Source organism: Fictibacillus terranigra (assembly GCF_030412265.1).
GTDB lineage: Bacteria > Bacillota > Bacilli > Bacillales > Fictibacillaceae > Fictibacillus_C > Fictibacillus_C terrinigri.
The window spans coordinates 288,358-403,700 of sequence record NZ_JAUHLN010000004.1 but is presented as its reverse complement, the minus strand read 5'-3'; the positions used below and the strand labels follow the sequence as shown (position 1 = coordinate 403,700).

General features: G+C 44.8%; 119 protein-coding genes, 3 pseudogenes and 1 riboswitch (2 of these 123 only partly in view). Of the genes and pseudogenes, 40 read left to right on the top strand and 82 right to left on the bottom strand.

What is annotated here, in order from left to right; all coding sequences use genetic code 11:
• The 6 genes from bcp to QYF49_RS20000 form a co-directional block, all read right to left on the bottom strand.
• A protein-coding gene (gene bcp / locus QYF49_RS20025; RefSeq protein ID WP_290401352.1) for a thioredoxin-dependent thiol peroxidase crosses the window boundary here: on the bottom strand, positions 1-98 show its beginning. Its footprint begins 373 nt before the window's first position; 98 of the gene's 471 nt are visible here — the first part of the coding sequence; its start codon is at positions 96-98; its stop codon lies beyond the left edge, outside the window.
• 59 nt (positions 99-157) lie between these two features.
• On the bottom strand, positions 158-580 hold the full coding sequence (locus QYF49_RS20020; protein WP_290401351.1) for a potassium channel family protein: 423 nt from the start codon (positions 578-580) through the stop codon (positions 158-160).
• Positions 581-702: 122 nt separating this feature from the next.
• Positions 703-1,860, bottom strand: a complete 1,158-nt coding sequence (locus QYF49_RS20015) for a S8 family peptidase (RefSeq protein WP_290401350.1) — start codon at positions 1,858-1,860, stop codon at positions 703-705.
• Between the two features lie 229 nt (positions 1,861-2,089).
• Complete coding sequence (locus QYF49_RS20010; RefSeq protein ID WP_290401349.1) at positions 2,090-2,875, bottom strand: ABC transporter permease; 786 nt, start codon at positions 2,873-2,875, stop codon at positions 2,090-2,092.
• A 3-nt stretch (positions 2,876-2,878) separates the two neighbouring features.
• Entirely contained in the window at positions 2,879-3,670 is a 792-nt protein-coding gene (locus QYF49_RS20005) for an ABC transporter permease (protein ID WP_290401348.1), read from the bottom strand.
• Entirely contained in the window at positions 3,663-4,679 is a 1,017-nt protein-coding gene (locus tag QYF49_RS20000; protein ID WP_290401347.1) for an ABC transporter ATP-binding protein, read from the bottom strand. Before QYF49_RS20000 ends, QYF49_RS20005 begins: the two co-directional genes overlap by 8 nt.
• Before the next feature lie 177 nt (positions 4,680-4,856).
• Between QYF49_RS20000 and QYF49_RS19995 the strand changes: the two genes are divergently transcribed.
• The 3 genes from QYF49_RS19995 (at position 4,857) to QYF49_RS19985 (ending at position 12,109) form a co-directional block, all read left to right on the top strand.
• Positions 4,857-6,152, top strand: coding sequence for a glutamate-1-semialdehyde 2,1-aminomutase (locus tag QYF49_RS19995; RefSeq protein ID WP_290401346.1), 1,296 nt, complete (start codon positions 4,857-4,859; stop codon positions 6,150-6,152).
• Positions 6,153-6,422: 270 nt separating this feature from the next.
• The gene (locus tag QYF49_RS19990) at positions 6,423-10,883 is read left to right on the top strand and encodes a glutamate synthase-related protein (RefSeq protein WP_290401345.1); all 4,461 of its coding nucleotides are present in this window, start codon (positions 6,423-6,425) and stop codon (positions 10,881-10,883) included.
• Between the two features lie 149 nt (positions 10,884-11,032).
• On the top strand, positions 11,033-12,109 hold the full coding sequence (locus tag QYF49_RS19985; protein WP_290401344.1) for an FUSC family protein: 1,077 nt from the start codon (positions 11,033-11,035) through the stop codon (positions 12,107-12,109).
• Positions 12,110-12,154: 45 nt separating this feature from the next.
• Here QYF49_RS19985 and QYF49_RS19980 read toward each other — a convergent pair whose 3' ends face one another.
• From QYF49_RS19980 to QYF49_RS19945, 8 genes are all read right to left on the bottom strand, one after another.
• Positions 12,155-13,066 (bottom strand): ABC transporter permease, encoded by a 912-nt coding sequence (locus QYF49_RS19980; protein WP_290401343.1) that lies wholly within the window; start codon positions 13,064-13,066, stop codon positions 12,155-12,157.
• A gap of 15 nt (positions 13,067-13,081) precedes the next feature.
• The gene (locus QYF49_RS19975) at positions 13,082-14,083 is read right to left on the bottom strand and encodes an ABC transporter permease (protein WP_290401342.1); all 1,002 of its coding nucleotides are present in this window, start codon (positions 14,081-14,083) and stop codon (positions 13,082-13,084) included.
• 99 nt (positions 14,084-14,182) lie between these two features.
• Positions 14,183-15,787, bottom strand: a complete 1,605-nt coding sequence (locus QYF49_RS19970) for an ABC transporter substrate-binding protein (protein WP_290401341.1) — start codon at positions 15,785-15,787, stop codon at positions 14,183-14,185.
• A 57-nt stretch (positions 15,788-15,844) separates the two neighbouring features.
• On the bottom strand, positions 15,845-16,810 hold the full coding sequence (locus QYF49_RS19965) for an ABC transporter ATP-binding protein (RefSeq protein WP_290401340.1): 966 nt from the start codon (positions 16,808-16,810) through the stop codon (positions 15,845-15,847).
• A complete protein-coding gene (locus QYF49_RS19960) occupies positions 16,791-17,798 on the bottom strand; it encodes an ABC transporter ATP-binding protein (protein WP_425589612.1) in 1,008 nt (335 codons plus the stop codon). The genes QYF49_RS19965 and QYF49_RS19960 overlap by 20 nt, the downstream gene beginning before the upstream one ends.
• A gap of 243 nt (positions 17,799-18,041) precedes the next feature.
• The gene (locus QYF49_RS19955; protein ID WP_290401338.1) at positions 18,042-19,790 is read right to left on the bottom strand and encodes an ABC transporter ATP-binding protein; all 1,749 of its coding nucleotides are present in this window, start codon (positions 19,788-19,790) and stop codon (positions 18,042-18,044) included.
• A gap of 308 nt (positions 19,791-20,098) precedes the next feature.
• On the bottom strand, positions 20,099-20,626 hold the full coding sequence (gene ntdP, locus QYF49_RS19950) for a nucleoside tri-diphosphate phosphatase (protein WP_290401337.1): 528 nt from the start codon (positions 20,624-20,626) through the stop codon (positions 20,099-20,101).
• A gap of 394 nt (positions 20,627-21,020) precedes the next feature.
• Entirely contained in the window at positions 21,021-21,227 is a 207-nt protein-coding gene (locus QYF49_RS19945; protein ID WP_290401336.1) for a gamma-type small acid-soluble spore protein, read from the bottom strand.
• 193 nt (positions 21,228-21,420) lie between these two features.
• Here QYF49_RS19945 and QYF49_RS19940 point away from each other — a divergent pair, with 193 nt between their 5' ends.
• Complete coding sequence (locus QYF49_RS19940; RefSeq protein ID WP_290401335.1) at positions 21,421-21,645, top strand: cytosolic protein; 225 nt, start codon at positions 21,421-21,423, stop codon at positions 21,643-21,645.
• 44 nt (positions 21,646-21,689) lie between these two features.
• On the opposite strand, the gene QYF49_RS19935 is transcribed toward QYF49_RS19940, so the two are convergent.
• Genes QYF49_RS19935 through QYF49_RS19925 form a run of 3 tightly spaced genes read right to left on the bottom strand, consistent with a single transcriptional unit; the run spans position 21,690 to position 23,861 of the window.
• Positions 21,690-22,451: an SDR family NAD(P)-dependent oxidoreductase gene (locus QYF49_RS19935; RefSeq protein WP_290401334.1), complete on the bottom strand. Its 762-nt coding sequence runs from the start codon at positions 22,449-22,451 to the stop codon at positions 21,690-21,692.
• Complete coding sequence (mutY, locus tag QYF49_RS19930) at positions 22,448-23,545, bottom strand: A/G-specific adenine glycosylase (protein ID WP_290401333.1); 1,098 nt, start codon at positions 23,543-23,545, stop codon at positions 22,448-22,450. The genes QYF49_RS19935 and mutY overlap by 4 nt, the downstream gene beginning before the upstream one ends.
• 4 nt (positions 23,546-23,549) lie before the next feature.
• Positions 23,550-23,861: a hypothetical protein gene (locus QYF49_RS19925; protein ID WP_290401332.1), complete on the bottom strand. Its 312-nt coding sequence runs from the start codon at positions 23,859-23,861 to the stop codon at positions 23,550-23,552.
• Between the two features lie 63 nt (positions 23,862-23,924).
• Here QYF49_RS19925 and QYF49_RS19920 point away from each other — a divergent pair, with 63 nt between their 5' ends.
• A complete protein-coding gene (locus QYF49_RS19920; protein WP_290401331.1) occupies positions 23,925-24,923 on the top strand; it encodes a metal-dependent hydrolase in 999 nt (332 codons plus the stop codon).
• Between the two features lie 29 nt (positions 24,924-24,952).
• Here the strand turns inward: QYF49_RS19920 and QYF49_RS19915 are convergent, their stop codons facing one another.
• Positions 24,953-25,207, bottom strand: a complete 255-nt coding sequence (locus tag QYF49_RS19915; protein WP_290401330.1) for a YfhJ family protein — start codon at positions 25,205-25,207, stop codon at positions 24,953-24,955.
• A 101-nt stretch (positions 25,208-25,308) separates the two neighbouring features.
• Between QYF49_RS19915 and sspK the strand changes: the two genes are divergently transcribed.
• Positions 25,309-25,464, top strand: coding sequence for a small, acid-soluble spore protein K (gene sspK / locus QYF49_RS19910; protein ID WP_053355666.1), 156 nt, complete (start codon positions 25,309-25,311; stop codon positions 25,462-25,464).
• Positions 25,465-25,582: 118 nt separating this feature from the next.
• Here sspK and QYF49_RS19905 read toward each other — a convergent pair whose 3' ends face one another.
• Positions 25,583-25,894, bottom strand: a complete 312-nt coding sequence (locus tag QYF49_RS19905) for a YfhH family protein (RefSeq protein WP_290401329.1) — start codon at positions 25,892-25,894, stop codon at positions 25,583-25,585.
• 77 nt (positions 25,895-25,971) lie between these two features.
• Between QYF49_RS19905 and QYF49_RS19900 the strand changes: the two genes are divergently transcribed.
• Positions 25,972-26,640 carry an SDR family NAD(P)-dependent oxidoreductase gene (locus QYF49_RS19900; protein WP_290401328.1) on the top strand — a complete coding sequence of 223 codons (669 nt, stop codon included), beginning with the start codon at positions 25,972-25,974 and terminating at the stop codon, positions 26,638-26,640.
• Here the strand turns inward: QYF49_RS19900 and recX are convergent.
• The 3 genes from recX to QYF49_RS19885 form a co-directional block, all read right to left on the bottom strand.
• Complete coding sequence (gene recX / locus QYF49_RS19895) at positions 26,627-27,439, bottom strand: recombination regulator RecX (protein WP_290401327.1); 813 nt, start codon at positions 27,437-27,439, stop codon at positions 26,627-26,629. The two genes, QYF49_RS19900 and recX, sit on opposite strands and share 14 nt — an antisense overlap.
• 104 nt (positions 27,440-27,543) lie before the next feature.
• Positions 27,544-27,753, bottom strand: coding sequence for a YbdD/YjiX family protein (locus tag QYF49_RS19890; RefSeq protein WP_290401326.1), 210 nt, complete (start codon positions 27,751-27,753; stop codon positions 27,544-27,546).
• Positions 27,753-29,855: a carbon starvation CstA family protein gene (locus QYF49_RS19885; RefSeq protein WP_425589608.1), complete on the bottom strand. Its 2,103-nt coding sequence runs from the start codon at positions 29,853-29,855 to the stop codon at positions 27,753-27,755. Before QYF49_RS19885 ends, QYF49_RS19890 begins: the two co-directional genes overlap by 1 nt.
• A 102-nt stretch (positions 29,856-29,957) precedes the next feature.
• Between QYF49_RS19885 and QYF49_RS19880 the strand changes: the two genes are divergently transcribed.
• From QYF49_RS19880 to QYF49_RS19860, 5 genes are all read left to right on the top strand, one after another.
• Positions 29,958-30,854, top strand: coding sequence for a TIGR01777 family oxidoreductase (locus QYF49_RS19880; RefSeq protein WP_290401325.1), 897 nt, complete (start codon positions 29,958-29,960; stop codon positions 30,852-30,854).
• Positions 30,855-30,899: 45 nt separating this feature from the next.
• Positions 30,900-32,042, top strand: a complete 1,143-nt coding sequence (locus QYF49_RS19875) for an amidohydrolase (protein WP_290401324.1) — start codon at positions 30,900-30,902, stop codon at positions 32,040-32,042.
• A 189-nt stretch (positions 32,043-32,231) separates the two neighbouring features.
• A complete protein-coding gene (locus QYF49_RS19870; protein ID WP_290401323.1) occupies positions 32,232-32,798 on the top strand; it encodes a GNAT family N-acetyltransferase in 567 nt (188 codons plus the stop codon).
• 103 nt (positions 32,799-32,901) lie between these two features.
• Positions 32,902-33,045: a YfhE family protein gene (locus QYF49_RS19865; protein WP_290401322.1), complete on the top strand. Its 144-nt coding sequence runs from the start codon at positions 32,902-32,904 to the stop codon at positions 33,043-33,045.
• A 61-nt stretch (positions 33,046-33,106) separates the two neighbouring features.
• Positions 33,107-33,277: a YfhD family protein gene (locus QYF49_RS19860; RefSeq protein WP_290401321.1), complete on the top strand. Its 171-nt coding sequence runs from the start codon at positions 33,107-33,109 to the stop codon at positions 33,275-33,277.
• Positions 33,278-33,651: 374 nt separating this feature from the next.
• Here the strand turns inward: QYF49_RS19860 and rlmD are convergent, their stop codons facing one another.
• The 4 genes from rlmD to QYF49_RS19840 form a co-directional block, all read right to left on the bottom strand.
• Positions 33,652-35,055 (bottom strand): 23S rRNA (uracil(1939)-C(5))-methyltransferase RlmD, encoded by a 1,404-nt coding sequence (gene rlmD / locus QYF49_RS19855; RefSeq protein ID WP_425589607.1) that lies wholly within the window; start codon positions 35,053-35,055, stop codon positions 33,652-33,654.
• A 95-nt stretch (positions 35,056-35,150) separates the two neighbouring features.
• Entirely contained in the window at positions 35,151-35,975 is an 825-nt protein-coding gene (gene pdaA, locus QYF49_RS19850; protein WP_290401319.1) for a delta-lactam-biosynthetic de-N-acetylase, read from the bottom strand.
• A gap of 158 nt (positions 35,976-36,133) precedes the next feature.
• Positions 36,134-37,678, bottom strand: coding sequence for a fumarate hydratase (locus QYF49_RS19845; protein WP_290401318.1), 1,545 nt, complete (start codon positions 37,676-37,678; stop codon positions 36,134-36,136).
• 95 nt (positions 37,679-37,773) lie between these two features.
• Positions 37,774-37,971 (bottom strand): SE1561 family protein, encoded by a 198-nt coding sequence (locus QYF49_RS19840; protein WP_290401317.1) that lies wholly within the window; start codon positions 37,969-37,971, stop codon positions 37,774-37,776.
• A 170-nt stretch (positions 37,972-38,141) separates the two neighbouring features.
• Between QYF49_RS19840 and yfkAB the strand changes: the two genes are divergently transcribed.
• Both yfkAB and QYF49_RS19830 read left to right on the top strand, forming a co-directional pair.
• Positions 38,142-39,251, top strand: a complete 1,110-nt coding sequence (yfkAB, locus tag QYF49_RS19835) for a radical SAM/CxCxxxxC motif protein YfkAB (protein WP_290401316.1) — start codon at positions 38,142-38,144, stop codon at positions 39,249-39,251.
• Positions 39,252-39,369: 118 nt separating this feature from the next.
• Positions 39,370-39,699 carry a winged helix-turn-helix transcriptional regulator gene (locus QYF49_RS19830; protein ID WP_290401315.1) on the top strand — a complete coding sequence of 110 codons (330 nt, stop codon included), beginning with the start codon at positions 39,370-39,372 and terminating at the stop codon, positions 39,697-39,699.
• Between the two features lie 27 nt (positions 39,700-39,726).
• Here the strand turns inward: QYF49_RS19830 and QYF49_RS19825 are convergent, their stop codons facing one another.
• Complete coding sequence (locus QYF49_RS19825; RefSeq protein ID WP_425589606.1) at positions 39,727-40,509, bottom strand: YfkD famly protein; 783 nt, start codon at positions 40,507-40,509, stop codon at positions 39,727-39,729.
• A 203-nt stretch (positions 40,510-40,712) separates the two neighbouring features.
• Here QYF49_RS19825 and QYF49_RS19820 point away from each other — a divergent pair, with 203 nt between their 5' ends.
• Together QYF49_RS19820 and QYF49_RS19815 are read left to right on the top strand one after the other, a co-directional pair.
• On the top strand, positions 40,713-41,897 hold the full coding sequence (locus tag QYF49_RS19820) for an MFS transporter (RefSeq protein ID WP_290401314.1): 1,185 nt from the start codon (positions 40,713-40,715) through the stop codon (positions 41,895-41,897).
• A 139-nt stretch (positions 41,898-42,036) separates the two neighbouring features.
• Entirely contained in the window at positions 42,037-42,486 is a 450-nt protein-coding gene (locus QYF49_RS19815) for a TlpA family protein disulfide reductase (protein ID WP_290401313.1), read from the top strand.
• A 94-nt stretch (positions 42,487-42,580) separates the two neighbouring features.
• Here the strand turns inward: QYF49_RS19815 and QYF49_RS19810 are convergent, their stop codons facing one another.
• From QYF49_RS19810 to QYF49_RS19800, 3 genes are all read right to left on the bottom strand, one after another.
• Positions 42,581-43,063 carry a VanZ family protein gene (locus QYF49_RS19810; protein ID WP_290401312.1) on the bottom strand — a complete coding sequence of 161 codons (483 nt, stop codon included), beginning with the start codon at positions 43,061-43,063 and terminating at the stop codon, positions 42,581-42,583.
• Positions 43,064-43,230: 167 nt separating this feature from the next.
• Positions 43,231-44,106, bottom strand: coding sequence for a YihY/virulence factor BrkB family protein (locus tag QYF49_RS19805; RefSeq protein ID WP_290401311.1), 876 nt, complete (start codon positions 44,104-44,106; stop codon positions 43,231-43,233).
• 53 nt (positions 44,107-44,159) lie between these two features.
• Positions 44,160-44,669: a hypothetical protein gene (locus QYF49_RS19800; RefSeq protein ID WP_290401310.1), complete on the bottom strand. Its 510-nt coding sequence runs from the start codon at positions 44,667-44,669 to the stop codon at positions 44,160-44,162.
• Between the two features lie 164 nt (positions 44,670-44,833).
• Between QYF49_RS19800 and QYF49_RS19795 the strand changes: the two genes are divergently transcribed.
• Positions 44,834-45,088: a GlsB/YeaQ/YmgE family stress response membrane protein gene (locus tag QYF49_RS19795; RefSeq protein ID WP_290401309.1), complete on the top strand. Its 255-nt coding sequence runs from the start codon at positions 44,834-44,836 to the stop codon at positions 45,086-45,088.
• A 40-nt stretch (positions 45,089-45,128) separates the two neighbouring features.
• Here QYF49_RS19795 and QYF49_RS19790 read toward each other — a convergent pair whose 3' ends face one another.
• A complete protein-coding gene (locus QYF49_RS19790; RefSeq protein ID WP_290401308.1) occupies positions 45,129-45,560 on the bottom strand; it encodes a GNAT family N-acetyltransferase in 432 nt (143 codons plus the stop codon).
• 13 nt (positions 45,561-45,573) lie between these two features.
• On the bottom strand, positions 45,574-46,044 hold the full coding sequence (locus QYF49_RS19785) for a low molecular weight protein-tyrosine-phosphatase (RefSeq protein ID WP_290401307.1): 471 nt from the start codon (positions 46,042-46,044) through the stop codon (positions 45,574-45,576).
• Positions 46,045-46,269: 225 nt separating this feature from the next.
• Here QYF49_RS19785 and QYF49_RS19780 point away from each other — a divergent pair, with 225 nt between their 5' ends.
• A complete protein-coding gene (locus tag QYF49_RS19780) occupies positions 46,270-46,581 on the top strand; it encodes a Sir2 family NAD-dependent protein deacetylase (protein ID WP_290401384.1) in 312 nt (103 codons plus the stop codon).
• Between the two features lie 53 nt (positions 46,582-46,634).
• On the opposite strand, the pseudogene QYF49_RS19775 reads toward QYF49_RS19780, so the two are convergent.
• The 6 genes and pseudogenes from QYF49_RS19775 to QYF49_RS19750 form a co-directional block, all read right to left on the bottom strand.
• A pseudogene (locus QYF49_RS19775) lies at positions 46,635-47,034 on the bottom strand (secondary thiamine-phosphate synthase enzyme YjbQ).
• 141 nt (positions 47,035-47,175) lie between these two features.
• Positions 47,176-48,237 carry a ribosome small subunit-dependent GTPase A gene (rsgA, locus tag QYF49_RS19770; RefSeq protein WP_290401306.1) on the bottom strand — a complete coding sequence of 354 codons (1,062 nt, stop codon included), beginning with the start codon at positions 48,235-48,237 and terminating at the stop codon, positions 47,176-47,178.
• A 370-nt stretch (positions 48,238-48,607) separates the two neighbouring features.
• On the bottom strand, positions 48,608-50,962 hold the full coding sequence (locus QYF49_RS19765) for an immune inhibitor A domain-containing protein (RefSeq protein WP_290401383.1): 2,355 nt from the start codon (positions 50,960-50,962) through the stop codon (positions 48,608-48,610).
• 241 nt (positions 50,963-51,203) lie between these two features.
• Positions 51,204-53,603, bottom strand: coding sequence for an immune inhibitor A domain-containing protein (locus tag QYF49_RS19760; RefSeq protein WP_290401305.1), 2,400 nt, complete (start codon positions 53,601-53,603; stop codon positions 51,204-51,206).
• Between the two features lie 235 nt (positions 53,604-53,838).
• The gene (locus tag QYF49_RS19755) at positions 53,839-54,624 is read right to left on the bottom strand and encodes a hypothetical protein (RefSeq protein ID WP_290401304.1); all 786 of its coding nucleotides are present in this window, start codon (positions 54,622-54,624) and stop codon (positions 53,839-53,841) included.
• A 42-nt stretch (positions 54,625-54,666) separates the two neighbouring features.
• Positions 54,667-55,542, bottom strand: coding sequence for a hypothetical protein (locus QYF49_RS19750; protein ID WP_290401303.1), 876 nt, complete (start codon positions 55,540-55,542; stop codon positions 54,667-54,669).
• A 161-nt stretch (positions 55,543-55,703) separates the two neighbouring features.
• Here QYF49_RS19750 and QYF49_RS19745 point away from each other — a divergent pair, with 161 nt between their 5' ends.
• On the top strand, positions 55,704-56,012 hold the full coding sequence (locus tag QYF49_RS19745; RefSeq protein ID WP_290401302.1) for an Mpo1-like protein: 309 nt from the start codon (positions 55,704-55,706) through the stop codon (positions 56,010-56,012).
• Between the two features lie 21 nt (positions 56,013-56,033).
• Here the strand turns inward: QYF49_RS19745 and QYF49_RS19740 are convergent, their stop codons facing one another.
• Positions 56,034-57,932 carry an ABC transporter ATP-binding protein gene (locus QYF49_RS19740; protein ID WP_290401382.1) on the bottom strand — a complete coding sequence of 633 codons (1,899 nt, stop codon included), beginning with the start codon at positions 57,930-57,932 and terminating at the stop codon, positions 56,034-56,036.
• Between the two features lie 181 nt (positions 57,933-58,113).
• On the opposite strand from QYF49_RS19740, the gene QYF49_RS19735 reads away from it, so the two are divergent.
• Complete coding sequence (locus QYF49_RS19735) at positions 58,114-58,341, top strand: hypothetical protein (RefSeq protein ID WP_290401301.1); 228 nt, start codon at positions 58,114-58,116, stop codon at positions 58,339-58,341.
• Positions 58,342-58,503: 162 nt separating this feature from the next.
• Here the strand turns inward: QYF49_RS19735 and QYF49_RS19730 are convergent, their stop codons facing one another.
• Both QYF49_RS19730 and QYF49_RS19725 read right to left on the bottom strand, forming a co-directional pair.
• The gene (locus tag QYF49_RS19730; protein WP_053355701.1) at positions 58,504-59,283 is read right to left on the bottom strand and encodes a TIGR00266 family protein; all 780 of its coding nucleotides are present in this window, start codon (positions 59,281-59,283) and stop codon (positions 58,504-58,506) included.
• Positions 59,284-59,450: 167 nt separating this feature from the next.
• Positions 59,451-59,615 carry a hypothetical protein gene (locus QYF49_RS19725; protein ID WP_156316262.1) on the bottom strand — a complete coding sequence of 55 codons (165 nt, stop codon included), beginning with the start codon at positions 59,613-59,615 and terminating at the stop codon, positions 59,451-59,453.
• Between the two features lie 116 nt (positions 59,616-59,731).
• Between QYF49_RS19725 and QYF49_RS19720 the strand changes: the two genes are divergently transcribed.
• Positions 59,732-59,917 carry a hypothetical protein gene (locus QYF49_RS19720; RefSeq protein WP_053355702.1) on the top strand — a complete coding sequence of 62 codons (186 nt, stop codon included), beginning with the start codon at positions 59,732-59,734 and terminating at the stop codon, positions 59,915-59,917.
• Positions 59,918-60,168: 251 nt separating this feature from the next.
• Here QYF49_RS19720 and abc-f read toward each other — a convergent pair whose 3' ends face one another.
• The 7 genes from abc-f to QYF49_RS19685 all read right to left on the bottom strand — a co-directional run bounded on the left by abc-f (position 60,169) and on the right by QYF49_RS19685 (position 64,313).
• A complete protein-coding gene (abc-f, locus tag QYF49_RS19715; protein ID WP_290401300.1) occupies positions 60,169-61,818 on the bottom strand; it encodes a ribosomal protection-like ABC-F family protein in 1,650 nt (549 codons plus the stop codon).
• A 253-nt stretch (positions 61,819-62,071) separates the two neighbouring features.
• Positions 62,072-62,542, bottom strand: coding sequence for an Hsp20/alpha crystallin family protein (locus QYF49_RS19710; RefSeq protein WP_053355704.1), 471 nt, complete (start codon positions 62,540-62,542; stop codon positions 62,072-62,074).
• A gap of 38 nt (positions 62,543-62,580) precedes the next feature.
• A complete protein-coding gene (locus tag QYF49_RS19705; RefSeq protein WP_062238614.1) occupies positions 62,581-62,775 on the bottom strand; it encodes a spore germination protein GerPB in 195 nt (64 codons plus the stop codon).
• Between the two features lie 13 nt (positions 62,776-62,788).
• Positions 62,789-63,235, bottom strand: a complete 447-nt coding sequence (locus QYF49_RS19700) for a spore germination protein GerPE (RefSeq protein WP_290401299.1) — start codon at positions 63,233-63,235, stop codon at positions 62,789-62,791.
• A gap of 1 nt (position 63,236) precedes the next feature.
• Entirely contained in the window at positions 63,237-63,413 is a 177-nt protein-coding gene (locus QYF49_RS19695; RefSeq protein ID WP_290401298.1) for a spore gernimation protein GerPD, read from the bottom strand.
• On the bottom strand, positions 63,388-64,026 hold the full coding sequence (gerPC, locus tag QYF49_RS19690) for a spore germination protein GerPC (protein WP_290401297.1): 639 nt from the start codon (positions 64,024-64,026) through the stop codon (positions 63,388-63,390). Before gerPC ends, QYF49_RS19695 begins: the two co-directional genes overlap by 26 nt.
• A 65-nt stretch (positions 64,027-64,091) precedes the next feature.
• On the bottom strand, positions 64,092-64,313 hold the full coding sequence (locus QYF49_RS19685) for a spore germination protein (protein ID WP_290401296.1): 222 nt from the start codon (positions 64,311-64,313) through the stop codon (positions 64,092-64,094).
• A gap of 156 nt (positions 64,314-64,469) precedes the next feature.
• Here QYF49_RS19685 and QYF49_RS19680 point away from each other — a divergent pair, with 156 nt between their 5' ends.
• The 4 genes from QYF49_RS19680 (at position 64,470) to QYF49_RS19665 (ending at position 66,464) form a co-directional block, all read left to right on the top strand.
• Positions 64,470-64,694: a spore germination protein gene (locus tag QYF49_RS19680; protein ID WP_290401295.1), complete on the top strand. Its 225-nt coding sequence runs from the start codon at positions 64,470-64,472 to the stop codon at positions 64,692-64,694.
• A gap of 25 nt (positions 64,695-64,719) precedes the next feature.
• On the top strand, positions 64,720-65,181 hold the full coding sequence (locus QYF49_RS19675) for an Hsp20/alpha crystallin family protein (RefSeq protein WP_290401294.1): 462 nt from the start codon (positions 64,720-64,722) through the stop codon (positions 65,179-65,181).
• 308 nt (positions 65,182-65,489) lie between these two features.
• A complete protein-coding gene (locus QYF49_RS19670; protein ID WP_290401293.1) occupies positions 65,490-65,756 on the top strand; it encodes a spore coat protein in 267 nt (88 codons plus the stop codon).
• 66 nt (positions 65,757-65,822) lie between these two features.
• Positions 65,823-66,464 (top strand): peroxiredoxin, encoded by a 642-nt coding sequence (locus QYF49_RS19665; RefSeq protein ID WP_290401292.1) that lies wholly within the window; start codon positions 65,823-65,825, stop codon positions 66,462-66,464.
• 148 nt (positions 66,465-66,612) lie between these two features.
• Here the strand turns inward: QYF49_RS19665 and QYF49_RS19660 are convergent, their stop codons facing one another.
• The 16 genes and pseudogenes from QYF49_RS19660 to QYF49_RS19590 all read right to left on the bottom strand — a co-directional run bounded on the left by QYF49_RS19660 (position 66,613) and on the right by QYF49_RS19590 (position 78,396).
• Positions 66,613-66,756: a hypothetical protein gene (locus QYF49_RS19660; protein ID WP_290401291.1), complete on the bottom strand. Its 144-nt coding sequence runs from the start codon at positions 66,754-66,756 to the stop codon at positions 66,613-66,615.
• Positions 66,704-66,907: pseudogene (locus QYF49_RS26110) on the bottom strand (alpha-amylase family glycosyl hydrolase); the annotation flags it as partial. The gene QYF49_RS19660 and the pseudogene QYF49_RS26110, both read right to left, overlap by 53 nt.
• 15 nt (positions 66,908-66,922) lie before the next feature.
• Positions 66,923-67,741 carry a carbohydrate ABC transporter permease gene (locus QYF49_RS19655; RefSeq protein WP_290401290.1) on the bottom strand — a complete coding sequence of 273 codons (819 nt, stop codon included), beginning with the start codon at positions 67,739-67,741 and terminating at the stop codon, positions 66,923-66,925.
• Entirely contained in the window at positions 67,741-68,604 is an 864-nt protein-coding gene (locus QYF49_RS19650; RefSeq protein WP_290401289.1) for a carbohydrate ABC transporter permease, read from the bottom strand. The genes QYF49_RS19655 and QYF49_RS19650 overlap by 1 nt, the downstream gene beginning before the upstream one ends.
• Before the next feature lie 27 nt (positions 68,605-68,631).
• Complete coding sequence (locus tag QYF49_RS19645) at positions 68,632-69,861, bottom strand: ABC transporter substrate-binding protein (protein ID WP_290401288.1); 1,230 nt, start codon at positions 69,859-69,861, stop codon at positions 68,632-68,634.
• Positions 69,862-69,929: 68 nt separating this feature from the next.
• Complete coding sequence (locus QYF49_RS19640) at positions 69,930-70,946, bottom strand: LacI family DNA-binding transcriptional regulator (RefSeq protein ID WP_290401381.1); 1,017 nt, start codon at positions 70,944-70,946, stop codon at positions 69,930-69,932.
• Positions 70,947-71,064: 118 nt separating this feature from the next.
• The gene (locus tag QYF49_RS19635; RefSeq protein ID WP_290401287.1) at positions 71,065-71,337 is read right to left on the bottom strand and encodes a hypothetical protein; all 273 of its coding nucleotides are present in this window, start codon (positions 71,335-71,337) and stop codon (positions 71,065-71,067) included.
• The gene (locus tag QYF49_RS19630) at positions 71,337-71,570 is read right to left on the bottom strand and encodes a hypothetical protein (protein ID WP_290401286.1); all 234 of its coding nucleotides are present in this window, start codon (positions 71,568-71,570) and stop codon (positions 71,337-71,339) included. Before QYF49_RS19630 ends, QYF49_RS19635 begins: the two co-directional genes overlap by 1 nt.
• 123 nt (positions 71,571-71,693) lie before the next feature.
• On the bottom strand, positions 71,694-72,344 hold the full coding sequence (locus tag QYF49_RS19625; protein WP_290401285.1) for a phosphatase PAP2 family protein: 651 nt from the start codon (positions 72,342-72,344) through the stop codon (positions 71,694-71,696).
• A complete protein-coding gene (locus tag QYF49_RS19620; protein WP_290401284.1) occupies positions 72,341-73,393 on the bottom strand; it encodes a phosphotransferase in 1,053 nt (350 codons plus the stop codon). Before QYF49_RS19620 ends, QYF49_RS19625 begins: the two co-directional genes overlap by 4 nt.
• Before the next feature lie 126 nt (positions 73,394-73,519).
• Complete coding sequence (gene nhaC, locus QYF49_RS19615; RefSeq protein WP_290401283.1) at positions 73,520-74,917, bottom strand: Na+/H+ antiporter NhaC; 1,398 nt, start codon at positions 74,915-74,917, stop codon at positions 73,520-73,522.
• A 181-nt stretch (positions 74,918-75,098) separates the two neighbouring features.
• A complete protein-coding gene (locus tag QYF49_RS19610; RefSeq protein ID WP_290401282.1) occupies positions 75,099-76,505 on the bottom strand; it encodes an amino acid permease in 1,407 nt (468 codons plus the stop codon).
• 89 nt (positions 76,506-76,594) lie between these two features.
• Entirely contained in the window at positions 76,595-77,389 is a 795-nt protein-coding gene (locus QYF49_RS19605; RefSeq protein ID WP_290401281.1) for a serine hydrolase, read from the bottom strand.
• 156 nt (positions 77,390-77,545) lie between these two features.
• A complete protein-coding gene (locus tag QYF49_RS19600; RefSeq protein WP_290401280.1) occupies positions 77,546-77,779 on the bottom strand; it encodes a spore germination protein in 234 nt (77 codons plus the stop codon).
• A 100-nt stretch (positions 77,780-77,879) separates the two neighbouring features.
• Positions 77,880-78,122, bottom strand: coding sequence for a spore germination protein (locus QYF49_RS19595; RefSeq protein ID WP_290401279.1), 243 nt, complete (start codon positions 78,120-78,122; stop codon positions 77,880-77,882).
• Between the two features lie 28 nt (positions 78,123-78,150).
• Complete coding sequence (locus QYF49_RS19590) at positions 78,151-78,396, bottom strand: spore germination protein (protein ID WP_290401278.1); 246 nt, start codon at positions 78,394-78,396, stop codon at positions 78,151-78,153.
• A gap of 168 nt (positions 78,397-78,564) precedes the next feature.
• Positions 78,565-78,677: riboswitch (SAM riboswitch) on the top strand.
• Positions 78,678-78,775: 98 nt separating this feature from the next.
• Between QYF49_RS19590 and QYF49_RS19585 the strand changes: the two genes are divergently transcribed.
• Complete coding sequence (locus QYF49_RS19585; RefSeq protein ID WP_290401277.1) at positions 78,776-80,623, top strand: bifunctional homocysteine S-methyltransferase/methylenetetrahydrofolate reductase; 1,848 nt, start codon at positions 78,776-78,778, stop codon at positions 80,621-80,623.
• A complete protein-coding gene (gene metH / locus QYF49_RS19580; protein WP_290401276.1) occupies positions 80,616-84,059 on the top strand; it encodes a methionine synthase in 3,444 nt (1,147 codons plus the stop codon). The genes QYF49_RS19585 and metH overlap by 8 nt, the downstream gene beginning before the upstream one ends.
• Before the next feature lie 37 nt (positions 84,060-84,096).
• Here metH and QYF49_RS19575 read toward each other — a convergent pair whose 3' ends face one another.
• A complete protein-coding gene (locus tag QYF49_RS19575; protein WP_290401275.1) occupies positions 84,097-84,603 on the bottom strand; it encodes a PTS sugar transporter subunit IIA in 507 nt (168 codons plus the stop codon).
• Between the two features lie 224 nt (positions 84,604-84,827).
• Here QYF49_RS19575 and pdxK point away from each other — a divergent pair, with 224 nt between their 5' ends.
• The 4 genes from pdxK (at position 84,828) to bshB2 (ending at position 87,068) form a co-directional block, all read left to right on the top strand.
• On the top strand, positions 84,828-85,640 hold the full coding sequence (pdxK, locus tag QYF49_RS19570; protein ID WP_290401274.1) for a pyridoxine/pyridoxal/pyridoxamine kinase: 813 nt from the start codon (positions 84,828-84,830) through the stop codon (positions 85,638-85,640).
• 83 nt (positions 85,641-85,723) lie between these two features.
• Positions 85,724-85,924, top strand: coding sequence for a YfhD family protein (locus QYF49_RS19565; protein WP_290401273.1), 201 nt, complete (start codon positions 85,724-85,726; stop codon positions 85,922-85,924).
• Between the two features lie 119 nt (positions 85,925-86,043).
• Positions 86,044-86,394, top strand: a complete 351-nt coding sequence (locus tag QYF49_RS19560) for a YojF family protein (protein WP_290401272.1) — start codon at positions 86,044-86,046, stop codon at positions 86,392-86,394.
• An 11-nt stretch (positions 86,395-86,405) separates the two neighbouring features.
• Positions 86,406-87,068, top strand: a complete 663-nt coding sequence (bshB2, locus tag QYF49_RS19555) for a bacillithiol biosynthesis deacetylase BshB2 (RefSeq protein WP_290401271.1) — start codon at positions 86,406-86,408, stop codon at positions 87,066-87,068.
• A gap of 122 nt (positions 87,069-87,190) precedes the next feature.
• Here bshB2 and QYF49_RS19550 read toward each other — a convergent pair whose 3' ends face one another.
• Positions 87,191-87,559 (bottom strand): DnaJ family domain-containing protein, encoded by a 369-nt coding sequence (locus QYF49_RS19550; protein WP_290401270.1) that lies wholly within the window; start codon positions 87,557-87,559, stop codon positions 87,191-87,193.
• Positions 87,560-87,673: 114 nt separating this feature from the next.
• Between QYF49_RS19550 and QYF49_RS19545 the strand changes: the two genes are divergently transcribed.
• On the top strand, positions 87,674-88,078 hold the full coding sequence (locus QYF49_RS19545) for a hypothetical protein (RefSeq protein WP_290401269.1): 405 nt from the start codon (positions 87,674-87,676) through the stop codon (positions 88,076-88,078).
• A gap of 29 nt (positions 88,079-88,107) precedes the next feature.
• Here QYF49_RS19545 and QYF49_RS19540 read toward each other — a convergent pair whose 3' ends face one another.
• Positions 88,108-88,380: an NUDIX hydrolase gene (locus QYF49_RS19540; protein ID WP_290401268.1), complete on the bottom strand. Its 273-nt coding sequence runs from the start codon at positions 88,378-88,380 to the stop codon at positions 88,108-88,110.
• A 59-nt stretch (positions 88,381-88,439) separates the two neighbouring features.
• On the opposite strand from QYF49_RS19540, the gene QYF49_RS19535 reads away from it, so the two are divergent.
• Positions 88,440-88,724, top strand: a complete 285-nt coding sequence (locus tag QYF49_RS19535; protein WP_290401267.1) for a hypothetical protein — start codon at positions 88,440-88,442, stop codon at positions 88,722-88,724.
• 65 nt (positions 88,725-88,789) lie between these two features.
• Positions 88,790-88,945, top strand: coding sequence for a hypothetical protein (locus QYF49_RS19530; RefSeq protein WP_290401266.1), 156 nt, complete (start codon positions 88,790-88,792; stop codon positions 88,943-88,945).
• Between the two features lie 35 nt (positions 88,946-88,980).
• Here the strand turns inward: QYF49_RS19530 and QYF49_RS19525 are convergent, their stop codons facing one another.
• Positions 88,981-89,715 carry a hypothetical protein gene (locus QYF49_RS19525; protein ID WP_290401265.1) on the bottom strand — a complete coding sequence of 245 codons (735 nt, stop codon included), beginning with the start codon at positions 89,713-89,715 and terminating at the stop codon, positions 88,981-88,983.
• Positions 89,716-89,918: 203 nt separating this feature from the next.
• On the opposite strand from QYF49_RS19525, the gene QYF49_RS19520 reads away from it, so the two are divergent.
• Positions 89,919-90,206, top strand: a complete 288-nt coding sequence (locus QYF49_RS19520; protein ID WP_290401264.1) for an autorepressor SdpR family transcription factor — start codon at positions 89,919-89,921, stop codon at positions 90,204-90,206.
• Entirely contained in the window at positions 90,203-90,838 is a 636-nt protein-coding gene (locus QYF49_RS19515; protein ID WP_290401263.1) for an SdpI family protein, read from the top strand. The genes QYF49_RS19520 and QYF49_RS19515 overlap by 4 nt, the downstream gene beginning before the upstream one ends.
• A gap of 50 nt (positions 90,839-90,888) precedes the next feature.
• Here QYF49_RS19515 and QYF49_RS19510 read toward each other — a convergent pair whose 3' ends face one another.
• Together QYF49_RS19510 and QYF49_RS19505 are read right to left on the bottom strand one after the other, a co-directional pair.
• Positions 90,889-91,353 carry an SRPBCC family protein gene (locus tag QYF49_RS19510; RefSeq protein WP_290401262.1) on the bottom strand — a complete coding sequence of 155 codons (465 nt, stop codon included), beginning with the start codon at positions 91,351-91,353 and terminating at the stop codon, positions 90,889-90,891.
• A 24-nt stretch (positions 91,354-91,377) separates the two neighbouring features.
• Positions 91,378-91,854, bottom strand: a complete 477-nt coding sequence (locus QYF49_RS19505) for a MerR family transcriptional regulator (protein ID WP_290401261.1) — start codon at positions 91,852-91,854, stop codon at positions 91,378-91,380.
• A gap of 199 nt (positions 91,855-92,053) precedes the next feature.
• On the opposite strand from QYF49_RS19505, the gene QYF49_RS19500 reads away from it, so the two are divergent.
• The gene (locus QYF49_RS19500; protein ID WP_290401260.1) at positions 92,054-92,659 is read left to right on the top strand and encodes a class I SAM-dependent methyltransferase; all 606 of its coding nucleotides are present in this window, start codon (positions 92,054-92,056) and stop codon (positions 92,657-92,659) included.
• Positions 92,660-93,361: 702 nt separating this feature from the next.
• Here QYF49_RS19500 and QYF49_RS19495 read toward each other — a convergent pair.
• Positions 93,362-93,541 carry a DUF2188 domain-containing protein gene (locus tag QYF49_RS19495; protein ID WP_290401259.1) on the bottom strand — a complete coding sequence of 60 codons (180 nt, stop codon included), beginning with the start codon at positions 93,539-93,541 and terminating at the stop codon, positions 93,362-93,364.
• A gap of 154 nt (positions 93,542-93,695) precedes the next feature.
• On the opposite strand from QYF49_RS19495, the gene QYF49_RS19490 reads away from it, so the two are divergent.
• Complete coding sequence (locus tag QYF49_RS19490) at positions 93,696-95,252, top strand: ABC-F family ATP-binding cassette domain-containing protein (RefSeq protein WP_290401258.1); 1,557 nt, start codon at positions 93,696-93,698, stop codon at positions 95,250-95,252.
• A gap of 46 nt (positions 95,253-95,298) precedes the next feature.
• Here QYF49_RS19490 and QYF49_RS19485 read toward each other — a convergent pair whose 3' ends face one another.
• The 5 genes from QYF49_RS19485 to pheA all read right to left on the bottom strand — a co-directional run bounded on the left by QYF49_RS19485 (position 95,299) and on the right by pheA (position 100,462).
• Positions 95,299-97,110: a Xaa-Pro dipeptidyl-peptidase gene (locus QYF49_RS19485; RefSeq protein WP_290401257.1), complete on the bottom strand. Its 1,812-nt coding sequence runs from the start codon at positions 97,108-97,110 to the stop codon at positions 95,299-95,301.
• 211 nt (positions 97,111-97,321) lie between these two features.
• On the bottom strand, positions 97,322-98,431 hold the full coding sequence (locus QYF49_RS19480) for an endonuclease (protein ID WP_290401380.1): 1,110 nt from the start codon (positions 98,429-98,431) through the stop codon (positions 97,322-97,324).
• A gap of 200 nt (positions 98,432-98,631) precedes the next feature.
• Entirely contained in the window at positions 98,632-99,393 is a 762-nt protein-coding gene (locus QYF49_RS19475; RefSeq protein ID WP_354005858.1) for a DUF1835 domain-containing protein, read from the bottom strand.
• Positions 99,321-99,605, bottom strand: a complete 285-nt coding sequence (locus QYF49_RS19470; protein ID WP_290401255.1) for a hypothetical protein — start codon at positions 99,603-99,605, stop codon at positions 99,321-99,323. Before QYF49_RS19470 ends, QYF49_RS19475 begins: the two co-directional genes overlap by 73 nt.
• 32 nt (positions 99,606-99,637) lie before the next feature.
• Entirely contained in the window at positions 99,638-100,462 is an 825-nt protein-coding gene (gene pheA, locus QYF49_RS19465) for a prephenate dehydratase (RefSeq protein ID WP_290401254.1), read from the bottom strand.
• Positions 100,463-100,731: 269 nt separating this feature from the next.
• On the opposite strand from pheA, the gene QYF49_RS19460 reads away from it, so the two are divergent.
• Positions 100,732-102,408, top strand: coding sequence for a M14 family metallopeptidase (locus QYF49_RS19460; protein WP_290401253.1), 1,677 nt, complete (start codon positions 100,732-100,734; stop codon positions 102,406-102,408).
• Between the two features lie 192 nt (positions 102,409-102,600).
• Here QYF49_RS19460 and QYF49_RS19455 read toward each other — a convergent pair whose 3' ends face one another.
• The 5 genes and pseudogenes from QYF49_RS19455 to QYF49_RS19435 all read right to left on the bottom strand — a co-directional run bounded on the left by QYF49_RS19455 (position 102,601) and on the right by QYF49_RS19435 (position 113,377).
• Entirely contained in the window at positions 102,601-104,892 is a 2,292-nt protein-coding gene (locus tag QYF49_RS19455) for an ATP-dependent DNA helicase (RefSeq protein WP_290401252.1), read from the bottom strand.
• Between the two features lie 63 nt (positions 104,893-104,955).
• On the bottom strand, positions 104,956-106,215 hold the full coding sequence (locus tag QYF49_RS19450; protein WP_290401251.1) for an ATP-binding protein: 1,260 nt from the start codon (positions 106,213-106,215) through the stop codon (positions 104,956-104,958).
• Between the two features lie 134 nt (positions 106,216-106,349).
• Positions 106,350-108,809 carry an alpha-amylase family glycosyl hydrolase gene (locus QYF49_RS19445; protein ID WP_290401250.1) on the bottom strand — a complete coding sequence of 820 codons (2,460 nt, stop codon included), beginning with the start codon at positions 108,807-108,809 and terminating at the stop codon, positions 106,350-106,352.
• Positions 108,810-109,103: 294 nt separating this feature from the next.
• Positions 109,104-110,969: pseudogene (locus QYF49_RS19440) on the bottom strand (fructose-specific PTS transporter subunit EIIC).
• Between the two features lie 458 nt (positions 110,970-111,427).
• On the bottom strand, positions 111,428-113,377 hold the full coding sequence (locus QYF49_RS19435; protein ID WP_290401379.1) for a BglG family transcription antiterminator: 1,950 nt from the start codon (positions 113,375-113,377) through the stop codon (positions 111,428-111,430).
• Between the two features lie 188 nt (positions 113,378-113,565).
• Here QYF49_RS19435 and QYF49_RS19430 point away from each other — a divergent pair, with 188 nt between their 5' ends.
• Positions 113,566-113,706: a hypothetical protein gene (locus QYF49_RS19430; protein WP_290401249.1), complete on the top strand. Its 141-nt coding sequence runs from the start codon at positions 113,566-113,568 to the stop codon at positions 113,704-113,706.
• A 70-nt stretch (positions 113,707-113,776) separates the two neighbouring features.
• Here QYF49_RS19430 and QYF49_RS19425 read toward each other — a convergent pair whose 3' ends face one another.
• Positions 113,777-115,343, bottom strand: the 3' portion of a protein-coding gene (locus tag QYF49_RS19425) for an ABC transporter ATP-binding protein (RefSeq protein WP_290401248.1). The gene runs 272 nt beyond the window's last position; the window shows 1,567 of its 1,839 coding nt (coding positions 273-1,839); the start codon falls outside the window, past its right edge — the gene reads right to left on this strand; it ends in the stop codon at positions 113,777-113,779.

Below are 115,343 nucleotides of genomic sequence, written 5' to 3'. Positions count from 1 at the left end.
ACCACATTCTTCCCTTGAAAATCGGATAGCTTAACATGTTGTCCATTACTTGCCAGCAATGTAAAATCCGGTGCTTTTTCTTGTTCTGTAACTGCCATGGATATCCCTCCTGCTTAACGTTGATCTATATAAAGAGGGTAACCAATTCCAGGCGTTCCTACAACTTTTTTGATGCTGTTTCCCTGTCAATCACTGAATTTAGGACAAATGCAGCAGGAAGCAAGTATCCGATCAGTGCTTCTACAATTGACAGCCATCGGCCTGCCCCCATCGGAGTCAAGTCCCCATATCCTACAGAAAGCATCGTCATCGAACTGAAATACATAGCATCATCAATGACCTGAAAAAAATGGCGATGCCCAATTACTTCTCCGTGCTTCATGAGAACATGCATATCCATGAGAAGCAGCGAAGTATACATAAGCCCAAATCCAAGGATGATGGTTACGTAAACGATGACGAGCACGAAAAGGTGATTTAAGGACATGAGCTGATGCTTCATGACCGGGTGAGAAAAAAGGGATTGAAGACTTTTAAATACAACAATCCCCGATAAAAAAAGCATCGCAAGATAAATCATCTTCCCCACCGCCTCTGATAGCAGTGTATGCGCCGTGTTCAACGAATAGGACAGGTTACTGGGACTGATAGTAAATAAAAAAAAGGCTAAAAACAATTTGTTTTTAAGCCTTTTTCTTATGATTAGTATCTTACAGCATTTGCTGCATTCACACGGCCTTTAGAGAAATAAGTTCCCGTTCCGGAAATCTTGTCTGCCGTATTTTCGATCGCGGCACGGATCTGAGATGCACTTTTTCCTTGTGAGGAAAGCAATCCGGCTACACCTGCAACAAGAGGTGTAGCCATTGAGGTTCCAGAAAGGTAAGCATAGTTACCTCCTGGCACCGTAGATAGAATACTCACACCCGGAGCTGCCACGTCTACCCATGATCCATAGTTAGAAAAAGAAGCCAGCCTGTCGTTTTGGTCGGTTGCCGCTACAGCAATCGCAGCAGAATAATAACCAGGGTAGCTTGGTGCGGAAGTGCTTTCGTTACCTGCTGCAGCAACGACTACGGATCCCTTGCCCGCCGCATAATTTACAGCATTTTGAAGGGTTGTAGCAGAGCTTGGCCCTCCAAGGCTCAAAGAAATAACTTTAGCTCCTTGATCGGCAGCATAACGAATACCACTTGCAACATCATCTAACGAACCGCTTCCGTTTGCGTCAAGAACTCGCACGGCCAAGACAGAAACGTTAGGCGCCATCCCGGCAATACCGCGGCTGTTATTGGTCGCAGCTGCAGCAATTCCTGCGCAGTGAGTGCCATGTTCGTTCAAGTCCATCGGATCGGAATCATTATCTACATAGTCATACCCCTTAACAACTTTGCCAGCCAAATCTGGGTGATTATAATCAACACCTGTATCCACGATTGCTACTTTTACAGATGAAGATCCACGTGTGACATCCCAAGCTGACTGGGCACCCACTTTTTGAGGTGCATACTGATAGGAAGCAAAATACGTGTCATTAGGTGTATAAGTTGCCTTGTATGTATAGTTCGGCTCCGCATATTCAACGTTTTTATTTTTCTCGTACGCTTTAATTGCTCCTTTTACATCCCCGTCTTTTACTTTAACTACTTGGAATTCTTTGTCTTTTTGAACAAGCTTGGCGTCTGATTGTGCATGTATAGCCTTAGTCTTGGCGGCTGGGACGCCATCTTTGAATTTTACAATAATTTCATTCGGTGCTACTTCTGCTTTCACAGCTGTTTTTTGCGCTGCCTGTACAGGTGTTGCTAAAGAAATTACAATGGGTAGTGTTACGGCAACTGCCATAATTTTTTTGATCAAAATCGATCACTCCTTTTTGTAAGATACCTTTAGCATAGGGCCAAATTAGCAGAAAATAAAGAAAATTTTACAATTTCAACCAAAAATGAACACTATATACCAATAATTTCACAATCTTAACTTTAATAAGTTTAAGTAACTATTTTGCTGCCTTGTAAATCATATAACTTTCTTACTACTTCAGCTGCCCCAAAAAAACAGACACCCATTTCGGGTGTCGCTTGCCATACTAATTTCCTGCGCCTCGATATTTGGTTACACCTATATTCCATAAAAAAACAGAGATGGCAAAAAAGATCACGCCGATCAATGGTGTGATAAAGGCGTAAATGTACCACTCTTCCCTGCCAAGAAAATACGCTGCTGGATATACGCCGACGAAAGCAAAAGGCAGGATCCACGTAAGAACATAACGAATGATCCGATTATAAATGTCTACCGGGTAACGGCCGTAGTTTCCGATGTTGTACATCATCGGCATAATATCCGTTCTGCTGTCCGACCAGAACCCGATGCTCGCCAGGGTTACAAAGATTCCTGCATATACGAGGGCACCGCCTGCGACCAGAATGAGAAAAATAAACGGATCATACCAATGCAAGCTTAATCCTAGATTGTTCCCCGCATAAAACATAATGGCCAGGCCAGTAACGACCCCAAACAATGATTCAAGCTCCATCCGTTCTAGGATAATCTGAAAAAGGCTATGGATCGGCCGTGTCAGGATTCTGTCCATCTCCCCTTTCACGATATAGCGGTCCGTGAAATCCCAAATGTTAAAGAAAGCACCGAAAATGGCAAATGGGACAAGAAAGAAGCCATAGATAAAGACCATCTCATCTTTGCTCCAGCCCTTAAGCAGACTGGTGTGGCCGAACACTACGAGGATAAAAATAAGGTTCACTGCCTGAAAGAGCAAGTCCGAAAATATTTCAACGGCCATATCTGCACGATAGGTCAGCCTTGTTTTTAAATATTGGCCTGCATATTGAAAAAAGATAGAAAAATAGGACATCCTTTACCCTCCTTGCACGATGAGCTGACGTTTAGCTGTTGCCCACAGCACCTGTATCGGTATAAAGAGAACGACGCACCACAGCGCCTGATTCAACAGCCCGTGGATGACTCCACTTCCCTGGAATCCTTCCGTAAAGATCATGCTCGGGATATAACTGATTCCCTGAAACGGCAGATAGCCCATAATACTTTGTGCCCAGCCGGGAAAGAAGCTGATCGGAAGGATAAGCCCGGAGAACAGATCGATTACGACACGCTTCGCCCGGATCAAGCCATCATTATTAAATAGGAAGAAGGTTGCAATTCCTGTCAGCAAATTGATCTGCGTATTTATAACGAAGCTTAAAATAATAGATACCAGGAAATACAGCCATGTAGCCGGATGGCTAGTAAACTGGATCGGAAAGATAAAATAGACGATGACCATGCCAGGTACTGAGAAAAAGAGAATCCTGAATATGCCTTCTCCCAAGCCCTGCATCATTTTCATGCTAAGGTAGTTATAAGGCCGGATCATTTCGATGGCTACTTTTCCTTCCTTGATCTCAAGGGCAATCTCCCGGTCGATATTATTAAAGTAGAAGGCCCTTGCCATCCAGGCGACTGCGATGTATGTTGTCATCTGGACAATAGAGAGGTGCTGGATCGATGGTTTGTCCCCATAGATTGCACTCCACAAAAAGTAGTACGCTCCGATATTGATGCTATAGATCAGAATACCGCTGTAATAGTTTGTCCGGTAGGCCAGCATCATCAAGAAGCGGATGCGGATCATTTCTAAATATTTACCCATTCCGGACTGCTCCCTCTTCGTAAATATTGCGAATAATTTCTTCTGTCGTAATCTCTACAATCTTTAAATCTGCAATTCTCTTTGCAGCAACTACCTTGCCGATCACCGCGGAAATGATTTCTTCATCATTTTCCACACTCGCCGTCCAAGTACTGGCGTTGGTGCCCTGCTCCCACACAACAAGGTGTTCCTTCGTTAATTCCTGAAGTTCATTCATAAATACATCTTCAGTGAAAAGGAATTGAATCTGCTTGCCCTCTCCCCAGTTTTCACGAAGCTGCTGAAGGGCGCCATCATAGATGATTTTACCTTCATCGAGCATGATAACCCGTTCACACAGCGCTTCGATGTCTGATAAATCATGGGTAGTTAGTAGAATGGTCGTACCGTATTTTGCATTAATTTCTTTTAAAAACTCACGGATCTTCAGCTTCACCAGAACATCCAGCCCAATGGTAGGTTCGTCGAGGAACAGCAGCGGCGGGTTGTGGATCAGGGCTGCTGCAAGTTCACACCTCATCCGCTGCCCTAAAGACAGCTTCCTCACCGGCTTATCAAGCAGCGGCTCAATTGCCAGCGTTTTTATCACATCCGCCATATGCGTATTGTAAAATTCATCCGGTACATTATAAACCTTCTTCAGCAGACGGAAGGATTCCTGAACGGCAATATCCCACCATAACTGAGACCTCTGGCCGAACACCACCCCGATGCTTCGCACAAATTTCTCTCGGTCTTTATGCGGGTTCATTCCATTTACCCTGACTTCTCCTGAAGTAGGAGTCAGGATGCCTGTCAGCATTTTAATGGTCGTAGACTTACCGGCGCCGTTCTCCCCGATGTAGCCAACCATTTCGCCTTTGCGGATCTGCAGAGAAATATCGTCCACCGCTGTCTTAATGGTGTAGTTTCTTGTAAAAAGATCACGAAATGCACCTTTAAGCCCCGAACGGCTGGAGTGGGACGTGAATTCTTTGCGCAAATCTTTTACATCTATAATATAGTCCATTTTGTTTCTCCTCCGAAACTTTCTTCATGGTGCCAGGCACCAGTTTTTCACCAGCATGAACTAGTTTATCCTAAGTCTCTCTGTACCTCAATCTATTTAGCCTGCCTAAGTGCATCGTCCTTCATCCACTCCAAAAACATGCTACAATATATGAGGAATTTCATAAGGAGGATTGCAATGAATCATCAACAGTCAGAGTTATTATATAAAGAAGCTCAAGAACATATTGTCGGCGGTGTGAACAGCCCTTCCCGCTCTTTTAAGGCAGTGGGCGGCGGGGCGCCAGTATTCATGGAGAGGGCACAGGGAGCCTACTTTTGGGATGTGGACGGCAACCGCTACATCGATTACTTGGCAGCTTACGGGCCCATCATAACCGGCCACGCACATCCGCATATTACAAAAGCGATTACGGAAGCAGCGGAAAACGGTGTGCTCTACGGTACACCCACGAGCCTTGAAGTAAAATTTGCTAAAATGCTGAAGGAAGCCATGCCTGCTATGGAAAAGGTAAGGTTTGTCAACTCCGGTACGGAAGCCGTCATGACGACGATCCGAGTAGCCCGCGCTTATACGGGGCGAGACAAAATCATTAAGTTTGCCGGCTGTTATCATGGCCATTCAGACCTTGTGCTCGTAGCTGCAGGTTCTGGCCCGTCAACACTCGGTACACCAGATTCCGCAGGCGTACCAAAAAGTATCGCTCAAGAGGTTATTACAGTTCCGTTTAATGATATTGATTCTTATCGTGAGGCGTTAGACCGCTGGGGTGACCAGATTGCCGCGGTTCTCGTTGAACCGATCGTCGGGAACTTCGGTATCGTTGAACCGAAAGAGGGCTTTTTGGAAGCAGTAAATGACTTGACTCATAAGGCAGGCGCTCTTGTCATCTACGATGAAGTTATCACAGCTTTCCGTTTTATGTACGGCGGGGCCCAAGATCTTCTTAACGTAAAACCGGATATGACTGCCCTTGGAAAAATCATTGGCGGCGGTCTTCCGATCGGTGCATACGGCGGCAGGAAAGATATTATGGAAAAAGTAGCGCCATTAGGACCTGCATATCAGGCGGGAACGATGGCTGGAAACCCGGCTTCCATCTCTGCAGGCATCGCGTGCCTTGAAGTTCTTCAAGAAGAAGGCGTATATGAAAGAATGGATGAACTCGGCAAAATGCTGGAAGATGGAATTCTCAAGCACGCCAAAGCCTATGGTGTTCCTATTACGATCAACCGCCTAAAAGGGGCGCTTACCGTCTACTTTACGGATGAGAGGATCGTGAACTACGAACAGGCGGAAAATACGGATGGCGAGCGGTTCGGAAAGTACTTTAAAGCCATGCTCGCCGAAGGTATCAACCTCGCACCGTCTAAATATGAAGCCATGTTCCTCACGACCGCGCATAGCGTAAATGACATTAATGAAACGCTTGAAGCAGTTGAACGTTCGTTTAAGAAAATCACTTCTATGTAAGTTTATTAAACAGAGTGCATAGGACACTCTGTTTTTTTACCTCTTGATGTAAGCGCTTACTTATTCGTCAGTCCTGCATATCCTCTTCCCCAGCCTCACTCCTTATGCATCAAGTTGAATAAAAATAATTGACTGACTATTCTAACGATGATACTATTTAAATATATTGCTAATTTCTTTAAAACATCACATCGGTAAAGAGATAAAACCATTTCTCGCGATTTGGTTTTTTTATGTCTTATAAATAATTGGAGTAAGGGAGGCTTTCAGATGAGTAATTCATGGAGCCCTGCTTTGTTTAAAGATTATCGCAAGCAGGAGTTTGACAGCTGTGGAATCGTATCCGTAATCGAGAAAGAAAATGTGGCCACCAAGAAAAACGTGGATGACGCCATTCATGCACTAATTACCATGAACCATAGGGCGGGCTTCATCGAAAATGAAGGAGACGGGATCGGGATAAACATTGATATCCCCCGCCTTCTTTGGAAAGAAAAGCTGACAAGTAAAAGCCTTCCTTGTTCCGCTGTGGATTCTGAGCACTTTGTTGTCGGCCATTTCTTCATCGACAAAAAAGCCGACAGCGCCGCGGAAATGGAAACGGTTAAAGCGTGGTTTGATAAACACCATCTTGAGCTGTTATATGAAACAACAAATGTGACGAATTCTGCCGCTTTAGGCCCAATCGCCCGCGGTGAAGAGCCTGTCTTCTGGCAGGCGGCGCTTCTTCCGAAAAGGAATCATGAGGAGCTTGACCGGACATTGTACCACCTGCTGATTGATATCGAAACGTCGCCTTCAGTCCATGTAGCCTCTCTCAGCAATCATCATGCTGTCTATAAAGTGATGGGCTCAGGCGAAACGCTTCCAGCCTACTATGAAGACCTGACCCATCCGCTTATCGCATCAACCGTGACGTTAGGGCACAACCGCTATTCTACCAATACATTATCGACCTTTTTCAGAGTTCAGCCGTTCAGCGTTCTCGGACATAACGGCGAATTGAATACGATTGCCAAGCTCCGTGAAGAAGCGGAGATTATCGGAATACCGGTTACTGACGGAGGAAGTGATTCACAGGATCTAAACCGGGTGATCGAAACCTTAATTCTTCGTGAAGGATTTTCTTTGTTCGAAGCAATGGACGTACTGTTCCCTCCCATCATTCATGAAATTAAAGGTTATCCATCTCACTTGAAGGATTTGTATACCTATATTCGAGAGGCTTGGGGGCACTATGCTCAAGGGCCAGCAGGAATCATCTCAAGATTCGGGAACGAAGCGGTATTCAGTGTGGATGCACTTGGACTCCGTCCAATCTGGCAGCTTGAAACCGAAACATCCCTCTACTTCTCCTCTGAGCAAGGAATTCTGTCCAACCATGATTTTACAGCAGAGCCGAAAAGCTTTGCTCCCGGTGAAAAGGTCGGATTGAAACGTGAATATGACGGCAGCCTTGCTTATTACAATCACAACGATTACCAAGAGCAGGTCTATCAAAAGATGCAGGCAAGAATCTGCGTTGACGGGGCCAGACACCGATTGGAAACTCCTTCTCTTGAGACAGGGCAAGTGCGTGCTCCGCTGAAAAAGCACAACGGGTGGTATGCCGCCTATGGCTGGGACCGTGAACAGATTCATCAGCTTGAACAGATGGCGGAAAAAGGAGTCGAACCGATTCAATCGCTTGGTCACGATTCACCACTGGCGGCTCTTCATCCTGAACGCCAGAATATTGCTGATTTTATTAAAGAAAGTGTGGCCGTTGTTACCAACCCTGCCATTGACAGAGATAGAGAGACTGAGCATTTTTCAACCCGGACTGTTCTGGGGAAGCGCCCTTCCCTCTTTAAAAAAGAAAAGGAACTAAAAACCATTGAACTGCTGACCCCGCTGCTCGTTGAAGGGATCGATGGGAAAAACCTGTCGGAGCAATTCAACCATCCTTCTTATGAGCAAGTGGCAGCTTACTTTGAAGCGAGAAGCGAAAAATATGTCCTCCACACGGTCATGCTCGCAAGTGAGACCGTAGAAGAAGCCTTAACCCGGCTTTCTGCTGAAGCAGCAGAAGCCACAGAAAATGGAGCTGCAGTCATCATTCTGGACGACAACCAGGCGCACAGAAAGCATCTTTGGCTGGATCCTCACCTCGTTTTGTCGGCGGTGGATCAAAGCCTTAGAAAGAAGTATCTGAGACGCAGTGTTTCATTGGTCCTCAGATCGGCTGCCATCCGTTCGCTGCATGATATCATTCTTGCTGTTGGCCTTGGTGCTGATGCTGTCAGTCCATATCTCCTGTTTGAGACTGTTGCCGAGCCTGGAAACCTGATCCCTGCAGCCAAGTTGTTTGAAGCCTTAAACAAAGGGCTTGAGAAAGTAATCTCCACCATCGGGATCCATGAACTAAGAGGCTATGACCGTCTCTTTTCAAGCATCGGGCTGAGCAGCGAAATTGCGGAAACATTGAATATCGTAAACTTCTTCGGCTCAGAATCGCTAGGATATAATTTTTCCAAATTAAAAGAAGACAGTATCGCAAGAAATGAAGTGTTCAGACAAAATGATGCAAGGGCAAGCAAAAGCTTCCGGCTCTTCCCAAGAATATGGAAATCGATCGGCGATATCGCCAGCGGGAAGTCCGATTACAGAACCTATGCAGAGAAACTGAAAGACCAGGAGAAGAGTAATCCGATCGCCATCCGTCATCTGACTGACCTGGCTTCTTCTGAAACGCCGGTTAATCCTGCTCATGTTGATATCGGTGTAAAAGATCATAGTCTTCCTTTCATCATCAGCTCCATGTCTTTCGGTTCACAGAACGAGACTGCATTCCGTGCCTATGCTGAAGCGGCTGACGTACTGAATATGATCAGCCTAAACGGCGAGGGCGGGGAAATTAAAGACATGATCGGTAAATATCCCAAGACGCGAGGACAGCAAATTGCGTCCGGACGCTTTGGTGTAAACATTGAACTGCTGAATTCTTCCAACTTATTGGAAATTAAAATCGGCCAGGGGGCTAAGCCTGGTGAGGGTGGCCATCTCCCTGGTTCGAAGGTTACCGATAAAATTGCAGAGGCCCGTAATGCTACCGTCGGATCAGACCTGATCTCGCCTTCCAACAACCATGATATTTACTCAATTGAAGATCTCGCACAAATGATCACAGAACTGAAGACGGCCAACGACCAGGCAAAAGTATCGGTTAAAGTACCTGTTGTTCCTAACATCGGCACCATCTCCGTCGGCATCGCGAAAGCGGGGGCAGATATCATTACGCTGAGCGGCTTTGATGGCGGTACAGGAGCAGCCAGGGTGCACGCTCTTCAACATGTTGGATTGCCTGCCGAGATCGGAGTGAAAGCCGCCCATACAGCACTGCTTGAAGCTGGATTAAGGCATAAAGTGGAGATTTGGGCTGACGGAGGAATCCGCAGTGCGCTCGATGCCGTGAAGATGATGCTTTTAGGAGCAAACCGTATTGGGTTCGGCACACTTTCCATGGTGGCGATCGGCTGTACGACATGCCGCGGCTGCCACCTGGACACCTGCCATGTAGGGATTGCCACTCAGATTGATACCGAGCAAAAAGCAAAAGACCATGGACTCCGCAGGTTTGTTCCAAGGCTCTTTGATCCTGCTGTCCAAGGCCTTGTCAGAATGTTTTCCGCATTTGGTGATGAACTGCGGCAGCTAACGGCCTCTCTTGGATTTACATCTGCACAGGAACTTGTCGGACGTTCCGACCTGCTCGTGCAGAACCGCGGCTTTGATCAGCTGGATCTCTCTGCCTTGCTGGAAAAATCGAGTGTAGAAGAGGTCATCCCGATGCCGCATGTGCAGGAATCGCTCCTGGCTGCGGTCACAATGGCAGCCGGTGCAGAATATTTGGATGAGGATGTCGCCCAGCTCTCTCATTCAAGAGACTTTCAGTTTGTCACGGCTGAACAGCGTGTCTTGGGAAGCCGCGTTTCCGGACATAAGACTCGTTCACGCCGAACCGGGAAACAGCCGGATATCCACCTCCATTTTAAAAATGGCTCGATCCCTGGAAACGGTCTAGGGGCATACACTTCAAAAGGGATTAAAATCAAAGTAGATGGCGGAGCACAGGATGGCCTGGCAAAAACCGCATTCGGCGGATCCATCACCGTCCTAAAATCAAAAGCGAAAAACGGCCAGTATTACAATGGTTCTGTTGGAAAGGGATTCGCTTATGGGGCTCAAAAAGGACTCTTTATGATTCAGGGGAATGCTGATGCAAGAGCCGGCATCCGTTTATCAGGAGCAGACCTCGTCATCGGCGGCAAGCTTGCTGCTCCCGTCATTTCCAACAGGGGCAATATCGGTACAAATGCTAATATAAAAGGATTTGCCTTTGAATATATGACCAATGGGAGAGGGATCGTACTTGGTGATCCCGGCCCATGGATCTGTGCCGGGATGACTGGGGGCGTCGTCTATCTCCGCCTGCAGCCGGAGATGGGACTCACGATAGAAGTATTGAAGACAAGAATTGCAAAAGGAGCCAAAGTTTCATTGGAACCGATAGGCTTTAAAGGCGCTGAAGACATCAACGAACTGCTGTCCAAATATACAGCGGCACTTGTAAAATCCGAGCAGTTTGAAGAAGCCGCTGAAATTAAATATCTCATGGAGCATCCGCTTGAGCACTTCGTTCAGGTCATTCCTGTAAAAGAACAGGCGGATCCTGATGTTTCTACAGAATAAAACGCCTTACGTTTAGAAAAGATCTCTGTTATAGAGATCTTTTTTTTCGTTCATATTTTTAATATAAATGAATACTTGATTATTAGAGGGAATCATTGTATAGTTGTCAAGATTATTATCTTACTTATAGAAGGGAAAACCTATTTAAGATGAAATTTGGAGCCCGAATGATAAAAACGGGATTAGCCATCACCATGGCGATTTATCTAGCCATGTTCTTTCACCTGAGCACGCCTGTCTTCGCTGCGATCGCAGCCACATTTGCGATACAGCCATCCATATACAGATCTTATCAAACCATTATTGAACAAGCCCAGGGGAATATAATCGGTGCTTTTTTTGCCATCGTCTCTGTACTTCTGCTGGGGAACAACCCGTTTGTCATCGGTTTTGTCGTCATTATCGTCATTGCAGTCAATTTAAAGATGAAAAATGAAAAGACCATCCCCCTTGCGATTGTGACGGTTATCGTCATTATGGAAAGCCAGACACCGAATTTTGTATCGTTTGCGATGGGGCGTTTTTTACTCATCATGCTCGGCGTCGTATCTGCTTTTCTCGTAAACCTGATCTTTATGCCGCCAAAACATGAAACCAAGCTTTACTTCAGCATCGCTAATCTGACAGACGACATCATCAAATGGATTCGTATGATCATCCGTCATGCCTCAGATTATTCCGCCATAAAAGATGATATCGGAACGATGAAGGAAGACAGCATTAAAATGGATCAGCTTTATCTATTATACAGAGAAGACCGCACTTATTTTAAAAACAATCAGTTTACGAAAGGCCGGAAACTGGTACTCTACCGCCAGATGATTTTTACGACGAAAAAATCTCTTGAACTTCTTAGAAGTCTTCATCGCCATGAGAATGAAATGCTCTGCATGCCCGAAGACCTTCAGCAGCTGATTACTGAACAGCTTGACTGCCTGACCAACTATCATGAACAGATCCTGCTGAAATATACAGGAAAAATTCGTTCCCAGCATTCTGTAGGCATGCTTGACGAGCTCTGTGAGAATAAGAGTTCATTAATGAAGTCGTTCATGAGCTATTATACGACTCCTGACGATGACCAATGGATGCAGCTGTTTCCTGTTTTCGCCTTGATCATTGATTACAGTGACCAGCTGGAACACTTGAATCGCCTTGTTGAAAGTTTTAAGAACCATCATATGGACGACAACGAGCTAACGATAAAAGAAGAAAAACCAGATTAGTTTTCAATAAAAAGGCCTGACATTTTCATGTCAGGCTTTTTCCTATTAGTTTTTCATTCTAGGATCAAGAGCGTCACGAAGGCCATCACCCATCAGGTTAAAACCTAGTACAGTAAGCATTATCGCTATCCCCGGGAAGATGACGGTCCACGGTGCCTGTATAATAAAGTCCCTGGAGTCCGCAAGCATCTTCCCCCATTCAGGTGTAGGAGGCTGTGCTCCAAGACCTAAGAATCCGAGGGCCGCTGCCTCAATGATTGCGGTTGCGACCGCCAAAGTGCCTTGAACGATGATAGGCGCCATGCTGTTTGGGAGCACATGGTGGATCAATATCCTGGAATCCTTCATACCGATCGCTTTAGCCGCTGTAATGTACTCCTCTTCCTTCACACTCAGAACCCTGGAACGTACAAGACGTCCAAATATCGGTACATTGATGATGGCAATCGCTATAAGCGCATTTCTTAAGGATGGCCCCAATACAGAAACAACCGCAATAGCGAGAAGTATGCTGGGAAATGCCAGCAGGATATCAAAGATTCTTGAGATGATCCCATCGATCACCTTGCCATAGTAACCTGCGATGATTCCAAGTGCAGAGCCAACAATAACGGAACCAGCTACAGAAACGAAACCGACCCACAATGAGATCCGTGCTCCGTATAGTACCCTGGTAAAAATATCGCGTCCGAATTCATCCGTTCCAAACCAATGCTCACCAGACGGCGCCAGATGCTTGTCCGCCAGGCGCTGGTCCGAAAAACTGTATGGCGCCAAAACCGGAGCCAGAATGGCGATTAGGATGAAGAAAATAACAATTCCGAGTCCAACCATCGCTAATTTATTCTTCTTGAAAGAACGCCACGCATCTTTCCAGGGAGAGATGACTTTGTCGTCACCTTGCTCCACTGCGGGCGGGTTTGATAACGGTGGTGTAGTTCTTGCTAATTCAGCCATAATAAACTCCCCCTATCAGTATTTGATGCGCGGATCGATGGCCGCATACAGAATATCCACAAAAAGATTAATAAGTACAAAAAGTGTAGCTACTACTAAAATTCCAGATTGGATGACTGGATAGTCCCGGGACTGAATGGCTTCATAGATATAGGTGCCGACTCCAGGCCATCCAAAGATGGTCTCTGTCAGAATAGCACCGCCTAGAAGCAGTCCCGTCTGAAGGCCGATAACTGTGATAACAGGGATCATGGCATTTTTCAAAGAATGCTTGTACACAACCCAGAACATCTTTAACCCTTTCGCCTTGGCAGTACGGATGTAATCCGAACGCATCACTTCAAGCATGCTTGACCTTGTCATCCTCGCGATGATTGCCATTGGAATAGTACCGAGGGCAATTCCTGGAAGGATTAAATGCTTAACAACTTCTATGAACTGGTCAAACCTTCCCTCCAGCAGCGTATCCAGCAAGTAGAGATGAGTGATGGCCTCTACCGGCATCCTGATATTGTCTCTGCCTGTTGTCGGCAGCAAGTCCCATTTGATGGAGACAAAATACTGTTCCATTAAACCCAGCCAGAAAATAGGCATTGATACCCCGATTAATGCAATGAGCATCACTGCATAATCGAACCATGAATTTTGGAACCATGCGGAGATGATGCCGGCGTTGACGCCGACTACCACCGCAATCAAAATCGCAACCAGTGAAAGTTCGATTGTTGCCGCCAAATACGGCCATAGTTCATCACTGATCGGTGTTCTAGTTTTCAGTGACGTTCCAAGATCTCCTTGAAAAAGGCCTGTCAAATAATGCACAAATTGGGAGTACCATGGCTGATCCAGCCCCAACTGCTTCGTTAACGTTTCAATAGCCTCTTTGGATGCCTGCTGGCCAAGAATCAATTGAGCAGGATTCCCCGGAATCGCCCGGATCATCATGAAAACGATAAACGTCATTCCGAGGAGCACAGGGATGAGCAAACCAATCCTTCTAATGGTATAAGAAAACATGTCCACACCTCATTTACGCGTAGTTGTCGTTACAGCACCCTGATGTTTTTTTTATCCAAAACAAAAGGGGAGCATGCAAGATACTCCCCACTTTCTTCATCACTTCATGGAAACATCAATAAATGACTGAGAGCCTTTTGGATGCGGGTAGAAATCTTTAATGGAATTTACACCTGCAAGCTGCGGCTTAGCATGTACAAGAGGAACCCATGGTGCATCTTCATGGATGATCTCCTGTGCTTTTTTGTAAAGCTCTTCACGTTTTCCTTCATCGGCTGTGGATTGTGCTTCAATCAATAGCTTATGGACCGGTTCACTCTTATAGCGTGCATAGTTGTTAGAATCAATCGTGTCTTTATCAAGAAGAGCATATAGGAAGTTATCCGCGTCTCCATTATCTCCTGTCCAACCGATCAAGAAGGCAGGTGATTCACCTTTACGGAGTTTTTCCAGATACGTACCCCACTCAAATGTAACGATGTTCGCTTTGATTCCAACCTTAGCAAGGTTTGCCTGGATGGCTTCAGCAATTTTTTGTCCATTTGGCATGTATGGACGTGATACCGGCATCGCCCAAAGATCCATTTTGAAACCATTTGGATATCCAGCTTTTTTCAGTAATTCTTTAGCTTTTGCTTCGTCATACCCATAATCCTGGATGTCCTTGTTTTGTCCTGCGATGGAAGAAGGAAGCGGCGTTGCAGCCGGTTCAGCTGTTCCGTTATAGAAGTTTTTGATCAGTTCGTCTTTGTTTACAAGATGGCTGATCGCCTGCCGTACTTCTTTTTTATTAAACGGCGCTTTTTCAACGTTAAAGCCGAAATAAGCAACGTTCATAGAAGGACGCTCAAAGATTTGAAGATTCTTATCGGATTTAATCTTATCCAGATCACTTGGGTTTACTCCGTCAATCAAGTCCACTTCACCTTTTGTGAGTGCATTTAAGCGTGATGAGTTATCTTTGATGACTTTAAAGGTTACGCCATCTAATTTAGGAAGGCCCTTTTGCCAATATTTTTCGTTTTTCACAACTGAGATGGTATCTCCACGTTTCCACTCTTTAAACTTGAACGGCCCTGTTCCTACGGGATGCTCACCGTATTTGTCGCCGTACTGGTCAATCGCAGCAGGGCTGGAGATCGCAAACGGGCTCATTGCAAGGTTTTTCAGGAATGGGGCCTGCGGGCGCTTCAAAGTAAATTTAACTGTGTTTTCATCAACGGCTTTTACTTCTTTAATGACGTGGCCAGGATCATTTTTATAACCGCCGAACATGGATGCATAATAAGGGAACTTCGCAGCATCACCGTTCATCCATCGGTCAAAGTTCTTAACAACCGCATCTGCGTTGAAGTCAGTGCCGTCATGGAACTTAACGCCTTTTTCCAAAGTGAACGTGTACGTCTTGCCGTCGTCTGAAATCTTCCAGCTCTTCGCAAGTTCAGGAACGACATCTGTGTTCTCTTTTTTGTAGCCCGTTAGTGTTTCCATCACTTGCTCGGTAACGATGAACGATTCACCGTCTGTTTCATGCGCAGGGTCCAATCCGACGGCATCTCCTCCTCGTCCGTAGATCATGACGCCGCCTCCGTCTCCGCCGGAGCTTCCTTTCCCGCCTGTGCTTTCGCTTGAGGATTTACAGCCCGCCAGCCCTAATGAAAGGACCAGGATTAACGCTAGAGCCGTGAGTATACTTCTCTTCATGTTCTTTCCCCCGTTTTCATATGAATTTTTGCCTCTATTTATGTGTACGAGCTGCCATCAATAAAGATGACAGGCAACGTAATGGCCCTTCTCAGCTTCCTTAAAAACCGGACGCTCTGCGGCACATACATCCATTGCTTGAGGACAGCGAGTGTGGAACGCGCAGCCTTTTGGCGGGTTGGACGGGCTTGGGACATCACCTTTCAAGATGATGCGCTCCTTTGTAACTTCCACATCCGGAACCGGTACAGCAGAAAGCAACGCTTGTGTGTAGGGATGCAGCGGATTGTCATAAAGCTGTTCGCTGTCTGAAAGTTCTACAATCCTCCCAAGATACATGACACCGACCCTGTCGCTGATGTGCCTGACGACCCCAAGGTCATGGGCGATAAAAAGATAGGTAAGTCCGAATTCTTCCTGCAGATCCTGCAGAAGGTTCAGCACCTGAGATTGAATCGATACATCCAAAGCGGATACCGGCTCATCCGCAATGATCAGCTTTGGATTAACCGCCAGCGCCCGGGCGATTCCAATCCTCTGCCTTTGTCCTCCGCTGAACTGATGCGGATAGCGCTTCGCATGATAACTGCTGAGCCCAACAACTTCAAGAAGCTCCTTAACCCGTTTCTTTCGCTCCTTCGAATCCTTTACACCATGGACAATGAGCGGCTCTTCTAATATTTTTTCAACGGTATGCCTCGGATTGAGCGATGCAAAAGGATCCTGAAATACCATTTGCATTTCTCTTCGCATTTTGCGCATTTCGTTGGGAGAAAGTTTGGTCACATCCTGCCCTTCGAAATAGACTTTGCCGTCACTTGGTTCGAGTAGCCTGAGGAGCATCCGGCCGGTGGTGGATTTTCCGCAACCGCTTTCCCCGACAAGTCCGAGTGTCTCGCCTTTTTGAATGGTAAATGACACACCGTCAACCGCTTTTACTTCCCCGACAGTCTTGCCGAATACACCGCCTCTAATCGGAAAATGTTTTTTTAAGTTCTCAACTTTAACTAATGGTTCTGCCAACGATGTCTACCCCCTTCTGATCCTCATACAACCAGCATCTTACCTTTTGGCCGCCTTCCAAGGTATCCAGCGATGGTGTCTCGCTCAGACAGCGTTCATAGGCGTGTGCACATCTTGGGGCAAACTGGCATCCCTCTTTCACAGATCCGGGTTTCGGCACATTTCCTGGTATGGAATAAAGACGGTCTTTTTTCTCCCTCATATCGGGGACGGATTGAATCAAGCCGACCGTGTAGGGGTGTTTCGGATTTGTGAAAATCGTTTTTACATCCGCTTCTTCAACGACTTTACCCGCATACATGACGACGACGCGCTGACACATTTCTGCCACTACGCCCAAGTCATGGGTAATCATCATGATGGCGGTATCCGTCTCGTTATTCAGCTTTTTCATGAGCTCGAGAATCTGAGCTTGAATGGTCACATCCAGTGCGGTGGTCGGTTCATCGGCGATCAGAAGTTTTGGGGAACAGATCATCGCCATCGCAATCATGACACGCTGGCGCATCCCCCCTGACAACTGATGCGGAAAGTCCTTCATCAGTTCTTCTGCCCGTGGAAGCCCAACCATCTTCAGCATATCAATGGCATGTGCCCAGGCCTTCTTTTTTGGCCATTTCTTATGTATTTGCAAAGCTTCGATCAACTGGCTGCCGATAGTAAATACCGGGTTCAGGCTGGTCATCGGCTCCTGAAAAATCATGGCTATTTCATTTCCGCGGATTTCACGCATCCTTTTTTCAGATACTGAAGTAAGATTTTCGCCTTTAAATAATATATCTCCTTCAACTTTTCCCGCAGGTGAAGGAACGAGTCCCATGACAGATAATGATGTAACACTTTTGCCGCAACCGGATTCTCCTACAATTCCAAGCACTTCCCCGGAATTGACTTGAAAATCGATGTGATTGACAACTGTTACTTCTCCATCATCCGTCTGAAAAGAAGTCCTTAATCCTTTTACTTCCAAGACTGGACTGCTCACTATCCCACCCCTTTCTTCATGATGACATTTACTTGAAGCGTAAACAATTTGTAGGACACTCTATTGAAATTATGACACTAGTCTGATTATTTGACAATATTAAAATTTCTAAAAAATTTAAATAATGATGTCGATTCCTAGGTTTTGCAGGTCTTTTTTAACACAAAAAAGAACGGAGACGCATCAATGCTCCCGTTCTTTTTTCATATTCTTTGATTGGCTTTGCAACTTTCTGCCTATCCAGATTCAATCTCCAAGCTGCTGAACTGTAAACAGGTTATAGTATACTGCCCTTTTTTCCATTAGCTCCAAGTGGGTACCGCTTTCTGCAATCTCACCATTATCGACAACTACGATACGATCCGCATGAGTGATGGTCGCCAGCCGGTGTGCAACAATAAATGTCGTACGGTCTTTCGCGAGTTTTTCAAGAGATTCCTGAATCAGGTGCTCACTTTCCAGATCAAGAGCAGAGGTAGCCTCATCAAGGATCAAAATCGGCGGATTCTTCAAAAAGACTCGCGCAATCGCCACCCGCTGTTTTTGTCCTCCTGAAAGTTTAACTCCCCGCTCACCGATTTTCGTATCGTATCCTTCAGGCAGATTCATAATAAACTCATGCGCATTTGCGGCTCTGGCCGCTGCCATCACTTCTTCGTCCGTTGCTTCAGGGTTTCCCATCAGGATATTGGCTTTGACAGATTCACTAAATAAAATGTTATCCTGTAATACCATTCCGATTTTATCCCTGAGTGACCGCACCTTGTAGCTGCGTATATCCTCGCCGTCAAGCAGGATACTGCCCTTCGACACGTCATAAAACCTCGGAATAAGACTGACCAGGGATGATTTCCCGCCTCCGCTCATCCCGACAAGAGCGATGGTCTGCCCTTGTTCAACATGAAGGTTGATTCCTTTCAATACGTGGGGTTCATCCTCATTGTACCGGAAGTACACTTCGTTAAAAGAGAGCTCTCCCTTAACATACTTAAGTTCCCTTGCCTCAGGCTGATCTTTAATATCATATTCCTCATCCATAAATTCGAATACCCTGTCCATGGACGCGAGCGATTGTGTAAGTGTTGTCGATGAATTGACAAGCCTTCTGAGCGGATTATAAAGCCTGTCCATATAGCCGGCAAACGCTACAACTTCCCCAACCGATATATGTCCTCCAATCGCCCTGTAGGCAGCAAAACCGATAACAAGAAGAGGCGCGATGTCTGTAATCGTATTGACCACAGCAAACGTTTTAGCGTTCCAGTTGGTCTGATCCATCGCTTTGTTGAGAAAGTGAGAGTTCCTTTTATCAAACTGAACTTGTTCATAATCCTCCAGAGCAAAGCTTCTGATAACGGACATCCCCTGAACCCGTTCGTGAAGATGACCCTGCACTTCAGCGAGCGCCTGGGAACGCTGTTTCGTCAGCCCTCTAAGCCTTGTATAAAAGAATTTGACGGAGAGTCCATAAAACGGAAGCATCGCCAAAGCAACGATCGTCAGCCACCCATCCATCGTTGCCATGATCACAATCGCTATCACGATCGTAAACATATCAAGCCATACGTTCATCAGACCGGTAATAACAAAATCCTTGGTCTGCTCAACATCATTGATGACTCTTGAAATGATTTCCCCCGACTTATTATTGGAGTAAAATCGTAAGGAGAGCCGCTGAATATGCCCGTAGAGCCTGTCCCTGATATCGTAAAGGATTTTGCTTCCGACCCACTGGGCGTAAAATTGGCGGTAGTATTCGATCGGCGGCCGGAGCACTCCAAAAATAAAGAAGGAGCCTCCCATCAGCCAAAGAAGCTTTCCAAGTTTTTCTCCGCTCGTCAAACCATGGCCATTTATAATGTTATCGACAACATATTTTAAAATCAGCGGGATGAGCAATGGTATGCCAAACTTTAAGATCCCTATGACAATCGTCCATCCAATTTGTTTTTTATACGGCTTTACAAAGCCCAGATACCTTCTGATACTATCCAAAATTACACCCTCTTATATGAAATGCTGAAGGAGCTGTTTATCTCCGAAAGCGGTGGAAACCCTGAAGAACAACACGCTTTTTGTGTTGTATTGAAGGAGGGAAGCGCTCGAGGAGGGACGAAAATCGACCCTTTTTTCGTCCTAGATAGCTCCTGAAGCTGGATCAAGCAATCTTGAAGGAACCTTTAAACGCTTAAAACGCCTCTTATAGGGACGATTTAAGACTTTCCCGTGCAGGCGTTTTATCGGCTCACTTTATATTATTTGCAGAAAAACCTGTTGAACTCCATTATTCAACAGGTTCCTTCTTATCTAAACTCCAAATACCGCTCGTACCATTGCTCGATAAAGCCTGGTTCGAATGGGCCTTTTCTTTGATTAATCATAGATATTAACTCATTCAAATTCTTTTTTATAATGTAATCGAGTTCATGGGGATAATTCATTATCTGCCTATGCAGGCTGTATTCATCTTCATCTAATAAAATATATGACATGTCTGGAAAAACCTTTATATCCAGATCATAATCGATATATTTAAGGGCTTCATTATCCCAGATATAGGGTGTGCCTAGATTGCAGTAATAATAAAATCCATCCTGACGAATCATGCCGATTACATTAAACCATTGCTTAGAGTTGAAATAGCAGATCGCAGGCTCTCTCGTTCGCCATTGCCTGCCATCTGATTCTGTTACAAGGATACGATCATTTCCTGCTATAACTACAGACGAACTCCCCTTGAGGATAACCGTATCTTCCCAGGTGCGATGGAGTGATCCGTTATGTTTATAGCTTTGTATATCGATAATACTTCCGGGTGTGGGAAAACTCATATGCCTCTCCTTTCCTTCGCATTTCCGGAAGCCAATGGGTTACCAGGTATGTGCGAAACTCCTTTCCAATTAAAATAAGATCATTTAGGTAATTCACCAGCTTCGTTGTACAAAAAAACGTTCATTGTATCGTCTCATCACTATTCTAGCCCTGCCCGGCCTTCATCATCCCCAAGAAACAGTTACTTTACGTTATTTTCTCTCCTATATTATATCGTTTTAAGAATAGTTTGGAAATGATAGTTACCCTGTTTATTGAAAAAAAGCTCGCCCATTTTTTCAATTTCCATAGTCCTTCTTCTTTTTCCCTTAGTATGTATCCTGGAAACCTTATTGAATTTGCGCAAACCAAAAATGCCCCCTGCGTAGAGCAGGGAGCATTTCGGATAGAGGGTTACTGTTGGTTTTGGCTACCTTGGCCTTTTTTTTGCTGAGATTGAGCGTTTTGTTGACGAACTTGCTGAACGTTCGTTTCGCTTGCAAACTCAGTCCCGAATTGGCCAGATTGACCAGCTTGTCCAGCTTGTCCAGCTTTAGAAGCTTGAGACTGTTGGTTTTGGCGTCTAACTTGTTGTGCGTTAGTTTTTGACTGGTTGTCCATGTGTATCACCTCCACAAAAATTAATTTAACCCGCTGCATTTGGTTTTATGTGAACAAAAAATAATTTTTTCTTGCATATTTTCAATGGTTGCCGGCTCATAAGACAGGGTATAGGATTGCAAATGGTTTCAGACACTAAAAACGATTCTTTTTCGGTGCCTGGCACCTATAAACGCAATGGGAGGTCGATCTGATGTACGTAGGAAGAGATATGACAGAGTTGGATATGATTGCAAAAAACGAATGGAAAGACAGTGAGTTGGCATATTTTCACCAGTCTTTCCAGCAAATTGCGCCTTACCTGAATGAAGAAGGTACAATCATACATCGTGAAATTATTCAGGAAATTGAAGCCAGAGGCGGGCTATCCAGGGATGAAGCCAGCTGGGCAAAAGGAACGACCACGAAAGCGGATTAAAAAAGCTGAGCCTTTAATCGAGGCTCAGCATTTGTATTTTTCCATTAAAAATTACTATAGGATTGTCCGCCATCAACGTTTAGTGTAGCTCCCACGACCCACGATGCCCGTTCTGAGGAGAGAAACACCACCGTGTTTGCGATTTCTTCGACCGTTCCGAACCGCTGTGCAGGGATGTTTTGCTGGACATACTGGTTGATCTGATCCGGGTTTTCCTGCAACCGCTTCTGCCAATTTCCTGTAGGATGAAGAACTGACCCAGGGGCAACTCCGCTTACCCGGACGCCATGCCGGATCATCTCATCGGCAAACGACTTCGTAAAGGAAATGAGCGCAGCTTTGCTGGCATTGTAGGTTGGCTTACCCCCAGACTCCCTTCCAAAGATAGAAGAAATATTAATGATGGTTCCCTTCTCATTTTTTATCATATGTTCAGCTGCAAGCTTGCTCATTCCGACAGCTGACAGGTAATTCAAGTGAAAGGCCTCCTCAAACTCCTCCATACTCGTTTCCAATACTGCCGATCCATTGCTGCCGCCAGCATTATTTACCAATATGTCAATGCCGCCATATTCCTCCGTGAATTCTCGGAGGATCCGCTCCCTGTCCTCCCGGGAAGTAACATCTCCTTGAAGGATGAGAAGTTCGCTGCCCAACTCAGCTCTTGTATGTTCAAGGGCTTCCTGGCTGCGTCCGCAGATGCCTACAGAAGCACCTTCTTCCATAAACAGCTTGGCGATGCCCTTGCCCAAACCTTTAGAACCTCCAGTTATCAGTACTCGTTTATTTTCCAAATATAAATTCATGCTGTCACCTCTTTTGCCATTTTTTTGATTTTCTGGTGAGATACAGGGAAGGGATAGGTTTCCATTTCTTCAAGCGTCACCCACTTTAAATCACATGCCTCTATTGTTTTATTGCTGCAGTGTCCTTCAAAAAGCTGTATGTCCCATTTTAAATGAGAAAATACATGTTCAATGTTACTTACATGATCGCCGACAGCAGCTGAAATACCCCATTCGGCTTGAAGAAAAACCTTCAGGTCTTCTTTTTCACTTACTCCCCTTTTTTTGACCGGGATGTTCGGGAATTCCCATAGGTTAGCAAGGAGCCCTTCTTTTGGTCTTTTATGAATTAAAAACTTTCCTTCATGATTGCGTAAAATAACAGCAGCCATATCAACGTGTTTCACTTTTGTCTTTTTTTCTTTTACTGGAAGTTCTTTCTGTCTGCCTTGATCAAAAGCCCTGCAGTGATCCTGGACAGGGCAGATCAGGCATGCTGGTGATTTTGGTGTGCAGATAAGAGCTCCCAGCTCCATCATCGCTTGATTAAACGAAGAAGGATCTTCTTTTGATATCAAAGTCCGTACGGCATCTTCAAACAATATTCTAGTTTTGGCTTTTCCAATATCGTCATAGATGAGCAGTACCCTGGAGAGGACGCGCATGACATTTCCATCGACCGCTGGCTCAGGCACTCCATAAGCAATACTTAATATGGCTCCCGCCGTATAAGGGCCTACCCCTTTTAGCTTTGATATTTCCTCGGCTGTATCGGGCACGATTCCGCCGTATTGCTCAGCCACTTCTTTTACTGCGGTTTGCAAATTACGAACGCGGGAATAATAACCTAAACCCTCCCATGCCTTTAATACCTTTTCTTCCTCTGCTTCAGCCAGATCTTTAAGGGTGGGAAATAACGACAGGAACCGGTTAAAATATGGAATGACCGTATCTACGCGGGTTTGCTGCAGCATGATTTCAGAAACCCATACTCTATAGGGATCTTGATTCAACCTCCAAGGGAGATCACGCTGATTCTCTATGTACCAGTTAATCAGATCCTGCTGAAAGCCTTGAACGGGAAAGTCTTGAATATAATCTTCAGAACGATTCAACGTGCTACTCACCTTTCTTTTCAAATGCCCAGCAATGGAGTTTGGCCATTCCGCCTGAAATGAACTTCTCAAGCGGGCCATAAACCGGATGGCTTTCTGAGAGCCTGAGCTGCTTTAATGATTGATAGGAATCACGACTGCCAACATCAAAGCTTTCAACATAGAGAGCGTCTTGATCCAACGCTTTTAGCCAGGAGATATTGCCGGCTCCGTCTTTCTTTAATTCAACTAGCACATTTTGCATTTGATGTTCATATTGTTCAATTATGCCCGGTTTTACTTTATACTCAATGAAAACCGTTAATTTTTGATTCATGATTGATCCTCCAAATTAGAAAATTTTGGTCATCATTTTAATAAAAGTTAGGAGGTGTGTGTATTGGATACTGGAACCCATGTCGTAATGGGATTAGGACTCGGCGGATTAGCCATGCTCGATCCGGCTGTTTCAGCAGATCCAATAACCGCCCATGCAGTACTGCTCGGTACATTGGTTGGTTCACAAGCACCCGATTTTGATACTATTTTAAAATTAAGAAACAATGCCGTCTATATTCGAAACCACAGAGGAATAACTCATTCTGTTCCAGCCCTTTTTATATGGCCGGCCTTGGTCTCACTGATTATTTATATGTTTGTCCCATCCGCAAACGGTCTTCACTTATGGCTGTGGACATCCTTGGCCGTATTTTTGCATGTCTTTGTTGATATATTCAATGCTTACGGCACGCAAGCCCTTTATCCCTTCTCCAAAAAATGGGTAGCACTTGGCGTGATCAGCATTTTTGATCCATTTATTTTTTTCATTCATATTGCGGGACTGCTGTTCTGGTATGTCGGCTTTGATCCCGGAAACGCATTTGCCGCTGTATATATCATTATGGCAGGCTACTACCTTCTCAGGATCTGGAACAGGTACAGAATCGCACAGATCGTACGGAGGAATATACCGGAAACGATTGAAGTCATCGCTTCACCCACATTAAAATGGAGCCAATATCATCTTGCCATAAAAACAAAGCATCAATTTTTCGTCGCCAATATTAAACAAGGCCGGCTGAAGGTTCTTGACACGTTTGACCGGGTAGAAGTTCCTGAAACTGATGTGATTCACGCTGCGAAAAAGGACAAAAATATTTCAGCGTTTCTCTCCTTCTCTCCGGTTTACAGGTGGGAAGTAGAAAAGAACAATCACGGCCATGAAGTGCGATTTATCGACCTCCGCTATAGGAGCAAGGGACATTATCCATTCGTTGCCCTGGTCCAGCTGGATGAGGATCTAGAAATCATAACCTCCTATACCGGCTGGGTGTACAGTGAGGATCGGCTTCGGAAAAAGATGGACTTCACTCCATCCAAGCTGCTAAAAAATGAGTGATGAAGGAATAAATACCTTCATCACTTTTTTTATCGCTTTTTCTTCAAGTGTTGGAATTTCGGATTCATCGTTTCGTATTCATGCAGTTTGGGTCCGTAGCTCTTGATCCACTGAACGACCATTTCTTCTGTCCGGTTTTTGCCCCCATATTCATACCCCGCTTTAGCTCTTGTTGCCTCAAAGTCCTCCCAGAGCCCTTCGATCCAGCCTCTCGCTTCCTCATAGGTTAAGTTTTGATTCTTCTCTAATAAATTACGGGAAAGCCGGTCAAATCTATCCTCCATTTTTACTTCCTCCTTATCCATTATTTTGCCGTTTCCGGCTCACATTAAAGCGTTTTTTTCAAACCATACTAGGTGGGAACCGATTTTAAGGAGGGTAATCCATGCGAAACAAAGCTAAGAACTTCCCTAATCGGATCTCCTTCTCAGGTGAGCCGAGAGCCAAAGAAGAGTTTTCTTCCAAACGGCCAGATGGATCCATTCAAGACCGACCTCAGGAACGAATGTTTTTATCCAATCGACACCGAGATGATCAATAATTCTTGCGGTTATGATGGACGCCATTCAAACGGCAAAGCCGATCAGGCTTACCTTCAAACACGCAAGCATTATTAGTGCCGGAAAAAGAAGCGGCTCTTGCCGCTTCTTTTTTCATTACTATTGGTGTGTCAGCATTGCAATAGGAAACGCCTCTAGTTCATGGAATCCATTCCGATAACCCCAGGCGAAAATTCCGTTCATATACAATATTTTAAACGTCGATCCCGGATCTCCCTGGATAGGATACGTTTCACCGGCTTCAAAGTCAGATGGATCGAGCAGATACGATTTTGCCATCGTGATTTTTCGTTCATAGACAGAGAACTCACTTACCATCCCCATCTGTTCTGCTTTTTGGGCTTTCGCATGAAGATCTGCTATTTCGGCTGTCAGTTCCGTTTTTGTCATTTCGCTATATCTTTTTTCCATGGTGCGCCTCCGTTCTACTGTGCCTTTAGTATAATAAACATTGGTTAAGAATCCAAACGTATCGGAGTGGTGAATTTATGAAATCAGTGGTTATAACAGGAGGCGGTTCAGGTCTTGGAGCTGCACTAGCCGAAGAATATGGAAAACAATATAAAGTCATCTTGATCGGACGTTCAATCACGAAGCTCAATTCTGTAGCTGACAGGTTGAATTCTAAAGGCTATAAAGCAGATTGCTTCGCTTGTGACATTACCTCGATCGATGAGGTCCAGCATGTTTTCGGACAGCTGCTTCAGCGTGAAGATGTACATATGCTCATCAATAATGCTGGTTCCGGCAAATTTGGTCCATTGGAGGAACTGAGTGTGGATGAGATAGAGGCCATGCTGGATACAAACGTCAAAGGAACGATTTTTACGACAAAAATTTCCTTGCCTTACTTTAAAGATCGGCAAGAAGGAAAGATCATGAACATTATTTCCACTGCCGGACTTAGAGGAAAAGTAAATGAATCAGTATATTGCGCCAGCAAGTTCGCGGTTAAGGGGTTCACCGAAAGTCTCGTTAAAGAACTGGAGGGCACAGGCATTCAAGTAACAGCCGTCTATATGGGAGGAATGGATACACCGTTCTGGGATCACTCGGAACATATAAAGGACAAATCCCGCTTCAAAACACCAGAGCAGGTTGCATTTCAAATCGCTGAAGAAGATCAGGGGCAGCCGGAAATTTTCATTGATCGGTAAGACCGGACTCTAATAGTTCGTCGATCATACCAACCGGAAAGCCTTTGCTGTATAAATGCTGCTTCATCTTGTTTTTGTATTGTACGCCGGAAAATTTTTTATAGCGTCTGTGGGCTTTATTGGCATGCTTTAGCAAAGCCTCCCTCTCCTCCTCATCAGAGCTCTCAAGATCGACCGTTCGAACAGCCTCTTCTACCACTTCCCAGGAGTATCCTTTTTGCAGGAGCTTCTGGGAAATTTTGTTTTTCCTTTCGTTGTTCGAAATCCCTTTGCTTTGGGTTGATTTCTTTGCAGCAAATTTAATCGCCGACTCGACTTGTTCTTCATATGGAAATTCTTTTAAGGCTGCTTCCATGTGTCCAGAAGAAATCCCTTTTTGAACGAGTTCCCTCGCTATAACACCTGTTCCCTTGGATGTCGTGTTCTTTCTTGTCCTGACAAACATCCTGGCAAATTCAGCATCATCCAAATAGTTATATTCTTTAAGCCGTTTAATCACTTCTTGAATGACATTTTCCTCATACTCGTTCTTCTTCAAATAATCGTTTACTTCTTTTTCTGACCTCATACGAAAAGACAGAAACTTCAAAGCCTTGTTAAATCCTTTTTTGATGTCATCATCATATAAAACAGAGCTTAATTCCTCTGTATTGATTTCCAATCCTTTTTTCAGCTTATATTTTATGAGTATGTCAGTATCCACACTGAAACCGAACTCTTCCCCATTTCCATGATCAATGAAAACATTGAAACGGTCGCTGTTCTTTTTTTGCGTCGTAATCTTTGTTATTAAAGCCATTTGGCTCTTCACCTCATTTTCTATAGTTTAGCATAGCCCCTGCCATCCTTACATTTATAGAGTACTGTAAAAAAAGCCCGCATCAACCTATGCGGGCTTTCCTCCTAACAGCATCTCTTGGCCGATGCTCCGTATTTTTTATTAAGAAAATCATTAAAGAACTCAGCCTCTGTCGGCGGCACAACCTCTGGATGATGCTGCCGAATGTGCTCCACATAAGAATCATAATCGGGCAGGTTGGAGATTCCTCTTCCGATCTTACGAATGGCCGCCGCCACGCCGTTGATCTTCCTGAGTATGGAGAACTGATTCATCAGGACACCTCGCTGATCGTTGTTTCTTTAAACGGCTCCTCACTTGTTGGGAGTTCTTGTTTTTTAAACCACACTTTGCCCCAAATCCTCATTGCATCAATCAATACTCCAAGAATAAGAAGCATAAAGATACCTGTCAGCACGGCATTCAGCTGATTGTTGAAAATAATCTGCTTGGCCGCTTCAACAGTTGGAATCGTTGGCGGCAGTTTTCCTGCATCCAAAGCCTGCTGAGTGACTTCAGCTTGTTTTAAAAAGCCGATCTTCGGCAGGGCAGAGAAAATTTTCTGCCAGCCAGCCGTTACCGTGACAATCATCAGCCAAGCAAGCGGAGCCAGTGTTACCCAACAATACTTGGTTTTCCCCATTTTTATGATAACTGTCGTTGCAACGATTAAAGCAATGGCTGCAAGCATCTGGTTCGTAATTCCGAATAGCGGCCAAAGCGTATTGATACCTCCCAGAGGATCGGTTACACCTACAACCAGGAAGTAACCCCATCCCGCAACAACAAGTGCGCTGGTTATATATACTGCCGGCATCCAGTCTGTCCGGCCCAAAGGCTTCCAGATGTTGCCCAGCAGATCCTGAAGCATGAATCTGCCTACCCTCGTTCCGGCATCAATGGTGGTTAATATGAATACGGCCTCAAAAAGAATCGCAAAATGGTACCAGAACGCCATCAGTTCAGGCCCTCCAACAATTTTAGAGAATATATGAGCCATCCCTACAGCAAGCGATGGAGCGCCTCCTGTCCTTGAGAGGATTGAATCTTCATCGACCTGCTGGGCGATCGTGTTAATCTCGTCAGCACTCACCGAAAAGCCCCACGAAGAGATAGTTGTTGCTGCGGCGCTAACTTCTGGCCCGATGGCAGCTGCAGGTGAGTTGATCGCAAAATAGACCCCTGGCGATAGAAGCGTTGCTGCGACAAGTGCCATCACTGCAACAAATGATTCCGTAAGCATGCCTCCGTAGCCGATCATGTTGGCATGCCTTTCATTAGCGATCAGCTTAGGAGTCGTCCCGGATGAGATTAAAGAATGGAATCCGGAAACCGCTCCACAGGCAATGGTAATGAATAAGAACGGAAATAGATTGCCTGAAAATACAGGGCCTGTGCCATCAACAAATTTCGTGAGTGCAGGCATTTTAATTTCTGGCATAACAATAAAGATGCCGATAGCAAGCATAGCAATAACGCCCACTTTTAAGAAGGTGCTTAAGTAATCCCTTGGAGCAAGGAGAAGCCAGACTGGAAGTACGGAAGCAAGAAAACCGTAGACAATCATCATGATAGCGATCGTTTTGCCTCCAAATGTGAACATCGGAGCGAGGGTCGCTGAATCTGCTACCCATTGTCCGCTCAGCAAAGCGATCAGCAGAAGGACAAACCCGATGATCGAGGCTTCTCCTACTCTTCCCGGCCGGAAAAATTTCATATAGATCCCCATAAACAGCGCGATGGGTATCGTCATGGCGATTGTGAACATGCCCCAGGGACTAGCTTTTAAAGCGTTTACAACAACAAGCCCCAAAACAGCAATCAAGATGATCATAATGGCAAATACGCCGATAAGAGCAAGATATCCGCCGACAGGCCCGATCTCTTCTCTTGCAATTTCTCCGATTGATTTTCCTTTTCGGCGCATAGAGATGATGAGAATAACAAAATCCTGGACACAGCCCGCAAGCACTGCTCCTGCTATAATCCAGATTGTTCCTGGCAGATAGCCCATCTGAGCAGCAAGCGTCGGCCCAACAAGCGGCCCTGCACCAGCAATCGCTGCAAAATGGTGCCCGTACAGCACCCATTTGTTAGTAGGAACATAATCCTTACCATCACTGTATCTTTCAGCTGGTGTAGCCCGTTTTTTGTCCAATCCAAAGATTTTATTTGAGATAAAACGGGAATAAAACCGGTATGCAACAGCGTACGTTGCCAGTGATGCCACAACAAACCATATGGCGTTGATGTGCTCGTCCCTCTGCAGGGCAATTACAGATAAACTTAATCCTCCCGCCAGGGCAATCGCAATCCAAATCATTGTCTTTGTGATTGGATTGCTTCTCTTTTTAATCGTACTCGGCTGTGTTTCCATTAGGCTCCCCCTTAAAAGATTGATATAATTACAAAGTAATTATACCAAATATTCTTAATATTTAAATAAAATAACGGGAAATTAGGAAATGGAGGATATGGCATGAAAATCGCGATTACAGGAGGCACAGGGCTGATCGGTTCAGCAGTAACGGATCTTCTGCTCTCAGATCATCATGAAGTGTACATCTTAACACGTTCAAGAAAAGTGACTGATGACGATAATCTTCATTTTGTGGAGTGGCTAGGCTCCTCCAGCTCTCCCGAAAAAGAACTGGATGGTATGGATGCCTTTATTAATCTTGCGGGTGAAAGCATCCACGGCCGATGGACGGAGGAAAAAAAGAAAAACATAATGGAAAGCCGCCTGCAAGCAACAGAAGAAGTCTTGCGCATTCTTGGTAAACTTCCCGAAAAACCATCCGTCCTTGTTAACGCTTCAGCTGTTGGCTATTATGGGAGCGCTGAACAAGAGCGCTTTACCGAACGATCATCACCTAAGAATGAAAATTTCTTATCTGCCGTCGCACAAAAGTGGGAACAAAAAGCGAGTGAAGCAAAAGAACTGGGAATCAGAACAGTCTTCACACGATTCGGGGTAGTCTTAAGCAAAAAAGGCGGTGCTCTTTCTCAAATGGAGATGCCGTATAAGTTATTCGCCGGCGGAAGGATCGGATCTGGACGGCAGTGGATCTCATGGGTTCATCTGGAAGACGCTGCAAGGCTTATTGCATATGCTGTAGAATCAGAAATCGAGGGTCCTTTAAACGTCACTTCCCCCTTTCCTGTTCAAAATAACGATTTCGGAAAAGAACTGGGAGAAATCATCCGAAGGCCTCATTGGCTGCCCGCTCCTGCCTTGGCCATAAAAACCGTACTTGGTGAGATGAGTGTACTCATTCTTGAAGGTCAGCATGCCTACCCAGAAAAAGCACTTCAGAGTGGATTTAAATTTTGTTTTCCCAGGCTTCAGGAAGCATTAAAAGATTTACTGAAATAAGTTACAATAGAACTAGAAAAAAATAGAAAATTAGGTGAATGCAGATTGAAAATACTGATTAAAGGAGCTCGGATTTACCCGATTGCCTCTCCCGTTTTGCAAAGGGGGGATCTCTTTATACAAAACGGTAAAATCGTCCGGCTTGCACCCTTCATTGAAGCAGCCTCGGATATGGAGATCATCCAGGCTGAAGGAACTCACCTTATGCCAGGTCTCATCGACGTCCACACACATTTGGGTCTTTATGATGAGGGCACGGGTTGGGCCGGGAACGACGCAAATGAAACAAATGAAGTACTCACTCCTCATATCCGGGCAATCGACGGCTGCCATCCACTGGACAGCGGCTTTCAGGATGCCATCAAGCATGGCATAACAGCGGTCCATATAATGCCGGGAAGCGCCAATGTAATCGGCGGAACAACATCCGTTATCAAGACTGTTGGAAAAGATATTCGAAAAATGCTGATCAAGGAGCTGGCTGGCCTAAAGCTTGCACTCGGCGAAAACCCAAAAAGAATTCACAGCGGCAGAGAAAACAATTCCATCACTCGAATGGGAATCATGGGAATGCTCCGAGAAGCTTTTTATCACGCCAAAAGCTCTTCTTTTTCAGGAGATTTAAGGATTGTTCCCCTGATCGCTGCCTTAAACCGTGAAATTCCTGTGCGAATACACGCCCACCGAGCGGATGATATCCTCTCTGCTGTCAGGCTGGCCGATGAGTTCAATCTTGATCTCCGTATTGAACATTGTACAGAAGGCCATCTAGTAGCCGAAGAGCTGTCGGGACGGGGGCTCCAGGTTTCAGTCGGCCCAACCCTTACGAGACGATCAAAGATTGAATTGAAGAACAAAACATGGGATACGTATAGAATTCTCACAGACCATGGTATAGAAGTATCGATTACAACCGATCATCCCTATACACCGATCCATTATTTAAATGTGTGTGCAGCTCTTGCCGTCCGCGAGGGCCTGAGTGAAGAGAATGCATTGCGGGGAATTACAATCAATCCAGCAAAAAATCTTGGTGTTGCTGATCGAATCGGCAGCCTGGAGCCCGGTAAAGACGCAGATATCACTATCTGGACAGCGCATCCTTTTCATTTTTATTCTCTTCCGGTGATGACCATGATTGAAGGAAAAATCGTGTATAAAAATAACCAATATTTTCACAAAAAATAAACAAAAAACCTATTTTCTTTTTATAAAAAATAGCATATGATTCAAGTATAAATGAATACGCAAAACCTTAGGGAAGGCAATTGGTGCGCCACCAGAATATCTGGTCCTAGTGGGTTCGATTCCCACCCCGAATTAATTTTTATTCTTAATTCGAGGGTGGGATTTTTCTGCCCTCTAGGAGGGGTTAAATTGTTAAAAAAGCGTGATTTAAACGACTGTCATGTTCTTTTCAATTTAATGGCACACCCTGATGTCTTTCCTTTTGTTCGTCAAAAAGCGGACTCCCTTGAGGAGTTTATGTTTTTGACCAAGCAGACGATCGAAGAAGAAGAACGAGGGGAAACGATTTCCAGAACCATTCTGGATGAGTGGTACAACCCGATCGGAGCCATAAGCTTGTATGACGTTCAGGATGGCTGTGGATTTCTGGGCACCTGGTTAGGACAGCCTTATTTTGGCAAGGGCTACAATAAGCTTGCGAAAGAAAGTTTTCTTTCTGAATTATTTTATGAAAAAGATATTCAGACGGTTTTTATGCGAATACGCAAAAACAATATCCGGTCTCAGAAAGCCGCAGAAAAAATTCCGTTTGTCACTTTGGCCAATGAGTCACGGGCCGACATCTATGAGCAGCTGAACCGTGAACGGGATCTTTATAACCTGTATCAGATTGAAAAAGATAACTACATGCTTCATCAGTTAAGGAATCAAAATCATGTGGAAGGTTATGAAGAAGATCAATTGAAAGAAGCTTAATAATTGACGCTGTTTAAGCCAAACTATAAAGGGGATGACTCAGTACAGAACGTTTAACTTGCTGGGTTATCTTCTTTTTTATTATCCAAAAGGGGGAACGGCCTTGAAAAGCAAAAAACGACAGGCTGAAGAACGGAACGCAGACCTTACCAAGACACAGGAGATCCTCTACAAAGAGGAGTTTAAGGCCGCAGACGGCAGGGGAAAAAATGAATACAATAACCATTTATCTTCCCAAACAAAGTAGATGAGTCTTCAATAGTGGCCAGTCAACTTTCTGCGAAAAACTTGCGAAGGAGGAATTTACTGTGGAAAACGAAAAGAACCGATTTACTAATGAAAAGGACGGTCTGACAGAAGCTGATCAACAGCAGCCTGAAGGTGTAGATGTACAGTATTCATCCGAGGTAGCTGACCAGGATGACCGTGAAGCATTAGAGCGTGCAGAAGAAGCCGATCGCCGACAGCTTAATCGATAAAAGAAAAAGCCCTTCTCTAAAGAGAACGGGCTTTTTCTGAGAAAATATTATGACTAACTTTATTTCTTGTGGGTAACTTTATCCACAGTCTGTTAATATCGTGGATAACTTTTGTCCTTTTTATAGACTTTGTAAATTTTCAGTCGAATAAATTGGTCTTTATAAAATTTTTATTATTTTGTATATTCACAAGCAGTGGATAACATTGTGGATTGTGTGAATATGTCAGAAAATATCGATTAATAAAATACTTTTCAACAATCATTGTGGATAGTTAAAGTTTTTTCCTGTATTGAAGGAAGAAAGGAGGTTGATTCTTGATGCAACATAGGGTATCCACATAAAAAAGAAAGGGAAATGGCTCCCTTTCTTTTTTATTTGTCACGAACAAGTGAACATACCACTTCGACATGAGCCGTATGTGGAAACATATCCACAGGAGTAAGGCTTTCCACTTTAAACCCTTCACTTATCAACATGTGGACATCTTTTGCTAACGTGGATGGGTTGCATGAAACATAGACCATTCTTTTCGGCTTGATTTTTCCTACTGTTTTTAAGAAGGCCTGATCACAGCCCGTTCTCGGGGGATCAACAACGATGACGTCCGGCTGCCATCCTTCCTTCAGCCATTTAGGAAGAATTTCCTCTGCTTTGCCTGTCTCATAATGTGTATTAGCAAATCCATGCCGTTTCGCGTTTTCTTTAGCGTTTCTTATAGACTCAGCGATGACGTCCATCCCTCTGACTTCACGTGCGTCTGGAGCAAGCCAGAGGCCGATTGTTCCAGCACCGCAATATGCGTCCACTACTTTTTCAGTTCCGCTTAACTTCGCCGCTTTCTTCGCTTCATCATACAATTTTACCGTTTGCTTAGGATTCAGCTGAAAGAAGGCGCGAGCCGACAGATCAAAGGACAGTTCCCCTAATTTCTCACCGATGGTTTCCGGCCCTTCCAATGGAAGAGTTTTATCACCGAAAATAATGGATGTTTTCTTATCATTAACGTTTTGAACAATGGATGTAATATAGGGAAGACGTTTCTTGATTTCGGAAACCAGTAATTCTTTACGTGGAATCTTTTGTTGGGCGGTCACTAATACCAACTGTGTTTCCTCTGTTTCAAAGCCTGTCCTGACTACGATCGTTCTGATAATTCCCGTACGTTTTTTCTCATCATAAATGGGGATGTTAAGGTCCTCAAGAATTTTTTTGACAGCATTTGTTACGCGAACCGTCTCAGGGTGCTGTACCATGCACTGATCCAGGTCGATGATGCGGTGTGAATTTAATCCATAGAGCCCCGCAATCACTTTTTCTTTATCTTTGGCTGTTTGAAGCTGGCTCTTGTTGCGGTATTCCCAAGGATGTTCCATTCCGATCGTTGTTTTTAGGGGCAGATTTTCCGGCTTTATCTTCGTATACCGCTCAAAAGCCTGACGGACAACGTCCTGCTTCTCTTTCAGCTGTCCTTCATAGCTCAGGTGCTGCAGCTGGCAGCCTCCGCACTGTTCGTAGATCGGACAGGGCGGAACCACCCGTTCTTTTGATTTTTTGCGGATGCTTTTTACTTTTGCTTCCGCACGGTTGGGATACACTTTTTCTATCTGCGCAGTTATTTCTTCACCAGGAAGAGCACCTGGAACAAAAACCACCGTCCGTTTATAAAAACCAACTCCCTCCCCATTAATGCCAAGGCGTTTAATTTTGAGCGGGATCGTTTTTCCTTTATTTAGTGCGTTTTGCTTGTGGTTGGCTGTTTCTTTTGCCATAGCCATTCACTTCTCTCAAAATAATTTTTTCGATCCATTATAGCATTGTTTACACTCCTGTTCCCACTAACATGTCCAATAACGATGAAAAAAAGCCTTGATCAAGGCTTTTTGGGTGATTCCTTCACTTGTTCATTCTGGATGCTTTGTGAAGCCAGATCATCCAGGCTTTTGAAAGTATATCCTCGCTTCTTAAGATCATCTATTGCTTTTCCGAGGGCTTCCGCATTATCTCGTGATACGGTGTGCAGTAACAGAATACACCCAGGATGAATTTGTTTCATGATATGGTTATAGGAGTATTGCCATCCTTGCTGACGGTCAACCTGCCAATCAACAAATGCGAGCGACCAAAACACATGGGTGTATCCCAATTGCTTAGATATAGCGATGGACCGTTCACTGAAGACGCCTCTTGGCGGACGAAGATAATGCATCTCTTGTTTTCCAGTGATTTGTGTATATTTCTCTTTGACTGCCGTCAGTTCTTCTTCCATCCGCTGCTCGCTGATCGTCGTCATATCTGGATGATGATTCGTATGGTTCCCAACAGTGTGGCCTTCATTTGCCATTCGTTTAATCAAATCAGGGTGTGTGTTGATAAAGTGCCCCGTAACAAAAAATGCCGCCGGAACTTTTCTGCTTTTTAATGTATCAAGGACATCGTCCGTAAAGCCATTCTCATAGCCGTTATCAAATGTCAAATAAATATCTTTTCGTTTGGGGTCACCAAGAAACAGGCCATCATACTTTTTTAACAGCTGCAAATAGCGCTGATCCGTTGTCGGCGGCATTTCATTTCCTCTCTTCTGGAAATACCATTCGTACCTTGTATTAGACGAAATGACGGGTCCCGCTTGTACTGAATTGGTGGAGATCATGAAAAAAACTGCCGCAATGATTAGACGGATTTTCCATTTTTTCATGTCGTTCACTCCTTTCCATGCTTTATATATATCATGTACTTTTAGTTTCTTTATCTGATATAAAAGCATACGAGGGAGTATCTGCCATAAGGAATGTTGAAGCGCCCAATAACGAAAAAAAAAATGGAGCCGGCCGCACGGGCCAGCTTCCACCACCTTTACTTGAATACAGGTTCTTTAAACTGAGAAAGACGTTCGAGTGATGAGGCCTCGACATCCTGATGAAGGCTGTTTCCATGTGAATCCATTGTAACAACCGCCGTAAAACCTTTCACGTTAATATGCCACATCGCTTCAGGAATACCGAATTCCATCAAGTCTACGCCTTCTACCTTCTGCATACATTCAGCATAGTATTGGGCGGCTCCACCGATGGCGTTCAAGTAAACGCCGCCATGCTCGCCCAGTGCTTGAAGGGTCTTCTTGCCCATTCCGCCTTTACCGATAACCGCACGGATGCCAAATTTTTTCATGATGTCGCCTTGGTATGGTTCTTCACGAATGGAGGTTGTAGGGCCTGCTGCTTTCACGACCCAATTTCCTTCTCCATCCTTGGCCATCACCGGACCGCAATGGTAAATGATCTGGCCGTTCAAATCAACGGGTGCATCATGGTCCGTTAAATACTTATGGATCGCGTCACGGCCAGTGTGCATCATTCCATTGATGGTAACCACATCACCGACGCGAAGTTGACGGATTTGTTCTTCCGTAATCGGTGCTTCAAGCGTAACCTGGCGAACCTCGGATTTTTCTTCAAGTGCAGCTGCCGCTTCCTCTTTCATTTTTTCAAAATCGACTTCTTCGCCTTCTTGGTAGAGCCATTCTTGAATCTCACCGCAAGCCGGATCAATTTTTACGCCCAAGCGGCGGTAAGCCCAGCAATTATAGGCAACAGACACGAAAAAGCTTGCCGGGATCCGATTGATCACTCCCACTTTACAGCCCAGGAGCGTTGTTTCTCCGCCAAAGCCCATCGTTCCAATCCCAAGCTTGTTGGCGTTTTCCATAACGTATTCTTCAAGTTTGCGAAGATTTTCGTTTGGGTTCACATCATCCGCTGAGCGGAAAAGCATTTCTTTGGCGAGTTCATATCCACTCGTGCGGTCTCCGCCGATGCCGACACCGATGAACCCTGCACTGCAGCCTTGTCCCTGTGCCTGGTAAACGGAATGCATGATGCACTTTCTAATGCCATCAAGGTCGCGCCCGGCACGTCCAAGTCCCTCGAGCTCAGCAGGAAGGCTGTATTGAATATTTTTGTTTTCACAGCCGCCTCCCTTTAGGATCAAGCGGACATCAATGTAATCTTCTTCCCACTGTTCAAATTTAATAACGGGAGTCCCTTCACCCAGGTTGTCACCACTGTTATCCCCAGTAATGGAGTCTACGGAATTGGGACGAAGCTTAGCATCACCGGTAGCTTCAGCCACCGCCTTTTTGATTGCCTTTTTCATTTCAATCTGATTAACGTTAACTGGAACTTTAATCTTAAACGTCGGTAGCCCAGTATCCTGACAGATCGGTGAGACATTGTCGTCGGCCATTTTAATGTTCTTCGTAATCGTATCTAAGGACATTGCCGCACGAGTCCCTGCATTCTCCCTTATTTTTGCTGCTGCTATTGCTCTCCGTACATCTTTTGGCAAGTTTGTGGATGTTTCCACGATCAGCTTATACATGCTCTCCTGAAACTTTTCCATGCTCTAACCCCTTTTATTATAGAAGAATAATTTTATCTCATTAAAACCATCTCCATTATAACAAAAAGGATAAAACAGCGCTTACTTTTCGTTCTTTATCTATTTTTTTCTTCCCAATTATTGCGGAACTGTTTGCACTTCAACTCAAGGTCATCCAGCATGCCGATGATCCGGTCGATCTCTTCGACACCCGCCGTTTCAGCATCAATGGAATCCAGTACCTGTAGCAGCATATCCACCCGCTGCACAATATACTCTTTCTGAGATGATCTATCTTCAATGGATTTACCCACGGTAACCTCTCCTTTCCTTCATACTGTAACAAAGGATCATTTGTCTGCCAATTTAAACTTGAAATATAGGCTCTTTTTCTTTGCCTCGGATTGAGTTATCATATGGTGTATTTATAGGTTATCGTAACCCTTGATTTTTACCCGTTTATTTAAAAAGGAGTTTTTCAATAATGATGGTAAAACAACCAATTTCCGTTCAATATGACCCTTGGGAAGCCTACATGGATATGGAACAGTACGGAGCCATGAAACTTACCAATATCGAGGTAACGACCACTACCCTTTGCAACATGAGATGCGCCCATTGTGCTGTCGGATATACCCTGAATGTGAAGGACCCGGAACCGCTTCCGCTCGAACTTCTCATTCGCCGTCTTGATGAAATCCCCGATTTGCGTGCTTTTTCAATTACAGGCGGAGAGCCGATGATGTCCAAAAAATCAGTAGATCAGTATGTGGTGCCTCTTCTTCAATACGCTTCAGCACGAGGAGCACGAACACAGATCAATTCAAATCTAACACTCGATCTCAACCGGTATGAGCCTATCCTTCCATACTTGGATGTTCTTCATATTTCTCACAACTGGGGAACACCAGAAGATTTTGCTGAGATCGGCTTTGCGGTGATGGAGCGCAAACCCTCCATGGAACAGAGAACCGCTCTTTTTGACCGGATGGTCCATAACGCGCGGGAACTCACAAAAAGAGGTGTCATCGTCTCGGCAGAGACCATGCTGAACAAGACGACACTCCCGTATCTGGAAAAAATTCATGAACATATCCAGCAAATGGGATGTCAACGCCACGAAATCCACCCGATGTATCCCAGCGACTTTGCTAGCTCTCTCCAAGTCCTTTCCCTGGCTGAGACACGCACTGCGATCCATCGGCTACTGGATGTGCGCAATGAGGACGTCTGGATGCTGTTTGGAACACTACCTTTCTATGCATGCTCTGCCTCCCTTGAAGATCAAGAGCTCCTAAAGCGGCTGTATGCGGAAAAGAACGTTACGGTGCGCAATGATCCGGATGGAAGGTCCCGGCTCAACGTCAACCTGTTTGATGGAGACATCATCGTCACTGACTTTGGCGACACCCCTTCACTCGGAAACATTAAAGACACAACATTTTTAGAGGCCTATAACAAATGGAACAGAACTGAAACGGCGAAATCACTGAGCTGTCACTGTCCTGCCGTAAAATGCCTCGGTCCTAACCTGCTTGTGAAGGATACGTACTATAAAGATTGGGATTTTCCTCTACTTTCTTCCAAAATATAACTATTTAAAAAGTTATAAACTTTACATTAGTAAGTTTTGAGAGTATTATCAAAGGAAAGACTATATCTAACAGGCTTTTTCAGCCACAAAAGATCAATGCCATGAGGTGAATGATTGTATGGATTACAATACCATGTGTCCCAAATATGAAGTGACCATAGATATTATCGGAAAAAAATGGACGGGTTTGATCATCCGTGTCTTATTGGGAGGATCGCGAAGGTTCAAAGATATAAAAAAGCAGATTCCTGAGATGAGTGACCGAATGCTCACCGAACGGATGAAAGAACTCGAAGCAGTAGGGATCGTTGCCCGCCACGTCTATCCCGAAACACCGGTTCGGATCGAATATGATTTGACCGAAAAAGGAAAATCCCTTCGTTCTGTCATTGATGCGATTCAATGCTGGAGTGAAGAGTGGGTTGAGGATTGCAAACTGCAAAAATGAAACAGCTCCTTAAAAGGAGCTGTTTTTTTACATATTGGAAGAATGAAATTTGAACGATACATGTTCTTGAACCGGAATCCAAGCCCCAATTCCCTGCTGGGTAACATTTTGCACTTCAAGCTTTCTTTTGCTGCCTTTCAATACAATGTATACTTCTCCATACGTCACTCTTCCTCTTTCATTTACAGCCGGCACATAGCTTGCCAAGTATCCGACCTGCTTAGGAGCAATGTTATACACATTGCCTTTTCTTGTTCCAGCCCCCACATTTGTCTGGAAAGACAGGGGGAGTTTTGTTTTATCTCCTGCCGTAATCAGCATCATTTTCTTCACTGCATCACTGTTCGGTATTTCAGCCGTCAAACCTCCCGTTACCCGCTTATGGGCCTGCTGCTGATACCGTAGTTGTGCCAGCGATTTTCCGCCGCGGTTATCAACACGGTTTAAATTTATCTGCTGATACTCCCAGTTCACCGTTGTTTCAGTTGACTGATAGGACAACGGCCATTGACCAAGGAAAATTCTCGCTCTGTACCCGATTGCCAATTTGGATGGATGAATCACAGATTCGTTTAAAATGCGAATTAAATCCGGATTGGTAATAGCTACATTCGAGGTTTTCAGCATGGACTTAGCCAGCTTGCTCGGCTCTAAATAAGGCAGATCCTGAGCGGAATTGGGATACGTATTTTCTTTTGAGATGCTGACAACAGAGTTAGGTATTCGGGTTGGGGACGCTGCAGCGGCATCCGTTTGGGCCAGCAAGGAAAAAAACATGATTATAACAAGAAATGTGCGGTTCCATTTCATAAGATTTGCCTCCTTTTATACCCCTATTTTTTTCTTGTTGAAGAAATTTATCCATACACGAGTAATAGCAATTTTTTACACAAAAAAAAGAAACCTGGAAACGGGATTACAGGCTGTTTTTTACTAAATTCACAGTTTAAAAAGGCATAAAAAGGATATTCATTGTAGAATAGGAGTACATTTGAAAAAAAGGATGTATTGCTATGGCTGTTTTAACAAGATCGAAATTCTCTGTGTTGGTCAGTATCGTTTTCATCTCAGGGTTTTCGCAGGGGATGCTCCTCCCCTTAATTGCGATTCTTCTGGAGGAATCAGGAACGTCTTCTACGTTGAATGGATTAAATGCAACCGCCCTCTATATCGGTATTGTTCTTGCCTCGCCATTTATTGAAAAACCGATGAGGACATTCGGGTATAAAAAAATTATTGTAACGGGTCTGATCTTGGTTACTGTTTCTTTATTTTTATTTCCATGGTGGAAAACGTTCTGGTTCTGGTTCGCGCTGCGCATGATCATCGGAGTGGGCGACCATATGCTCCATTTTTCTACCCAGGTATGGGTGACCTCCAACAGCCCTGCCGATAAAAGAGGCCGGAACATCGCACTTTACGGGATCGCATTTGGTGCTGGATTCGGGATCGGTCCATTGATGACACGTTTAGCGGATTTAAGTGAAGCACTTCCTTTTTTGGTTTCGGGAGGTTTCTGCCTGGTCTCCCTCTTCGTTATGTCCTTTATCCACAATGAATACCCGGTATCAGCCAGTTCTAAAGAAGCTGGCATGAATACGGTGAGCCGCTACCGGGAAGTCATCCGCTTATCATGGGTTGCTTTGCTTCCGGCATTTGGCTACGGGTTTCTTGAAGCCACACTAAACGGTTCCTTTCCTGTTTATGCACTAAGGCATGGAATTCCCATTGATTGGGTATCCATCTTGCTGCCTTCTTTTATTATCGGAAGTCTCGTGTTTCAGCTTCCACTCGGATTATGGAGCGACCGATTTGGCAGAAGGAATGTTCTGCTCGTCTGCCTTCTCATCGGATTTGCCGCATTCACTGGAACCTTGTTTGCCGGAGGGAGTATGCCGGTATTCCTGGTGCTGTTCTTTATCGCCGGTATGTTTGTCGGATCCTTATTTTCTTTAGGCATTACCTATATGAGCGATTTGCTCCCTATGCATCTTCTTCCGGCAGGCAATATTCTAGCAGGTATTGCGTTCAGTGCAGGAAGTATGAGCGGCCCTCTCATCGGTGGATACTTCATAGAAATATTTGAATCCGGTGCGTTTGTCTATGCTATCAGCGGCATGCTGCTCACCTTATTGGTGGTCACCCCTATTCACAAGGGATCCGGCATTCGTTCCGCTTCTGAAAAAAACGTGTCCTGAAAAGCCAATAATTAAAGCGCTGGGAATACATACTATAGAAAGCAATATTTTTGCATTCTCGGCGAAAATTCCTTATACTATAATTGAAATCAAATAATAATTATTATAAATAATTTTTATAAAAAAGGAGCTATTATTCATGAGATTACGTGATGAAATGCCTGAACTGAATGGTGCAACTGAATGGTTAAATGGAGAAGTAACCAAATCCGACCTGATCGGCAACAAACCTACACTCATTCATTTTTGGTCTGTAAGCTGCGGACTCTGTAAAGAAGCAATGCCAAACATCAATCAATTCCGTGATGATTACAAAGACGAACTAAACGTAGTAGCTGTTCATATGCCTCGTTCCGAAAAAGATCTGGACCTCGAGCAAGTAAAAGAAGTTGCAAAAGAACACGATATCACTCAGCCGATCTTTGTCGATAATCAGCACAAGCTCACCGACGCATTTGAAAACCAATACGTACCTGCTTATTATGTATTCGATAACGAAGGCAAACTCCGCCACTTCCAAGCTGGCGGCGATGGCATGAAAATGCTAACTAAACGTGTGAACCGTGTACTCGGAAAAGAAACAAAATAAGCGTTTAAGATACCCTCTTGCTGGTCCTTCAGAGCAAGAGGGTATTCTTTTTGCCCATATGAGCCCTATTAAAAAAGGCAGCCGTCTTTCCCGGCTACCTTTTTCTTTTCAGTATGTTATTTTCAATAATTCGGTAGATCAGCGCACATAGCTTAAACACAGCGAGTCCGACCATTGTTCCAAACCCGTTCAACAGAATATCATCAATATCGAAAATTCGATGAGCGTAATTATATTGAATGACTTCAATTATAGAGCTTGTCCCAAACCCAATCACAAACATGAGTCCCCACTTAGACAGCGACCGGTTGATCAGCGGCGGCAGAAAGCCTAATGGGAAGAATAGAATAACGTTGCCGATTATATTTATAAAAATCAGCCAGTAATCCCGGCTTTTCCACATTAATCGGATGCTGTCAAAAAGCACAAGGTTCATGGATTTCCCGTACACGTAATGGTTGTAAGTAAACAGGGTCGCATAGATCAGAATCGCCAAATACCCGATGAACATAAGCCAGCCGATATTTCTCCATTTTATCCTGGCTCTTCTCTTGTTGAGCTTTTTGTTCTTCTTCATCATCATTCTCCATTCACGTGCTTGATGCCGGCCAATGGCATGACAAATGTTGAGTCAGCTCAAAAAGCCCCGTCCATTATACCATATGATATCCATAAGTAATCATGCATGAAGGTGTCTTTTTGTCCAACAAAAAAACCGCCAAATGGCGGTATCCTTCTCAATCCTTATTTGGTTTTCGTCAATAGGCCTCTTTCATACGCCCGGTCGATCTTGAACTTATGAACCGTTGCATTGATTACTCCGCCTAGGATAATGACAAGTCCGGTTAAATAAAACCAAAGCATGAGGACGATGATGGCTCCAAGGCTTCCGTATGTTGCGGAATAGTTGCCGAAGCTGTCTACGTAGAAGGCGAAGCAAAGTGACACAATGAGCCAGGCAACTGTGGAAAATATGGCGCCATACCATACTTCACTATATTTAAGCCGCTTGCATGGCCCCATAAAATACAAGACTGAAAAAACAAGAGCGATAACCACAAAACTGATCAGCCACCTGAGCAGCGCCCACATGCTTAAAAAGAATTGATCTAATCCAAGGTAAGAGAAGATAAACTCTCCGAGCATTTTTCCGAAAACAGGAAGAATCAAGGAGACAACGATTGAGATGATCAATCCAATGGTAAGAAAAATTGCTAAAGTTCTTGCCATAACAAATGAGCGGCATTCTTCGACTCCATAAGCTTCATTTAATGCTTTAATCACCGCGTTGACTCCATTGGATGCTGACCATAGGGTAGCGATGATCCCAAAAGATAGCAGTCCGCCTTTTTTTGATTCCATCACTGTTTTAAGATTTTCTCTGATTAAATCCATCGATTCACCAGGTACGACGTTATTCAGAACTTTAACAGCCTCTTCCGGAGAAATAAAGATTCCTCCCAGGGTTATTAAAAAAATAAGAAAAGGAAAAAGCGACAGCAAAAAATAATAGGCAAGCTGAGCAGCCAGATCGGGAACATTACTCTTTTTAAAACTGTGCAAAAATTCAATGCCAAATGACTTTGGGGATATATACTTAAGTTCATGGAACAATTTCATCGGTTTCACCTCGCTGCATCAAACGATCCATATACTGAAAAAATAAGGGCAACTTAATAGCTGCCCTCGTTTGGAGTAACGACATGCCGTTTGTTTTGAAGGTCGGAATAAGATGGGGCTGTATTTGCATCCGTATCACTTACTTCACCCACCACATCTTTTCCATGCTCTTTAACATCCTGGCCCGCATCCTTTAATTTACTTCCTATTTTTACCAGATCGCTGCTGGCTCCTCTTACTTGCTGCATAGCTTCAATAGAGGTATTTTTCACTTCTTCCATTGTCGACATGAGCTGTTTAATATCATCCATCACATCGCTTACGGCTGAAGATGCGGATTGGAAAGTTTCTTTTACCCCTCCAGCGAGCGATTGAGGATTTTCCTTCACATTTTTTGCGATCGTCACTGTCTGGTCTTTTACATCCAATGTTTTACGTTTTACCGTTTGCCGTGTAGGACGGTCAAGCATAGCAATTGCCGCTCCCACTGCTGCTCCAATGAGGAGCCCCTTTACAAGTTTACTGTCGTTTCTTTCATACGTATCAAATGTTTTGTACGCCATAAAAACATCTCTCCCTTATATTAAAGTACCTTTTAGTATGTTTTACATTCCCTGTGGTTGGAACAAAAAAACATTTTTTTGTTTTTGTTTATTTTTTTAAAGGGATGGGTATCTTAACGGTACAACACAATAACAAAACAAAATTTAAAGGAGGAACACACGAAATGAGTTTTCTTTGGGCACTTATTATAGGTGGTATCATTGGTTGGTTAGCAGGAGTGATTACAGGACGTGACGTTCCTGGCGGAATCATTGGAAACATTATCGCTGGTTTTGTCGGTGCGTGGCTTGGAGGATTAATCCTTGGAGATTGGGGTCCTGATGTAGCAGGTTTCGCCATTGTTCCAGCCATTATTGGTGCAATCGTCGTAGTATTGATCGTCAGTGCCATCCTTCGTGGTATGAGACGAAACGCATAACTATAAAAAGAAACGGTACGCCCTATGGCGCACCGTTTTTTTATTTGCCGAAATCCTTTTTAAATACAAAACTCACCCGTCTGTATTCCATTTTGTCTTCATAAAAGCGATGGGCATCTTCCCTCGCCAAACCTGAGGATAGCGCCACACAGTTACAGTTGTTGTGAACAGCAAAAGACTCGATGAACGAAAGAAGTTCTTTTCCATGGCCTTTTGATCGAATATGTTCATCTGTCACCAGATCATAGACCCATACATGCTTGCCATAATAAAGGTTTGTCTGAATAGCAAATCCTGCAACTGCTGCCAGTTTTTCATCATCAAAACAGCCAAACAACGTATATCCGTTGGTCTGCATCTCCTCATACAGAGAAACAAATAATGGCTCAGTTAAATGCGGACGAAGCTGCTTCATCACAGAAAAGGCTTCCTTAACTTCTGTTTCCGTCGAAAGCTGGCGTATGATCCCCATTCTTCCCTCTCCTCTACAATTTTTCGCGGGCTTCAATATCTTCAAGTAATTTACGGCAGCCCTCTGACACCAAGTCATAAACCTCATCAAAGTTCCCGGTAAAATAAGGATCTGGGACATCTTGCATTTTACTGTCAGAAACATAATCCATCAGCCTTGCCACATGGTTCACCGGTACATTGCCAGCCATCCGCTGAAGATCTCCAATGTTTTTAGCATCCATCCCGATAACATAGTCATATTCCGTAAGATCTCCAGCAACAACCTGCCTTGCTTTTAATCCTTCAAAGGATATGTTCTTCTCCGTCAATAAATTTCGTGTACCTTCATGCGGAGGTTCTCCGACGTGCCAGTTACCCGTTCCAGCTGAGTCTACTGAAATCTTTCCATCCAAGCCCTTTTTTTGTACCATATCCTTGAATATCGCTTCAGCCATAGGCGAGCGGCATATATTGCCAAGACAAACAAATAATACTTTAACCATAGATAATCCCCCATCTCTTTAGTTCTGCTACATTCAAGTATACCGTTAATCCTGTAAAAAAATAAGGAGAACTCATCCGGCAGTACTATAATGAAATAAAAAAGGAGATGAGCGACATGGCAAAGCGACAAGTACTTGAACAGCTTGCTGAATGGATCAAAGGTTCATCCTACACCGTTCTGTTAACCGGGGCTGGAATGTCAACCGAGAGCGGCATAATATTCAATTGAAGCATTTAAAAAAGGAACTGCGTGTTCCTGTGGAGGGAAACTTCGTCCATCAATCGTTCTCTTCGGAGAGATGCTGCCGGAACCAGTCTGGGAGCAAGCATTTGCGGCCATAGAGCAATCTGATTTGGTAGTGGTCATCGGAACCAGTTTACAAGTCTATCCCGTGAATCAGCTTCCTTCTATGACAAAAGGAAGGACAGCATTAATTAATCAAGAGCCAACAGCAATGGATCATGTTTTTGATCTATCCATCTATTCGAGTGCAAAAGAATCATTAATAGAATTAGAAAAGCTTCTTGATCGCTAAATTTTCGTCAGATAAAATAAGGAAATCCTCTTAAAGAGGATTTCCTTTTATCTTTAATCAGGAATAACCTTTACAAAATAATTGCGGGAACGCGGACCGTCAAACTCACAGAAATAAATCCCCTGCCACGTGCCAAGGACAAGATCACCTTGATGAATAAAAACCACTTGTGAGGATCCGACTGTACTCGCTTTTAAGTGGGAAGCTGTGTTGCCTTCACCATGCCGGTACTTCGGATGCTCCCAAGGGTATACCTCATCGAGCCTCATCAGCATGTCTGACTTAACATCGGGATCTGCATTTTCATTAATTGATCCCGGCTGTCGTATGGGCACAATACACATGAAGCAGCCCTTCCTGCACGCCCTGCTCTTGAACGTAGGCACGCACCGTATCCGTGACATCCATCATTTCATCCCGTTTATGTGTCTGTATTGTGAATCTTTGCAGCAAAAATGATCACCTCGCTATGTTTTTCCGTTATCTTATAAACATTACCATTCTGGATATTTATCAAACCCCTTAAAAGGATAGGGACCACAGTCCCTTGAAATGAGTAGCAAATAAAAGAGCTGCCCATATGGCAGCTCTTTTCTATTTACGATTGACACGAGTACGGTCACCTGCGATTTTTTTCCACTTTGATTTTTCAGCGAGTGCCGCACGCTGATCTTCCTTACGTGCCAGGAAAGCCAGCTCTCTTTGCAGTTTAACATAGCTGTTATACCGCGCTTCATCAAGTGTTTCATCCTTGATGGCTTTTTGAACGGCACAGCCTGGTTCATTGCTGTGGCTGCAATCCCGAAACTTGCATTGCGCAGCAAGCCCTTCGATGTCCGAAAAACTGTGTCCCACTGCTTCATCCGCTTCCCACAGCTGCAGCTCCCGCATTCCAGGGGTATCAATGACGATCCCCCCGTTTTTTAACAGAATGAGTTCTCGGTGAGTTGTCGTATGCCTCCCTTTATCATCGTCTTCTCTGATCGTTTTTACTTCCTGTTTCTTTTCACCGTAAAGCGCATTCGTCAATGTGGATTTTCCTACTCCGGAAGAACCGAGCAGGGCAACGGTTTTGCCCTCTTCCAGATAAGCGGAAAGCTGCTCCAGCCCCTCTTCTTTTTCCGCACTGATCGCATGGATGGGAACACCCATCGCCACCTCTTCCACTTCCCTGATTTTTTCATCGATATCATCACAAAGGTCAGCTTTACTAAGTACAATCACCGGGTTCGCTCCGCTTTCCCATGCCATCAGCAAGTATCTTTCTATCCGTCTTAAATTAAAATCGGTATTCAGTGCATTGACGAGCAGAACCGTATCCACGTTTGCCGCTACTATCTGCTCTTCTGTCGTATGTCCTGCCGCTTTTCTTGAAAATTTACTTTTACGCGGAAGGATCGCATGAATGGAAGCTTTGTTCTCCTCTGGCCTAGCGGCAATTACAACCCAATCCCCAACAGCAGGGTAATCCTGACGTTCAGATGCCAAATGGCGGAGCTTTCCCGTCACCTCGGCGAGGAGCTCCCCGTGCTCTGTGAATAAGCGGTACATGCCCTTATGCTCAAGTGCCACCCTGCCGACTGAAAAGTTTTCTTTATCAAATGCTGTGAATGGTTCTTGAAAAAACAGGTCCCAGCCTAATTGTTTTAAATTCAATTTGTTTTCCTCCAATGATTAAATGATTAATTTTAATAAAATAAAAAAGACCGGCGCACCGGTCTTGATGATTCTGCATAGTCACAGAAATCCAGATCAATAAAAACCCGCGAGCTGTCCACAGCCCACGGGTAAAATCACTTAACCATTGAAATCCTTCAAAGAAATTAAATGTCCATAATACCGGAGGGCTGAGATATGAAATTAACATAAATAGTGGCGTATTCTGTAACAATGCTCATATAACATACCTCCTTAAAGACTCTCTAATAATCTAACTATAGTATAAGTATGCAGGATTTGTAAATGGGTTATTCAAAAATTCAAAAAATAAACCTGAACAGCCTTAGCCATTCAGGTTATTTAAGGTTTATCTGTGACGGATCCAGATGGCACCTGCAGAATTGTCTTTCGCTTCACCGATCACGTGGAACTGCAAGCCAAGGTTAGGAACCTTGCGCCCAGCGTCATCGATGACACCGTCTTCTGCGCTGCCATTATAATCTGTCATATCGATGTATGGTTTGGAATCATCGAATGAAGTTACGCCTTTGGAACCTTTGTAGTCAAAGATTCCTCTGGAAGGTGAGTTGATATACCAAGCCGGAGCTTTGTCAAAAGAGAATGCAGCATCTGCAACTTGGTAACGTGTAGAATCTTCAACTGTAGGCTTGCCGTTTAAAGTACCGACGATCGCTTTTGGATGAGAATCTACTACTCCTAAGAAACCTTCACCTGGATGCGGGCCGGTCCAGTTATCGGAGAAACTGTCATCTGCATACCATAAAAGCATACCGGTATTGTATTTTACACCGCGGGCAAATTGAAGGGCTTTATCTGCTCCAGCGTAGTTTCTCCACTCGATGTAATAGTTGTTCTTCTTGAAGTCGATGCCGTCAGAGACCTTAGCACCACCGGAGAATGTTAATTTTGGAGTTCCTTCAGCGTCATCTGAAAGTACAACATTTCCATCTACATTTACAGCCAGGTTATCCATGGCAAAGCCGTTCATCGCAAGGCCGCCATCTGTAACATATTCAAATTGAACTTTGACTTTTTGGCCTTTATAAGAAGAAAGGTCATATGACTTGTCGACCCATTGGCCCTTCGTTGTATCAGCGCCATTGTCTTCATCTATAATTTCATCACCAAATGTGTCAATCGTTTCTGTTGTTCCGTCCGCTTTTACGACTTTAACATATAGGTAGTCATAATCTGCTTCAATTTCATAAAGTGTTTTAAAGTCGATTTTTGCATTTGTTGCATTAGTCAAATCAATCTCCGGCGTCGTCATCGCCGTATGAAGATCATCACCTTTTGTACTGTAAAAATATTTCTGGCCGAAAGCTGGTTTAATGCCTTGAACCCTTTTATCCGGCAAGTTTACTTTTACGATACCCGGATTGTTTGATTTGGTTACAGATTGATCCACCTTTGTAAGAAGGCCAATTTTGTTGATCTTGCTGTAATCAACTTCCTGAATGTTGGCCCAGTTTCCGCCAATGGTTTTTTGGAAGAAATCTTTGTTTTGCGGTGAAAAGCTTGTTGGTGTTGTTCCTGCAATATTTCCGTTCCAGCTTCCGCCGCTCATAATAGACCAGGAAGCTACCGGTTCACCGTCACCGGTATATTGAGTATCATACTCATCCGGGAGTCCTAGATCATGGCCAAATTCGTGGGCGAATACCCCGACTGCTCCATCTTCCGGTTCTACCGTATAATCAAAGGCAGCCATTTGCCCTTTCCAATAATCAACGCTGGCTTTTGTATCTGCAACCGGATACACGCTTCCAAGGTTCCAGCGGTGAGACCAGATCGCATTGTCGCCAAGCTTTCCGCCTCCAGCTTCCTGTCCACTGCCTGCATGGATAACCATCAAGTGGTCGACTAATCCGTCCGGTTCGTTAATGTTTCCATCGCCATCAATATCATAGATATCAAGATTGTCATAGTCTGCTAGATTGATTCCAGCCTTAACCGACGCATTCAATGAGTCCTTAATGAAATCACGCGGCCCAAACGGCAGCTGATTATCATTGCCGCCTTTTGGTGAGTCATCACCATAATCAGCCGCTTTTCCAGGAACAGTGAGCCACGGAGATACCGTACCTTCTACTGTATAACTCCCGCCGGACTGCTCTTCGTAATATTGTTTAAATGTCTCTACCTTTGAACCGTCAAACAGTTCGAACGGCTTGTCCCCGAACAGCATGTCTTGATAGTGCTTCTGGTTAAAATCCTTCGCATACATATAACCAGGCTCTTGCTCGACGTTATTGTGCTTGAAATCAGAGTACTCGGCCAAAAGCACAAGCACCTTATCTTTTCGGACGAGTCCGTTGTATTTTTTCCCTTTAGCCGGGTCTACTTTTACAAACCCATTCGGAAGACCTTTTTGGATTGTAGAGTGGCTGTTGTTCAATTTTTTTGATAGCTTCTGTTTTTGTTTATAAAGGAAATCTTTTGCCTTAAGGTCAAAATTTTTCTTGCTTGATGATGCAGAAGTGCTTACCTGCACTCCGCCAACTTTTTCATTTTTTCTTGCTATGTACTTCTGAACAGCTTTAGCGGTATCCACTTTTGAAGCATCTTTTGAAATAACCCCGCGGTCTTTCAAGGCTTTTGCAAGTCTGTCCTGATCCACAACGTTTAAATCGATGGGTGCAAATGCAGACGATTTCCCCTTGTCCGGCTGTGCATCGCTAGCAAATGCTGCAGGTGACATTAGACTCAGCGAAAGCCCGGCAATTAAGAGCGATGAGCCCAATTTCTTAGACCAATTTCCCAATTAAACCCCTCCTGTTTTGAACAGCATGAATTTTCTGTAATCTATCTTTCTAAACGTAACATATTACTTAGGTAAAGAGGATTGTACTATATTACTAAAATAGCAAATATTTCTTATAACTTATTAGGTCTAAAGTTCTACAAAGCCCTTCCATTTAAAAATAGAAGAGCTTTATAGATTACTTATAGATTACAATTGCTCCTACTGAATCATCAGATGCTTCCCCATTCACACGAACCTTCAGACCATAATTGCCTATATTGCGGCCCGCATCCTGCATAAATGGATTCGCAAATGATTTGCTGTCGTCAAACAATGATACTGCTGATTGACTTGGTGCAGACAACATTTGAACACCTGGGTAATCAATTTTCAGACCAGAAGTTTTATCCAGTCCAAAAGCTGCATCCGCAATATGAAAGCTTGTGCTTGCCTCTGCTCCAGTGTTCCATTTCAAATCATTAATATGAGAGTCGACTACGCCGAGGAACCCATCTCCAGGGTGAACGCCTGTCCAGTTGTCAGTATAGGTAGGATCCACATACCAAACGACAAGACCGCCATCATAGCTCATAAGAGAGCTTCCGCGTTTGATGTGGGCAAGACCCTCATCGACACCTTGATGATTTCTCCATTCCAGCAAATAGTAGTGATCGCTGTACTTGTTGCCGTCTGACTTTTCAAAGCCTTTCAGCGTAAATGCAGAAGGATCTTTTTCAGCTCCATCATCTACTAAAGCTGTTCCGTCAGCTACGACTTTAATGTTATCTGCGAAGAATCCGGCTTGGCTTGTACCCCAGTCTGTTGCCGAACGAAGGCGAAGCTGGATTTTCTTGCCTTTATATGCAGACAGATCAAAGGACTGGGACTGCCATCCGTTAGAGTTACCAGTAAATCCTGGCATAGAATTAAGAATGGTAGGATAGCCTTCAGGAACAACGTCAGAACGCGTGTTGTTGTTTCCTAGCGATTTCCATGTAGCCCCATTGTCATCTGAAACTTGTACAAAAGCAAAATCCCATTGTTCCTCAATGTCATACCAAGCATCAAATGTAAGAGTGGCAGATTGCTTGCCTGTCAGATCTACGTTCGTCACCATAGAGTTGTCGATCTCGTCTGCCTGGCCGCCCCAGAACTGATAAGAGCCTGTTTTTGGTGTGTTGATTGGCGTCTTTTTCTTCGGCAGATTCACTTGAATAGCCTGATAATTATCACCATTTGGTGTATTGGCCTGATCTAAAAGGAATTGTGCTCCTTTAATCGACAAATCTTTCCAGTCAACAATAGTAGGATTTGTCCAGTTTCCGCCAAGGGTAGTTTGGAAATAAGATTTCGCCCATGGAGAGAATCCAGTCGGTTCTGTACCTGGCACTCTACCAGCCCAAGATCCACTTGACATGATGGACCAGTATCCAACCGCTTCGCCAGTTCCAGAGTAAATCGTGTCGTATTCATCCGGAAGACCAAGGTCATGGCCGTATTCATGTGCGAAAACGCCCGTCGCGCCATCTTCAGGCATCATGGTGTAATCGTAGAATCCAGGAAGCCCTTTTCCAAGTCCGTCCGGATCAAAAAATTTAGCAGAACGGTGGGACCAAATCGCGTTGTTACCGAGTGAACCACCGCCAGCTTCCTGTCCCATACCCGCATGGATAATCTGCAGGTGGTCAACAAGGCCATCCGGCTCCCAATAGTTACCGTCTCCATCTAAATCATGCGGATCTTCTAAATCATAGTCTTGAAGCGGTATTCCAGCATCTACAGCTGCCTTATACACGTCCACTACAAGCTGCTTAGAGCCGCCAGGTGTCACATTGTCATGGCCGCCGGATGCTCTATCCGCACCATAAAATTCAGCGGTACCTGGAACCTTCAGCCATCCGTAAGCTTTACCTTCAATGGTATAGGAACCGCCGGATTGCTCTTCATAGTATTGTTTTTGCGAAACAAAATCTTCACCGTTAGGCCCTTTAACTCCATTTTCACCAAAGATCATATCTTCATAATGCTGCAAGTTATAGTCTTTGTAATAGTTATCTGTTTCGTTTGGCTTAATCTTATTATGAGGGGTATCTGCGTATTCAACAGTCAGTGTCAGCAGTTTTCCTTTCCTAGTAACCTCACCTTTTCCGTGGTCATTCACCGGATCAGGCTGCTTCTTGTATTGCCCTTTCTTTTTCCCGTTTCCATGAAGGAGGCCATTTGTGAATCCTTTGAACTCTCGCTGCTTATCAGCAGCTGCGGCTTTAACTTTTGGAGCAAGCGGATCCTTCTCTTTCACAGCATCCTGTTTTCCTTTTAGTTCAAGGTAAGCATGAAGCGCCTTTTGTTTCTCCTTTTCAGAAGCATCCTTGGAGACGGCTCCTTGTCTAACGAGCAAATCTATTAATTTATCATCATTCACAATCGCCGGATCTAGTGCTGAATGACTATTTCCATAATGATTTGAAACCGTTTCCTGCATCGCCGTTTTTGCTTTCGCGTCTAAAGACCCTGTAAACATGGATGTGGAAACTAAACCTAATGATAACCCTGTAATCGTCAGTGATGCTCCCAATCTCTTACTCCACTTTCCCAAATGTACCCCTCCTGATAGAAGATAATGAATATTTTGTTATTTATTTCTATATAAAAGTATCATACACCCGGTAATTTGAAATGCTACTAATTTACCATTGTTAGAATATTTTTACTAGTTTGAAAACACAATTGTGCATACAGAAAGGACTGCCGCCTCATAGGCAAGAGTTCACAAGGTTCTTATGAAGTATTATTGAAAAGAAAAAACCAGGGGAGTATCCCCTGGCTGATTATTACTCGTCTGAAGAATCTTGATCTTCAGTAGCAGTGCGAACAGTTGGCAGAACCACATTCTTATTCATATCGTCTGACTTCTGATCTTGATCTTCTTCTTTCTGCTGATTGGTTTCAGGCGCTACGGCTTTAACCGCAGATTGATCAGAAGCATGTTGTTTTGCTTTTCCGCTGGCTTTTTCAGATGCATTGGACTGGACTTTGTTTTCGATAGAGGCATTTACTTTTTCATCGACTCCATCGTTTTCGCCTTCAATGTCTTCCGGAACGGTAACAACAATCTCTGTATCCGCTTCTTCCTGATCCTTGACCTGATGTTCTTCTGTTACAGGTTCAGAAGGTTTTACTGCAGGCACGGCATGAACTGCTGAGTTAGGGGCTGCATGTTCTTTTGAATTCTCACTTGCATGAAGAGCTGCTTGTGAAAAATGTTCCTTCTTTTCCTTCTTTTCCTTCTTTTCCTTCTTTACTTTTACTTCTTTAACAGGCTTCACTTTTTTTACTTTTTCTTTTTTTTCTGCTTTTTCTTCCTGCTTGTGCACGATTGGCTTTTTCACTTTTCCTTCATGTTTAACACCATGGACTGCGGAGTGTTTGTTTGCTTTTTCTTTTGCTTTCTCACTTGCTTTTTGCGGTGCCTGTGGTGTTACAACATGGGTTTTAACTGCTTTTTCAGTGTTATGGCCTGGTGCTGCCGAAGTTGCTTCTCCTCCAGCTAATGCTGCAATAGAAAGTGTTCCTGCAAATACGAAAGATTTAATTAACATACCGTTCATTTTTTTCATGATTGTTTGCTCCTTCAATTCTTTTTTTATTTTTTGATTGATTTATTTATAAAAGATTTGAAAGAGCGTTTCGGGCGGCTGGGATGGAGGAGCATTCACCCACTGGCTTTTAAGAAACTCCCTGTTTGATGCACCCAGCAGCTTTGCTGAAGAGCCAGTCATTCGATCACTATCCATTATGTATGCTTTTAAAGTAAATAGAGTGGATGCTTGTCCACCGCTGTCCCCGCTGTTGCCAGTATGGCCTGAAGAAGGCGGGGCACCTGGTAAAATCAACTTTGAAGATGGGTTTACAGGAATCTTTGATAACGGTTTCAAAGGGTTGCTCGGCAATTTCTCCAGATGTTTCCTGGAATCTTTATGCCCGGCAGCCTTTGCTGTTTTACGGCTTTCCTTTTTTACAGCAGAAACAGGACGGACTTCATTTTCTACATGCACCTTTTCTTTGCCAGACGGTCTTGTAACAGCAGGTTTCATGTCTTTTTCTTTTTGCTGTACGGGTTTGACAGGTTGTACCGCCTTCTTGAAATCCCCTTTATTTCGTTCCGGCTTACGGCTGGCTGCAGGAGTCGGAGGAAGTGTTTTGGTTTTCTGAGGAGCTTTTTTCACCGCCTTTACAGGACGGTGAGAAGGCACGGCCCTCTTACTTGCCTTTTCCTTTTGGTTCCGTATTGGTACTGCAGGAGTCGTCTTTTCTTTCTGATGAGGAATGTTTTTAACCGTTTTATTGCTGTTCTTCGTTTGTCGACCTTTTTCCTCAACCACTCGATTTGCCTTTTGCACCTTTTCCACCTTTTCCAGCTTTTGCTGAGGCTGCTGTAAGGAATGTTGATCTTCTTTCGCCGCCGATACTTGCTGCGGAAGGAAGAGAAGAGCCGCGGCAGCTGCTCCTGCGATAAAATAGCTTATTCTTTTCATCGTTTCACCCCCTTTCCTTTTTCTATATAAAAGATACTGTCGATATATGCGTTTTATGTCGGTAACTTGAAATAATAGTTGAATATTCCTATAAATGACTTCATTAGAAGGAATGGGAAGCAAATAAAAAGAATAGAACTTAGAAAAAGGAGGGATGAAAGGTGGCTGCAAAGTCTTTTGTAGAAAAGTATAAAGAAGATCATCAGCATCCCATGAATAAACTTACACACACCATCGGCATACCCATGATCGTTGTTTCGCTTCTGCTCTTTTACTGGATGTGGAAAACGGCGCTCGCTCTGTTTGCCCTTGGCTGGGTGCTCCAGTTTATCGGACACCTCTTTGAGGGAAAAAAGCCTTCTTTTCTTAGCAACCCTGTCTACCTTCTTATCGGCCCTGTCTGGTACGCTAAAAATATTCTTACCGGAAAGGCCTTTAAAAAAGATCAAAAAGAAAAACCGCACCTGTAAAGGAGCGGTTTTTGTCTTTCTCTATTTACTTCGTTCAATTTCTTCTACAATCTGGGAAAGCTCTTCCCAGCGGTTCATCGCTTCCTCCAGTTTAGCAGCAACTTCCTGCTGCTCACGGAACAAACCATCAATCTTGCCGAAATCACTTCCTGCTGATGCGATCTGAGATTCAATCTCCTCATGCTTCTCTTCTAATTCAGCAATGACATCCTCGATTGTCTCCCAGTCTTTTTGTTCTTTATAGGAGAGCCTGCGTGATTTTTCTTTTTTCGGTTTAGCCTCTGTCAGAGTCTCGGCTCTTACAGAAGATGCCTGTTCCTCTTCCTGCTTCTTCTGCTCCAAATAAGCCGAGTAATCTCCATCAAAGCGCCGCACCTCTCCGTTGCCCTCAAGTGCAAAGAGATGTTCCATCGTACGGTCAAGGAAATAACGGTCATGGGAAACGGTAATGACGGCACCGGGGAAATACTCAAGATAGTCCTCTAATACGGATAATGTTTCGATGTCCAGATCGTTCGTCGGCTCATCCAGGAACAGGACATTCGGCTCTCCCATCAGAACACGCAGCAGATAGAGTCGCCGTCTTTCCCCTCCAGATAATCGGGAAATGTACGTCCATTGGGCGCTGGGCGGAAATAAGAACCGTTCGAGCATTTGCGAGGCGGTAATGGACTGCCCGTCTTTCGTATAAATGACATCTGCAGCTTCACGAATATATTCAATAACCCTCAGATTCTCATCCATTTCTTCATGGTTTTGGGTATAGAACCCCAGTTTAACCGTCGGACCGGTTTCAACTTGGCCGGAATCAGGCAGTATTTTACCGGCAAGAATGTTCAGCAATGTGGTTTTCCCGCTGCCGTTCTTACCAATAATGCCGAGTCTGTCGTCAGGCATGACCAGATAGCTGAAATCGGAAAAGAGTGTTTTCTCTCCGAATGATTTTGAAATACCCTCGATTTCCATGACTTTCTTCCCCAGCCTTGCTGAGCCGATCGCCATCTCCATCTGGCCTTTTTGTGCAGGCCCTGTTTGCTCCTGAAGAGCTTCAGCGCGCTGAATTCTCGCTTTCTGTTTCGTTGTACGTGCTTTCGCCCCTCTTCTCAGCCAGGCCAGCTCACGGCGAAGCAGGTTTTGGCGTTTTTGTTCAGATGAGGCTTCACGTTCTTCACGCTCCGCTTTTTTATCCAGAAACATTTCATAGTTCCCTTCATAGCTGTAAAGGTTTCCGCTATCGAGCTCGATCATGCGGTTCGTTACCCGGTTCAGAAAATAACGGTCATGGGTAACCATGAGCAAGGCGCCCCGGTATTTCGCAAGGTAATCTTCCAGCCATTCCACTGTCTCGTTGTCAATATGGTTGGTCGGTTCATCCAGAATAAGCAGATCAGCAGGCTGAATGAGCGCCCTCGCAATAGCGACCCTCTTTTGCTGGCCCCCTGAAAGGGTACTTACCTGCTGTTCCAAAGACGTTATACCCAGTCTGGTCAGGACGGTTTTTGCTGTTGTATTCGTGTCCCATGCATCCATGGCGTCCATCTTCTGCTGCAAAGAAAACAGCTGATTCTGATATTTCTCATTTTCGGGATCGCTTTCCAGACGTTTAATCGCCGTCTCATATTCGCGGAGCAGCTGCATCAGGGGAGAATTTCCGTAGAAGACTGCATCAAGCACCGTCACTCCGTCATTAAAGACAGGAGATTGCGGCAGGTATTCTATATGAAATTCATTGGCGTGCACAATTTCCCCTGTATCTGCAGTCTCCATTCCAGCAATGATTTTAAGAAGAGTTGATTTTCCGGTTCCGTTTACTCCAATTACGCCAATTCTTTGTTTTTCGCTGATCGTGAAGGATATTTCTTTAAATAGCGTTTTGTCCCCATAGCTTTTTGATATATTTTCCACCGATAGTATACTCATATTCATTCATACCTCATATCATTAGTTATCTGCCTCTATTGTATCAAAGATTAACAAGATGGCTCCAACTAAAGGAATTTTATCGGGTGAAAGGAAACAATTTCAAAAATATGGTTTAATGTAAAGAGATCACGGCAATTAATCTATTGTCCGATTATGGCGAAAGGGGGGGAGAAATGAGATGAGGAATGATCCATTTGATGCGGTCGGTATGTTTTTCGGCTTGTTTGGTATTCTTTATGTGTTAGTGGCTTTATTTATGGTTGTATTAACGATCGTTTTTATCTTTAAAGCCATGGGCTTTATGAAACGAAAAAACGAAGCGGACCGCCTTACCAATGAAAGGCTTGAACGTTTGATTCAGCTTCAATCCAAACAGGAAATTGATCCTTATAAGGTTCAGGAATAGTACATAAGAAAAAGGATTACGCAATATAATGCGCAATCCTTTTTTATTGGCCTTGTTAATGCATATTGGTGATATTCTTTCCTAACGGGCATCGCATACTGCTGCTTGAAAGAGGCCCTCAAGTCTTTTTTATGACTAACATAGCTTTTTTATTAAAGCTGATCAATCACCATCAAAAATATTAAAGAGACCTTTGGCGAGGCTTCCTTCATCTTTGGACTGAGGAATCGCCGCGAATACCCTGCTCGCGAGTCTGCTGAACGGCAAGGACTGAATCCACACTTTCCCGGGACCTCTTAAGGTAGCAAAGAATAACCCTTCACCGCCGAATAATGCGGTTTTTACTCCCTTTACCATCTCAATGCTATAGTCTACGTCCTTCGTCATCGCAACAAGACAGCCTGTATCCACACGCAGCACTTCTCCAGGCTCCAGTGTTTTTTCATGAATGGTTCCGCCGGCATGAACGAAAGCCATTCCATCGCCTTCCAGCTTCTGCATGATAAATCCTTCACCGCCGAAAAAACCCGTACCAAGCTTGCGCTGAAGTTCAATTCCTACGGAGACACCTTTAGCGGCAGCCAAAAAAGCATCCTTCTGGCAAATGATCTTACCGCCATGTTCGCTCAAATCCATCGAAATAATTTTCCCCGGGTAAGGTGAAGCGAAGGAAACATGCTTTTTGCCTGAACCTTCATTCGTAAAGGTGGTCATAAACAGACTTTCACCTGTCAGCATCCGTTTACCGGCATTAAACAGCTTGCCCATTAACCCAGACCCTTGGCTTGATCCATCGCCAAAAATGGTTTCCATGCTGATGCCGTCTTCCATCATCATCAGGGCGCCTGCCTCAGCGACCACGGTTTCACTCGGATCAAGTTCCACCTCAACAAACTGCATGTCATCTCCATGAATCTTATAATCGATCTCATGATTGTTCATTTTGTCTTCCTCCTAAAGTATGTAAAAGTTACTGCCTCTTATACGGCTGATGACTTATTAAGTTTCACTTTAAGAATACTTCATTCTCCTCCTGTTTTCCTGTTTATAAAAAAACTTCCGAAATTAATAATCGGAAGCTTCCATATGTATCCCTATATGAATGAGTCTTACTGCGCTCCCTTTTTTGCGAGACCGGAACGCAAGGTATGACGAATAAACCATAAATTAATCAGTTCCACTTTCTTATTGTACTCTTTCATGTTCAAAGCGCCTTTCAGGTGTCTTTTTCGAATCAGAAAAAAGTACCTCTCGACAACCTGGCTGTAATCCATGTGATGCTCCTCCTCAAAGTTACAATTAATAGTCTTCTGTACCCTTTATCGTTTTTTTCTAAGCTCGTTTTCCGCAAATTGGGGCAGACTATTGAAAAAGGAGGGATCATGTCGTTATGTCAGAAAAAGAAACAGATTATGAAGGCCGAAAAGAACTCTACCTCGATATCGACCGGATGATTAACGAAGGCATGGCTGGCGGTTCTGTCGCTCATGAATACGACTTAAAACAGATAAGTTATTCAACTGAAATCGGTGATGCAGAAGAACCCCCAATAAGACAGGATGAAGAAAACAAGTAAAAAAACAATCTGAAAAGGGGCTGTCCAAGAAGTCTGTAAGCTGTTGATTTCCGTTCCAGGCTGCTCGCTTTCCGCGGGGCGTGCGGTGAGCCTCTTGGTGCAAGCACCGGCGGGAGTCTCACCTGTCACGCTAGTCCCGCAGGAGTCTCGCATCTTCCACTTCAATTAACTTTTCATTGAAGATTTTTCAAGCCAATAAAGGGCTGCCTGAAGGTCAATTTTTGACTTTCTGGACAGCCCCTTTTTCCGTATTAAGTTATCTTTCTCAATTCATTCACAGTTTTGATGAGCTCGTTATACCGTTCTTCAAGCACCTCTTTTTGGTCGCCTTTCCGCGGTATGGACAAGCGCCCCACAATATCAGCAAGCTCCAGTTCTAGAGCCAATAGTTCACCTTGGTTGATCGATGGAGTTTTATCCGGCTTTAGAGACCGCTGCTGAAAAGCATCATAATTCCCTTCCGAAAATAACGCACTCTGATGATCCTGAAAGACAAAGACATGATCTGCCATTGCATTCATAAGGTGGCGGTCATGTGTCGAGAACAAGATGGTGCCCGGATAAGCTTTTAAAACCGTTTCCAGCGCCTCTCTGGTAAAAACGTCCAGATAATTCGTTGGCTCATCGAGCAGCAGAAGATTAAAATCTCCAAGAAAAACCTTCGTCAATGCTGTTTTTACCCGTTCCCCCCCGCTCAGCACACTTACCTTTTTGTGAACATCTTCTCTTTTAAATAACAGCCGTGCGAGTACAGTCCGAATGAATTCCTCGGAATACGGGCTATTTTCAGAAACGTTCTCCAGAATAGAAAGATCTTCATTCAGGATGTTGAGCTGCTGATTAAAATATCCAATCTTCAAGGCCTTTGACAAAGATACTGACGGGTGTGCAGATTGGATCATCCCGATCAGGGTGGACTTTCCGCAGCCGTTCGGACCAATAAGGGCTGTTCTGCTCCCGGTCTTTACAATAAATGAAATGCCAGCAAACAATAACTGGTCTCCAAAGGACCTTGAAGCGTCTTTTACCTGGATCGCCTGTTTAGCATGCACTGGCGTAAATTGCTGGATATCAAACTGAACGGCTTCCGTTTCTCTCGGCTTTTCCTTTTTCTCCAGCTGTTCTACCCGTTTTTCCATCGCCTTGACGTTCTTCATCATCGCCGCTTGCTTGCTTTTAACCCTTCCCCTGCCGAGATTGGCTTCTTTATAGCTCATCCGGCTCGGCTTTTTCTTCATGCTCTTTACTTTTTGTGTCTTTTCCCGTGCAGCTTCAAGCAGTCTTTGCTTTTCTTTCGTATACTCCTCATACTCAAAAAATTGTCGGGTTCGCTCATGTTCTTTTTGTTTACGGTATGCTGAGTAGTTTCCTGAATAGAAGGTTGGAACTGTATTTTCGATCTCCAGGATCTTCGTGCAGATTTCATCAAGAAACGCCCGGTCATGCGAAATCAGCACAACGCCCCCAGGAAAGCTCTTTAATTCATTCTCCAGCTGCTGAATTCCCTGCAGATCCAGATGGCTTGTCGGTTCATCCAGAAATAAAAGGTCAGGGTTCTGCTGCAGGGCAGAGGCAATTTTCAACCGTGTTTTCTCGCCTCCACTCATGGTCAGCCATTCCTTGTCCTGAATTCCCCAGATTCTTTGCAAAGCGTCCGAAGGGTTCTCTTCCAGCTCATCTCCAAATTGCAAAACTGAAGAAATTCTTCCAAAAACATGAACACTGCCTGTATCTGCAGCTTCTTCCTTTGCTAAAATGTTCATCAGTGTGGACTTTCCGGCTCCGTTTAATCCAACGATGCCAATCCGGTCTCCTCTGTTGATTTTCAGCGGTTCTGAGAGTTTTATAATCAAGCGGTCACTGTATGACTTCTCAATATTTGCGGCTTCTAATAAAAGCATAAAAAAACCTCCCTGTTTTGATCAGAGAGGAAAAATTCGCACAAAAATAACGATACCTGTCCCGTAAAACCGGGTATCACGTAAAAAAAACAGGTATGAAAAATGGGCAAACTAATCCTATCCGAAGTTTAGATTCAAAAATGAATATAAAGTTCAATTAAAATAGGAGTTAGTTACGCATTGGACGATACACCTGTTCCTTTCTAGTTTTATAACCAACAGTTTAGTTGGATTTCCCAAAAATGTCAATCGGTCAATCATCAAATCTTCGGATGTCTACTTTTTTTGGTTTTTGACGATCAGCGGGCAGCCGATAAAGCTTAATGTACAAGAATCCTTTCTTATACGTCGCATGAATGGCGTCACTTCGGACACGATACGGCAGTTCCACTTCTCTGCTAAAGGCTCCTGAACCGAACTCTTCCTTGGCTATTCTGTATTTTCCTCCGATCAAGTTGGTTTTCCCTTTGATATGAACGCTCCTGTCATCCACATACACATCCACATCTTCCGCTTTCTCAAGGCCTGGAATGGCAGCAATGCATAAGAGCTCATTCTCAGATTCATAAATATTAACAGCCGGAAATCCCCGCTCTTCTTGCGGCTGGGACTGCTGTTGCTCCCTCTGTGTGTCTTCTTGCTGCTGGTAAGGAGAAAAGAAATTTTGGCCAAGGTACTGATCAGCAAACTTCTTCCACTCCATCATCTGTTTCCATGAATCCAATGGTATCCCTCCTTTCTTTGTTTATTAGCTGTAAACATTTATGAAGGTGCAGGGAGTTCGACAGCTGGAACCGCTGCAAGCGGAGGAGCTTCCCCGGTGAAGCCTCCTGTATTGTACAAGTTAGAAACAGGCCGGATCATGCCCGCACTGCCGATTTGCATGACGGATGAATTCTGAATCCCCTGTACCTTTAACTGATAGATGGTAATGGTCTGGTTAACAAACAGATTCAAGGTCATCCCTCCCTTATTTGTCTTGGTCTAGCATGCTTCTGCCTACTGGTGGAACCGAAACAATATCAAGGTTTTTCGGATCAGGATTCGTTCGATAATTCCTTATGTGCTTAACCCTCGATTCGAGGTCGATGTGGTGAATACCGCCAATATGGAGAATGCCGGCTGCTGATATACCCAAAATATCAATAGTCCCTACACGTATATAGGCAGGATCATTAAAAGACTGCATCGTGACTTCTTTTGGCGGCGCAGGCCTGGGGCGCGGTATAGTAAACGCCTGGTAGTTCGGAAAATTAATGAGTCCGCTTAACGCCGAATCAAAAGTCGGCTCATACTTCTGGATGGCCAGTGCCTGTGAAAAGGCAGCAAGCCGGCCTGTATCTCCAACATTTACAACCGATGAAAACAAAATGGAACGAACGTGGATATGATTGACCTCCGATGTTCTCGGTATCATATTATAGTGCTAGAGGAACGAGTGAGGTTCCGACCACCAGGGCTTCCGGTGGTGTATCAAATATGGAGGCCAGACTAATATGCCCGGCATCGCCAACCAAAACGAGCGAAGAGATACTCACCCCTACAATTTTAAGAGAGCCCACAGACAGTTCATGATTGATCACCTGGAATCTCATGGATCTCACCCCCGATGTTATTGTTCTTTAAGCTTGAGATGAAATGCTCAATTCCTTTGTACACATCACCTTTCACTTTATTCTCAACGAGCAATATGCCCTCTTGGTTATGGGGAGGATATTTTTGAAGGTAATGCTCCAGCCTGCCCGGAAGCTGTGTCCGGATATCATTCAAAATCAGTTCACGATAGGATTCATCGAGTTTATGTTCTTGTTCCTCTTCAATTTTTGTAATGTCTTCCGGCGCCTCAATGTTCATGTATTCCTCCAGGTTTGCCATGATTTCTGTATATTCCCTGCTTGAACTCATAGCGCTCTGTGGCGGCTTGCTTCCGCCAACAGCGATCGATTCACCGCCGACAGTAAAGTCCTCTACCATGTTTTTGCCGTCGCTTTCTGAACTCAGTCCAATATTCAGCGTCCCATCAAGCCTCTCGATCTTCAACTGATCAAAGGAGTATTGGATTTGTGTGGTCGGCTGGTCTTTTACTTTCTTCATATCCTTGGTCAGTTCTTCAATCTGCTTCTCCAGTTCACATACCTTGTCTTGCAGGCACTGAAGCTGCCCCTGCATCTGCTGGATATAATAGTATTGATTATAGCTATCCGACATAACATCATCTCCTTACTAAGTTTTATGCCGGATCGGCAGTAAATTTGCTTTTTAAATGAGGGCTTCTAATTATTTCCCATATTCACATTATCGAACCCATCCATATCATACGTATTTGTAAGGTTGTAGCCTGTGTTCGTCCTTATATTATCGCCCGTGTTAAACGAGCCTGCGCCTGCAAAGGTCTTCGCATTGCTGATAGGATTGATGGCCTGAACATCCCCGATATGGACTATCGAGCTGCTCGAAACTGAGGCAATATTAATACTCCCTACGATTCCAGGCACTTCAAACCACCCCCCTGCCAACAGTCTCCTCATATCATATGTCACGCTTCACTAGGTGTTCACCCTCATACCTTCTCACCTTTTGAGGCATCTGCACATACACTAATAAGAGCATCAAGCAATCTAAACGGTACTTTTAAAGGGAGGTTCGTTCTCTTGCCATCACTGATCGTGGGGCCTGTAACTATTTCCTCTGTGCAAGCCGATGGAATCGTAAACTTTGGTGACACCCTTGTGATTAATCCTAAAAGCACAAGCAAAGGTTATAGCGGCTCTGGAGGCGGAAATACAGGCAATTTCCTGCAAACCGTTACATTTATCAGTTCGACCAACACATTAGATACGGATGCTGCTGATTCGAACGTAGCCGGCAACGCATAGTTTATTTACTAAGGAGGGATTTATCATGCCGGAAAATGGCGGACCTATCATGCCATTCTTTAATGAAAAGTCTATAGGATCTTGGGTAAAATCATTAGAACAATTCATCGATAAGAGCTTTGAGCATTATCAGACCATGGTTGACCATCTATCGTTCCCATTGGACGTACAGGAAACCAAAAATGAATTTATCGCACACGCCAACCTCGAAAACTATGATCAGAGCCAAATTCAGATCGAGGTGCTGGATCGAGCGCTTAAGATTATCGCCTACGCGTCTGAATCCAATCGCTTTACTGATGATAAAACCAATATTTCTCAATTCAAACAGGCCAATAAACGGGTTGAACGGCTGGTCCCGCTCCCTTTTGCCGTAAAACAAGAAGACGTTCGGGCCACGTTTGGTAACGGCCTCTTAAAAATCCGGGTAAAGAAAAGCAGGCCCTCAGCAAACTATATTGATATTAAGCCAGAAGCAGAAGAATAATTGGGCCGCCGGCTGAAAAGCAAGGGGATCGTCGAGCTAACGCTTTGCCCCTCTGCTTTTCAGCCATTTTTGCTTTCTCGGGAAGCAAATCCGAGAGAGATCTTTTCGCACAGTAGCGAAATCATTGAGCCAAACACATCTTGAATTGAGCGAAACTCGATATATTCGTGCCTTATGCCCAGCTACTAGCTACTCATGCAAACATAAATTAATTCACGTCTTACTAGGTTGAATATCTTGTACACTATTAACCGCCCTGCATAAGCTGTAACTACAGAAATAAAATCTAAATAGATTGGAACGATTTCATGCGCCAGATGAATCCTTACGGGTACGGCCAGTATCCACAGTACGGCATGCAGCCTGGAATGGGCTATGGACAGCAGGGCTTCCCTGGTTATCCGGGCCAAGCTTACGGCCAGGGCGGATATCCGGGAGCAGGTTACCCTGGGACAGCCCCTGGCTATGGACAGGGTGTTTACGGGGGCTACCCTATTCAAAATCCAGCATACCCTCAGCAATACACAAAACCGCCTCAACAAGGCGGAGGAGGATGCGGCTGCGGAGGCAGATAAAAAACACTTCTCTTCCTCCTTTTCATACGATAGATAGAAACCCCCTAACGGAAAGGAGGGACTGGGATGAGTATGCCGTATGATGGAAATCAGCCATATCCAACACCGTCCGTAGAACAGTTCAACACGTGTGGTCCTCAACCCTATTGTGCGGGTCTTGGCGATATTGCTCCCCCATTTACTGCACCATCCATTCAAAACGGAGAGATCAAGGATGTTCGCCTCGAGGATTATCGCGGCAAATGGGTTATTTTGTTCTTTTACGGCAGTGATTTCACCTTTGTCTGACCGACAGAACTAGCGGCGGTCGCCGCTTTATACGGTGAGCTCAGGAAGCTGAACACCGAAGTGCTCGGCATCAGCACAGACAGCGTTTTTTCCCATAAAGTATTTAAAGAAGTCTCACCTCTGGCTGGTAAAGTGCAATACCCGCTGGTGAGCGACCGTAACCACCTCATCAGCCGCGCCTATAGAGTATTGGACGTCCACAGCGGTGCTGCGGTCAGGGCAACGATCATCATCGGCCCAGACGGGTATATTTCCAGCAAACTCATCTATCCTTCCGAGGTCGGACGGAATGCCTACGAAATTCTGAGGCTTATTCAAGCCCTCCAATACGGAGAACAATCTCAAACCGGCATCCCGGCAAACTGGGTTCCCGGCATGCCCGGCCTTACCATGAACACTGAAGACATTGGGAGGTTTTAACAGAAAAACCTTCAGCAGGCTTAGCCTGCTGAAGGTCTTATGCTTCCCAAGATTATTTCAAACGGTATACAGTATACACGGGCTTCATATGGTTTTAGTGCAAAGGATTGAATGGTCTCCTGCGCATCCACATCATAGTTGCTGATCACTAATTCATAGCTGAAAAATCCACATGCTCCGGCATCTCAAACACCGGGCAATCTCCAGAGAAGTTCAGGATGACAACAAGCTTCTCTTCTTCAAGTGTCCTTGTATACGCATAGATTTGAGGATGGTCTTCTAAGATGATCATAGCTTCCGTACACGATAATCTCGTTTTCTTTACGCAGCTGGATCAGCTTTTTATAATAGTGGAATATTGAATCAGGATTCTCCACTGCCCGTTTTGCGTTGATCTCTTTATAGTTCGGATTCACCTTCAGCCAAGGCGTTCCTTCAGTGAAACCGGCGTTCTTCTTTTACTTTACAGCTCCGCGGGTGACACCGCTGATGATCCATTTTTGTGCAAAAAGGTAAACGATGATCATAGGAGACAGCGCCATTAAATAGGAGGCAAACGCCAGGTTATAGTTCGTTGTAAACTGAGATTGGAATACATATTGCACTAGCGGCAGCGTCATCGCATCCCTGTTGTTCAAAATGACAAGCGGCAGCAGAAAATCATTCCATGCCCAGAGACAAGTCAGGATGCCGACGGTCGCATTGATCGGGGCAAGGAGCGGAAAGATGACTTTCCAAAACACCTTCCATGTGCCTGCACCATCCACATGAGCTGCTTCTTCAAGGGAATAGGGGATCGACCGGATATAGCCGACATATATAAAGATATTAAAGGCAAGACCGTACACGATGTATAAAAAGATCAGTCCCGGCATGTTGTTCAGGCCTAGTAAACTCGTTTCTTTTACTACAGGCAGCATAATGATAGGAAAAGGCACAAACATCGCACTGACAAAATAGTAATACAGCGTTTTAAAGAACTTTCGGTGCATATTCCTCGCGATGGCATAGGCCACCATGGAGTTGGTCAAAAGCGTAAACGCTACTGTAAATACCGTAACAAGCGCACTGTTGCGAAACGCGTGGAAGAAATTGGTCAGCCTGGCGGCTTCCTTAAAGTTTTGCCAATGAAAACGATCAGGAAGCGCGAGCAGAGACTGTCCCATTTCCTCTGGTGTTTTAAAGGCGGTCACAACCGTCAGGTACAGCGGAAACAAAATAAACAGTGAGCAGATGATCAACAAAATCGTCAGCGGCCAATTTACTTTACGGCTCATTACATGTTCACCTCTCTTTTCTGAAGAACCTTAATTTGAAAAACAGAAACGATCACAATGATTGCAAAATAAATGACAGAGTTCGCCGATTGATAAGCAAACTCTCCTCCCTGGAACCCGCCTTTATAGATCAGGATCGAAATCGCTTCCGTCGCCTGGCCGGGTCCACCGCCGGTAAGCGCGATAATATGGTCGAACACCATTAAAAAGTTTTTCATTGCAAGCACCATGTTGATCGTAAAAAAGGATGCGATGAGCGGGAATGTGATATGGCAGAAGGAATGCCATTTTCCAGCCCCATCAAGGCTTGCTGCTTCGTATAGATCTGCCGGAATCGTCTGAAGGCCAGCAAGGTATAAAATCGTGTTGAATGCGACAGCCTGCCAGACTGCAACGATGACGATGCCGATCCATGCAAGATCCGGATTTCCGAGTATGTTCTCAGTTAACGAGTTAACCCCCGCCTTTTCCGCGATTTGTGGCACAAAGAAAGCAAAGATATAGTTAAAAATATAGCCGACAATCAAGATGCTCAAGATATTGGGAATGAAGAATATCCCTCTCAATGTATTCCTGAACTTAATCTTGGCGTTTAGACCCATCGCGATCATCAAGCTGATGACGTTGACTAGAATGGTAGCAATAATCGCAAATTTAAACGTAAACCCATAAGAAGCAAATACACGGTCATCCTGAAACAGGTTTACGTAGTTTTTTAACCCGACAAACTCATAATCTCCATAGCCCTTATAGTTCGTAAAGCTGTAGATGATCCCTTGGATGACCGGGATCGTATGGAAGATAAAAAACAAACAGACTGCCGGCAGAGCCATCCAGTAAAACACTTTGCTACTTTTCCTCATCTATTTCTCCTCCTTCTTACACCCTTTCTATTGCCGGGCCTTTACTTTATCCCACTCACGATCGAGTTTTTTCAGGAATGGCTTTTCCTTCTTTTGGATCAGAAAGCCCTGCAAAAGGTTGGCAATTGGAATACCCGCCGGGAAGAAATGTTCGGGAAAACCCGTAATCTGCTGCTTTTTGAAATACGGGTTCAAGTTCGCAAGAGCAGAGTCATCCTGGTACACCCCTTTAACCGCAGAAAAGCTGTTCTGCTCTTTCATGTACATTCTGGTGTTTTCCGCTTTAAGAAGAAAATGAATGAACATGAGTGATTCTTTTTTATGAGGATTGTCCTTGGACATGGTTAATACGGTATCGACTCCGGAAACCAATTTGTTTTTTTCGGGATCGTTGACTGCAGGAAGCGGGAACGATCCAATGTCAATGTTCTTGTTGATGGCTTTAATCGATGAAATGGCCCAGTTCCCCTGCAGGTACATGAATGATTCTCCATTGGCGAAGGCCTTGTTCCCTGAGTTGTAGTCCCTGCCAAAATTATCTTTGTGCCCATATTCCAGGAGAGTCAGCATCTTTTCTGAAGCTTCTCCGTACCGTTTTTGAAACGTTGCCTGATCCGTTTCTCTTTCCTCAAAAAAGTTCTCTCCCTGTGTGTTGGCTACCAGGGAGTTGAAAGGCACCATGCCTGTCCACGCATCTTTTAGAGTAAGATAAAAAGGAATTTTCCCAGCCTTTTTAATCTTTTGCGCCGTGCTGATCAGCTCGTCCCAGGTCTCTGGAACCTGAAGACCCATTTCTTTGAACCTCGCTTTGTTATACAGCACCATGTTGGCGTTTGTTGCGAACGGAATTCCATTTACTTCTTTTTTCCTGCCGGCCAGCTGATTCAGCGCCTGTACGTAGTTTGGAATGACCTTGTCCACTGCAGGATCTTTTGTAAAATCATAAAAGACATCTGCTTCAGCGATATCTCCATAGGTTGCATTTCCACCGATTCCGAGAATGTCCGGTACATCTTCTTTTACCAGCCTTGTTCTCAGCACGGTTTCAGAATCCGGGACATTATTCTGCTCAATATCGATGTTGGGGTGCTCTTTTTCGAACTTAGCAATCAACTTATCAAAAGTACCCACAGATTCAGGTTTGTTTTGAAAAAATTCAAGATGAATTTTTCCGTCGTCAGATTCTTTGCTGGAGCATCCGGAAAGGAGTGAGACAGATAGAGAAATGACACACACCAACACCATTAATTTCTTCATTGATTCCACCTCATCTTATTGGAGTAAACGTTTACGTAAAACGGTTAAAATAAAGAGTAAACCCCCGTTTACTCTCCTGTTGATTGATCGATAGATTTAACACTTTCTCTTTCTGCAATTTTATGCGGCATAAACATGCTTTTCGATTGGCCATCTTCCCTTTCAAGGAGCATGCGAACAGAGTTTTTCCCCATTTCATAGAGCGGCTGGCCTACTGTTGTCAGAGGCGGGATGGCCATCTCGGCCACTTTCGTATTGTCATAACCGACCAATGATATCTCGTCGGGAACCCGTATTGACATACGGTAAAGGTAAGATAAAGCACCAGCAGCCATCTCATCACTGGAACAGAAAATAGCTGTTACATCCTTGTTGTGATATAAGAGCTCTTCTGCCGCTTCAATTCCGCTCTCAAAACCAAAATCGCCGTAGACCACTTTTTTCGTTTCAAATGCAATACCTTGCTTGTTGAGTGCTTTTTTATAGCCCTCAATCCTCGGTATGGTAGCGATCGTATCGCCTTTTGTACCAGCGATCATGCCAATGGACCGGTGCCCCCTCTCGAGAAGATACATAACGCCATCTAAGACCGCCTTCTCATCATCCACCTTGATAAAAGGAATGTCATATGCAGACTTGGTGGAGACGAGGACGATCGGGAGTTTCATAGCTGTAATAGCGTTATAGTATTCTTCTTTAAAGAACTCACTGATAAAGATGATTCCATCCACTTGTTTTTCGCGGAGCGCCTGTAAATATTTCATCGTTCGGATACCGTCTTTAGCCGTATTGCAGACCATCACGCTGTAATCCAGATCGTGAGCCATGTCTTCAATGCCGCTGAGCACGACAGAAGCGAAGGTGTCAGAAACAGCCGGCAGAAGCACGCCAAGCGTCTTCGTCTTTTTATTGATCAGCCCCCGTGCGATGGCATTCGGCTGATATCCCATTTCCGTAATGACCTGAAGCACCTTCTCCTTCGTTTTTTCTGAATATCCCGGAAGGTTGTTCAGGATTCTGGAAACCGTCGCAACCGACACGTTGGCCTTCTTTGCCACATCTTTAATCGTATAAGACATTTCCAGCCTTCTTTCTACGTAAACGTTTTCGTAATGTTGTTACGTTTACTATACCATTGCATGAAAGCACTTTCAATACTGGAATTGGAATAGAGGAGTGATTATAAAAACAAAAAAACAACCTTTATGAAAGGCTGTTTTTAAGAAGCAGTTGAACTCTGCTCCATTCTTTATATAAGCAGAGGGCCTGAGATTCAATTGCTCTGATTTTTCCAGACGTTTTTAACTCCTGAAGATCATAGAGTCCTTTGGTGAATGTGGCGATCCGCTTTTCATAGGCTTTGATGATCTCTCTGATCCGGAATTCCCCGCAATCGTCCGCAGCTGTTTGGACGTCCTTTTTCAGTTGGGAGCACCAGATCAACAGAGCATAGACATAATCGTCGTACGTCAGCATCAGTTCTGCTTTTCCTGCTCTGGCTGATACTGAATGGGAGCATAGGTCTTCTCGTAGGAGGTTTTGGTCTTCCACTTTTCTTTGACCTCAATATTAGGAGGCAGCATGTATTCTGCTGTTTCTTTCTGTTCGCCAAACATGAGCTGATAATAATATTTACACATCTCAGCATGGTATTGATAGTGCTGGTAATAGTGCTCCAATTCATTCTGGTGGTGATAACCATGGCTCATTTTCTCCCGACGGCTCCTTTCCATATGATTAAATGAACGTTTAAATCGTTGTTCCTTGGAGTTTTCCTCTGTATTGTATGTCCAAACCGATGCAGCTGGCTTATGCCAACGCCTACTGAACCATTATTCTTTTATGTGCATAAACCAGGCGCAGCAAAAACAGAGCCAGGCCGCTCCGGCTAACAGGCCGCCAAAAATATCTGCCGGATAGTGGGCGCCAAGATAAATCATACTGAACCCAACGAGCAGAACGAGTGCGATGGTTAACGAAAGGAGCTTTATGGCCGAATGAGTGCCTTTCCCCCGTAATCTTGTCCACATTAAAAAGCTCATGCTGCCGTATAGAGCCATGGCCAGCATCGTGTGTCTGCTCGGATAGCCGAACCCATTTTCTAAAATAAGAGCTTGAGCAGAAGGCCGAGGCCGGTGAAAATAGGATTTCAGCCACCCGTCCAAAATAAAGGCCCCTGCCGCCGTTGAGAAGAGAAACAAGCTTTCATGGAACCTTTTAAACAAAGCAAGATACAGGCCGATGATTGTGATCATTGGAAAGATGAGCAGCTTATTTCCCATCTGCTGAACAAACATAAAGACAGATGTCCATTTGGGTGTCCGTATCGATATAACAGCGGCCATCGTCCACCGGTCAAGCTCTTTTATGAATGGTGTATTAACAATGGCTGAAAACACAAGAAAAGCTCCGCAAAAAAACAGCGCGAAAAGGAGTACTTTAAAAGGATTAGATAAGCCTCTTGCAATCGTTTGCCTTCTCACCCCAACCTCCCCTTTGCCATTTCATGAAACAGCTGAAATGATGACTCCAGTATATCTGGACCGAATTGTGTAAACAGACTTTCCTTTGTCTGATCGTGAACAAGGATGCCGAGCAGCTTAAAATACGTAGATTCTGAAGGTGTTAGGCTCCCGAAATGGCGATGGCACCAGCTTTCAATCCTTCTCGGAAACGCAAGAAAGGAGAATAAAAACTTCCATTCATTAAATGAGAGAGACTGTTTGGAATGTTCCTGATAACCTTTAATAAATCGGTAGATGACCGCAGGATTCCAATTGAATGACGGTGCATAATAGTGGATGAACGATGCGAGATCATAAGAGCGTTCTGCAAATACCAAAGACTCCACATCAATGAAATAAATCTTGTGATCCTCGTCCAGCAGGATGTTCCTTTGGTGCAGACTGCCGTGGCATAGGACTCCTTTCACTTCGCCATGCTCTTCTTCCATCCGTTGGATATAGGAATAAGCCAGCCTGCATCGCTTTTCAAGCACTTCCAGCATCCACGGCTCGAAGTTCCATTCCGGAACAGGCTTATATTCTGTCTTCCATTTTTGAATATTCTGGTAAAGGCCGTTCAATTTATGGGTTCGGCTGCCGAACTCCATCCGGTAGCTGTCCGGAGGAGGTACAGCCCCTTCAGATGCGTGATGAAAATGAGCGAGTGCAGCCCCTATCCTTTCACACAATGAAAGGTCTGCAAACAGGATATCCCTGCCCTTCGCCCACTCTTCCATATAGTACAGTTCATTCTTATATTCAAAATATACCTGTCCATTATGACATGGCAGGACGCTTGGGATACAGGCAAAGTGGTTTTGTTTCACCCATTCAATACAATGGGCGACAAACGGCAGATCCTTCAGTTCGTTCGCATTCTTAAAACCAAAGATCCCTTGATCCGTATGCACCTTTGGAATAGCGAGTACACGCTCAATGAAATGGACCGTTAATCCATAGTGAGTGTAGATCAGGGATGTCAGGTCAGCATCAGATAAAAAGACTTTTTGGCCCCGAACGTGTTTCATCACTCCCGCCTCCCTTCCTTTAGTTCTGCATATGCACACTTAATCATTTCATCATATGAACTAAACGAAGCCTGCATTCACACAAATAAAAAAAGCATCAGGAGGGAATCCTGATGCACCATTATTTTATGAAGCTTTAGTTAGTGCTTCTGCATGAGCTTTTGTCTTGGCCAATCCAATTCCTGTGTACCCGTAAAACAAGGTGAACAGCGGTGACAAATACAGTAAAAAAGCATACGGGATATAATCAAGAGCTGATACCCCTAGGGCAGCTGCGAAAAAGGCGCCGCTCACACTCCACGGAATGAGAGGATTGATCAGGGTACCCGCATCCTCCATCGTTCTGGTAAGATTTATTAACGGGACATCGTTTTTTTCAAAGTGCTTTTTAAAGGCTTGCCCCGGAAGAATAATAGAAAGATACATCTCACCTGTCAGAAGGTTTACTCCAAGCCCTGATGCAGCAGCTGCTGCAATGAGATGGCCGGTTGTCTTAAGCGAGTTCTCAAATGAACGAATCATGATATCAATCATTCCAAGCTCCTGAAGAAGCCCGCCAAGCGACAGTGCAATGATGATCAGTGATACCGACCACATCATCGGGATAAGACCGCCCTTGTTTACAATCGCATCCACCGCTTCGTTCCCTGTCTTCATATTCAATCCATTTTCCAGCGCATTGATCATATGAGAAATCGTAAAGTCCGGATTCAGGATGAGTGTCGTGAGGACAGCGGTAAATACTCCGGTAAGCAGCGTTGGAATGATCGGCAACTTTCGGAACGCCATTACCATTACGATTAACGGTGAAATAAGTGTGAACGGTGTAATGGTAAAGTGTTCACCCAACGTTTTTTTCATTTCAGCCAGCTGTACAATCGATGTTCCCTGGGGCTGATGGCCGGCAAAGAAAAAGATGACTGCGGTAATGATCAGAGCGGGGACAGTGGTCCACATCATATGGCGGATGTGTTCAAATAAATTGACACCTACCGTGCCCGAAGCAAGATTGGTGGAATCAGACAGCGGTGACATCTTGTCTCCAAAGCACGCCCCACAAACGATGGCTCCTGCTGCTAAGCCAGGATCCATGTTCATCACATGAGCAATTCCCATGAGAGCTACCCCCACCGTACTGGCGGTCGTAAAACTGCTGCCAGTAAACGTTGAAACCAATATGGTAATGAATAAAGCGCTTAGAGCAAACCATTCGGGCCTCATATAGTCCATCCCATAAAATAAAAGGGTTGGAACCGCTCCGCTCATCATCCAGCTTGCGATAACAAAACTGATCATAATCAAAAGAAGCAATGGCTGAATGCCGCTTATGACTCCTGATATGAGCCCTTTCTCTATGACTTTCCAGTCCGCTCCCCAAAGCACGGCAAAAATACCAGTCAGTATGACACAAAAGAACAACGGAATATGGGGTTCTACCTTTAGAACAACAAGGCTTGTAAACATTGTTGCTACAATTAATAAGAATAACAGGATGACTCCTGGCAATTTGATTTTACTGTTCATGATGACCTCTCCCAGATGCAATACTCTTTCTTCACTTAAATACTTAAACGCTTTTATGCGTTGAAGTGCTGTTGTACAATATCCAATAGTAATAGAGTTGCTGCATCCTGTCAACCAAAAAACAATAATTGGAAAATAGGAACAAAAAAACAGCACCCCTTAATCGAGATGCTGTTATTGCTTATATCGCTTTACGCTGCAGAGCGCCTGTTTTCTCTCTTTTCTTAATGACCAGGTAATAATAAAGATAGCAGCCGATAAAGAAGGGAACACCCAGATAAAGGGCAAGGCGCTGTTCAGGATCAAAGGCCATACTGATCAATACACCAAGGTTCAGCGCAGTAGCGAAAAGCGGAAGAATAGGAAACAATGGCACTTTAAACTTCAAATCCTCAACCTTTCCTCCGTCACGAATGAACTTTCTTCTGAACGCGAACTGTGACGCGGTAATGGCAATCCAGCCCACTTGTGCACCGAGGCCTGCCAATGACAGAAGCCATTCAAACACCGTTTTTTCGGCCTTAAATGCGGACAATAAAGAAAGCAAGGCGACGCCGATCGTGATATACAACGCGTTCATCGGAATCCCGCGTTTGTTCACCCTTCCAAGAGCCGGACTTGCCATTCCTTCTTTCGAAAGCGAGTACAGCATACGAGTTGCCGCATACAAACCAGAGTTAGCAACTGATAACAGCGCTGTTAAGATAACAAAGTTCATGATATCCGCAGCATACGGGATCCCGATGCTGTCAAAGACGACGACAAACGGGCTTTCCACTTTTCCTGCTTTAGCCATCGGCATTAAAGCCGCAAGCACACCGATCGCAAGAACGAAAAAGAAAAGTGTTCTCCAAACCGTTTGACGAATGGAGCGTGGAATGGTTTTTTCAGGATTTTCACTTTCTCCAGATGCAATACCAATCAGCTCTGTTCCCTGGAAAGAGAAGTTAACCGCAATCATGGTGACAAACAGCGCGCTGAATCCATTCGGAAACCAGCCGGCTGAAACAAAATTTGTGAAGCCTGGAGCTGAGCTGTCGCCTTTTATATCGATCAGGCCAAAAATCGCCGCTCCGCCAAGAATAATAAATAAAATAATGGCGAGAACCTTAACACTCGCAAACCAAAACTCTGCTTCTCCGAATGCTTTTGCAGAGAGTGCGTTCAATGCAAATAATACTCCTGCAAAAATTAAGCTCCACATCCAAAGTTCTGAATGGGGAAACCATCTCTGCATCAAAGCGGAAGCTGAGAAAAATTCAAGAGCTACGGTAACTGCCCAGCCGAGCCAATAGAGCCAGCCAATAGCAAATCCTGTTCCCGGCCCGATAAATTTAGTCGTGTACGTTTGGAAAGAACCCGATACAGGCATGGCAACCGAAAGTTCCCCAAGACAGAGCATCGTCAAGTACATGATAAAGCCCCCGACGAGATAAGAAATCACTGCGCCTATCGGACCAGCATCATGAATGGTCATCCCCGAACCGAGAAAGAATCCGGTTCCGATGACACCGCCCAAGGAGATCATAAATAGATGCCTTGCTTTCATGCCTCGCTTGAGCCCTTGATCATTTTGATTTGTAATCATCTGTTCACCTCTGATGTAATATGTATGCGTTTTCATTAAGTATTCATAATTTTATCATTTTTTGTCGAAGAAGCCAAAAACAATTTTTTCTAATTCTTTTGATAACTCAGCATATAGTCATTCAGCGCCTTCCCAATAAGCGACAGAGCTTGTCTCCCCTCCGCTTCGTCAGGAAGGTTATTGGTAAGCACTGCTGCATATATCTTCGTTTCTTTTAAAGTGAAGATGCCAGCATCGTGCTCAACCCCTTCCAGTTCTCCCGTCTTGTTCGCTATCATGATCGTTTCTTCATCCATGTAAGCAGGCAGCTTATACCGAAACTGCTGATTTTGAAGGATCTGCAGAATGGCTTTCCTGCTCTCTTCCTTAAGCATCCTTCCGCGTCCGATCTCCTTCAGCAGAAGAATGACATCTCTTGCGGAAGTAAAGTTGTTCTTTCCTTGCTTTACCGCTTCAAAATCCATGAGCCTGCGACCGAGCACTGTCTTGCTGCAGCCCATTTCAGCCAGCAGCGCATTAATTCTGTCCATACCCGTTCTTTCAATCATGATGTTGGCTGCCATATTGTCAGAAACCGTAATCATCAACATGAGAACGTCTGCCAAAGTGACGGTTGCCTCACGGGATAAGAGATGCAGAACCCCGGCTCCTCCAGCTTTTCCTTCTTGATGTAATGAAATTTTGGAAGAGAGATCAATCAGCTTTTGTTCTGCCAGGCGGAAAGACTCCATTAAGATCGGTATCTTAATGAGGCTTGCCGCAGGAAAAATATCATCATCCCTATACTCAATATGCCCCTCTTCCGTTTCGATCCTGAAGGCATAATCTCCATTGTGAGCTTCTATAATACCATTTACCCTGCTATTCAGTTCATTTAACTTCATTCCGTGCTCCTTTCTTTCCGGGCATTATATATTTGTATTTTGCAGAGATTGGCGCGTATTCTGTTCGAACCTCCCACTACTAGCCTTCTTTTTCCGGGCAAAAAACTCCTTCCCGGACAGCAAGAAAAAGGAGCGCACCTACTTAGCGCTCCTTCTTTATTTCTTCTGGTCGTCCTGTTCTTCGCTTTGGCTCATATCATTCTCGTCGTTATCTTCATTGATATTGATCATATACGCACAGGCATCTGAGCAGTCACCGAACGCCACAACCGCTCCAACCGATTTGGTGTTGGCTGTATGGCTGTTCTGGATGGTTGTTCCGATATCGAGGTTACCGTTTTGAGGCATACCGTTTATGATGATCTTTCCGATTTTAAAAGAATAACGCAATTCTGTTCCATCCTTTTCGCTCTTTACCTACAGTGTATGGCTTGAACAAAAAGGTGATTGGACAGACCAACTCGTTTACCTAAAAACAGGCGGACATGATTTACGGCTGGGCAACGACTGGAGCTGACGGGTTCGCTACCTGGCCCTGATCGCTGATATCCGGATCGAAGTTGCTGTTCACCATGAATCCGGTGGAAGGAGAAAAATCTCCAAGAGAAACCGTAGAACCAACTGACTTTGTGTTGGCTGTATGGCTGTTATGGACGGTAGGGCCGATATCTATGTTACCGTTCATGGTCACACCGTTTGTTTTAATATTAAATATATTGAACAGATAGGGCATGCAGAGACCTCCCTTCTTTTTCTCAACTTTATCCCGGCTGATTGTTGAATGCTGTATCCGCATTTCCGTATTCGTTTTGATCATTGATGTCAGGATCGTATACCATGTTCTTCATCATGGCTTCAGCCGGTGAATGATCCCCTACTGAACTGTTGTCCCCAGTGGATTTTGTGTTGGCTGTGTGGCTGTTATGAAAGGTTGATCCCAGATTCAGTGAACTGTTGCTCGCCAGACTGTTTATCTTTAAATAATAAATATTAACCATGCACGGCATTGTGATCCCCACCTTTAAAAGTGTTGGTGTAGTGTATGATAAATGTCCCTTAAAGGTGAAAAAGGGATGTTCCCGGTCTGACATCTCCATATTACGATTTGAAAAAGCTATTGAAATCTTCCAACAATTATTGTAAAGTATAGAGAACTAATTTTATAGTAATTTGGTTTCTTATCCAGAGAGGTTAAGGGAATGGCCCGTTGACACCTCAGCAACCTTCAGCTCAAAAGCTGAAAAGGTGCTAAGTCCAACAAGTTCGATATGAACTTGAAAGATAAGAAGAATGACCTCGAAATTTTCAAAGTCTTCTTCTTTAAGAAGGCTTTTTTTATTTTTATTGGGCCGCTGGAAGATACCGAACCAACAGGAGGACCGTGTTATGGGATTATTAAAAGATCTGGAAGACAAAATATTAATTGCTGATGGAGCCATGGGAACGCTTCTATACTCATATGGGACGGACTGCTGTTTCGAACAGCTGAACCTGACCCATCCTGAACAGATTCAGTCCATCCATCAGGCCTACATTCAGGCTGGTGCACATGTGATACAGACCAATACTTACAGCGCCAACTATATTAAACTGCAAAGATATGGTTTGGAGGAGCAAGTGAAAGATCTGAACAGTGCCGCTGTGAAACTTGCAAAAAAAGCAGCTGCGAATGGAGAGTATGTTCTGGGGACAATCGGAGGAATCCGTGGAACCGGTCCAAGCTCGCTTTCAATTGAAGAAATTAAGAGAAGCTTCCGGGAACAGCTCTACTGTCTGCTGTTGGAAGGTGTAGACGGCCTGCTATTGGAGACCTTTTACGATCTGGAGGAACTCGAAACCGTACTCGAAATTGCACGAAGCCAGACCAGTGTCCCGATCATCTCACAGATTTCCCTGCAGGAAGTCGGAGTGTTAAACGACAGGACGCCTATCAACACTGCGATTAGACGCCTTGAAGACTTAGGAGCAGATGTCGTTGGGCTCAACTGCCGCCTTGGCCCTTTTCATATGATCAAGACGCTCGAAGAAGTGGAGATTCCGAAGCACGCCTTCCTTTCCGCATATCCAAATGCCAGTCTTCCTTCTTATGTCGATGGAAAGTTTCAGTATGAAGGAGACGCCGAGTATTTTAAAAACAGTGCTTTACTGTTCAGAGAACAGGGTATCCGCCTGCTCGGAGGCTGCTGTGGTACGACGCCAGCTCATATTGAAGCATTCTCCAAAGAACTGCATGGACTGCAGCCGATTACTGAAAAAGTAGTTAAAAAGAGGCCGGAGCCAGTTGCCGTACGTGAGGCAGGACAAAAGCCTGAGATTTCCCTGCCTGGCATTTTAAAGGAGAGGCGATCAGTGATCGTGGAGCTCGATCCTCCCCGAAAGCTCGATACTTCCCTTTTCTTTGAAGGCGCGAAGGCATTAAAAGAAGCCGGTGCAGATGCGATTACACTTGCAGACAACTCTTTGGCATCTCCAAGGATCTGCAATACTTCCCTTTCTTCATTGGCGAAAGCTCAGACAGGCGTCCAGCCCATCGTCCATCTCGCTTGCCGGGACCGGAATATCATCGGCCTTCAATCCCATTTAATGGGGCTTCATACACTCGGTCTGCACGATATCCTGGCGATTACGGGTGATCCGGCAAAGGTCGGCGATTTCCCTGGAGCCTCCAGTGTCTATGACGTTACTTCCATCGAACTGATTAAAATGATCAAACAGTTCAACGAAGGTGTCTCTCTTTCCGGAAAAGATTTGGGGCAGAAAACACAATTCACAGTTGGGGCTGCCTTTAACCCGAATGTAAAGTCACTGGAACGTGCGGTTCAGCGGGCTGAGAAGAAAATAGAAAGCGGGGCGGATTACTTTATCAGCCAGCCGGTCTACTCTGAAGAGAAACTGATGGAGTTCCACGATGCCGTCAAAGGTTTGCCGGTTCCGTTCTACGTTGGCATCATGCCTCTCACGTCCAGCCGCAATGCCGACTTTCTGCATTATGAGGTGCCGGGCATCAAACTGACGGATCAGATACGTGAACGCATGGCAACGTTTAAAGATGATCCGGTATCTGCAGCAAGGGAAGGGCTTCAGATCTCAAAATCACTGATTGATGCAGCTTCTGAGCTGTTTAACGGCATTTATTTGATCACCCCTTTTATGAGATTCGAACTGACAGCTGAACTGACACAATATGCCTACGAAATTGACCGCCAACAAACAAGGAGGATTCAGAATGTCTAATCATACCCTTCAACAGCAGCTTAAGAAAAAAATACTGATCATGGACGGGGCGATGGGCACCATTCTCCAGCAGGCTAATCTGACTGCCGAAGATTTTGGCGGCGAAGACCTGGAAGGCTGCAACGAGAACCTTAACTTTACCCGTCCGGATGTAATCCTCGATGTTCATCTTCAATATTTACACGCAGGTGCCGACATCATAGAGACAAATACATTCGGCGCCACTGATCTTGTACTCGACGAATACGGAATCGGCTATAAAGCGTATGAAGCGAATAAAAAGGCAGCTGAAATTGCACGGGAAGCTGTTAACCAAGTATCAACGTCAGACTGGCCGAGGTTTGTAGCCGGGGCAATGGGACCGACTACGAAAACCTTGAGTGTAACAGGCGGAGCTACGTTTGAAGGGCTGACCGCTTCGTATGAAGAACAGGCAAAGGGACTCCTTGACGGAGGTGCCGACCTTCTTCTTCTTGAAACGAGCCAGGATATGCTCAACGTCAAAGCCGGTTTTATCGGTATCAAACGAGCGTTTAAATCCGCCGGAAAAGAAGTCCCACTTATGGTGTCAGGCACCATCGAGCCGATGGGAACGACGCTCGCGGGCCAGTCCATTGAAGCTTTCTATATCTCCCTGGAGCACATGAAGCCTTTGGCAGTTGGCTTAAACTGTGCGACCGGGCCGGAATTCATGACCGACCATATCCGCTCGCTCTCCGCCCTCTCCCTTTCCGCGGTCAGCTGTTATCCGAACGCCGGCCTTCCGGATGAAGACGGTAACTATCATGAGACACCGGAGACCCTTGCAAAGAAAATCAGTGCTTTTGCCGCTGAAGGCTGGCTGAACATCGCAGGCGGTTGCTGTGGTACAACCCCTGATCATATCAGGGCCATCTCCGAAGCGTTAAAGCCACTGAAGCCGAGGACTGTCCCTGAAAGCCATTCCCATACCGTATCTGGGATTGAACCGCTGATCTATGATGATCCTTCCATGCGCCCGTTGATGGTCGGTGAGCGCACCAACGTGATCGGTTCACGTAAATTTAAGCGGCTCATTGCAGAAGGAAAGTTTGAAGAAGCAGCTGAGATCGCCCGCGCTCAAGTAAAAAAAGGTGCTCACGTTATCGATATCTGCCTTGCCGACCCTGACCGCGAAGAGCTGGAGGACATGGAAAATTTTATTAAAGAAGCGGTAAAAAAGGTAAAAGTTCCTCTTGTGATCGATTCTACGGATGATGAAGTACTGGAGAAATCGCTGAAATACTCTCAGGGAAAAGCCATCATCAACTCGATTAATCTGGAGGACGGTGAGGAGCGGTTTGAAAAAGTCGCCCCCATTATCTCCCGTTACGGAGCCGCGGTAGTTGTGGGAACGATCGATGAAAAAGGCATGGGGGTAACAACCGGCCGTAAGCTTGAAATTGCCAAACGATCCTATGATCTTCTTGTCAATAAGTACGGCATCACTCCGAGCGATATTATTTTTGACCCTCTCGTCTTCCCTGTCGGTACAGGAGACGAACAGTATATCGGTTCCGCTAACGCGACGGTGGAAAGCTTGAGAAAGCTGAAAGAAACGTTCCCTGAATGCCAAACGATTCTTGGCATCAGCAACGTTTCGTTCGGTCTCCCCCCTGTCGGGCGGGAAGTTTTAAATGCTGTGTACCTGTATTCCTGTACTCAGGCGGGTCTGGATTACGCGATCGTAAATACGGAAAAGCTGGAGCGCTACGCTTCTATTCCTGAAGAAGAAGTAGAAATGGCAAAAGCCTTGCTGTTTGAGACGACTGATGAAAATCTGGCTGCATTTACGGAATTCTACCGCGGCAAGAAAAAAGAGGCAAAAACGCCTGTCGTGGAGCTTCCTCTTGACGAACGCCTCGCTTTTTATGTTGTCGAAGGGACGAAGGAAGGACTCATTCCTGATCTGGATCTTGCACTGTCTCAGTATGATGCGCCATTAGAGATTATAAACGGGCCGCTTATGGCAGGAATGGAGGAAGTCGGACGGCTCTTTAACGATAATCAGCTCATTGTAGCTGAGGTTCTGCAGAGCGCCGAAGTCATGAAAGCCGCCGTCGCCCACCTTGAGCCACATATGGAGAGCAGCGGAGCGGTCAGCACAAAGGGCAAGGTGTTACTTGCCACAGTGAAAGGGGATGTCCATGATATCGGCAAAAACCTCGTCGATATCATCCTCGGCAACAATGGCTATGAAGTCGTCGATCTTGGGATCAAAGTAACTTCGCAGGAGTTGATTCAAGCCATACAGAAGGAGAATCCGGATGTAGTTGGCCTTTCGGGACTGCTTGTAAAATCTGCCCAGCAGATGGTGCTTACCGCCACCGATTTACGGGAGTCCGGCATATCCGTGCCCATCCTTGTGGGCGGGGCTGCCTTGACCCGTAAGTTTACAGAAAACCGGATCGCCAATGAATACGAGGGTACAGTGCTGTACGCCAAAGATGCCATGGATGGGTTGAGCCTTGCGAATAAGCTTCATAAAGGAGAGGTGTTTGAAAAGCCCGCTGTGAAGGCAACACCAGCGGAAGACAAGGAACTTATAGCCTCTCGATCAGGCACTGCGGTTGCAGTACCTGCTAAGGTTCGTCCTTCTGTTGATCAAAGTCTTAAGGTCTTTGTGCCGAAAGATACGGAACGGCATGTGTTTAAGTCGTACCCTTTATCTTCTGTAGTTCCTTATATTAATTTGCAGATGCTCCTCGGTCACCATTTAGGGGTGAAGGGAAAGGTCTCACGCCTCCTTGCGGAGAAAGATGAACGGGCACTGGAGATAAAAGGAATCGTCGATGAGCTGCTTCGGGAGAGCCAGGATAAAAAATTAATCGCTCCTGCTGCACTTTATCAATTCTTCCCTGCACAGTCGGATGGAGAGAGGCTCTATATCTATGATCCTAACGATACTTCCCGTATCATTGAGACATTCGAGTTTCCACGGCAGACGAGAGAACCAAACCTCTGCCTCGCAGACTACGCCAAGCCGGTCGACAGCGGCGAGATGGATTATGTCGGATTCTTTGCAGTAACCGCAGGAAGCGGCATCCGTGAGCGTGCGCAGCAGCTTAAAGCCGAAGGCCGTTTTTTGGAAAGCTTCGCGCTCCAATCTCTTGCGCTTGAAACGGCGGAAGGACTGGCAGAACTCATTCACCGCCAGATGAGGGATAAGTGGGGGTTCCCTGACCCTGTTACTCTTTCGATGCAGGATCGCTTTTCAGCGAGATACCAAGGCCAGCGTTTCTCATTTGGTTACCCAGCCTGCCCGGATCTTGAAGATCAAGCAAAGCTGTTTAAACTCCTTCAGCCCGAAGAGATCGGCATTCAGCTGACAGAGGGATTCATGATGGAACCTGAAGCATCGGTAACAGCCCTTGTATTCTCTCACCCTGAAGCCCGCTATTTTAATGTGCTAGTATAAAAAACAGGAAAGAAGATTCTCTCTTCTTTCCTGTTTTTTATTTAATATCCGTGATTTGCATAATCTTTGTCGTGCCGGCTTGGGCATGTTCACTGCTGAACTTTTCAATGGCGCCAGCTTTATCGCCATTCGTAATGATGACAGGAGTAACCGTACTTTTTGCTTTTTCCTTCACAAGATCTACATTAAAGGAAATGAGCGGCTGACCGGTTCTTACACGATCGCCTTCTTTTACAAGAGATGTGAAGCCCTCCCCTTTCATCATGACCGTTTCAAGGCCGATGTGAATGAGAACCTCCATGCCCGATTGTGTTTTAATGCCAACAGCATGTTTGGTCGGGAATACTTGAAGGATTTCACCATCGACAGGAGACATTAGCTCACCGTCTTCAGGCATAATCGCTATGCCATCGCCCATCATTTTTTCTGAGAAAACAGGATCTGGCACATCTTCAAGGGGAATGACCTCACCGTTCAATGGTGAAACAATAATCTCTTCGGCTGGTGCTTTATTTTCTTTTTTACCAAATAATTTTTTGAGCATACGATTCATCCTTTCATATAGTTTGTTTGTTATTTAGTAAAACATAAGTTGGACAAATGAAGCAAAGAAATCCCTTTCTGCTTTTACTTTTCACTGTTTTTAAGCAGTGTAAACGAACATCCAGTAAATTTCATGCAGAATAGAAGATTTTGTCACTAGAGCAAACATTGATATAATAGGACCTATAAAAAAAATTAAAGACAGTCATTAAAGGAGATTGGATAATGAGTAAGTTTAAAGCATTAACCATTGCCGGTTCCGATACAAGCGGCGGAGCTGGTATCCAGGCAGATTTAAAAACTTTCCAGGAGCTCGGAGTATATGGCATGACAGCCATCAATGTAGTGGTGGCCCAGGATCCTCATAGGGACTGGTATCATGAAGTATTCTTGCTTCCACTCGATCTTTTTAAAGCACAGCTTGAAACGGTTCTTGCCGGTATCGGCGTTGATGCAGTAAAAACGGGGATGCTCGCTTCAGTGGATGTTATTCATGCGACAGCAGAAGCCATTGATAAATATGACATTAAAAATGTAGTGGTCGATCCTGTTATGGTATGTAAAGGGGCCGAACCGCTGCAGCCGGAATTGGCCGAAACACTTCAAAACGTTCTCGTTCCTAAAGCAACCGTCGTCACACCGAATTTATTTGAAGCCGCCCACCTAAGCGGGATGGCACCAATTACGACGATCGAACAAATGAAGGAAGCAGCGCAAAAGATTCAGGCTGGAGGCGCCAAGTATGTCATCGTAAAAGGCGGCGGCAAACTTGTTCATGAAAAAGCAGTCGATGTCCTGTTTGATGGCGATAACTTTGACATCCTTGAATCTGAACGCATTGATACAACCTTCACGCATGGTGCCGGCTGTACGTATTCTTCTGCCGTCGCTGCAGAGTTGGCGAAAGGAAAGACTGTAAAAGAAGCGATCGCTGTTGCAAAAGATTTTATTACAGAAGCGATCCGCCATTCGTTCCCGCTGAACCAGTACGTTGGGCCCACTGACCACAGTGCGTACCGCAATTCAAAAAATCGCTGAACCAGAGAATGAGGAGTGAATAAAAAAAGCCATTCCTAGGGATTCTACTCACATACGATTTTAAGAAAAAAGGTGGGTTAACCATGGGCAGAGGCAACAGCCATAAACAGCCGGCACGCGATAAAAACAAAGCCAAGCTTCCTCAAGTTCCAAAGAATGAAATTGTACATGACAATAAGGAAGTGGAACTTGCTAAAGAACTGACTTCTCATTATGAACTGAAATCACGGCCGGGTTTTGATCCAACGGAAGCTGTTCGCAAGGATGATGAAGATCAAAAATAGAAAGAACTAAGAGGGATTAAATATTTTTAATGCCTCTTTTTTATGTAAGCAGTTTATTTAACGCTTTGTCATCCTTAAAGTATAATGATTGAAATGAAGCTTTTTGAGGAGGGAAACCCTTGCAGCCGATTACACCAGAAACGGTTCAGAATGAGATCGACAAATTCTTGAACCAGGATGTTTATTTACATTTGGAAACAACGAACGGAGCATACGCCTCTCACTTTAATCAGTCCTTTTTTTCAGTGGGCGCCTATATACGAAACGCCAAAATAAATTTCGAGCGCGGGGTGATCACAGGAGAAAAATCACCTTACCGTGCTGGATTAAAAATTAACATTGGATGGGTTTACGCTGAAGGCTTGACGCATTGGGAAGTCAACGAAGACGGCCAGCTTCTGCTTGCTGGCCATGATGCGGAAGGCAAATTAGCGGTCGCGCTTCAGCTGAGCCCTCATCCGTTTGAATAGGAGGTAAACGTATGTCACATGAACATGTTTTAGTCGTTTTCCCACATCCTGATGATGAAGCGTTTGGGGTATCAGGAACCATTGCGATGAATACAAAAAAAGGAGTACCTGTCACCTATGTTTGCCTAACGCTGGGTGAGATGGGGCGCAATATGGGGAATCCGCCGTTTGCCACCAGAGAATCGTTGCCGAAAATCAGAAAAAAAGAACTGGAAACGGCTGCCGGTGTCTTAAACATCAGCGATTTACGATGCTGGGGTCTGCGGGATAAAACCGTTGAGTTCGAAGACCCCAAAACATTGGCTGCGCGAATCGAAAACGTCATTGATGAACTGAAACCTTCACTCATCATTACATTTTATCCTGGCTATAGCGTCCACCCTGACCATGAAGCCACGGGAGCCGCAGTCATCAGAGCGGTTGAGCAGCTTCCTGCAGATAAGCGTCCTGCCGTTCATTGTGTCGCTTTTTCCAATGACTGTTACGAAATGCTCGGTGAACCCGATGTGATCAACGATGTGAGTTCCGTCTCCGATCAAAAACTTGAAGCCATTAAAGCCCACCGCTCCCAAACGGAGTGGATCATCGCGGCAATGGCTGAAGAAAACAAAGACAAAGTGCCAGAAGTGTTAAAACGAATGAACAGAGAACAATTTTGGACCTATAAATTTTAAATGAAAAAGGCTGATGCCTGAAGGACACATGAAGTGTCATCAGGATCAGTCTTTTTTAATGTGATGCTGCTATTCCTTTTTGCAGCTGTTGCCATAAAAATGGCTTCCATATCCCGAGGCATTTAAAACTTTTTATAAATTTTATCTTTATAGGCACCGAATGCGGGTGATGTTGTGATGCTTCGCTTTTCCATCAAATGGTTGAAACGGAGCGGTTTTTCATTCCATTTTTTCTTTAACTTTTCCTTTTCGCCCGGATCCATACAGCAGCCGATCATGTCCTGAAGCGTCATCATCTCTTTTTTCAGCTGAAGTTCTTCAGGCAGGATGTTTGCATTTTTCAGGATTTTATAACCGATTCTTAATTCAGGAGGAACAGCTGAAAGGTCTTCCGGCTCCAGCGGCTTCCCTTTTCCCGGCAAATGATCGAAGTCTCCGTTATCAATCGCATCCTTAATGCGCTGCTCTGCCATCAAAAACGCAAAATCCATAGATTGATGCCTCCTTTAAACGAGTGTTTAACCTCCTTTAATTATACTACACAGTACTATCTACTGCTTACTCGCCATAGATTGTAATAAGTAAATTAGAGGGGGATTAAAACTGTGAAAACAAAAAGTGGACAAGTTACCGAGGAGATGGTTTCCCGCTTTCACGAACTGAACCAGCAAGCCAAAGCAATCGATGCCGAGTTGTCAGAGCTGAAAAAGAAGTTTAATGCTCATTTTGATTTTACTTGTGGCGAGAGTGAAAAAGGCGAGGTTCAGTACGGCAGCTATAAACTTCAGCGCCAGATCCGAAAATCAGAAAGCTTTCATACAGAAAAAACAGTTCAAAAACTGCAGGAACTCAATCTCCAGGACTGTATCATCACAACAAAGCAGCCAGACAAGCAAAAGATTGAAGCAGCCATGACTCTGGGCCTTATCCCTTTAGGTGAACTGGATGATTGTTTACTGCGCAAAACAACACCGGTCATTGTTGTAAAAGAAATGCCAAGCGTTAAATAAGAGCCGGCTCATATCCGGCTCTTTTCACATTAACTGATAAGCCTGTGCAACATCCCCCCCGCCCAATCTATTGTTTGATGAGACTGCTCCATCCCAGTTCTTCCGTTGCCCTCGCGCTGCAAGCATTCAGCATGTGACTCCTCACCCTCTGTCCCTCCAGGCAAGAAGAAGCCCTTCTGGGTCTTCATTACGGCTATTTTTTCTCTCCGATCGTCAAAAATAATAGCATACACGCCTGTTCTGCGTATGTATTGCAATCCAGCTTCTTTTTTCCCGAAAGAGGGTATTTGCTGATTCATCATGAATAGATTCATAGTTTTTTGGAAATGATAGTTTTAAATAAGCTTAAGGGGATGAGCGGATGAACATTTACGAATATACCGTAATGAATGTTGTAATGGCCTTTGAGGAAAAGGATTTAAATATCATAGATGAGCATTTAATGAAAATTGCTTATAAAGTAGCGGAGGATTTTACGAATGACCAGATCTCTGTCTCACTTATCACTTCCATTACAATGGATATCATGCCGGGGATCATACATATCGAAGCCGGCCCTCATGACTGGCAGTTCGATCTTGACGGCCAATATATCGGCAATGGATTATTTAACGACGTTTCGGTTGAACTGGTCGGTATGGTTTAAAACATCGCCAATCAGAACATAATCTTTACGTAACGACTATTCCATAAAACGAAAGGAAGATCCATTTGTCTCGAGGAAAAGAGTTTGAACACAGGAAAAAAGGGCATCCTGGTAATTTCCCGGAAGGCAGCATCACTCCTAAACAGGGAAAAGAAAAGGCGGAAGTCGATCCCTACATTGTGACGAACGAAGCATTCAAAAACCGAAAAGAAGAAGAGTAAAAGAAATGCTGCCGCTGGTACACCGGCGGCCCCTTTTATTGCTTAAAAAAATCTGTTAGTTTTTGCTGAAGCTCCTCTTTTCTTTCTTTAAGCTGCCTGTGGCGATGGCCATTGGCACCTGAAGGATGCGGGAAACCAAGCAAACATCGTGACTCATCCATTTCCCCTTCGTCAATAAATAGAAGAAGAACATCTTCTACCGCTCTGCCCAAAGGAATGATCAGTGGATTCTGCAATGGCTGAATATCTGTTTTAAGTGTGTCCCGCGCATATTTCATGAGAACAGGACTGCTCTTTATTGACGGCTGGTGTCCTGTATAATTTTTATTTCCGGCGAATACAGGGTATTTCAGCAAAGAAACGGTGTGCAGCAGCTTCCTGTTTCCTTTAAATAATGAGGCCGCCTCTGAAAGGCTTAAAAAGGCAGGCAGTTCGAGCTCATCCAGCATTTGGACCAGGTGCTTTCTCATGCTTCCGGAAAACTGGGCAGATTCTTTGGCTGCTTCTAACATTTCCATCTTTTCTCTTCCTTCATCCATCAGCATTCTCACTGTGCGGAACGCGTTCTCCATCTGAATCCAGCCTGGTGTAATTCCTACAATGACTACTTTTCCTTGGTCATTCACAATTTCATTATGAGGAGAATAATAAATGTCAAGCGTTCCGTTTTGTTCGATGCGAAACTGAGGCAGCAGCAAGTCCTCTTTTGTGTAGCGGCTTTTGATCGGGAGAGACTGGATGTCCTTCAGATAATGCTCAAAGTAATTCATACGTACATCCTCCTTTCGTTAGTTTGAACGATAATCTCTTTGGATTCCATTTTCCCCAAAAATTTTTTTCTTTTTAGACGATCATCAAAAAAAGCTTTCATTTTGGTTACATTGAACTGCCTGCCTATTTACAACCCCTTCTTTTCTGTGTAATATTTAGATAAACATCTAAATACTTTTTCTTCCAAATGGAGTGGATTTTATTGAATGAAGTATTTAAGGCATTAGCGGACCCCACCCGCCGTAAGATCCTTGATCTGTTAAAAAACCAGGACTTGAGCGCGGGCGAAATTGCGGATCATTTTGAAATGACCAAACCTACCATCTCCCATCATTTAAACACCTTAAAGAAAACCGGACTTATACAAGATGTGAAGCAAGGCCAGTTCGTCATCTACTCTCTGAATACAACCGTTTTTCATGATGTAATGAACTGGTTCATGGGTGTCATGCAATCCGATTATAAGGTTAAAGGAGAGAACGAAAAATGAAATTATTGCTCATTCTTGCTGCAGCTGCTCTTTGGCTTGTGTTTTACTCCAAACTCCCGGCTGAACTCCCCATCCACTGGAACATGAAGGGGGAAATTGACGGATACTCTACCAAACTCGGCGCCATGCTGACGAATCTTGGCATCATGATTCTTTTGTATTTACTATTCCGCTTCTTGCCAAAGATCGACCCTAAAAAAGAAAATTACAAAAGTTTCTCGCGCAGCTATTCTATAATTAACTCTTCCCTGTTCGTCTTTTTTTTCCTGATCAATCTGATGGTTATTCTGACCGGACTTGGTTATGACCTATCGATGAACTCTTTGATGCCTGTCATTCTTGGAGGATTGTTTATCGTTCTTGGAAACTATATGCAGCAGGTAAAACCGAACTATTTTGTTGGAATCAAGACTCCGTGGACACTGGCTGATGAGAACGTCTGGCGTCAGACCCACCGCTTCAGTTCCAAGGTGTTTGTCGCTGCTGGCATTATTGTTCTGCTTGCTTTATTAGCACCTTCCGAGTGGAGAGATTTTATTATTCTGCCCTCCATACTCGGTGCTGCACTCGTTTCTGTCGGCTCATCCTACTATTTTTTCAAAAAGAAAAAGGACTTCACGAGTAAAATGTAGCCATGCTGTTTAAAAAAAAGAGACCGGCTGATAAAATTTCAGCCGGTTGCTCATTTTTTAATGTATTTTTTAGAGCTCGCTGGTAATAGCGTTTCTCCAAGTTTGTCCAATAGTATTTTTGTTCCATGTTCCCTTTGAGACACGTTATCGAGTCCATCCAGAAAAGCCCCCTGCTCCGTTAATAGAAGCTGGGTACCGCTTCCCTTCGCTTTAAATTCGACGCTTGCAACAGAGACTGAAATTCTTGTTTTATCGAGATCCATCGCGTATGAATAGATGATCCGCTCGCTTGGAACGATTTCTTGATAAATAGCATCATAGGTATATTGATGTCCATCAGGCGCTATTCCTTGGCTATATTCTCTTCCGCCAACCCGAAAATCGAATTCTTCCCCAATGGGAAACCACAAGGCTTTCTCATCTGGATCGGCCCAGGCCGTATATACTCTTGAAGGCGTTACATCGTAGTAGCGGTCAATAATAAACGTGTCATGTGAAACTGATCGTCCACTCATCATTTATCCTCCTTTATCCAATTCTTAAGCCTTTTCTGTGAGAAAATCACCTAGACGGTCCAAGCTGCGCTCGATACTTCCCTTCCGTTCAGTTAAAAATTCTTCATGATGCTTATTCATCATTGACAGCAGCATCGAGAAGTCTTTTACCGATACCTTCTCTTCCTTTTCCATATGGCCTGCTACATTTAATAACGCTTTTAAAAGCTTTTGCTGGGCATTGATATTTTTCTTAATCCGGGTAATTTGAAGCCATGCGAAATCTAATGGATTGTATTGGTTATCATTTAAAATCGATTTTATCTCCTCTAAAGATACCTCCAACTCCTTTAAGGCAAGTATTTGCTGCAGGCGAAAAAAATCATTCTTATCATATAGCCTGTGCCCTGAGCCAGAATGCGCTGATGGTGATAATAAATCAATTTGATCATAATATCGCAGCGTACGAACGGTCAGCCCTGCTACTGCGGCCAGTTCACCAATCTTATATTTTCCCTCCATAATCAGCTCCTTCCTTTTTCGCAAGCTTACTGCCGGCAACTCTACTGTACAACATGCCGTTACGTAAGGTTCAAGCATTTAATGAAATTTTCTGAAAATATTTTTTCGAATGGCTGACAGCAGCTTATAATATCAGCTTTTTGATTCCCCTTTTTTCGGGTACATTGATTATAGAATCCAAAGGGTGGGAGTGTACCATATGAGGCAAAATATCTTCGAACAATTTGAAAAACCCGAGGGTCTGCTCGGTAAGCTTGCGGGAAAAATCATGTCCAGCGAAAACAAGGAACTGAATGAATGGACCATTTCTGCACTGCAGCCGGGAGCGGGCGACCGTCTCCTGGAAGTGGGTTATGGGCCGGGTGTAGGCATTGAATATGTGTGCAGCAACTATCCCTCCTGCCGCATCGTCGGCTATGATGTTTCACATGTCATGAAGAAACAAGCAGAATCACGGAACGATTCGTTCATAAAAGAAGGACGCGTGGAGCTGTTTGAAGGTCCCATCACTTCAGCCGATGAGCACACACCGAAATTTGATGGCGTGTATACCGTAAATTCCATCTTCATCTGGAAGGATCCGATTGGGGATCTTAAAAAGATCAAGAGTCTGATGAAGGAACAGGCCCGTATAGCTGTTACCCTTCAGCCACACGAAAAAGGAGCAGATGATGATACTACAAAAGAAATCGGAAGGATTATCTCCCTTTATTTAAAGGAGGCAGGTTTTTCTCATATTTCCGCAAGCGTGAAGAACATGAGACCTGTGGATGCCGTGATCGTAACAGCTGCCAAGCCAGTGTAAAAATTATAAAATTTTATTGTAAATGAAGTTTTATTTCTTTCAGACGGGGTAAACAAACCATGCAACACTATGTCACCCATATGGAGGGAATTGAGATGAGAAAGAACAATCGTTCCGTAACATCCAATGAGCCAAGAGATGGACCGAATAGTGAATGCAACACAGAAATAGGAATAAAAGATTAGCGTGGTTCATATTTTTGTAAAGCAAGACTAAGCAAGACGTTTAGGCAGTAATAGGTACGATGTGTGAACAGATCAGCTCTATGTTTGAGGCAAGATGCAACACTATACGCCATATACAGGAGGTTTGCAAATGGTTAAGGACGTCTACAGTTCCGAAACTTGCAATGATCCGAGAGATGGACCAGATAGTGAATGCACGTGTGAAAGAGCGATTTAAAGCAGAGTTTGAATTGTATTTGTGATTAAATGAGTGAAAACACTATTCAGAGCCAAACGGAGGGGAACTCTCATGAATCGGAACAGTTTTTGTTCCGAAACTTGCGAAGAACCAAGAGCTGGACCTAATAGTGGGAACCCGAAGCAGAATAAAGCAGTGAGTATTTTGTAGTACGAATCAATAAGTAAAAAAGCATCAAACCACGTAGGTTGAACAACGCAACACATTGAAGGAGTCTTGGACCCAAGGCTCCTTTTTTCATGCCTTTTAACGTTCTGCGTTAAAATCGCTTCTCTTCTGCTACTCTAAGCTCAGTATCCTAAACAAGCAGCCTGCTGGGTTTGTCTTCCTCGGCTGATTTTTTGCAAGTGCAATAGCTTCTGACCGGCTTGAGTAAGTGCCGCTCGGTGCTGTATTTTGAATTTTGACGACCCAGCCGTTTTCCCCCTGATTGGGAACCACACTGTAATCATGCATCATGCCGCTCCTCCTTTTCCATCATTTCAAGAGGACTTTACCATTTCACTTCAGCTTGAAACATTCTTAGTAAATTCCCCCATAAAGATTGAGTTCTCCCTGCAATTAATACTATAATCAAATGGTGATCTTAACAAACAAGAAAAGGTGCATATAGATGAGTGTTTTAACCGTAAAAAACTTAAGCCACGGCTTTGGTGACCGTGCGATTTTTAATGATGTCTCCTTCCGTCTCCTAAAAGGAGAACACATCGGATTGATCGGAGCAAATGGTGAAGGAAAATCCACCTTCATGAACATTATCACCGGCAAGCTGCAGCCAGACGAAGGTAAAGTAGAATGGGCAAAAAAAGTGCGTGTTGGCTACCTTGATCAGCACACAGTCCTTCAGCAGGGAATGACCATTCGCGATGTGCTGAAAAGTGCGTTTCAATACCTTTTTGATGTTGAAAACGAAATGAACGGCATGTACGAAAAAATGGGGGAAGCGACACCTGAAGAGCTAGAAAAACTTTTGGAGGATGTTGGTGTCCTTCAAGACACGTTAACAAATAACGATTTTTATATAATTGACGCAAAGGTAGAAGAGATCGCTCGCGGACTCGGTCTAGAAGATATCGGCCTTGACCGTGACGTACATGACCTGTCAGGCGGGCAGCGTACAAAGGTTCTTTTGGCAAAGCTGTTGCTTGAAAAGCCTGAGATCCTTTTGCTGGATGAGCCGACGAACTACTTGGATGAACAGCATATCGAGTGGCTGAAGCGCTACCTTCAGGAATATGAGAATGCATTTGTTTTAATTTCGCATGATATTCCGTTCTTGAACAGTGTGATCAACTTGATCTATCACATGGAAAATCAAGAGCTTAACCGCTATGTAGGAGACTACAATAACTTCCAGCATATTCACGAAGCGAAAAAACAGCAGCTGGAAGCAGCTTTCAAACGCCAGCAGCAGGAAATTTCCGAGCTGAAGGATTTTGTTGCGAGAAATAAAGCTCGTGTTTCCACTCGAAACATGGCGATGTCCCGCCAAAAAAAGCTGGATAAAATGGAGGTCATCGAGCTGGCCAAGGAAAAACCAAAGCCTGAATTCAATTTCAAGGAAGCCCGTACCTCAGGAAAAATGATCTTTGAAACAAAAAATCTCGTAATTGGATATGACGAACCGTTATCCCGCCCGCTTGACCTAAGAATGGAACGGGGCCAAAAGATCGCGCTTGTCGGAGCGAATGGTATCGGAAAAACAACATTGCTTCGCAGTATTCTGGGTGAAATCAAGCCGATCTCCGGTTCTGTGGAACGAGGCGAATATCTGCATATCGGATACTTTGAGCAGGAGATCAAAAGCAATAACAATAATACGTGTATTGACGAGGTTTGGAGCGAGTTTCCTTCTTTCAACATGCATGAGGTCCGTGCCGCTCTCGCAAAATGCGGCCTGACCACCAAGCATATTGAAAGCAAAGTACAGGTACTCAGCGGAGGAGAAAAAGCAAAAGTCCGGCTCTGCAAGCTGATCAATAACGAAACGAACCTCCTTGTTCTGGATGAGCCGACCAACCATTTGGATGTCGATGCTAAGGACGAACTGAAACGGGCGTTAAAGGCCTACAAAGGAAGCATCCTGCTGATCTCCCACGAACCGGAATTTTACCGTGAGGTCGTTACTGAAGTGTGGAACTGCGAAGACTGGACGACAAAAGTGTTTTAATGCTTTTAAAAAGCCTGCTGTACAGGACAGCAGGCTTTTTTTGGTTTCACCATTGAAGCGAATGGCTACCTCCAGTCACAGGGAGAATCAGCTCGCTCTTTTGCGGCTCCACAGTAATTTTAGTCCCTGACTTGGGACGAAGGGTATAGTGGTAATCACTGGACAGCAGGACCAATCCTAATTTGTGGCCCGCCTGGACCACATAGTCATCCGGCTGAAGGCTCCACTCCAATGCATACGATTTTCCAGGAGTAAGAGCCTGTGACCGGGACTCTGAACGGAGATTTTGTGGATCCAGCCATCCACGTGTTACTATCTCGGTCTTTTCAGGCCCGTAATCAACGAGTAATGCTGTCAGATTCGCAACGGGACGGTCGATGCTTGCACGGATGCTCACTTTCGGTGTTCCGCTAATACGGACATTCTTTTCTAACTTTGGTGTTACATATGCGAGTCGGTTAGCCGAATCTGTTTCCGGATTCAATACAAGGTCTTCTGCTTTTTGCTGCGCATCATCAAAGATGGTTTGCCGCTCTTTTTGTTTATGACGGCCAGGCTTTTTGCTGAGCGCTTTCGGCTGAAGATACAGCTCCACCTGTTTCGTACTCCTAGCCGGCCAGCTGCTCTCAGTATCCCAATGTTTGTCTTCACGCTGAATGTCTACTGCTGGCTCTTCCATGACGTCATTTTTTACGTTGTACAGCCAGTAATCAAACCATTTGTTTAACGTCGGCAGCCATACATCTCTTCTGAAACTGTAGGGGTTGGCATGTCCCCCTTGATGAAGCCAAAGCTTGCGGGGTACATGGTTTTGTCCGAGCGCTTCCCACCATTGTGCGAATTGCTTTGTCTTCACATTCCAGTCGTTCAACCCGTGAACGACAAAGACGCTAGCCTTGACTTGATCGGCATTTTTCACATAATCTCTGTGTGACCAGTATTTATTGTAATCCCCTGTCTTTCGATCCTGTCCTACTGTCAGTTCTTTCATCACATCTCTGCAGGCTTCCGGATTTTCCCGAGTCAAAATCGCTTCAGCCATGTTGTCTGTATCCTCGCCAGGGTATCCACCAGGAGCGATGACAGCACCATTTCCTCTGTAATAATCGTACCAGCTGCTGATGGCCGCAATCGGTACGATGGTTTTCAGACCTTTCACACCGGTTCCCGCTACAGCGTTTGGAAGGGTTCCATTGTACGATACACCGGTCATTCCGACGTTGCCTGTACTCCAATCTGCCTTTACTTCTTTTCCGTCGGAGGTATATGCCTTCGCTCTCCCGTTCAGCCAGTCAATGACTGCTTTCGTTCCTTGAATCTCCCGTTCGTCCCCTGTTGTCGGACAGCCGCCGGAAAACCCGGTACCAATGCTTTCCGCAAGCACGACCCCATATCCTCTTGGGACGAAATAATCATCATAGTAACCCGGGAGGTTTCCGGCACTGCCTACGGCAAAAGGTTTCCCCTTATGATTTCCTTGACCGCTCTTCTTCGGTACTGCATAGAGCTCCGTATTCACATCATAAACAGGTACATCTTCCAGCCCTGCACGGTATGGGCTCATTTCATAAATAACCGGGACCTTAAGCCCTTCTTCTGTTTCCTTTGGACGGATGATATCCGCATGGATCCGGTCACGCTTCCCATCTCTGTCACTATCAAACTTCGTTTCTATAAATACCTTTTCAGTAACAGCCTCGTCCAGCGAATAGACGGGCTGCGTCATCCCATCTTTGATGACGGGATTCTGCACAACCTTTGTCTTGTTATGCAGGTTGTTGTCTGGCACACCTGCCCCCATCATGATTGGGAGCAATAATGCAGAACATAATGTGAGAGAAAGCGGCCTTTTCAGCAATGGATCTCCTCCTTTTTAATAAAAGATATAAATTTTCATGCTGTTATCTAATGATAACTGAAAATTTTGTAAAATTTTGCAGATATAGAACAAACACAGATAAAACAGGAAATTATTACTAACCTATACTTCTCCGACTCTGCAACTAACGTCCTATTACCTAAAAAAAAGCCGGTTCACCGAGGTGAACCAGCTTTTTTGTGAAAGCAGATTATTGCCAGATAGCTGCCGCATATTCCGGATGATCGATAAAAGGGTTGCGGTTGTGCTGATAATTATTGTAGATCACATCGTTGCGGCGGCGCTCAAACCTGTCAACTGGATCTTGCTGATTCCACTGAAACAGCACTGACAGTTTTCCGATATAAGGTGCTGATCCGTTGCTCACACTGTTGTTCATCTCCAGATCAGGTTCGCCGCTGTCTCCTTCGTAACGGACGGCCATATAGAAGATCATTCGGGCAACATCTCCTTTAACCGCATCGCGCGGTTCCCATGAATCACTGTCCGAGTAGTTGCCTCTTGCTTCTGCATTTTCTGTACCGCCATTATCAAAATCAAGATTTCCACGGTCACTGTTTACGGAAACATCCGCGGGACGTAAATGATGAAGGTCTGTTCCAGGCCCCATCGCTGTTCCAAAATCCCCATGCGATTTTGCCCAAACATGCTCCCTGTTCCAATCGTTCACACCTGAACCGTTTGCTGTTTTACTTTGTGAACGGCCAGTATACAGCAAAATAACGTTACTGGTGTTGTTCGGGTCTTCATCCGTATGGCGGAGGGCATTCCAGACTGCATCGTAGGAGAGCTCCGTGTGATCATTAATAATATGATGAAGCGCACTTTTTAAAGCCGCACCGGTTTTCCCCTGGGCATTGTCATAATAAGATCCCGTATCAGAAGCCGGCGGTTCTGATGGTGTGCCTCCGCCTCCATTTGTCATATTGGTTACATTTTTAATGCCGGCATGAGAGAAGTAAGACGTTAGATTGCCAGTTACTTTTATCTGGGTTCCTTTTAGGGCTGGATGCGACTGAAGTCCAAATTGCGAACGGTAAGAAGAAGGAATCTGCACATAAACCATTTTGGAAGTGTTCGTTTCTCCTGCCGTATCAGCTAAAGCAAGTGCATAATCGTTAGGATAATTGCTTGTAACTACGGTCGATGCAGCAGTCGGCTGGCCTGTTATATAGCCCTGAACCGTTTTCAAATTGTTGTTTTGATTAGAGATAGCCTGTGAAACAGTGTACGGCGATGAAGCCGATCCGTCTCCTGATGCATTTAGTAAAGGAAGAAAGGCGAAACTTCCAATCACCATTGTTGAGACAAGTGAAAACAGAAAGGCGAGCCTGAAGCTTCTCACCGGCTTTGTTCTCATAATAAAACCCTCCCCTGCTCATTTTTTATCCATGAAGCACAATGAGTATCGTATAGTTTGATCTTAACCGGCATGGTTAATTACATCTTACAGAAATGTAAAACATTCACATAGATACTAAAGGAGGGTTTATTTCGAGATCATCTCTGTCTCTCTTGCGTGTTTATTAGGTTTTGTCCGTCCCATCGCCATGTTCCCCGCTCGTTGTAAACACCGCCAAGCCACCAATCAGCTGATGTATAATCAAAACGGTCTTCCCTTTCCATTAACACTTCAATTCCTTCATATGTCAGCTCGATCACAGCATCCTCAGGTTCGATATTGTACCGCGGCAGTGTTCCTTCTGTCCGTTTAATAAGCGGTTTCGGACCTTTTTGCACCTGGTCGAGCAAAGCGGCGAAATGAAGGTCGCTCAATCCGTCATCCAGACGCTGGCCACTGACCTTATGAAACAGCTCATGAAACGAAGTGATGCCATCATACATGTACTGAAAAGCCAGCTCTTCCACCTGGTTCAGACCGTTTTTTAAAGAAGGATAATAGTCCAAGTGACGCTTCATGGCCCTTTTTGCAAAAGGCAGCTGGCATTTGGTTTGATGAAGCCATCCTGTAAGATCAAGCGGATTTGATGAGGAATAGGCGTCCCATCCCCCCGCTCCCTCTTTAACCTGCTCTGTGGTGATGGGTACCCGGTGCTCTTCCAGGCTGGCAAGCTGCACTTCTGAAAGCTGGCCAAGCCCAAAGAACGGTTCAATTCCCGGATAGGAATCGGTTGTTACCATGTATAATGTGTGAAGTCCGAGTGAATCGAGTAACTTCAGCAAGTACATCAGCATGGTTTGGTCGTATCGGTCATGCTCAAACCAGAGAGTAATCTCCGTCTCCTTTGGGAGTTTACCCAGCCGGCTTTCCTGCCAACGGAGTTCTGAAGAAAAATCTCCGCGGGGACTCCCAATTTGCGTTCAAAGAATTCTGCTCGGTTCTTAACCTTTTTCTCATCCATATCGGCTGATACAGGGCCCAGGTCATACATCTCCCTCCAGACGATCACTTCTCCATCAAGAGGTTTGAGCTTGTTGCCCGTTATATCTCCGTTTACAATATGAACCTTCATGAAATCCCCCTTATCGTAAAGCGGTTTCGTTTTTAGTCCAGTTTTGTTGCGGTAAAGCTTCCTAATACGTTCACTTCGTGGCCATACGTCTGCAGGACGGCAATGGCTTTTTGGATGGATGGATGAACAGAGCTAAGCCCCGGCTCCAGGAAAAATTGATAGGTTCCCAATTTCTTTTTTGTCGGCCGTGATTCGATCCATGTCAAATTGATATTGAGTGCAGAAAAGACATTGAGGATCGCAGACAGGACCCCAGTATATTCATCGCTTGGTGTAACCTGAAGCATCGTTTTTGCCGCGTTTTCCAATGGGGTTTTGTCTTTTGATACAATAACGAACCGGGTCTGGTTCTCAAAGCTTTCCTCTATATTGCGCTTAATCGGCTGCAGACCAAAAAGATCACCCGCATACTCTGACGCTACAGCAGCAACATCGCGGCGGTCCGTATTCCTGATGGCCTCTGCTGCAGAAGCCGTACTGTCAAAATGGCGGCTCTTTACTTTTAATTCCCTGAGGTACTCCCTGCACTGAGCGAGAGCAGGGGGAATCGACCATACTTCTTTAATGTCCTCCAGCCGTGTATCCGCAGCTGCGAGCAGATGGAGGGATACAGGAAGAATAGCTTCTCCCTCGATATAAAGATCGTGGACAAGAAGGCTGTCCACCGTCATTGTAATGGTCCCTTCAATCGCATTTTCAATCGGGGCAATTCCTTTATCAGCCAGCCCCTCACCCACCGCTTCAAGCACTTCAGGAACCGAATCACACATCTGCCATTCGATGTCATGTCCTTTAAAATACCGGTGAGCTGCTTCCTCGGAAAATGTGCCATGAGGTCCTAAATATGCCACTTTCATGTTCAAAAACTCCTCTTTTGCCGTTTCTCTAACTGAAACTTTTCTGAGGATTATACCATGTGGTGCCTGGCACCGCAATTACACAACTATGTAAAAGCGGTGCCTGGCACCATATGTCATAGGTCCAACCGCTCAGCTTTGCGACATTTCCTCCTACGGTGTTGGTCGTTATCTCCTGTTTTCCCCTTGAGCAGTACGAATCGTTTACACTCCTGCTTTTATGTATGTTATTTATTGAATAATCAAAAAATTATTTTCAGGAGGTTATTATGAAAAATGTCTTCCGTTCTGCTTCTTTTGTAATGGCAATGACCCTTGCCGCAGGTATCTGCTGTTCACCTGCCCCGCTGAAAGCGGCCGCTGCGGATGAAACGGAGAGTTTCACGCCTTACTACGGTTACGGTCCCAGCTATGTTCAGCCCAGCAGCATCTCCTATCTCTTCCCGAAGCCAGCTGAACAATTCTCCACACCTGCCTTTGAAAAGGGACGACTCCCGTTTACTTCCCAGGAAGAAATGCTCTCCTTTATTAAGAAGCTCGACAACAAAAATAAGTATGTGACACTAAAAAGCATCGGCAAGTCCATGGAGGGCCGTGATCTGCCTATTCTGTTCTTCAGCAAAGATAATCCTGACAAAATTAAGAACAACAAAAAGAAGCCCCTGATCTGGATTCAGGGACAAATTCACGGAAACGAACCCGCTGCAGGTGAATCGGTTCTTGTCACCGCTCAGAAGCTGGCCCAAGGCAAGATGGGTAATGTTCTGGACAAAGTAAACGTCGCCATTGTGCCCCGTGTTAACCCAGATGGCTCCTACTACTTCAAACGGCAGATTGCGACCAACCTTGACGCAAACCGCGACTACATGAAAGTCGAATATCCAGAGGTACAAGCAGTACATAGAGCGGTCAATGAATATAAGCCTGATGTGGTCCTGGATGCCCATGAGTATACTGTAAATTCTCCCCTCCTCAAAAAGTTTGGAGAGCAGGGCTCTGTTTCATCTTATGATCTGTTGATCTCTTCAGCAAAAAACTTGAATATTCCAGAGCAGCTGAGGAAACCATCGGACAATCTGGTTCTTAACAAGGTCAATCAGGCCCTCGATCAAAAGAAATTATCACATCACGATTATTACACACTGGATACGGATGATGACGGCCAGCTTGTCGCAACGGAAGGAAGTACAGAAACCCGCATCGGAAGAAACGCACTAGGGTTAAAGAACACGCTCACCTATTTGATCGAGACCAGGGGCATCAATATCGGCCGGGCTGATTTTAACCGTCGAGTCTACGCACAGGCCACCGCACAGGAAAACTTTATTAAAACGACCGCAGCCTACTCCAGTAAAATAAAAACACTGGTCACAAATGCAACAAGGGATGTCGTGGATAAAGGCAAGAAAGCCAACGATAAAGATTCGATCGTCGTAAAAAGCGAGAACAAACGGGTTCCTGGCCAGCAGCTTGAAGTGGTGGATCTTGCTCAAGCAAAAAAAGTAAACATCCCGATCGTTTGGGAAGACTCTACCGATGCCTACCCAACACTGGAAAGAGAGCGTCCGACAGCCTACATCATGCCGCCGGCTTACCACAGCATTGCCCGGAAACTCGAATTGCTTGGGGTTCACGTGCAGAAGCTGAAAAAGCCAGCTTCCAAATCGGTTGAGCGTTACAAAGTAACCGGCAAAAAAGTGTCCTCCACTCTCGAGAATGGGCACTATACGAATGAAGTAACAACAGATGTGAAGGAAACCGTCCGCTCCTTCCCTGCTGGCAGCTACGTGTTCAGCATGGCGCAGCCGAACGCCAACTTTATTGCGCTTGCCCTTGAACCTGAATCCATCGACAGCTATGTCACCTTTAACTTTATTCCAACGGATGCTGGCGAAGAGCTGCCGATTTACCGCTATATGAGCGATCAGAAACTGAATGCGAGATAACATGGAAAGCATAAGCGCCCTGCTGGGCGCTGAAGCTGGATACACGAAAAGCTTCAGCACGGCGGAATATCCGCTATGCTGAAGCTTTTATCTTTTGATCTATTTTCGTTTCGTGACCGGAATGCGGGCCACTCCTCATCCCCGTAGACGAGCAAGCGTCCTCCTCCATTATGTTCAGTTCTTCTTGGCCCGCTAATCTGGCTTCAGGATCGTATAGTCCTGCCATTCATACGGAAGGAGCGCCTGATATTGGCGGGTTAGAAAGCGGTCATCGACAAGAACGATTGTCCCGCGGTCTGATTCGGATCGGATCAGCCTTCCACCAGCCTGCAGCACTTTATTGATTCCTGGATATACATAGGAATAATTATAGCCGTTCTTTCCAAGCGATGAAAAATAATCCTTGATGATATTTCGTTCCAGACCAAGCTGGGGGAGTCCTACCCCCACCACAATGACACCGTTAAGCCGGTCCCCGACAAGGTCCACTCCTTCTGAAAAAATGCCGCCCATCACTGCAAAACCAATAAGAGGTTCATCCGCATCCGCCTGGAATGATTGTAAAAATTGTTCCCGTTCCTCTTCTGACATGCCAGACGATTGAACTATTGATTTAAAGGGGAATTTTTCATTCAAAAACTGTTCATACACATCAAACATGTATTGATAGGAAGGGAAAAATACAAGAAAGTTGCCTTTATTTTCTCTTACCACCTGATGAATCATTTGTGCGATCGGCTCTCTTGTTCTTTCCCTGTCACGGTATCGTGTGGACAATGGCTGGATGCAGATCTGAAGCTGGTCACGTCTGAAGGGAGACGGGATAGCCAGAGCATAATCTTCATCCCGAAAGCCGATCATGTCCTTGTAGTAATCAATCGGCGTAAAAGTAGCCGAAAAGAAGATGCTCGAACGATAACCTTTGCCCATTTGCTGAAGGAGAACAGAAGGATCCAGGCAGAACATTTTAATCTTCACTTCGCTTCTTTCGTATTCTGCGTATGTGACATACCGGTCATCGTATAGTTTGGAGATGCGGATGAAGCTTTGAGCCGTGAAGTAGGTATCGAGCAGAAGCTGTTGTCCTTCTCCTTGATTCAACAATTCTCTTTCAGCAAGAGCAATAAAAACTTCCAAAAGCTCAATCAGTTGATCGGGTTTGTCTTCCATCACAAGACTTCTCGCTTCCCCGCACCTTTTTTTCACAGAAAGCCCGAAGTCATTGACGGCTTTGGCGGCCTTCTGAAGCTCTGCATTACTCCCTTTATATTCACGTGAAACGTTCAAGAAGGCTGATTTGTGGATTTCTGCAGAAAACATTTCACGGCCCCGGTCGACAAGATTATGGGCTTCATCTACAAGCAAGGCAGTTTTCTTTTTCTGCTCTTCAAAGAAACGCTTTAATGACACTCTCGGATCAAATATATAATTATAATCACAGATTACCACATCTGCCCCATAGGCCAAATCCAAGGAAAACTCAAATGGGCAAAGCTGGTGCCTCAGAGCATACTCCTGGATCGTTCTGCGGTTGATCACCGTTTCGTTTTCCAATATATCCAGCACGGCTCCGTTTACACGATCATAATATCCATCTGCAAATTCACAGTAATCTTTTTGGCAGATTGTCTTATCCTTCATACACATTTTATCCTTTGCGGTCAACGTGACAGTATGCAGGCGAAGGCCTTTGTCCTGCATTAGCAAAACAGCTTCTTCAGCTGCCTCTCTCGTGATTGTTTTCGCCGTCAAGTAAAAGAAGCGCTGGAGCAGACCTTCGCCGATTGCTTTAACTGCCGGGAATGTAGTCGACATCGTTTTGCCGATACCCGTCGGCGCCTGGGCAAACAGATTTTTACCTTCTGCGATGGCCGTATAGACTGCCCCTGCCAATTTCCTTTGTCCTTCACGGTATCGGTCAAACGGAAAGGGCAGTTCTTTAATACTGTAATCCCTTTCCTTCCTATGTCTCACCTGCAGCAGGGCATAAGGGGCGTAAGCCTTTACCGCTTCCTCCAGAAACAGTATGAGCTCATCACGGGAAAATTCTTTTTTAAACCGCTTCTGCTCCTGTGTATCCACCTGTACATAAGTAAGCTGAACCTGGATGTTATCAAGCCCGTGGTCTGAGGCATAGATACAGGCATATACCTTTGCCTGTGCCCAATGGACGGGGTATGTATCTTCCTCAATAGAACTCAGGTCATGTGAAGTGGATTTGATTTCATCGATCGTTACCCGTTCATCAGAAAAAAGCAGGCCGTCACAACGGCCTTCAATGAGAAAAGAAAGGTTGTCCACGACCATCTCTGTATGAACAAATACTTCTTTCTGATCGCATTTTCCATATGACTGCTGTATTTTTTGGTGGGCTTTCGTACCTTCGGCCAGTGTGGTGGCCGTGCGAAAACGCCAATCGATGCTGCCGCTTCGGTAGACGTATTCGACAAGTCCCCTTACAGAAACTTTTACTATGTCCAGCATGTTATCACCATTTCATAAGGTCTCTTAAGAGAAGTGTAACAGAAACAAGAGCATTAGGCCGATTTAATCGTTTTGCACGGTTGGCAGGTGCAAAGTGACTTCAGTCCCCTTGCCAAGCTCGCTTTTAAAGGAAACCCTGCCTTGCATGGATTCTATGATTCTAACAGAAACCGTCGTCCCGAGCCCTGTCCCCTTGTCTTTTGTCGTATAAAAGAGTGTGCCAATTCTTGAAAGCTGCTCTTCTGTCATCCCTTTGCCCGTGTCTGCTACCGTAACGACTGCCTGATCTCCTGACACTGACAGGCTGACCGTAACCGTTCCCCCTGAAGGGGTTGCTTCAATGGCGTTTTTTATAATATTGACGAACGCCTGCTTCAACTGATTCCGGTCCGTAAACAAAAAAGGTTCAGATTTCAAATCGCTCACTAATTCCACGCCTTGCTTCACAGCCAGCGCATTGAGGAGCAGCATAACATCAGACAGGATTTGTGAGATAGAGAAACGCTCAAGTTTTTTAAATTCTGGTTTAGCAAAATTTAAATAGTCGCTGATGATCACTTCGGCACGGCCCAATTCGCTTAAGACAAGAGGAATATAAGGATGGTTGTCTGCTTTATCGTCCCGTTGCATGAGCTGAAGGAACCCCTTTACTACGGTAAGAGGATTTCTTACTTCATGGGCAATCGAAGCAGCAAGCTCCCCCAGCGTGTTCAGCTTTTCGGCCCTCTCAATCTCATTCTTCATCAATGACCGTTCAATGACCAGTTCATACAGCTTGGCTGCTGTTCCGACAGCTAATACTTGAATGATTCCAAAGATAAGCACATGGGAAAGCGATTGTGCAAACTCCTCGTTCGTTTCGCCGTCATAATAGAACGTGTAAGAAAACAGGATCATGATTTGAACAAAAGACGGCCACACTCCCATCAGCATGGCGTTCTTTACCCTTTTTGCAGGAGAGAGCTCTATAAATTTACTGCAATAGAAATAAGGAACTGCTGCGGCCAGAACGATACCGCTCAGTGCAAAAACAAGCGCGTCACCTCCCACAACCGTTCTTGCCACAAAGATGAACCCGAAAACCATTCCTCCTGCCGATCTTCCACCGTATAAAAAGGCAATGACCAATGGGACATAGCGAAGATCCCAATACAGGCTGCCTTCATAGAAGGCGAAAACTACACACAATATCGCAGATAAAGAATGAAGCATGCCTGTGAAATAAGGAGATTGTCCGATCGGACGCTTTTCAAAAAAAAAGCTTAACAGCAAAATCGGAGCCAGAACAATCAACACATGTAAAAGGAGTTTTTCCGTCAGCATCAGTTTATCTCCCAACGAGTTTGTTATCCTATAATTACGACAGGAAGTTACTTTCCCCTGCCAAATAGTGAGAAAATCGTCCTATATCGCAGCAAAAAAGGCCGCCTATCGGAAAAGGGGGGCGGCCTTTATCATCAGGATGCTTTTTTCTTAACGCTCTTCTTTCCTTTTACCACTTCAAAGATCTGAATCGATCCTGTTTTTGAATCGATCGTTAGATCATCTTTCTTTCCAGGCCCGATCACGTCCTTTTTATCCCAAACATTCCTTAATACCAGGCCATGCCCATGATCAAATGACTTTTTCAATGTTACTTTTTCTTCATTTCCATTATTTAGAACGACAAGGAAGCGGTCATGTTTATTGCTTCTTTCAAATACGATGACTTGATCGTCTGAGTACCACTCCTTGTACTTGCCGGTACGGAGGGCGGGCTCATCGTTTCTCAGCTTGATCAATTTTTTGTAGTACTGCTTTAAAGAAGTGTTTTGATGCGCTTTATCCCATGGCATCATCTCCCGGAAGTAGCGGTCCTTATAATCATCAACCGTGCTATGGTCCTTGCTTTGCGATAAACCAACCTCTGTCCCATAGTAGATGATAGGTGCTCCCGGAAGTGTAAATTGTGCCGCAGCTGCCTGCTTCAGTTTATTCACATCCCCGCCTGACTCGAATAGAAAGCGAGGCATATCATGGTTGTCGAGGAACGTGCCCATCACATATTCACGGTTGTATGTCTGTTCGTTTAAGCGGACCGCCTCACTAAGTTCATGCATGGATTGTCCTTTGGCAAACACATCAAGCAATGCTCCCTGCATCGGGAAGTCCAGAGCACCGTCCAGCTTGCCGGAGTATGTGTTGATCTTTTCACGGCTGTCCCATACTTCTCCATAGATAAAAGCATTCGGCTTCAGATTTTTAACCGCATGCCTGAAATCCACCCAGAAGCTGTAGCTTGGCCCTTTTGCATAATCCAGGCGGAAGCCGTCAAAGCCAAGCTCATTCAGCCAGAAAGGAACGACTTTATCCATCATGTAGCTGCGGGTCGCCGGATTGTCGTTATTTAGCTCCGGCAGTTCGGTTACACCGTAAAACGTTTTGTATTCCGTTGGCCATTTCGTAAACGTGTACCAGTTGTAATATGGGCTTGTTGTTCCATTGTTCAAAGCGTCCTGGAAGAACGGATGCTGAATGGACGTATGGTTCGGCACCAGATCGTAGACGACTTTCATGCCCTTTTTGTGCGCCTCTTTAATAATGTCCTTCATGAGCTTGTTCGTTCCAAAACGCGGATCGATTTTTAAATAGTCTGCCGGATGAAAACCATGGGAGTAAGGCCCATTGAAAACCGGAGAAATCCAGATCGTATTGACTCCTAAATCCTTGATATAGCTGATCTTATCTTTAACGCCCTGAAGGTCGCCGCCCATCCATCCCTTTAAACGCTCGTCATAGGAAAGATCAGGATCCACCGGTTCATTGTTCTTCGGATTTCCATCCATAAAACGATCAACAAAAACATGATAGATGGAAGCATTTTTCGCCCATTCAGGAGACTGATAGTCATCTATATAATAAGCAAATTCTGTTGCGTCCTCAGGTTGGATGCTGTTCGTGTCAGCAAACTGTGAACCATTTCCCGCCGTGCTCCATACATCCAATTTATATTTTACTCTCGTGTTGTCTTTTTGTTTTGGGATGACTCCTGTTAGAACGGATTTATACAATCCGCCCCCGAGGCTCGTTTTGGAAACAGCATACATCGGCACAAACATTCCGTGCGTTGCCAATCCTCTTTTTCCTGATGGAGCCGACCCATCCGTAGTATAGTAGATTCCGCCTTTATTGACCGGTCCATAATGTTCTACTGTCGTTTTGACCGTTACGTTATCCTTATGGTCCGGAATAAACGGCTGATAATTGAAATCGTGCGTGACATTCTTGGCAACCGGCACTGCGGTCCATTTTTCTACTTCATCGTTCACCGGCTGGCCGGCTTCTGTGAAGACAGCGGTACGGGGCTCGCTTCTTACCTCTTTAAACTGTGCATCACCAAGCGCATAATAATAACTGAACGACTGGCCGGGTTCCCCAGTCAGCTCGATGCTGTACTTCTGTTCCCCTGCTTTTTTGAGGCTGGATACAGAATAGTTATAACTGTTCAGGCTTGTTCCTGCCGTTATGTTTGCCCAGTCTGGGGTAGATTTCGGAACCGTCAGATTAAGGGTTACTTTGCCTTTCCCTTCCAAGAGATTAATATCCACCTTTCTCTCTTCATCCGGATGAAAAACGAAAACATAGCTGCCCGTCTGTGGCGGAGTGAATTCAAGATTGCCCCCATCCATCCACTGTCCATCTCTTACGTACTTAAATTCAAGCTTGCTCCCTCCAGTAAGCGGAATAGGGTTGCTTTTCCATGTCCCGTCCTGCTGCAGAGCCAGCGGATTGTTGTCTGAACCCCAATCCAGGGGGGGCAAACTTCCCCTTATCACCACTTTTTGATAGCTGCTTGCAGCAGCCGATGCAGGAAGCTGAACCCATATGATCCCTAAAAGCAGCACCAGTAACATTAATATGCCTAATCCCTTTTTCAACTAGACTCCTCCTTTTGAGCAGTTTGTGTAACTTGTGCAAACGCTTTCATCAATCTTTAATCAAAGTGTATCCGGGATGACAGAATTATGCAATAACTATCTCAAAAAAAAGACTGGCCCGCACGCCTGCGTGATGTGCATGTATCGCCAAATCTCCATAAACAGGGCGGTACTCAATGGTAATTAAACAGTTGTTTAAGACAAAATCAGATAGAGTATTTGGAACAGAACAGGCTTATGTACTAAAAAAACAATAAAAAGCAGCACACCTTAGACAGGTGTGCTGCACGTCGGTTATCCGATCTGCTCCAATAATTCATACGCTTCATTCACAGTTTGAACATTCAATAATTGGTTTCTGAAAGCTTCGTCCATAAGCTTGATAGAAAGCATCTGCAGAATCTTCAAATGTTCATTTCCTGCACTTTCTTCAGGTACAGCAATCATAAAGACCAACTGGGCGTTATCTCCATCCACACTGTTCCAGTCTACACCAGCCCGGCTAAGCCCGAATGCGACTCTCGGAGCAGTAACAGCTTTTGATTTCCCATGAGGGATCGCAACCTTAAAACCAATGCCTGTGCTTCCTTCCTTCTCGCGCTTCTCAATCGCTTTTTTAAACTTACGCTTGGATTTCAAAGCATCCGACTGATCCAGCTTTTCGATCATATGGTCGATCACTTCATTTTTTGTTGAAGCTTTCAAGTCGATATCTACAAGATCTTTACTCATTAATTCGGTAAGTTTCATGCTTTCCACTCCTTGTTAGGCTACGTTTTTCTTTACTGTATTGACTAAGAGAGCCGTTACGAAAACACCCGCTACTATGCCGATAAAGTACATGAGTGGATGGCTGATGGCGCCAAGCACCGCAACAATCGGCCCACCATGAGGGACATTGTTTCCGACATGGCCGAGCATGGCAATCGTAGAAGCGACCATCGATCCAGCCATAATACTTGGAATAACTCGCAGCGGATCTTTAGCCGCAAACGGGATGGCTCCTTCTGTGATTCCAACGAGCCCCATCGCCAATGCTGCTTTTCCGGCTTCCTGTTCGGCTTTTTCATATTTTTTCTTGTTAAGCAATGTCGCGAGTCCCATTCCAAGCGGCGGAACACAAATCGCTGCCGCAATCGCGCCCATGATATGAACATTGCCCTGTCCGATCATACTTGCTCCGAAAAGGAACGCTACTTTATTCACCGGGCCGCCCATATCAAAGGAGATCATGGCGCCGAGGATCAGTGCAAGAATGATGCTTGAAGCGCCCTGCATGCCATTCAGGAAAGCGGTAAGCCAATCCATCAGGCTGGCGATTGGTGCTCCGACTACAAAAATAAACAAACTGGCAACAACGATGGATGCAAGTAAAGGGATAACCAGGATTGGCATAATGGGCTGGATGACTCTTGGAACGCTCCAGGATTTGATCCACTTGGCGATATAACCAGCGACAAAGCCAGCAAGGATACCCCCGAGGAACCCTGCACCTGCTTCACTTCCATAGAAGCTTCCATTGGCTGCGATATACCCGCCGATCATCCCTGGAGCAAGCCCCGGACGGTCAGCAATACTCATGGCAATGAAACCAGCCAGAATCGGAACCATGAACGTAAAACCTGCTGAACCTACATCCATGATCTGCTTCCAAACCGAATCTTTCGGAATTTGGAGTCCGCTGTCCGTCGGGTGTCCCCCGATGGCCAAGGACAAAGCAATGAGCAGCCCTCCAACCGCAACAAATGGGATCATATAGGAAACACCATTCATCAAGTGGCGGTAAAAGGGATTCTGTTTATCTTTTCGTTCCTGTTTTACTTCATTGATGGATTTCATGTCACCCTTATACTCCGGCACATCACCGGTTTCAAAACGCCGGATGAGCTCCTGTGCTTTATGAATTCCATCCTGCACACCAGTGACGAGCACCTTTTTGCCAACAAAACGGCTTTTCTCGACCGCTTTATCTGCAGCTATAATAATGCCGTCGGCTTCCCGGATCTCGTCGGCGGTGAATTCATTTTCCACCCCGATGGATCCTTGTGTTTCGACCTTTATTTTAACTCCTAATTCCTCGGCTCCCTTACGCAGGCTCTCAGCAGCCATATACGTATGAGCGATTCCATTAGGACACGAAGTAATTCCTAATAACTTCATTTTCCTAACCTCCGCTTTCATTTATCTGTCTTGTCCATGAACTAATTGTAGCTTAGTAAATACGGTAAATAGATTTAATATTTACCGTAAGTTCCGGCAAAAACAAATTATATAAAAGCGTTTCCAATGCAAGCTGATGCAGGATTTTGATTGGCAAAGCCGAATGTAAGGAATCGGTAACTAACTTTACATGAACGGGATATATCTCCCTCAGCCTTACGCTGCTTCATGTATTTTCCGGGAAGGAGTTTTACTATCAATACCCGCACGGAGACGAGGTACACAACGTTGTCGCTGCTTATGTTTGTACAGACTATGAAGGCAGTGAAGTTATTGCCGGGATCGAAGTGAAGGATGTGCGATTTTTTGATCTGGATCATCTTCCCCAGGCGATGGGCGGTCCGGATCCGCTCGTCATCCATCATTATTTAAAAAAAGACAGCATGAAAGCTGCCTTTTTAAAATAGTTCATATATGCATTCTGCGGATTTTTGTTCTGCCACTTCTCGAATAAAAGTTGGATTCTCCGTCAAATGAGATATCTCTTGGAATAGGTCTTTCAAGAGATATCTTTTTTCATTGTCCATGGCGAGAAGTAATATGATCGACACTTCTTCTTTTCCCCACCGGACGGGATTTCTGAAAACCGACATCCCGATTACTGCTTCCTTCACAAGATCAGAACTGCCGTGAGGGATCGCTACACCGCCACCTACCGCAGTAGATGATTGTTCTTCACGGTTCAATACACTTTCTTTGTAGCTTTCTTTTACAAATCCATTTTCCTCCATTTGATGAACCATGGTCTTTAGGATATCTGTCGGATCTGTCTCTCCGGAATGAACAAAGATCAGCTTTGAATTCAGCAGCTGCTTTAAGAGGGGATAGCTGCTGTGCGTCTCTATTGGCGGACCGTTTTGAATCCACTTTTCGATTTCCTTCTGATCCTCCTCAGTCATAAGAGGAGAAACGACCAGCACGGGCACATCCGGATAAGAGAGAGAAACCGTGCTGATCACAAGATCAGGCTTCTTCTCTTTTATTTCAGCCGGCGCTTCGCTGACGGAGGCTGTACCAGCGATCTCAATCGAATGAAACTTCCGCTCCAGCTTTGTCACGATGAGCTGAGACATACCGATCCCCATTGTACATATGACGAGCACCTTGAGATGGCGGGCATTCTTTTTCTTGAACCGTTCGACTGAAGCTTGAAAATGAAGCGTCAAATAGGCAATTTCCTCCTCAGGAAGGGATTTTTTCAGCTTTTGTTCGACAACCGGCAAAGCATAATAAATCATTTCGAACATCGTCATGTACATTTTCTTGATCTGATCTGCCATTGGATTGGATAACGGCAGGGAATATTCCAGTCGATGGAATGTCGTCTGCAGATGGCCCGCTAATCCTGCGAGCAAAAGCTCATCATTTGTAAAATCAATATCAGTGATTTCAGAAACAGCTTCGATCAGCTTCTTGGAAAATTCCAGTACGGCAGTATCGAATCCCGCCAGTTCTTCCTCCAGCCTGTCCCTGTCTTTCGCATGATAATAAACTTTTGTACCAAGAACCCGGATCGTAATATAGACCGCTTCCTCCTTAGGAAGTCTAACAGCCATGACCCTTTCAATATCCTTCAAAAAAGCTCTCACAGCCGGATATTCCTTCATTCGAGTGATCCGCTCCTCTTCATCTGGTGAAATCGTAATTTTACTGCCTGTCTTTACCCTTTGGACTGAGACCAGAATATGAGTGATTAAGTTTTCAAGAGCACTGTCGGTGAAAGGATAGTTGAGCTGCGTTTCCAATTTCCTAAGGCCGTTTCTGACAAAAGCGATTTCATGAGGCGCAAAGATCCGGTTCACGAAGTTTTTTTCTTCTTCTGCCGCATGGATCAGCATACCGGTTAATCTGGATAGAGCATCACGCTTATTTTTTTCGTTTCCGTCAATTCTCAAACCCACCTTTTGTTTAGGCAGAACTTTGAGGTGAAACGACTTAAGCCAATCCTCCATCATCTTAATATCATGCCTGACAACGGTTTTGCTCACATAATATTTTTCAGCAAGCTCCTGAAGCGTCGTCTCTTTATTTTTTAAAAGCAGCTGGCGCACGATACTTATTCTTCTAATGCTGTCAGCCATTACTGTGTCCGCTGCCTGCTCTTTCTTAGATAGATCCATTAAATTCGAGATGGCGGATGCTGTACCTTCAAGATACACGCCAACCCCTCGCCTTCTTATTAAGCGAACGTCTGATTTCAGCTTCAGCCAGTCATCGATCACCTTGCAGTCGTTCCGGATCGTTTTTTCAGAACAATCCAGTTCAGACGCGATCTGATCTACTGATATACTTCCTCCGCTTTTTAATAAATAAGAAAGCAGTCTGTTTTGCCGTTCATTCACTTCCATCACCTGCTCCTGCCCTCCTCTGTTTCCTATATCTTAAGGTGGCTTATTCCATCAAAAATAATGAGTTTGCTTCCTTTCCTAAGTCTAGGTCTTTAGCATCAGAAGTCAATACTTGATCTCGATTGTTTTACATATGGTGGTTAGAGGAATACTATTTTTATCGATATCCATGGAAGGATGTGTTCAGGATGGAAGAGACAAAAATGAAAAGGCACTGCAGCCATTGCAATAAAGAAACGATGCACATTGTTCGTGAAGATGCACTAGAACTTGAATATACCTGCACCAACTGCAAGCATACAGAAACAGAAGTGAAAACTTTCTTTTAATTTGAAGCAAAAAAAGCCGGCATTTGCCGGCTTTTCACTTCGCGGTGCCTGGCACCTGAATGGTATACCCCTAGCCGATCTCCCTTTGGAGCTGGCTGTTGTAGAGCTCGAAGTAAAAGCCTTTTTGCTTTAGCAGGTCGTCGTGCGAGCCCCTTTCTAAAATTTCACCATTTTTCAAAACGAGGATTTGATCCGCTTTTTGAACGGTATTCAACCTGTGGGCAATAATGAAACTCGTCTTGCCAATCATCAGGCGATGCAAGGCTTCCTGAATTTTCATCTCGGTGATCGTATCAATGCTGCTCGTCGCCTCATCCAGTACAAGAATCACAGGATTGGCAAGGATAGCTCTCGCAATGCTTAAAAGCTGCTTCTCCCCCTGGCTGATTCCGCTGCCGTCCTGCTCCACGATCGTCCCGTACCCGTTTGCCAGTTTCGTGATAAAGGAGTGCGCGTTTGCCTCCTTAGCCGCTTTCATGACATCATCGTCTGAAGCATCCAGTCGTCCAAATCGGATGTTTTCCATAATGGTACCTTCAAAAAGAAATGGATCCTGCAGCACGAACCCCATATGCTCCCGAAGAGACTCCCGCTTAATCCCTTTGATTTCGCGCCCGTCCACAAGAATGCTCCCTCTTTTCGCATCATAAAAACGGGACAGTAGATTGATAATCGTCGTCTTCCCCGCTCCCGTTGGGCCGACCAGGGCAACCGTTTCACCCGGCGAGGCATGAAATGAGATATGATTGACAGTGTTTCCTCCCTCTTCATATGAGAATGAAACCTCCTTAAATTCAATCTCTCCTCGAACACCGGCCAGCTCCTCGTTTCCTTCTTCATCTTTCGTTTCTTCTTCCTCATCCAGAACTTCAAAAACCCGCTCTGCCCCTGCTACCGCTGATAAGAGCGTATTGTACTGATTCGACAGGTCATTGAGCGGACGGGTGAACTGCCTGGAGTACTCGGCAAAAACGACGATGGTCCCGATGGTAACGACTCCATTTAACGCAAGAACGCCCCCTGCACCGGCAATGAGAGCAAAGCTAAGATTATTTAGAACATTCATCAGCTTAGGAATAAAACCCGAATACGTTTGAGCCCAAAATCCGGATTCCTTCAACTTGTCATTCTTATCCAACAGCTCCGCAATCACTCGTTCTTCCTGACAGAAAGCTTTAACGATACGCTGGCCTGACACGGTTTCCTCGATATAGCCGTTCAGCTCCCCAAGGTTCCTCTGCTGTTCTTTAAACAGCCTGCCGGTACGGCTAGTAATCCAGCGCATGCCAACGAACATGATAGGCACGATAATGAGGGTGACCGCTGTAAGCAGCGGGCTCAGCCAAAGCATGAACCCGACCGTGCCCAACAGCGTCAATACACTGGAGATGATCTGGATAACCGAAGAGTTCAGAGTAGAACTCACATTTTCAATATCATTGATGACCCGGCTCATGATCTCACCATACTGGCGCTGATCAAAGAACGGGATCGGAAGTTTGTGAAGATGGCGAAACAGCTGCGTCCTCATCGAAAAGACGGTATTTTGTGCAATCCCGATCATCCAGTAGTTCTGAAACCAGAGTGCTGCCGAGTTCAGAATATAAATGGCCAGCAAACCGGCAAGAAGCCTTAAG

Excerpts from the sequence above, each read along its gene's own strand:
- QYF49_RS19720 (WP_053355702.1), top strand. The coding sequence starts at position 59,732 with ATGTCAGAAAAAGAAACAGATTATGAAGGCCGAAAAGAACTCTACCTC.
- QYF49_RS19550 (WP_290401270.1), bottom strand. The coding sequence starts at position 87,559 with ATGGATTTTGCGTTTTTGATGGCAGAGCAGCGCATTAAGGATGCGATT.
- QYF49_RS19510 (WP_290401262.1), bottom strand. The coding sequence starts at position 91,353 with ATGAGTGGACGATCAGTTTCACATGACACGTTTATTATTGACCGCTAC.
- QYF49_RS19500 (WP_290401260.1), top strand. The coding sequence starts at position 92,054 with ATGAGGCAAAATATCTTCGAACAATTTGAAAAACCCGAGGGTCTGCTC.
- QYF49_RS19540 (WP_290401268.1), bottom strand. The coding sequence starts at position 88,380 with ATGATGAATCAGCAAATACCCTCTTTCGGGAAAAAAGAAGCTGGATTG.
- QYF49_RS19515 (WP_290401263.1), top strand. The coding sequence starts at position 90,203 with ATGAAATTATTGCTCATTCTTGCTGCAGCTGCTCTTTGGCTTGTGTTT.
- metH (WP_290401276.1), top strand. The coding sequence starts at position 80,616 with ATGTCTAATCATACCCTTCAACAGCAGCTTAAGAAAAAAATACTGATC.
- sspK (WP_053355666.1), top strand. The coding sequence starts at position 25,309 with ATGCGAAACAAAGCTAAGAACTTCCCTAATCGGATCTCCTTCTCAGGT.
- QYF49_RS19940 (WP_290401335.1), top strand. The coding sequence starts at position 21,421 with ATGTACGTAGGAAGAGATATGACAGAGTTGGATATGATTGCAAAAAAC.
- QYF49_RS19505 (WP_290401261.1), bottom strand. The coding sequence starts at position 91,854 with ATGGAGGGAAAATATAAGATTGGTGAACTGGCCGCAGTAGCAGGGCTG.
- QYF49_RS19660 (WP_290401291.1), bottom strand. The coding sequence starts at position 66,756 with ATGATCATCTTAGAAGACCATCCTCAAATCTATGCGTATACAAGGACA.
- QYF49_RS19830 (WP_290401315.1), top strand. The coding sequence starts at position 39,370 with ATGGATTACAATACCATGTGTCCCAAATATGAAGTGACCATAGATATT.
- QYF49_RS19655 (WP_290401290.1), bottom strand. The coding sequence starts at position 67,741 with ATGAGCCGTAAAGTAAATTGGCCGCTGACGATTTTGTTGATCATCTGC.
- QYF49_RS19755 (WP_290401304.1), bottom strand. The coding sequence starts at position 54,624 with ATGAAAAAAATGAACGGTATGTTAATTAAATCTTTCGTATTTGCAGGA.
- QYF49_RS19675 (WP_290401294.1), top strand. The coding sequence starts at position 64,720 with ATGCCGGAAAATGGCGGACCTATCATGCCATTCTTTAATGAAAAGTCT.
- QYF49_RS19925 (WP_290401332.1), bottom strand. The coding sequence starts at position 23,861 with ATGAATCAAAAATTAACGGTTTTCATTGAGTATAAAGTAAAACCGGGC.
- QYF49_RS19905 (WP_290401329.1), bottom strand. The coding sequence starts at position 25,894 with ATGGAAAAAAGATATAGCGAAATGACAAAAACGGAACTGACAGCCGAA.
- QYF49_RS19885 (WP_425589608.1), bottom strand. The coding sequence starts at position 29,855 with ATGGAAACACAGCCGAGTACGATTAAAAAGAGAAGCAATCCAATCACA.
- pdxK (WP_290401274.1), top strand. The coding sequence starts at position 84,828 with ATGAGTAAGTTTAAAGCATTAACCATTGCCGGTTCCGATACAAGCGGC.
- QYF49_RS19460 (WP_290401253.1), top strand. The coding sequence starts at position 100,732 with ATGAAAAATGTCTTCCGTTCTGCTTCTTTTGTAATGGCAATGACCCTT.
- QYF49_RS19945 (WP_290401336.1), bottom strand. The coding sequence starts at position 21,227 with ATGGACAACCAGTCAAAAACTAACGCACAACAAGTTAGACGCCAAAAC.
- gerPC (WP_290401297.1), bottom strand. The coding sequence starts at position 64,026 with ATGTCGGATAGCTATAATCAATACTATTATATCCAGCAGATGCAGGGG.
- QYF49_RS19565 (WP_290401273.1), top strand. The coding sequence starts at position 85,724 with ATGGGCAGAGGCAACAGCCATAAACAGCCGGCACGCGATAAAAACAAA.
- QYF49_RS19790 (WP_290401308.1), bottom strand. The coding sequence starts at position 45,560 with ATGGGGATCATACGCCAGCTTTCGACGGAAACAGAAGTTAAGGAAGCC.
- QYF49_RS19450 (WP_290401251.1), bottom strand. The coding sequence starts at position 106,215 with ATGCTGACGGAAAAACTCCTTTTACATGTGTTGATTGTTCTGGCTCCG.
- QYF49_RS19900 (WP_290401328.1), top strand. The coding sequence starts at position 25,972 with ATGAAATCAGTGGTTATAACAGGAGGCGGTTCAGGTCTTGGAGCTGCA.
- QYF49_RS19785 (WP_290401307.1), bottom strand. The coding sequence starts at position 46,044 with ATGGTTAAAGTATTATTTGTTTGTCTTGGCAATATATGCCGCTCGCCT.
- QYF49_RS19455 (WP_290401252.1), bottom strand. The coding sequence starts at position 104,892 with ATGCTGGACATAGTAAAAGTTTCTGTAAGGGGACTTGTCGAATACGTC.
- ntdP (WP_290401337.1), bottom strand. The coding sequence starts at position 20,626 with ATGAGTTTTCCCACACCCGGAAGTATTATCGATATACAAAGCTATAAA.
- QYF49_RS19470 (WP_290401255.1), bottom strand. The coding sequence starts at position 99,605 with ATGAAGGTTCATATTGTAAACGGAGATATAACGGGCAACAAGCTCAAA.
- QYF49_RS19595 (WP_290401279.1), bottom strand. The coding sequence starts at position 78,122 with ATGCCCTATCTGTTCAATATATTTAATATTAAAACAAACGGTGTGACC.
- QYF49_RS19890 (WP_290401326.1), bottom strand. The coding sequence starts at position 27,753 with ATGAATCAGTTCTCCATACTCAGGAAGATCAACGGCGTGGCGGCGGCC.
- QYF49_RS19740 (WP_290401382.1), bottom strand. The coding sequence starts at position 57,932 with ATGAGTATACTATCGGTGGAAAATATATCAAAAAGCTATGGGGACAAA.
- QYF49_RS19585 (WP_290401277.1), top strand. The coding sequence starts at position 78,776 with ATGGGATTATTAAAAGATCTGGAAGACAAAATATTAATTGCTGATGGA.
- QYF49_RS19975 (WP_290401342.1), bottom strand. The coding sequence starts at position 14,083 with ATGTTTTCTTATACCATTAGAAGGATTGGTTTGCTCATCCCTGTGCTC.
- QYF49_RS19750 (WP_290401303.1), bottom strand. The coding sequence starts at position 55,542 with ATGAAAAGAATAAGCTATTTTATCGCAGGAGCAGCTGCCGCGGCTCTT.
- QYF49_RS20005 (WP_290401348.1), bottom strand. The coding sequence starts at position 3,670 with ATGGGTAAATATTTAGAAATGATCCGCATCCGCTTCTTGATGATGCTG.
- QYF49_RS19800 (WP_290401310.1), bottom strand. The coding sequence starts at position 44,669 with ATGGCGTACAAAACATTTGATACGTATGAAAGAAACGACAGTAAACTT.
- QYF49_RS19990 (WP_290401345.1), top strand. The coding sequence starts at position 6,423 with ATGAGTAATTCATGGAGCCCTGCTTTGTTTAAAGATTATCGCAAGCAG.
- QYF49_RS19695 (WP_290401298.1), bottom strand. The coding sequence starts at position 63,413 with ATGAGATTCCAGGTGATCAATCATGAACTGTCTGTGGGCTCTCTTAAA.
- QYF49_RS19535 (WP_290401267.1), top strand. The coding sequence starts at position 88,440 with ATGAACATTTACGAATATACCGTAATGAATGTTGTAATGGCCTTTGAG.
- QYF49_RS19880 (WP_290401325.1), top strand. The coding sequence starts at position 29,958 with ATGAAAATCGCGATTACAGGAGGCACAGGGCTGATCGGTTCAGCAGTA.
- QYF49_RS19845 (WP_290401318.1), bottom strand. The coding sequence starts at position 37,678 with ATGGAAAAGTTTCAGGAGAGCATGTATAAGCTGATCGTGGAAACATCC.
- QYF49_RS19645 (WP_290401288.1), bottom strand. The coding sequence starts at position 69,861 with ATGAAGAAATTAATGGTGTTGGTGTGTGTCATTTCTCTATCTGTCTCA.
- QYF49_RS19650 (WP_290401289.1), bottom strand. The coding sequence starts at position 68,604 with ATGAGGAAAAGTAGCAAAGTGTTTTACTGGATGGCTCTGCCGGCAGTC.
- yfkAB (WP_290401316.1), top strand. The coding sequence starts at position 38,142 with ATGATGGTAAAACAACCAATTTCCGTTCAATATGACCCTTGGGAAGCC.
- QYF49_RS19700 (WP_290401299.1), bottom strand. The coding sequence starts at position 63,235 with ATGATACCGAGAACATCGGAGGTCAATCATATCCACGTTCGTTCCATT.
- recX (WP_290401327.1), bottom strand. The coding sequence starts at position 27,439 with ATGGCTTTAATAACAAAGATTACGACGCAAAAAAAGAACAGCGACCGT.
- QYF49_RS19605 (WP_290401281.1), bottom strand. The coding sequence starts at position 77,389 with ATGAAGTTAAATGAACTGAATAGCAGGGTAAATGGTATTATAGAAGCT.
- QYF49_RS19525 (WP_290401265.1), bottom strand. The coding sequence starts at position 89,715 with ATGAATTACTTTGAGCATTATCTGAAGGACATCCAGTCTCTCCCGATC.
- QYF49_RS19635 (WP_290401287.1), bottom strand. The coding sequence starts at position 71,337 with ATGCTGACGTACGACGATTATGTCTATGCTCTGTTGATCTGGTGCTCC.
- bshB2 (WP_290401271.1), top strand. The coding sequence starts at position 86,406 with ATGTCACATGAACATGTTTTAGTCGTTTTCCCACATCCTGATGATGAA.
- QYF49_RS19725 (WP_156316262.1), bottom strand. The coding sequence starts at position 59,615 with ATGGATTACAGCCAGGTTGTCGAGAGGTACTTTTTTCTGATTCGAAAA.
- QYF49_RS19810 (WP_290401312.1), bottom strand. The coding sequence starts at position 43,063 with ATGAAGAAGAACAAAAAGCTCAACAAGAGAAGAGCCAGGATAAAATGG.
- QYF49_RS19985 (WP_290401344.1), top strand. The coding sequence starts at position 11,033 with ATGAAATTTGGAGCCCGAATGATAAAAACGGGATTAGCCATCACCATG.
- QYF49_RS19480 (WP_290401380.1), bottom strand. The coding sequence starts at position 98,431 with ATGGTGATTGGAAGTTTCGCCTTTCTTCCTTTACTAAATGCATCAGGA.
- QYF49_RS19765 (WP_290401383.1), bottom strand. The coding sequence starts at position 50,962 with ATGTCACCTGCAGCATTTGCTAGCGATGCACAGCCGGACAAGGGGAAA.
- QYF49_RS19610 (WP_290401282.1), bottom strand. The coding sequence starts at position 76,505 with ATGATTACAAATCAAAATGATCAAGGGCTCAAGCGAGGCATGAAAGCA.
- QYF49_RS20010 (WP_290401349.1), bottom strand. The coding sequence starts at position 2,875 with ATGTCCTATTTTTCTATCTTTTTTCAATATGCAGGCCAATATTTAAAA.
- QYF49_RS20020 (WP_290401351.1), bottom strand. The coding sequence starts at position 580 with ATGATTTATCTTGCGATGCTTTTTTTATCGGGGATTGTTGTATTTAAA.
- QYF49_RS19435 (WP_290401379.1), bottom strand. The coding sequence starts at position 113,377 with ATGGAAGTGAATGAACGGCAAAACAGACTGCTTTCTTATTTATTAAAA.
- QYF49_RS19735 (WP_290401301.1), top strand. The coding sequence starts at position 58,114 with ATGAGGAATGATCCATTTGATGCGGTCGGTATGTTTTTCGGCTTGTTT.
- QYF49_RS19430 (WP_290401249.1), top strand. The coding sequence starts at position 113,566 with ATGGAAGAGACAAAAATGAAAAGGCACTGCAGCCATTGCAATAAAGAA.
- QYF49_RS19935 (WP_290401334.1), bottom strand. The coding sequence starts at position 22,451 with ATGAATTTATATTTGGAAAATAAACGAGTACTGATAACTGGAGGTTCT.
- QYF49_RS19970 (WP_290401341.1), bottom strand. The coding sequence starts at position 15,787 with ATGAAGAGAAGTATACTCACGGCTCTAGCGTTAATCCTGGTCCTTTCA.
- rlmD (WP_425589607.1), bottom strand. The coding sequence starts at position 35,055 with ATGGCTATGGCAAAAGAAACAGCCAACCACAAGCAAAACGCACTAAAT.
- QYF49_RS19495 (WP_290401259.1), bottom strand. The coding sequence starts at position 93,541 with ATGATGCATGATTACAGTGTGGTTCCCAATCAGGGGGAAAACGGCTGG.
- QYF49_RS19980 (WP_290401343.1), bottom strand. The coding sequence starts at position 13,066 with ATGGCTGAATTAGCAAGAACTACACCACCGTTATCAAACCCGCCCGCA.
- QYF49_RS19795 (WP_290401309.1), top strand. The coding sequence starts at position 44,834 with ATGAGTTTTCTTTGGGCACTTATTATAGGTGGTATCATTGGTTGGTTA.
- pheA (WP_290401254.1), bottom strand. The coding sequence starts at position 100,462 with ATGAAAGTGGCATATTTAGGACCTCATGGCACATTTTCCGAGGAAGCA.
- nhaC (WP_290401283.1), bottom strand. The coding sequence starts at position 74,917 with ATGAACAGTAAAATCAAATTGCCAGGAGTCATCCTGTTATTCTTATTA.
- QYF49_RS19730 (WP_053355701.1), bottom strand. The coding sequence starts at position 59,283 with ATGAACAATCATGAGATCGATTATAAGATTCATGGAGATGACATGCAG.
- QYF49_RS19995 (WP_290401346.1), top strand. The coding sequence starts at position 4,857 with ATGAATCATCAACAGTCAGAGTTATTATATAAAGAAGCTCAAGAACAT.
- QYF49_RS19630 (WP_290401286.1), bottom strand. The coding sequence starts at position 71,570 with ATGAGCCATGGTTATCACCACCAGAATGAATTGGAGCACTATTACCAG.
- QYF49_RS19620 (WP_290401284.1), bottom strand. The coding sequence starts at position 73,393 with ATGAAACACGTTCGGGGCCAAAAAGTCTTTTTATCTGATGCTGACCTG.
- QYF49_RS19915 (WP_290401330.1), bottom strand. The coding sequence starts at position 25,207 with ATGGAGGATAGATTTGACCGGCTTTCCCGTAATTTATTAGAGAAGAAT.
- QYF49_RS19575 (WP_290401275.1), bottom strand. The coding sequence starts at position 84,603 with ATGCTCAAAAAATTATTTGGTAAAAAAGAAAATAAAGCACCAGCCGAA.
- abc-f (WP_290401300.1), bottom strand. The coding sequence starts at position 61,818 with ATGCTTTTATTAGAAGCCGCAAATATTGAGAAGTCATACAGTGACCGC.
- QYF49_RS20000 (WP_290401347.1), bottom strand. The coding sequence starts at position 4,679 with ATGGACTATATTATAGATGTAAAAGATTTGCGCAAAGAATTCACGTCC.
- QYF49_RS19670 (WP_290401293.1), top strand. The coding sequence starts at position 65,490 with ATGCGCCAGATGAATCCTTACGGGTACGGCCAGTATCCACAGTACGGC.
- QYF49_RS19590 (WP_290401278.1), bottom strand. The coding sequence starts at position 78,396 with ATGCCGTGCATGGTTAATATTTATTATTTAAAGATAAACAGTCTGGCG.
- QYF49_RS19815 (WP_290401313.1), top strand. The coding sequence starts at position 42,037 with ATGAGATTACGTGATGAAATGCCTGAACTGAATGGTGCAACTGAATGG.
- pdaA (WP_290401319.1), bottom strand. The coding sequence starts at position 35,975 with ATGAAAAAATGGAAAATCCGTCTAATCATTGCGGCAGTTTTTTTCATG.
- QYF49_RS19805 (WP_290401311.1), bottom strand. The coding sequence starts at position 44,106 with ATGAAATTGTTCCATGAACTTAAGTATATATCCCCAAAGTCATTTGGC.
- QYF49_RS19820 (WP_290401314.1), top strand. The coding sequence starts at position 40,713 with ATGGCTGTTTTAACAAGATCGAAATTCTCTGTGTTGGTCAGTATCGTT.
- QYF49_RS19825 (WP_425589606.1), bottom strand. The coding sequence starts at position 40,509 with ATGAAATGGAACCGCACATTTCTTGTTATAATCATGTTTTTTTCCTTG.
- QYF49_RS19490 (WP_290401258.1), top strand. The coding sequence starts at position 93,696 with ATGAGTGTTTTAACCGTAAAAAACTTAAGCCACGGCTTTGGTGACCGT.